Consider the following 115343-nt stretch of genomic DNA (forward strand, 5'->3'; position numbering starts at 1 on the left):
AACGACGGCGCCTGCGACGCGCGCATGCGCCTGCGCATGCTCGGGCCGGACGGCCAGGTCGCGCTGCAGGAACCTGCGCGACCGCTGACCATCGGCGGCAAACCGGCCGCGCCGGGCATGCTGGAACTGGCGCCGCTGTCGCTGCAGCTGCGCTTCGAACCGGAGGATCCGCTCGGCACCTATACGCTGCACGCCACGCTCAACGATCCCAGCCAGGATGCCTGGGTGCGCGTGCAGACGCAGGTGGAACTGGTCGCCGATTGACCTACAGCCCCCGCCAATACCATTGAGAACGCCTTGCTTATGGACGAGCACATCGACAAACAGCGCCGCGCGGCCACCGCCGCCCTGCTGGGCGCAGGCGCCGCATTGGCGATGCCCGGTTGCCGGCGCGAGACCGCCGCTGCGGCGCAGGTCACCGACATCGCCGGCATCGACCGCACCGCGGTCGCGCGCATCGCGCGGCCACGCACGGTGGCCGAAGTCGCCGCGCTGTTGCGCGGCAGCACCGGCGCGGTCTCGATCGGCGGCGCGCGCTACAGCATGGGCGGACAGATCGGCGCCGCCGGCTCGCTGCATCTGGACCTGCGCGAACTGGTCGGGCTGGTGCATCTGGATCCAGCCGCGCAGCGCATTCGCGTGCGCAGCGGGATGCGTTGGCGCGACGTGCAGGACCTGATCGACCCGCACGATCTGGCGGTCGCGGTGATGCAGAGCTACAGCAATTTCAGCGTCGGCGGCTCGGTCGCGGTCAACTGCCATGGCCGTTACCTGCATGCCGGGCCGATCGCGCATACGGTGCGAGCGCTGCAACTGGTGGATGCGCAGGGCGAAGTGCACGAGCTCGACCGCGAGCACGATGCCGAATTGTTCTCCGCGGCGATCGGCGGCTACGGCGGACTCGGCGTGGTCACCGAAGTGGAAGTGTCGCTGGCCGGCAACGACATGCTGGAGCGGCATGCGCAACGCGTCGCGCTGGCGGACTATCCGGCATTCTTCGCCGAACGCATCGCCGCCGACCCGCGCGCGGTGATGCACAACGCCGACCTGATGCCGCCGCGCTTCGATCGCCCGCTGGCGGTGACCTGGCTGCGCAGCGACGCCGTGCCCACCGACACGCGCCGGCTGGTGCCGCGCGGGCAGGACTACGCGCGCGAACAGAACCTGATCTGGGCGGCCTCCGAACTGCCGCTGGGCGAGTCCTTGCGCGAGCGCTACCAGACCGAACCGCTGCTGCACACGCCGGCGGTGATGCGCCGCAACTGCCAGGCCAGCCTGGACGCGCGCTCGCTGGAACCGCGCACGCGGCGCATGTCCACCTACCTGCTGCAGGAATACTTCCTGCCGCTGCCGGCGTTCGCCGCATTCGCGCGCGAGATGGGCGCGATCCTGCGCCGCCACGAGGTCAACGCGCTCAATGTCTCGATCCGCCACTCGCCGGCCGATACGGTGTCGTTGCTGCGCTGGGCGCCGCAGCCGGTGTTCTCCTTCGTGCTGTACTACAAGCAGCGCAGCGGCGCCGCTCCGGACCGGGCGGCGGCGGTGTGGACCCGGCAGTTGATCGACGCGGCGCTGGCGCACGGCGGGCGCTACTACCTGCCGTACCGGCTGCATGCCACGCCGCACCAGTTCGCCGCGGCCTATCCCGAAGCCGAGGCGTTCGCGCGCATCAAGCGCCGCATCGATCCGCAGCAGCGCTTCCGCAATCGGCTGTGGGACAAGTATTTGCCGGCATGAAGCCGGAGGCGATGGCGCGCGCGGCGCATCTGCGGCGGGCATGCGCTCAAGTTGCCGCGCACGCGACCGATATCGCAGCGACATGTCCAGGAGATCCACGCTGATGGAACAGAACCCGTACTCGGCGCCGGCAGCCGACTTGCAGGCAAGCCCCGCCGCGCCGCCGGGAAAGGCACCGGACGACGTGCTGCGCAGGATCAAGGTCGGCTGGATCGTCGCAGCGCTGCAAGCGGGGATCACGCTGCTCAGCGGACTGCTCGCGCTCAAGAACGGCAACACGGTTATCGGTACGACCAGCGCGATCGAGGCCCTCTTCATCGCGGCGCTGGCCTACGGCGTCCGGCGCAAGCATCGGGTGGCGGCGAGCGTGCTGCTGGCCTACTACGTCCTCGTCCGGATCGCCTTCCTGCTCGCCGGAAGTCTCAATGGTGCGGCCCTCGGGGTGATCGTGATCCTGGTCTACCTGAGCGCGGCGCGCGGCACCTTCCAGTACCACCGCTGGCTGCAGCAGGAACGGCGTTTCCCGTCCTCGCAACGCCCACGATTGAGCGACGATCCGCTGTGGCGGACGCCGCCGCGGCCGATTGCGGCGACGCCGGGTCAGGCCAGCCAGGATGCCCCCATTCCTCCGACTGCCTGACCGCCTCATGGCCGCCGGTGGGATGCGGCGGCGATTCCAGGCATGGACATCGCTCGACCCTTCCGACGCCTGCGAACGCGGCGCAGGACATGCAGCCGAACACCGCCACTGCCTGCGACCAAAGGTCGATGACCCGCTTCCCTGTAGGAGCGGCTTCAGCCGCGACCAGGACCTGCCTACCCGGTAACGCCCGGTCGCGGCTGAAGCCACTCCTACAGAAAACGTGGGCTGGCCTACTCCTGCGACCGCGGCGTGGGCCGCGTCGCGGCAGCGCTGAAGTCGGCGATCTTCCACAGGTAGAACGCCACGTAGCTGCGATACGGGCTCCAGCGCTCGCCGCGGGCCAGCAACTCCGTCGGCGTCGGCGGCCGTTCCAGTCGATCCACCCGCTGCGCGCCCTTGCGCACGCCCAGGTCGTCCACCGGCAGCAGGTCGGGACGGCCCAGGCGGAACAGCAGCATCATCTCCACCGTCCAGCGACCGATGCCGCGGACCGGCAGCAGCGCCTGCACGATCGCCTCGTCGTCCAGGAAGGCAAGCCTGCGTAACGAAGGAATCTCGCCGGCCGCCTCGCGCCGCGCCAGATCGCGCAGCGCCAGCGCCTTGTTGCCGGACACGCCGCAGGCGCGCAGGCCGGGATCGTCGATCCGCGCCAGCGTGTCGGCATGCAGCCGAGTGCTGCCGATGGCCGCTTCGACGCGGCCGACGATGGTCGCCGCGGCCTTGCCGCTGAGTTGCTGGAACAGGATCGCGCGCGCCAGCGCATCGACCGGATCGAATGGCTTGGCCCAGCCCGGTTGCGGCGCGATCGGGCCGATCCGGCGCATCCACGCGCCGAGCTTGCGGTCGCGCCGGCTCAGGTAGTCGTAGGCAGCCTGGGTGTCGAATCCGCGCGCGTAACGGGGCATCTCAACGCCTCAGCGCATCCAGCGCGTACAGCACCCAGCCCAGCATCAGCGTCGTCCCGCCGACCGGGGCCAGCCGGGTCGGCCACTGCGCCAGCGCGTTGCCGGCCAGGCTGCCGGAAAACAGCAGCGTGCCGAGCAGCAGCAGCACCAGTGCGGCGCGCGCGAGCAGGCGCTCGCTGCTGCGGCCCAACGCCGCCAGCGCCAGCCCGTGGCCGAACGCATACAGCGCGGCGGTCTGCAGATGCGATTGCGCCAGCGGCTCGGCGACGCCGTGCGAGGCATAGGCGGACAGGCCGATCGCGGCGGCCGCCAACAGGCCGCCGGCACAGGCCAGCCAGGAGCGTTTGCGCGAACGCCGATCGAGATTCAGCATGACGATGCTCCGTTGCGGCCGGTGTTCCGGCCCCAGAAACGAAACGCGCCGCAAGAAGCGGCGCGTTTCGGGTCACTCATCCATCCAGGCGACGGCTTACTTGATCGCCCAGTAGATGTCGTACGTGCCTTCCGGCGTGAACGACTTGTCCACGCCGCCCTTCCAGGCCTCGTACGGACGGTCGGTCACGTCGTAGCCGCTGGTCGCGGCCCAGGCGCGAACCGCATTGCGCGCCGCATCCAGGCCCGCCATGTGGCCGGTGTAGCTGGCGAACGCGGAACGGTGCGCCTCGGTACGCAGGTAGGTGACCGGCGCGCCCTGCGGGATGGTCAGCTTCAGCGGATCGCCGCTGGCGGCGACCGGGGTCGCATCGACCGGAGCCGCAGGAGCCGCCGCATCGTCCTTCTTCTCTTCCGGCTTGGCCGCCGCGTCCGGCTTCGGCGCGCCACCGGCACGCTTGCGCACCGGCTGGGTCACGTCGAAGGCGTACTTGTCGGAACCGAAATCGGTGGTGACGATGCGCACCGGACCGGCCGCTTCCAGGCCGTTGGCGTCCATCACCCGCTTGATCCACTCCTGGTTGTCCTTGATGGACTTCTTGATGGAGTCGTTGTCGCGGTCGATGTTGCCGGCGTTGACCACCAGCAGATCCTCGGCCGGGACGTCGACGACCTTCAGGTCGGTCAACGGGGTTTCCTCGGCGCGGTAGTCGACGTTCGGCACGGTGGCCAGCACGTTGCTCAGCCGCGACAGGCCCAGCTTGATGTCGTCGCCGACATGACGGCTCACGTACAGGCCGGCGTAGCGACCGAACAGGTCCCAGCCGTACTTGACCGTGTAGTCCTGGGTGATCTTGACGTTGCGACCGCTCTTGCCGGTCGGCTCGAGCTTGAACGACGTGGTCTTGTCGCTGCCCTTGCTCTCGTCTTCGATGCCGATGACGACCTGCTTGTTCTTCTCGGTCGAGGTGATGGTCCAGCTGCCCTTGCCGATGTAGCCCTCGTTGGAGGTGTAGTCGAGGCGGGCGCCGACGCCGGCTTCAGGACCGGAAAGCTTCAGTTGGATACGCGGATCGCGTAGCACCAGAGGATTCCAGTCCTTGAAACGACGCAGGCTGTTCACCGTGTCATAGACAATGGTCATGCGCCGATTGGTTTCGACGCTCTCGGACATGTGACGCTCCGAAGGCAGCACCAGGCCGACGATGACGAACAGGCCAGCCACGATCCCCAGTGCGATCAGGAATTCGATAATACGGGTCATTCAGGAGGTCTCCGGGGCCGATCCCACGGCCGGGTTAATGAAGCGAAGCGCCCATCCTAGCAGGCTTCGCGGCTCGTGGTCAGCAGATGGCGACGCGGAATTCGGCATAGTGGCGAAAACCCTGCGAACGCGCCGTGCAAAGCGCCGCCGCGGCGCCGGGCGGGCGACCAGACCATTGTCGCGCCGGCAACGGCGGACAGGCCGTTGCCGGCGCCGGGTCGCTGCGGGCAGGCCAGACATGGCGCGGCGTTTGCGCTTGGCCGCGGGCGACACCGCCGATCCGGGCGGCCAGACCATTGCATCCCGAGCGTTGTAACGCCGGGCTGTCGGCCCAGACCGCATCCGGACTCGGCGCGCCTGCCGCTGCGTTCGTCGCGACTGAAGTCGCTCCTACAGAGGGCTGGCGCGGCACCGGTGCGCGCGAACGCCCGACGCCCGGCGCGCCGCGCTGCGCCGGGCCGGGCATCCTGTCCCGTCAGACCAACTGCAGCTCGAACGCCTTCAGCACCGCCCGGGTGCGGTCGCGCACACCCAGCTTGGACAGGGTAAGCGGGCGCTGCTTGCGAGCCACTGGCTCGCGCGCCCGCGAACGCCCGGCGCGCTGCGCCGGGCCGGGCATCCTGTCCCGTCAGACCAACTGCAGTTCGAACGCCTTCAGTACCGCCCGGGTGCGGTCGCGTACGCCCAGCTTGGACAGGATGTTGGACACGTGGTTCTTGATCGTGCCCTCGGCCACGCCCAGCGAGTTGGCGATCTCCTTGTTGGAGAAGCCGCTGGCCATCAGCCGCAGGATCTCGGTCTCGCGGTCGGTCAGCGGGTCGGGCCGGTCCAGGCTGACGAAGTCGTTGCGCATGTGCTCCAGGCCCGACAGCAGGCGCTGGGTCACCGCCGGCTGCACCAGCGAACCGCCGGCGGCCACCGCGCGGATCGCGCCGACCAGTTGTTCCAGCGACACGTCCTTGAGCAGGTAGCCCTTGGCCCCGGCCTTGAGCCCGGCCAGCACCAGCTGGTCGTCGTCGAAGGTGGTCAGGATGATGGTCGGCGGCAGCGTGCCGTTGCGCGACAGCATCTGCAGCGCCTCCAGCCCGGACATCGCCGGCATGCGCATGTCCATCAGCACCACGTCCGGCTTCACCTGCGGGATCAGCTCCACCGCCTGGCGGCCGTCGTTGGCCTCGGCGATCACCTCGATCCCGCCGTCCAGCGCCAGCAGCGAGCGGATTCCCTGCCGCACCAGGGTTTGGTCGTCGACCAGGCAGACACGGATCATCACAACACTCCTTGTGAAACGGCGGGCGGCAGCAAGGCGGCCGCGCTCGGGACCGAGGCGCGCAGGCGGAAGCCCGTGCCCTGCGGCGCATCGATTTCCAGGCTGCCACCATACTGGCTCAGCCGCTCGCGCATGCCGCGCAGGCCATTGCCGGGCAGCAGGGCCTCGCAGCCGCGGCCATCGTCGTGGGCCCGGATCACCACCTGCGGGCCTTCGCGGCGCACCTGGATCCACAGGTTGTCGGCCTGCGCGTGGCGCACCGTGTTGGTGATGATTTCCTGGGTGCAGCGCAGCAAGACATGCGCACGCTCCGGATCCTCGACGGTCAACGGCTCGTCCACCTGCAGGTGGATCCGCAGCGACGGCACCCGCTCGACCAGCGGCCGCAGCGCCGCGGCCAGGTCGATCGCGCCGCTGTCGCGCAGATGGCTGACTGCCTCGCGCACGTCGGTCAGCAGCAGCTTGGCCAGGGTATGCGCCTGGTGCACATGTTCCTGCGCGCGGCCCTCGGTGATGTGGCCGGCCACTTCCAGGTTCAGGCTCAGCGCGGTCAGGTGGTGGCCGAGCAGGTCGTGCAGTTCGCGCGAGATGCGGGTGCGCTCGTTGACCCGGGCGCTTTCGGCCAGCAGCGCGCGGGTGGCGCGCAACTCGGCATTGAGCTGGCGCTGCTCCTCGCGGGCCTGGGCCTGCTGCCGCGCGACCAGGCTGGTGACGAAGATGAACATGGAGAAGCCGCCGTACAGCAACGACTGCATCAGCGCGTCGAACAGCGGAAAGCCGACCAGCAGGTAGTAGACCGGCAGCACCGCCAACTGGCTCAGCACCAGCCACAGCACGCCGATCCGCACCGGCAGCAGCCACGGGATCACCCCCGCCGCCACCATCATCAGGATGCTGCCCAGCCCGCTTCCGGTCAGATAGCTGACCGCCAGCGCGCAGACGGTCAGCAGCAGCAGGATCAGGCGATCGTACCAATGCGCGTGGCCGCCGCTGCCCAGCCCGCGGGTCAGCCAGTAGTAGCTGCCGCCGAAGGCGATGAAGAAGCCGGACATCATCGCCGCCTCCCAGCCGCCCCGCCGGTTCACGCCCTCCTCCGGGATCCAGTAGGTGTAGACCAGCGGCATGGCGATCATGGCCCAGGTGAACAGGCCGGCGAAGCGCAGGACGCGGGTATGGCTGAGGTTTCCCAACATGCACGCATCTTAGGATGAACGGCGCGCAATGCACTCCCACGGAAGTCATGCATGCGCGGCTCGCCGCCCCGGGCCACGCGTGCGATAATCCGGCTGGCGGTCCGCATCTGGCCGCGCGCGCATCAGCAACGGAGTCCCAATGTCGATCGTCATCCGCGACGTGCGCGAGCACGAGCTCGATTCGGTCCTGGCCCTGAACAACAACGCCGGACTGGCGATCCTGCCGCTGGATTCGGCCAAGCTGCACCGCTTCTACGAGACCGCAGAGTACTTCCGCGTCGCCGAGCGCGACGGCAACCTGGCCGGCTTCCTGGTCGGCTTCGGCGGCGACAGCGATCACGACAGCAGCAATTTCGCCTGGTTTCGCGAGCGCTATCCGGCCTTCTTCTATATCGACCGCATCGTGGTGGCCAGCCGCCGCCGCGGCGGTGGCGTCGGCCGCGCGTTCTATGCCGACGTGCAGAGCTACGCCGAGCTGCGCTACCCGCAGCTGGCGTGCGAGGTTTTCCTGGACCATGGCGCGGACGCGGCGCTGCTGTTCCACGGCAGCTTCGGTTTCCGCGAAGTGGGCCAGAACACGATGAACGAGGTGGAGGTGCGTGCCAGCATGCTGTTGAAGGATCTGTGCAGTTACGCCTGGGTTCGCGAGACCTACGGCGAGCAGTTGCCCGACCTGCCCTGGGTCGGCCATGCCCGTCGCCTGCAACGGGCCCAGCGCCCGACCGGGACCTGAGCGTGTCGTCGGTGAATCTGGATTTCGAGCAGGCAGGCGAACTGAAGATCGGCCAGGTCGGCATCGCCAACCTGCGCATCCGCACCCTGGACGTGGCGCGCCTGACCCAGGAAATGCGCGAGCGCGTGCAGCGCGCGCCCAAGCTGTTCGGCCGCGCCGCGGTCATCATCGATTTCGGCGGCCTGGCGCAGACGCCCGACACCGCCACCGCGCGCGCGCTGCTGGAAGGCCTGCGCGCCGCCGGCGTGCTGCCGGTGGCGCTGGCCTACGGCACCCGCGAGACCGAACAGCTGTCCGAGGCGCTGGGCCTGCCGCTGCTGGCCAAGTTCCGCGCCCAGTACGAGCGCATCGACGGCGGCGCCCTCGCCGCCGCGCCCGCCCCGGTCTCGCCGCCGCCCCCGCCGCCGCCCGCCCCTGCGGCGCGCCCGCAGCCGGGCCGCATGCAGAGGACCGCGGTGCGCTCGGGCCAGCAACTGTATGCGGAGAACTGCGACCTGACCGTGGTGGCCACGGTCGGCGCCGGCGCCGAAGTGATCTCCGACGGCAGCATCCATATCTACGGCAGCCTGCGCGGTCGCGCGCTGGCCGGCGCGCAAGGCAATACCGAGGCGCGGATCTTCTGCCGCGACTTCCACGCCGAACTGGTCGCCATCGCCGGCCACTACAAGGTGCTGGACGATATTCCCAAGGAACTGCGTGGCAAGGCCGTCCAGGTCTGGCTGGAGCAGGACCAGATCAAGATCGCCGCGCAAGATTGACGCGGCCCTACAACCGAACGTATCAGGAGACATTCCTTTGGCTGAAATTATCGTAGTCACCTCCGGCAAGGGCGGCGTCGGCAAGACCACCACCAGCGCGAGCCTGGCCTGCGGGCTGGCGCGACGCGGCAAGAAGGTCGCCGTGATCGACTTCGACGTGGGCCTGCGCAACCTCGACCTGATCATGGGCTGCGAGCGCCGGGTGGTGTACGACTTCGTCAACGTGGTGCACGGCGAGGCCACGCTCAAGCAGTCGCTGATCAAGGACAAGCGCTTCGACAACCTGTACGTGCTGGCTGCCTCGCAGACCCGCGACAAGGACGCGCTGACCCAGGACGGCGTGGAGAAGGTGCTCAAGGACCTGGTCGCCGAAGGCTTCGAATACATCGTCTGCGATTCGCCGGCCGGCATCGAGAAGGGCGCGTTCCTGGCGATGTACTTCGCCGACCGCGCCGTGGTCGTGGTCAACCCGGAAGTCTCTTCGGTGCGCGACTCCGACCGCATCATCGGCCTGCTCGACTCCAAGACCCGCAAGGCCGAGGAAGGCAAGACCGTGCCGGCGTTCCTGCTGCTGACCCGCTACAGCCCGGGCCGGGTGGAAGGCGGCGAGATGCTCAGCATTACCGACGTGGAGGAAGTGCTGGGGCTGAAGGCGATCGGCGTGATCCCCGAATCCGGCGACGTGCTCAACGCCTCCAACAAGGGCGAGCCGGTGATCCTGGACGGCGAGTCACCGGCCGGCCAGGCGTACGACGACGCCGTGGCCCGGATCATGGGCGAAGAGCGCCCGATGCGCTTCATCTCCGTGGAGAAGAAGGGCTTCTTCACCAAGTTGTTCGGAGGGTGAGCATGGGACTATTCGACTTCCTCAAGGCCAAGAAGAACACCGCCGAGACGGCCAAGAACCGCCTGCAGATCATCATCGCGCAGGAACGCAACCACCGCGGCGGCCCGGATTACCTGCCGCTGCTGCAGCGCGAACTGCTGGAAGTGATCAAGAAGTACGTCAACATCGACGCCGACGCGGTCAAGGTGGACCTGGTCAAGGACGGCGAACACGACGTGCTCGACATCTCGGTGGCATTGCCGGAAGGGCCGACGCCCTGAGGGGCGCAGCGCGCTGCGGTCGCAGACAGCGGCCGTGGCGCGCAGCCGGCGCCGCATTGTTCGGTGGTGCGTTCGACGTAACGTCCTGACGATGCACTGCGGCGCCGGCAATGCGCCACGGTTGGCTGCACAACCCCAGCGGCGCTCGCCGAACGCCTGAGCTCGAGCGGCACGGCAGTCGCGCTGTCGGCCGGCCCAACCGCCGCCAATCCGTTGCCGATGGCGTCTCGCGCCGCTCCTCCTTCCCGACCTCCCGATGCAGACCAACGACTCCCGCTCCGCACCCGCTGCCGAGGTCCTGACCGTCGGCGCCATCGGCCTGGACGCGCCGCGCGCGCTGCTGGCCCGGCATGGACTGATGCTGCACCGGGTCGCCGACGGCGCCAAGATTCCCGGCAGCTACTGGGGCGAACCGGAAGCCGGGGTGATCGCCAGCGACGTGTACGTGCGCGACGACACGCCGGTGCACTCGCTGCTGCACGAAGCCTGCCACCTGATCGTGCTGCCGCCGGAACGGCGTGCGCTGGTGCATACCGACGCCACCGATTCGGTCGAGGAAGAGGACGCCACCTGCTACCTGCAGATCGTGCTGGCCGACGCGCTGCCCGGCGTCGGCAGCGCGCGGCTGATGGCCGACATGGATGCCTGGGGCTACACCTACCGGCTGGGCTCCACGCGCGCCTGGTTCGAACAGGACGCCGAGGACGCGCGCGCCTGGCTGCTGCAGCGCGGACTGTTGCCGCAGCAGGGCTGAGGCCCGCGCAAGCCATGTCCTCGGCTCTCTGAGCTCTTGCAGGAGCGACTTCAGCCACGACGAACCGAGCACGGATCTCAACCGGCTACCCATGAGTCGGGACTGAAGTCCCTCCTACAATGCACCCAGCCAATCCTGCCGTAGTTCACTGTAGGAGCGGCTTCAGTCGCGACGAACGAAGCGCGGATGCCCACCGGCCGCGAATACAGTCGCGGCTGAAGCCGCTCCTACAGTGCACCCAGCAGACCAACCGCAAGGCCCCTGTAGGAGCGACTTCAGTCGCGACAAACGAAGTACGGATGCCAACCGGCTACACATGCAGTCGGGACTGAAGTCCCTCCCACAATGCACCCAGCCAATCTGCCGCAAGCCACTGTAGGAGCGGCTTCAGCCGCGACGAACGAAGCACCGATGCCAACCGGCTACGCATGCGGCCGGGACTGAAGTCCCTCCCAGAGTGCACCAGCCAATCTGCCGCAGGCCACTGTGGGAGCGACTTCAGTCGCGACGAACGAAGCGGGATAGCGCCCAGGCTTCGGATGCCGTCAGGGCACGGATGCCAACCCGGCTGCGGACGCAGTCGCGGCTGAAGCCGCTCCTACAGGTTGCGCTACAGGTTGCGCAGCCAGAGCCGCGAGCGGATGCCGCTTCGGGCAAGAGCGGCAACGCGCTACGCCGCGCCGCCGTCCTTCAATGCCGGACTCAGGTCCAATGTCGCCCGCGTGCCCTGCCCGGCATCCGAATCCAGTTGCAGCGACCAGCCCAGGTGTTCGCACAGCCGCGCGATCAGGTCCAGGCCGATGCCGCTGCCCTCGCGGCCGCCGCCGCGGGCCATGCGCATGTAGATCGCGCTGATCTCTTCCGGCGCCATGCCGTGGCCGGGGTCGTCGATGCGTACCACGCCCGGCGCCGGCATCGCGATCTGGATCACGCCCTGGTCGCTGTTCTCGATGGCGTTGCGCAGCAGGTTGCCGATCGCCGCCTGCACGATCGCCAGCGGCGCCAGCACCTCGCACGGCGGCAACGGCGCCAGCACCAGTTCCAGGCGCTTGTCGGCGCACAGGTGGCGATGGTCCTCGACGATGTCCGGCAGCAACTGGTCCAGCCGCACCAGGTCGCTGCCGCGCGCCAGCCGCGCCGGATCCTTGGCGAGTACCAGCAGCAACGAGATCAGCTGGCCGACGCCGCTGGCGGTGCGGCGGATGCGCAGCAGCTGGTTGCGCGCGCTGGGCGGGATGTCGGACTGCTCCAGCGCCAGTTCGGCGGCGCCGCCGATCACCGCCACCGGCGTGCGCAATTCATGGCTGGCGCTGTCGATGAAGGCGCGCTCGCGCTCGACGAACAGGTCGTTGCGCAGCAGGTAGTCGTTCAATGCATCGGCGATCACCACCTGTTCGGCGCTGGCGCGCGGATGCACTTCGATGCGCTGGCCCGGCCGGTCCGGGCGCAGGCTGCCGATGCGTTGCGCCATGTCGGTGAGCGGCTGCACCACGCGGCCCAGGCCCCAGGCCACCAGCGCGCCGAGCAGCAGCACCGCGATCACGTTGGACAGCAGCATCCACAGCGCCAGGTTCTCCTCGTGCTTCTGCAGCTCGGTGATGTCCAGCGACAGCGCCAGGCGGCGACCGCGCACGTCCTGCACCAGCACCACCTTGTCGCGGCCTTCCAGCGGCACGTCGTCGTGCAGGCCCGGCGCCAGCGCCGCCACCGCCGGCGGCAGCGGCTCGCCGCCTTCGTCGCCGTACAGGCTCACGGTGCGGGTGTCGATCCAGCGGTAGTCCGGATCGACCGCGCTGCGCGCCAGAAAATGTTCCAGTTCCGAGCTGAGCAGCGAACGCCAGGTCAGCTGCTCGGCCTGGTCGTTGACGATGTAGCCATGCACGAATACCGCCAGCGACAGCAGCGCCGCATAGCCGACCAGCCACAGCGTAATGCGCTGCCGCAGCCCGGTCCTACGCGGCATGCTCTTGCTCGTGCGGGTCCACCACCGCAAGCCGGTAGCCGATGCGCGGCAGGGTGTGGATCAGCTTGGTCGCGAACGGACCATCCACGCTGCGCCGCAGGTCGTAGATGTGCGAGCGCAGCATGTCGCCGTCCGGCGGCTCGTCGCCCCACAGCGCCTGCTCCAGGCGATCGCGGGTGACCGCGGCCGGGCTGGCCTGCATCAGCACTTCCAGCAGCTTGCGGCAGGCCGGATACAGGTGCAGGGTGCGGCCGCCGCGGGTCGCCTCCAGCGTGCCCAGGTCCAGCTGCAGGTCGCCCACGCGCAGCAGCTTGCTGCGGCCGCGGCCCTGCGCGCGCACCAGCAGCGCCTCCAGCCGCACTTCCAGCTCTGGCAGCGCGAACGGCTTGGTCAGGTAATCGTCGGCGCCGGCGCGGAAGCCGGCGATCTTGTCCGGCAGTTCGTCGCGCGCGGTAAGCATGATCACCGGCACCTCGGCGTGGTGCTGCTCGCGCATCGCGCGCAGCACCTGCGGGCCGTCCAGGCGCGGCAGCATCCAGTCCAGGATCACCGCGTCGTAGTGCTGGGTAGTGGCCAGGTGCAGGCCGGTGACGCCGTCCGGCGCCGCGTCCAGGGTGTGGCCGCGCACCTCGAAGTAGTCGAACAGGTTCGCGACCAGGTTCCGGTTGTCTTCTATCACCAACAGCCGCATGGCACTCGCTCGCATTCCGGGACGACGGGGGATGGCGCCATGCTAGCGGATGCGCGTCGGAACGCGGTCGGAACGCTGCGTCTTGACCGAATCTCGACGAAACCTGGACGGAACCCGAAAACCGCGACGGCAACCTGGGCTGAAGCGTCGCGCCTGCGGCGCTCCAATCCGACCGGTCTCCGACAAGGAGCGCAACATCATGACACTCGCCACCGTTCGCGCGCCCAGCCCGCCTGCACCCATGCACAGCCCGTCCCTGCCCCTGCCTGCCGTTTCCGTGCTGCCCGCGCCGTCGGCGTTCTATCGCCGGCATCTGTGGCTGCCGCTGGCCGCGGCGCTGCTGGCCAGCACCGTGCTGATGGGCCTGGGCGGCGACTTCTGGTTCGCCGACCTGCTGTACCGCTGGGAAGGCGGCCACTGGGCACTGAAGAACGCGGCGCTGACCAGCAGCCTGATCCATCACGACGGCAAGCTGCTCAGCACGTTGGCCTGGGTGGCGACCGCCGCCCTGGCGGTCTGGGCCTGGCGCCGCGCCGACGGCCAGCGCTACCGGCTGCCGCTGCTGTACCTGGCGCTGGCGGTGGCGTTGAGCACCGGCGTGGTGTCGCTGCTGAAGTCGCTGACCCACATGGACTGCCCCTGGGACCTGAGCCGCTACGGCGGCCACCTGCCCTACATCGGCCTGTTCGAGGCGCGGCCGGCCGGCATGCCGCATGCGGCCTGCTTCCCGGCCGGGCATTCCAGCGCCGGCTATGCCTGGGTGGCGCTGTACTTCGTCGCGCTGGCGCTGAAGCCGGCCTGGCGCTGGCCGGCACTGGCGGTCGGACTTGGCGCCGGGCTGCTGTTCGGGCTTGGCCAGCAGCTGCGCGGTGCGCACTTCCTGTCCCACGATCTGTGGACGCTGTCCCTGAGTTGGGCTGTGGCCCTGGGTCTGTACCGCGCCTTGCTGTGGCAGCCGCAGGTTTCGGCCCGATCCATGCATCTGCCCTTGCCTGTCGTGAAGGAAAGCCACGCATGAGCGTTTCGATGCCGCATTCCGGCACCCGCCAGTCCAAGACCGACTGGTGGCGCCACCGCCCCTTGGTGAGCAACGAAATCCTGGCGCTGGCCGCCAGCGCGTTCTTCGCCCTGGTCTGCAACGGCATGTTCTGGCGCAGCGCGATGAGCGGCCACCCCGGCGACCTGAAGCTGGGCCTGTCGCTGTTCCTGCTGCTGCTGTCGGTGCACGGGCTGCTGCTGGGCCTGCTGCTGTGGCGCGGGGTGTCCAAGCCGCTGCTGAGCGTGCTACTGCTCACGACGGCGTTCGCCACGCACTACATGAACAGCTACAGCGTCTACCTGGACGCGGACATGCTGCGCAACGTGCTGGCCACCGACCACAAGGAATCGCGCGAACTGATGACCCCGGCGCTGATCGCGCCGCTGCTGTTCTACGCCGCGCTGCCGATCCTGGCGCTGTGGCGGCTGCGCCTGGTCCGGCGTCCGCCAGGCAAGGCGCTGGCGATCCGCGCCGGCTTCCTGCTGGCGATGCTGGCGCTGGGCGGCGTCGGCGCGATGCTGTCGTTCCAGGACCTGTCGGCGATGATGCGCAACCACCGCGAGATCCGCTACCTGGCCACGCCGATCAACTACCTGGTCGCGTTGCGGCAGAACCTCAAGTCCGACAGCCCCACGCACAAGGCGCCGAAGCTGCCGCTGGAACACGATGCGATCGCCACCCCGCGCGCACCCGGCAGCAAGCCGCGCTTGCTGGTGGTGGTGCTGGGCGAGACCGCGCGCGCGCAGAACTGGGGCCTGAACGGCTACGTCCGCCAGACTACGCCGCAACTGGCGCAGCTGGACGTGATCAACTTCCCCGACATGCATTCGTGCGGCACCAGCACCGAGGTCTCGGTGCCGTGCATGTTCTCCCCGTTCGGCCGCCACGACTACAACGAAGGCAACATCCGCAAGCACCAGTCGCTGCTGCATGTGCTCGAGCACGCCGGCATCGCCACGCTGTGGCGCGACAACCAGTCCGGTTGCAAGGGCGTGTGCGACGGCCTGGCGATCCAGCGCCTGGACGATGCCAAGGACCCGCAGCTGTGCAAGGACGGGCGCTGCATGGACGAGATCCTGCTGCAGGACCTGGCCACCCAGGTGCGCGCCAAGCCCGGCGACCGGGTGGTCGTACTGCACCAGCTCGGCAGCCACGGCCCCAGCTATTTCGAACGCTATCCGGCCAGCTTCCGCCGCTTCACGCCCACCTGCGAGACCGCCGACCTGGGCAACTGCGAGCGCGACCTGATCGCCAATGCCTACGACAACTCGCTGCTGTACACCGACCAGCTGCTGGCGCGCACCGTGTCCACGCTGGAGGCGATGCCCGACTACGACACCGCGATGATCTATCTGTCCGACCACGGCGAATCGCTGGGCGAGAAGGGCCTGTACCTGCACGGCGTGCCGTATGCGATCGCCCCGCAGGAGCAGACCCACGTGCCGATGGTGATGTGGTTCTCGCCCGGCTTCGCCAGCGACCGCGGCCTGGACCTGGCCTGCGTGCGTGCGCGTTCGCGCCAGTACGCCGACCAGGACAACCTGTTCCCGTCGGTGCTGGGCCTGATGCAGGTCAAGACCGGCGTCTACGAACGTTCGCGCGACCTGTTCGCGCCCTGCGCGGGTGGCGGCAGCGCAATCACCGCCGGCGCCGGAAGCCGCTAAGCGACGGCGGCGGCGGCGCGCGCCTGCGCCGTCGGCGCGGGCGGCCCTTGCGGCGGGCGGGGCGGACCACTAGCCTCGTCGCATTCGTCACCGAAGGGATCCGCCGTGAACCACCGCCCCCTGCTGCTTGCGCTGTGCATCGGCGCGAGCATGCTTGCGCTGTCCGCGTGCCGCAAGGAAGCGACCACCGAAACCGACACCACGCCGGCGCCGGCCGCGCCCGGCGAGACCGCCGACCAGTTCGTCGCCCGCATCAACGAGGAATACCGCGCACTGCTGCCGGAACTGACCTCGGCGCAGTGGCTGTCGATCACCTACATCAACGGCGATTCGGAGCGGCTGGTGGCCAAGGCCAACGAACGCTGGCTGACCACGCTCAACGGCTGGATCGCGCAGGCCAAACGCTACGAGGGCAAGCCGCTGTCGGCCGACAGCGCGCGTGCGCTGCAACTGCTGAAGCTGATGACCGCGATGCCGGCGCCGCGCGACCCGGCCAAGCTGGCCGAACTGGCCCAGCTGGCCTCGAAGATGGAAGGCGCTTACGGCGCGGCGTCCTATTGCACCGGCGAGGGCGATGCGCGCCGTTGCCGGCAGCTGGGCGAACTGGAGGACGTGCTGCGCCGCAGCCGCGACTACGACCAGCAACTCGACGCTTGGCAGGGCTGGCACGGCACCGCGCAGCCGATGCGCCAGGACTACCAGCGCTTCGTCGAACTGGTCAACGAAGGCGCGCGCGAGATGGGCTACGCCGACACCGGCGCGATGTGGCGCAGCGGCTACGACATGCCGCCGGCGCAGATCGCCGCCGAGACCGACCGGCTGTGGAGCCAGGTCAAGCCGCTGTACGAACAATTGCACTGCTACACCCGCGGCAAGCTCGACGCCGAGTACGGCAAGGACAAGGGCGAGGTCGCCGGCGGCCTGCTGCCGGCGCACCTGCTCGGCAACATGTGGCAGCAGGACTGGAGCAACCTGTGGGACCTGCTGCAGCCCTACCCCGGCGCCGGCAGCCTGGACATCACCGACACGCTGGAGAAGCAGTACCAGAGCAACCTCGGCGCGGCGCTGGCGCGGCGCAATGGCGACACTTCGCCGGAGGCGCGGTTCATGGCCCAACGCGACGCGCAGCTGCAGAGCGCCAAGCAGATGACCGAGCGCGCGCAGGATTTCTACACCTCGCTGGCGATGCCCAAGCTGCCGGACAGCTACTGGGCGCGCAGCCAGTTCATCAAGCCGTTGGACCGCAACGTGGTCTGCCACGCCAGCGCCTGGGACATGGACATGGCCGGCGACGTGCGCACCAAGATGTGCATCCAGCCGAACGAGGAAGACTTCACCACCATCTACCACGAGCTCGGCCACATCTATTACGACCTCGCCTACAACCCGCTGCCGCCGCTGTTCCAGGGCGGCGCCAACGACGGTTTCCACGAGGCGATCGGCGACACCATCGTGCTGGCGATGACCCCGCAGTACCTGCATTCGATCGGCTTGGTCGAGGCGCCGCAGCTCAGCCGCGAGGCACTGATCAACGCGCAGATGCGCATGGCGCTGGCGAAGGTGTCGTTCCTGCCGTTCGGGCTGATGATCGACCGCTGGCGCTGGGGCGTGTTCGACGGCTCGATCGCGCCGGAACACTACAACCAGGCCTGGTGGGACCTGAAGGCCAAGTACCAGGGCGTGGCCCCGCCGTCGGCGCGCGGCGAGGACTTCTTCGACCCAGGCGCCAAGTACCACGTCCCCGGCAACACCCCGTACACCCGCTACTTCCTGTCGCACATCCTGCAGTTCCAGTTCTACAAGGGCCTGTGCGACGCCGCCGGCTACAAGGGCCCGCTGTACGAGTGCACCTTCTACGGCAACAAGGAGGCCGGGCAGAAATTCTGGTCGATGCTGCAGCGTGGCGGCAGCCAGCCATGGCAGGCCACGCTGAAGGAACTGACCGGCAACGACAAGCTCGACGCCGCCCCGCTGCTGGAATACTTCGCGCCGATGCAGGAGTGGCTCAAGCAGCAGAACCAGGGGCAGATGTGCGGGTGGGAGGCGCCGAAGGCAGTACAGGCGGCGGCAACGGCCCCTGCCGCCACGGCGCCGAAACCGCAGTGATCGCCGCGGTGCGGCGACCTGGCCGCCGACTCAATCGTCGGCCAGCCGCGCCCAGCGCTCATGGTCGCGCCAGATTCCGCCGATGCGCAGGTAGCGCGGCGAATAGCCTTCGTGGCGGAAACCGGCGCGTTTGACCAGCGCCAGCGAGCGCGCGTTGTCCGGCTGGATGTTGGCCTCCACCCGATGCAGGCCCAGTTCGGAAAACGCATAGGCCACGCACAGCCGCAGCGCATGCGTCATCAGCCCGCGGCCTTCGCAGCCGGCCATCGCGTGGTAGCCCAGGTAGGCGCTCTGGAAGCAGCCGCCGACGATCTGGCTGAAGGTGAACAGGCCGGCGACTTCGCCGCTGTCGCGCGCGCGCGCCAGCAGCGCGACGTTAGTGCCGTCCAGGGTCTGCGCGTACCAGGCGTTGAAGCCGGGCACGTCGGTGAACGGATACGTCCACGGATGATGCAGGGCGGTGCTGGCACGGTGCGCCTGGATCAGCGCCAGGCCATCGCGGCGCCGCACCCGCGCCAGCGACACGGCGGCGTCCGCGGCCTGGCTCGCGCTCTGGCCCATGCCTTCAGCCCGGCAACGCCGCGCCGGCACCGCGCTGCATGACCTGCGCGTGGCGATCCTTGAACTCGTCGAAGCTCAGCCCCTGCGCCAGCGCATCGGCGTGCGCGGCGTCCTTCAGCGCATCCGAATACACCAGCCGCACCGGCGTGCCGGCGCGCTCGTGCAGCTCCGCGGCCTGCATGATCAGCGACAGCACCTGCGCCGCGCTCTCGCTCTGCCCGGCGATGCGCCCGTCCATGCCCAGCACCCACTCGCCGTCGCGGCGCACGATGCCAGCCAGCAAGGTGCGTTGCTGGTCGCGCAGCTCGGCGTGCGGTTCGATCGCGGTGGCCGCAACGGCGGCGGCCTCGCTGCGGTGGCGCAGGCGTTCGGCAAGCTTCTTGCGCACGTCGCGGCGCTGCTTGGACTGGATGGACATGCGGTTTCCTCAACGATGACCCGGCGACGATAGCCCAACCGCGGCGCCGGCGTCACACCGGATCGGCCGGCTCCAGCTGCGGCACCTGGCTGCCGGGCCGCGGCAGGCGCTTGCCGCTGCGCCGCTCCCAGCGCCAGAAGCCCCAGCCGATCAGGAAGAACGCGCCCGAGCCCAGCGCCAGGTGCATCGGCCGGCCGCTTAGCAGCGGCGACAGCACCCCGGCCACCACGGTATTGAGCATCAGCTGGGTGAAGGCCTGCAGCGACGAGGCCAGCCCGCGCTGGCGCGGGTACATGTCCAGCACCGCCAGCGCCAGGATCGGGAAGATCAGCGCCATGCCCAGGCCGGCCACGAAGATCGGCAGCACCGCCCACGGCAGCGCGATCTGCGGCGCGATCGCGGTATAGGCGATGTTGCCGACCATCGACACGCCGCAGCAGATGAAGCCGATGCGCACCTGCCGCATCGGCCCGATGCGCCCGGCCATGCGCCCGGACAGGAACGAGCCCAGGGTCATGCCGCCGATGGTGGGAATGAACAGCCAGGCGAAATCGCGCTCGGTACGGTGCAGCAGGTCGATCATGAATACCGGCGCCGAGGCGATGTACAGGAACACGCCGGCGAAGTTGAACGCGCCGGCGGCGGCCAGGCGCTGGAAGCGCGCGTTGAACGCGATGGCGATGTAGTCGCGCAGCAGCGTGCGCGGCGCCAGCGGTGTGCGCGCCTCCAACGGATGCGTCTCCGGCATCCAGCGCAGCGTGGCGACCAGCAACAGCAGCGAGAACCCGACCAGGAACCAGAAGATCAGCGGCCAGCCGGCACCGGTGGCCAGGATCCAGCCGCCGATGATCGGCGCGATCGCCGGGGCGATGCCGAAGATCATCGACACCTGGCTCATCAGCCGCTGCGCGTCGTGGCCCTGGTACAGGTCGCGGATCACCGCACGGCCGACGATCATGCCCACCCCGGCGGAAACGCCCTGCAGCGCCCGGAACGCCAGCAGCGTGCTCAGGTCGCGCGACAGCGCGCAGCCGGCCGAGGCCAGGATAAACACCACAAGCCCGCCGACGATCACCCGCTTGCGGCCCCAGGCGTCGGACAGCGGTCCGTGCGCCAGGCCCATCAGCGCGTAGGCCAGCAGGTACACGCTGACCGTCTGCTGGATCGCCACCGGATCGGCGCGCAGGCGCTGCGCCAGCTGCGGGAACGCCGGGAAGATGGTGTCGATCGAGAACGGGCCGAACATCGCCAGCCCGGCCAGCAGCAATGCCAGGCGGCGGGTCGAGATCGTCGGGAGCGTCATGCGCAGGATCCTGGAAAGCCGGCCGCACGCAGCCCGGGCGGGCGAACACGCGACGACACCGTCCAAGGGACGGAACGATGGGAAAAGGAATGCCGCCATGATAAACCCTGGCCGATGGCGCGTTAAGCGCCGACCGCGCAGGGCATATCGATGCGACCGGGATGGCCTCCACATGAAGCCGCGGCAGCAGGTCGCTACGGTTCAGCAAGCCGGCGCAAGGGCCGCCGCAGCCATGCCTGGGCCGGCCCCGTGGGCGCCGCCAGCCACGCTATAATCGCCGGGCAGCATGGTGGGAGAAGCGGGGCGACCCGCTGCCGAAGGCGCAAACGCCCGTAATCGCTCAGGCCCGATACCACCCGCACCAAGACTCTGGAGAGACCGGTCCAACCCGGCGCCGAAGGGGCACGAAGCGCAGCGCAGCCCGCCGCCGCTTCCAAACTCTCAGGCAAAAGGACAGAGGGGCAGTGGGAAGACATGTGGCTTCCCGTCGGTCGTGTCCGCAACTGCGGCCGACGGCGGCATCCGTGCGTCCTCCGCCCTTCGTGCCCTCCTCTGCCGGACGACCGCCATGTCTAACACCCCCTCGCTGCGCGACCTCGAACACCACTCGGCCTTCGTCGAACGCCATATCGGCCCGAACGACGCCGAGATCGCGCACATGCTGCGCACCGTCGGCCACGACTCGCTGGACGCGCTGACCGACGCCATCGTGCCGGGCAAGATCAAGTCGCCGGCTGCACTGGCGCTGCCCGACGCGATCACCGAAGAGGAAGCGCTGGCCAAGATCGGCGCCATCGCCGACAAGAACCAGGTGCTGCGCAGCTTCATCGGCCAGGGCTACTACGGCACCCATACGCCGAAGGTGATCCTGCGCAACATCCTCGAGAACCCGGCCTGGTACACCGCCTACACGCCGTACCAGGCGGAGATCTCGCAGGGCCGCATGGAAGCGCTGATCAACTTCCAGACCATGTGCGCCGACCTGACCGGCATGGAGATCGCCAACGCCTCGCTGCTGGACGAGGCCACCGCCGCAGCCGAGGCGATGACCCTGGCCAAGCGCTCGGCCAAGGCCAAGTCCGACACCTTCTTCGTGCACGACGCGGTGCATCCGCAGACCCTGGAGCTGCTGCGCACCCGCGCCGAGCCGCTGGGCATCGTGCTGCGCGTGGGCACACCGGAGGAAGCGCTGCAGGCCGAGTGCTTCGGCGTGCTGCTGCAGTACCCGGACAGCTTCGGCCACATCGGCGACCACAAGGCGCTGGCCGACGCCGTGCATGCGCGCGGCGGCCTGGTCGCGGTGGCCACCGACCTGCTGGCGCTGACCCTGATCGCCGCGCCCGGCGAATGGGGCGCGGACATCGTGGTCGGCAACTCGCAGCGCTTCGGCGTGCCGTTCGGCTTCGGCGGCCCGCACGCCGCGTTCATGGCCTGCCGCGACGCCTACAAGCGCTCGATGCCGGGGCGCCTGATCGGCGTGTCGATCGACGCGGCCGGCAACCCCGCCTACCGTCTCACCCTGCAGACCCGCGAGCAGCACATCCGCCGCGAGAAGGCCACCTCCAACATCTGCACCGCACAGGTGCTGCTGGCGGTGATGGCGGCGATGTACGCGGTCTACCACGGTCCCGACGGCCTGACCCGCATCGCCCGGCGCACCCACCGCCTGGCCGCGATCCTGGCCGCGGCGCTGCGCAGCACCGGCATCAGCGTCGGCGAGCGCTTCTTCGACACCCTGCACGTCAAGGGCATCGACGCCGATGCGATCCATGCCAAGGCCGTGGCCGCCGGCATCAACCTGCGCGCGATCGACAGCGAGGCGCTGGGCATCAGCCTGGACGAGACCACCACCCGCGCCGACGTGGTCGCGCTGGCGCAGCTGTTCGGCGCGAGCGCCGATGTCGATGCGCTCGATGCGGCCACTGCCGACGCATTGCCGCAAGACCTCAAGCGCAGCAGCGCGTTCCTGCAGCACCCGGTGTTCAATACCCACCACAGCGAACACGAGCTGCTGCGCTACATGCGCGCGCTGGCCGACAAGGACCTGGCGATGGATCGCACCATGATCCCGCTGGGCAGCTGCACGATGAAGCTCAACGCCACCGCCGAGATGATCCCGGTGACCTGGCCGCAGTTCGGCGCGATCCACCCCCTGGCCCCGGCCGAACAATCCACCGGCTATGCGCAGTTGATCGACGAACTGGAAGCGATGCTGGTCGAATGCACCGGCTACGACGCGGTCAGCCTGCAGCCCAACTCCGGCGCGCAGGGCGAATACGCCGGCCTGCTGGCGATCCGCGCCTATCACCGTTCGCGCGGCGAAGCGCATCGCGACATCTGCTTGATCCCCGAGTCCGCGCACGGCACCAACCCGGCCTCGGCGCAGATGTGCGGCATGAAGGTCGTGGTCACCAAGTGCGACGCCAACGGCAACGTCGATGTCGACGACATCCGCGCCCAGGCCGAGAAGTACAGCGAGCGCCTGGCCGCGCTGATGATCACCTACCCGTCCACCCACGGCGTGTTCGAGGAAGACGTGGTGGCGATCTGCGAGGCGGTGCATGCGCACGGCGGCCAGGTCTACACCGACGGCGCCAACATGAACGCGCTGGTCGGCGTGGCCAAGCCCGGCAAGTGGGGCTCGGACGTGTCGCACCTGAACCTGCACAAGACCTTCTGCATCCCGCACGGCGGCGGCGGCCCGGGCGTCGGCCCGTGCGCGGTGAAGTCGCACCTGGCGCCGTTCCTGCCGCGCACGCTGGGCGGCGAAGGCGACGTCGGCATGGTCAGCGCGGCCAGCTTCGGCAGCGCCTCGATCCTGCCGATCAGCTGGATGTACATCACCATGATGGGCAACGCCGGCCTGCGCAAGGCGACCCAGGTCGCGCTGCTCAACGCCAACTACATCGCCAAGCGTCTGGCCCCGCACTACCGGACGCTGTACACCGGCCGCAACGGCCTGGTCGCGCACGAGTGCATCCTCGACGTGCGCCCGCTGGAGAAGAGCACCGGCATCGGCGCCGAAGACGTGGCCAAGCGCCTGATCGACTTCGGCTTCCACGCGCCGACGCTGAGCTTCCCGGTCGCCGGCACGCTGATGGTGGAGCCGACCGAGAGCGAATCGCTGCACGAACTGGACCGCTTCATCGACGCGATGATCCAGATCCGCGAGGAGATCGCCGCGATCGAGGACGGCCGCCTGGACCGCGAGGACAACCCGCTCAAGCACGCCCCGCACACCGCCGCGCAGGTCACCGCCGGCGAGTGGACCCACGCCTACCCGCGCGAGCTGGCCGCGTTCCCGCTGCCCACGCTCAAGCAGGCCAAGTACTGGCCGCCGGTGGCGCGGGTGGACAACGTCTACGGCGACAAGCACGTGATGTGCGCGTGCATCCCGGTGGATGCGTACAAGGACGATGTGGTGGCGTAACGCCCACCCGCCCTGTCGCGTATCGCCACGCCAGCCCCGCATGTCGGGGCTGGCGTTTTTTTGCCGAAGGCGCTGAGCTCAGTCGCGCTCCACGCCGGGATCGAAGGCCAGGCCGTCGCCGACCTGCTGCAGGCAGCGCAGCGGCTGCTTTGGCAACTGCCGCCATTGCGTGCGCAGCGCGCTGTCTTCGATGCTGCCGGTGCGCAGCTTGGCCTTGCCGGTCAGGTAGTTCACGCTGATCTCGTCGACCTCGCCGCTGCCGCGGTGCAGGCCGCGCATGTCGTAGCCGATCAGCTGGAAGCAGTCCTGCCGGTAGCGGAACAGGAAGGTCGTCTCGGAGGTGTTCCAGCTGCCGGCGCTGGAGAACTGGTGCAGGTTCACCGAGAACGCGCCGCGCGCGATGGCGGGTTCGCCGCCGTCGAGGTAATCCTCCATGTTCGGCGCGTCCGGGCGCGGGATCAACGCGTGATCGCGCAGCGCCAGCCGGTAACCGTCGCCCTCGGCGAAGCCCACCGCCAGCATGCGCGGATTGGTGTCGAAGCGATCCGGGCCGAAGCCGGCGTTGTCCAGCACGTTGCGCGGATCGGCCATCTTCAGCACCAGCAGCAGGTCCGCGCGGCCATCGCCGTTCAGATCGCCGCGGCGCTCGAACTCCAGCGTCCAGCCGCCCGGCACGAATGCGGCGGCATCGCGGCCTTGCGCGGGCAACTGCGGATAGACCACCGCCGGCGGATCCAGCGCTTGCGCGGCGCCGGCGACGGCCAGCAACAGGGGTAACCACGGCCAGGGGGATCTGAGCGGCATCGCGGGATCGACGTGCGGGAATGGAACCGCGATGGTGGCACGATTCGGCGACGCTTCCGCGCAGCGTTCGCCGCGCACGCTCAACCCGGCGCAGCGACGCCCTGCATCTCCGCCGCCGCATCCTGCGCATGCGCACAGCAATTGCGGCCATTGCGCTTGGCGCGGTACAGCGCGGCATCGGCCTGGTGCAGCAGATCGATCGCCGCCTCGGCGCTGGCCGGGCGGGTGGCGATGCCGATGCTGACCGTGACCACGCCCAGCGGGCTGGCCGGGTGCGGGATCTGCCGCTGCTCGATGGCGGCCAGCAGGCGCCGCGCGATCGCGTGCGCGGCATCGGCCACGGTGTCCGGCAGCACCACCGCGAATTCCTCGCCGCCGTAGCGCGCCACCGTGGCGGTCTGCGCAGGCAAGGCCTCGGCCAGCGCGGTGGCCACCTCCACCAGGCAGGCGTCGCCGCGTACATGGCCGTGGCTGTCGTTGAACTGCTTGAAGAAGTCGATGTCGATCATCAGCAGCGAACAGTCCCGGCCGTCGTCCATATCGCGCAGCCGCGCCGCCAGGCCGACCCGGTTGGCGATGCCGGTCAGCGGATCGCGCGCCACCTGCTGTTGCAGACGGCGCGTGCTCACGCGGCTCAGCCGCTGGATCTCCAGATGCTCGCTGTGCAGGAACGCCACGTGCGCCCCGTACACCATCACCGCCAGGGTCGCCGCGGCCATGCCCCAGAAGAAGCTGACCCGCGACACGCTGATCGCCAGCAACAGCACCGCCAGCGAGAACACGATCGGCGCGAACGCGGCGATCAGTTCCGCGCTGCGCATGCTCGGCCGCGCGTGGCGCAGCCAGCGCCCCCGCGGCAGCGACGCGACCAGCACCAGCGCCATGCCGGGCAGATCGATCAGCAACCCGCCCCACCACGGCAGCCCGCCCAGTTCGATGCGGTTGTACAGCGCCGCCACCGCGCCGTTGATCCACAGGTAGGCGCTGGCGCTGAGATAGAAATGGCGGCGGCTGCAGCCGCCGGCCCCGAGCAGGCGCAGCGTGGCCATCGACGCGAGCAGCAGGTCGATCGCATCGGCGTGATTGATGATCAGGTTGACGTCGGGTTCGGAGAAACCATTGCTGGACGACAGCGCCAGGTCGATCAGCAGGAACAGCAGGCCGGCGCCGACCAGCGCCAGCACCGCATCCAGTGCCACGATCAGCCGCGGCTGCGATCGGTTGAACGAGCGCGCGATCAGGTACAGCGCCGGGATCATCGACGAGCCGGAAAACATCACGCCCAGTTTCTGCAGCGCGGGACCGTGCGGCGGGAACAGCAATGCCAGCAGGTTGCAGCCGGTCCACAGCATCTGCACGCCGACCATGGCGCCCAGCAGCCGCCACGGCATCCGGTCCATCGCCGGCGCACGCCGCAGCCGGCGCAGCACGGCCAGCACCGCCATCGCCTGCACCGCCAGGCCGCACCATTGCGCAGCGGGCGCGGCGCTGCCGCCCGCGTGCGCGGCCAGCGCATGGGCGAGCAACAAGCCGATGACGAGGATGGGCAAGAACACGTTCGGTCTCCGTCGCACGCCATGCTGCATTGCATCGGCCGCTGCCGTTGCGCCGTCCCCGCGCTCGCAGCCCCTGGAAGGAGCGCCGCGCAACGCACTATCGGCCGCGCGGCGCCGTCCTGTAGCCCCGGCTTGGCGGCAACGCCCGCACCTGGCGGCGCTTGCGGCCTCCCGACGGCCAGCTGCAGCGGTACGACCGCGGTTCGCCGCAGAGGCCGCGGGCGACGGCGGCGAGCCGCGTCGCTACATGGCGAATGCACGCCGCTCGCGCCTCTCCACGTTGTGCGAACCGCACCACACGCCGCTGCGCCGTCCTCACGCCACGCTCGGACAGGTTGCACGGACCGTTCACGCCTGCCGGCCCAGCATCGGCCAGACCCCTGACACCCTCTCTTTCTCCCGCGCATTGTGCAGCCATTGCAGCGCGAATCCCTTCCGCCGTCCCCGCCTCATCCCCCGGAGCGCACATCCATGGCCAGCCCTCGCAAGCCCAGCAAATCCAGCACGCCAGTCGATACCAGCGCCGTCGCCGACCAGCGCGGTCGCGGCGACGAACTGCACCAGCACGCCGGCGGCACGCATCCGCCGCTGACCACCAACCAGGGCATTCCGATCGCCGACAACCAGAACTCGCTGCGCGCCACCCCGCGCGGGCCGACGTTGCTGGAAGACTTCATCCTGCGCGAGAAGATCACCCACTTCGACCACGAACGCATCCCCGAGCGCATCGTGCACGCGCGCGGCAGCGCCGCGCATGGCTATTTCGAACTGACCGCCTCGCTGGACAAGTACACCACCGCCAAGATCCTCACCGAGGTCGGGGTGAAGACGCCGGTGTTCACCCGCTTTTCCACCGTCGCCGGCGGCGCCGGCTCGGTGGACACGCCGCGCGACGTGCGCGGCTTCGCGGTCAAGTTCTACACCAAGGAAGGCAACTGGGACCTGGTCGGCAACAACATCCCGGTGTTCTTCATCCAGGACGCGATCAAGTTCCCGGACCTGATCCACGCGGTGAAGATGGAGCCGGACCGCGGCTTCCCGCAGGCGGCCAGCGCGCACGACACGTTCTGGGACTTCATCTCGCTGACCCCCGAATCGCTGCACATGATCATGTGGGCGATGAGCGACCGCACCATTCCGCGCTCGCTGCGCATGATCGAAGGCTTCGGCATCCACAGCTTCCGCCTGCTCGACGCGAACGGCAACAGCACCTTCGTCAAGTTCCACTGGCGGCCCAAGCTCGGCCTGCAGTCCACGGTGTGGGACGAAGCGGTGAAGCTGGCCGGCGCCGATCCGGATTTCCACCGCCGCGACCTGTTCGAGGCGATCCAGCAAGGCGATTTCCCGGAATGGGAGCTGGGCGTGCAGCTGTTCACGGAGGAAGAGGCGGACAAGTTCCCGTTCGACCATCTGGATTCCACCAAGCTGATCCCGGAGGAACTGGTGCCGCTGAAGATCGTCGGGCGCATGGTGCTGGACCGCTGGCCGGACAACTTCTTCGCCGAGACCGAGCAGGTGGCGTATTGCCCGGCCAACATCGCACCCGGCATCGACTTCTCCAACGATCCGCTGCTGCAGGGCCGCCTGTTCTCCTACCTGGACACCCAGCTCAGCCGCCTGGGCGGGCCGAACTTCCACCAGATCCCGATCAACGCGCCGAAGTGTCCGTTCGCCAACATGCAGCGCGACGGGCACATGCAGATGGGCGTGCCCAAGGGCCGCGTCGCCTACGAACCCAGCTCGCTGCAGGACGACACCCCGCGCGAAAGCGCGCGCGGCTTCCCCAGCCACGCCACGCCCAGCGAGGACGGCGCCAAGGGCCGCGTGCGCGCGGAGAGCTTCGCCGACCATTACAGCCAGGCGCGCATGTTCTTCCGCAGCCAGAGCAAGCCGGAGCAGGCGCACGTCGCCTCGGCGCTGGTGTTCGAGCTGTCGAAGGTGGAGACCGCGCATGTGCGTGAGGCGGTGGTCGGACACCTGCGCCACGTCGATCCGGCGCTGGCGCAGCGCGTGGCCGACGGCCTGGGCATGGACACCTTGCCGCCGGCACCGCCGGCCGCGGTCGCGCCGCAGGACATGCCGCCGTCGCCGGCGCTGCAGCTGATCGGCAAGATGAAGCCGACCCTGCAGGGCCGCGCGATCGGCATCCTGGTCCACGACGGGTCCGACGCGGCGACGGTGAAGAACCTGCAGAAGGCAGCGCGCGACGCCGGCGCCACGGTCAAGATCGTGGCGCCGAAGCTGGGCGGCGCCAAGCTCAGCGACGGCAAGAAGCTGGCCGCGGATGGGCAACTGGCCGGCACCCCGTCGTTCGTGTTCGACGCGGTGGCGGTGGTGCTGTCGGCCGAGGCCGGCAAGCAGCTGAGCAAGGAGTCGGCGGCGGTGGATTTCGTCAGCAACGCCTTCGCGCACCTGAAGGCGATCGCCGCCGATGCCGGCGCGCAGCCGCTGCTGAAGGCCGGCAACGTGGTCAAGGACGCCGGCGTGCTCGATGCCGGCAACGGCAAGGGCTTCATCGAAGCGGCCAAGACCCGCCAGTGGGACCGCGAACCTAAGCTGCGCATGCTCGCCTGAGCCAGCGTCGCCAGCGGCACCCTGCCCCGACCGCGCCATGCCTCCGCATGGCGCGGTTTTGGTTTGCGGCGGCGGAAGCGCCGGACCGCAGAGGTGGCTCCCCCGGCAGGACGTAGTACGGCCTCCCGAGCCCCCCTACACCCGCCACCCCATCCGTGTCATGGCCGTAGCGGCGGTCCGGCCCCGTCCTCTCAGGAGCCGACGAACGGCGTTGCCGGCATCCGAAATCGGGACGACGCCGGGTGCCGCAAATCGCCCTGTCTAATTTTTCGCCATGTCTCTTGACAGTCTTGTGGCACGTGGCCGCGATGGGCTTATCCACACCCTTATGCAGAAGTCATCCACACCCCTTGTGGACAACCTCGCGCTCGCCGGCGCAGCGGAAGCCATGAAGCAAGTGATTGAAAAACAAAAGAAACCACTTGGCGCCTATTGACAAACGCGGAACCACGCCCGGGCCGGCTGCTGTCCCGCAACAAACCCGAGACAAAACTTATCCCGAGGCCTGTCCGCTGCCGGCGCGGTTCCGCGTTCCTGGCTGAATGCGCGTTGCCCTGGACGTGCTCGTGCCCTGCGCAGGCCGTTGGGTCGTCGCCGTCATGAGACGGACATGGGCGTGGAGTGGTGCCTGATCGCTCCCTTCTCCCCTCGGGACCATGGCCCCCTTTTCGGGGGAAGATGCCCCGCAGGTGCGGATGAGGGTACGGGCGCAGCGGCGTGCGCCCAACCTCCGCGAGACGCTTCGCGCCGGACCCTCACCCCAACCCCTCTCCCGACGGGAGAGGGGCTAGGCCGTTCCCTTCTCCCCTCGGGAGAAGGTGCCCAGCAGGGGCGGATGAGGGGCACAGCCTCGCGCACCCCATCGCAGCGAGTCGCTTCGCGCCGGACCCTCACCCCAACCCCTCTCCCGACGGGAGAGGGGCTATGCACCTCGGCTCAGGCCAGCACGTCGCCACCCGGCGTGGGCAGCAGCGATTCGGCCAGGCTGCGCTCCATTTGCTTCAGGTAATCGCTGAAGCCGCCGCGCGCACGCGCCACGCGTCGGGCGCTGGTGACCACCACCGGCTGCGCGCGGCGTGCGATCCGCGCATCCGCGCGCACCATCGCCTCGACCAGGGCCACGTCCTCGTGCGCGGCCAGCGGCAGGAAGCCGCCGCAGCGCCGGTACAGGTCGGCGCTGAGACCCAGGTTGGCGCCATGCACGTGCGGGTGGTCGTCGCGGCGGCATTCGCCGGCGCGGTAGGCATCGCGCATCGCGCTGTCGTAGTCGTCCCAGTCGCCGACCGTGACGATGCCGCAGAACGCGTCGCTGGCGCAGTCCAGCTGCGCCGACAGCCAGTTCGCCGGCACCACCGAGTCGGCGTCGGTACAGGCCAGCCAGCGCGCGCCAGCGGCCAGCGCGGCCTCGGCGGCGGCCGCGCGCGCGCTGCCGACATTGCCGGACTGCAGCACGATGGCCTGCGCGCCGTGCGCGGCAACGATGCCGGCGGTGCCGTCGCTGCAGCGGTCCAGGGCGACGAACACCTGCACCGCCTCGCCGCGCAGGCCGGCGCATTGCGCCGCCGTCGCCACCGAGCGCAGGCAGGCGCCGATCAGCCGTTCCTCGTCGTGTGCCGGAATCAGGACCGCGATCACCGCAGCCGCTCCGCGGCCGCGACCGAATATGGGGTGGCGCTCCAAGCCTCAAGCAGCACGTCGTCGTCCTGGTAATGCAGCAGGCGCGGCAACTGCAGGGTCTGCGCCAGGCAGGCGTGCACGGCGCGTCCGTCCATGCACGCCTGCGCGAACGGATGCAGCCAATGGCAGGCGACCAGCACGCCCTGCTCGGTCAACGAGGCGCGCAGGCGCTGGATGCAGTCCTGCAGCAGCGGCAACGGCAGGTAATAGCCGACTTCGCTGAACACGATCAGGTCGAAACGGCCCGGCGGCCAGCTGCGCGGATGCTCGGCCTGCTGCACGCGCACGTGCGCAAAATCCGCATTGCGCTGTGCGGCCAGGGCCACCGCACGCTCGGACAGGTCGGTGGCCAACAGCGCCTCGCAGCGCGGCGCCAGCGCCGCGGTCAGTTCGCCGTTGGAGCAGCCCAATTCCCAGGCGCGCGCGAAGCGTGCGCGCGGCAGGCTGGCCAGCAGCAGCGCGCGCTTGCGCGCCTCGTACCAGCGTTCGCGATAGCCGAACGGGTCGTCGTCGCGGTAGATGTCGCCGAAATACTGCTGCACCGCGCTCATGCGACAAAGACCTCGAAGCGGCGCGCGAAACGTTCCAGCACCGGCGGCGGCAGGATCGGCGCCGGCACCGCCGGTTGCGCGGTGCCCAGCTGCGAGGCGAAGCACCGCAGCGCCTGTTGCTTGGCTTGCCAGTCGGCATCGTCCAGCGCGTAGCGAACCGCGCCAGGCAGCGCCTGCTGCGGCGCGCCGGCGTCCATCCAGTGCCAGGCCCAGACCGGAAATTCGGCCATGCGCGCATCGCAGGCGGCGACGGCGCGCCGCACCGCGCGCGCGGTGGCTTCGTGGTCGGGATGGCCGTCGTGGCGCCACGTCGTCAGCACCAGATCGCCGGCGTGCAAGTGCGCGTGGATCTGTTCGGCGACCACGAATTCGCGCTGGCCGACCTGGCCGTCGGCGATGCGCAGGTGACAGATCGCATCGGCGTCCAGGCCCAGGCACTGCGCGGCGGCGGCCAGTTCGGCGCGGCGCACGTCGCGCAGGCGCTGCGGCGTCCAGTACGGATCGTCCGGATAGCAGGCCTCGCCATCGGTCACCGCGATCAGGCACACCGGCACGCGCAGCCGCCGTGCACAGGCGACCGCGCCGCCGCAGCCCAGCGCTTCGTCGTCCGGATGCGGCGACACCACCACCAGCCGGCGTGCGCCGGCGAGCAGGTCTTCGATCCGGCGCTGCGGCAAGCCCGCCAGCCACGGCGAGCGCTGCCACGCCGACTCGGGCGTGCCGTCGCCGTGGATCTGCGCCGCGCTCACAGCCGCCATGGCTGCACCTGTTCGGCCAGCGCCTGGCCCAGCGCCGCCCAATCGTGTTCGGCATGGCTCTGGCGCACGAACACCGCCAGATCGGCACAGCGCATGGCGTGTTCGCGATCGCTGCACAGCGGCGCCGGGCCCAGCGCGCGGCCGACACGATCGAGCACGTCGCTGGCCGCCCGCTCCACGAATGAGCGCAAGCGGACCACCGCGTGCCGGTGATCGTGCTCGGGCGCCGCGTCGATCGCCGCGGCCAGTTCGCGCAACAGCGCGCGCGCCGCGCCGAGCTGCTGGTCGATCGCGCCCAGGTGCATCGCCGCATGCGCATCGCGCTGCAGCTTGGGATGCGCGCGCAGGCGCTCGGCCACCGCGGCCGCCGCGCCGAACCAGCAGGCGGCGATGCCGGCGCCGCCATGCCAGAACCCCGGACGCGTCAGATACTCGCCCGGCGCGCCGATCGCGCTGGCCGGCACCGCATCGAACGTCACCGGCCCGCTGACCACGCGCGCCATGCCGACCGCCGCCCACGCCTGCGTATCGATGGCGATGCCGCGCTGGCGCAGTTGCACCTGCGCCAGTTGCTGGCGGTCCTGTTCGTGCGCGGTGAGCAGCGCGCAATCGACCAGGCCGGCACCGGAGCACCAGGCCTTGCGGCCGTGCACTTCGCCACGCCCGGCGGCGCTGCGGTAGGCAAGACGCGCATCCGGCGCTTCGGCGGCCCACACTGCGAACAGTTGCCCGGGCACGGGCGGTGCGGCGCCCAGCTCGGCCAGGATCGCCTGCGCGTCGTAATGCGCCTCCAGCACCTTGGCCAGGCACACGTCGGTCGCGGCGATCTCGGCCAGGATCCGCCAGCGGTCCAGGGTGTTGCCGGCGCCGGGCAGCGGCAGCTGCGGATAGCGTTCGAGCACGCGCAAGGCGGCACTGCGCAGATCGCAGGCGTCGCCCAGGGGGGCAGGGGAAAGCAGTTCGGTCAAGGACGTCTCTCAGGCAATTCGGAAAACGACACACGCGATGGCGCGGCGGATGCGCGGCAGGCGATGCATGGGTGAGCCGCGATCACACCAGGCACGGCGCCCACGCAGCGTGTGCACGCCGCACCGCGACGTGCACATCGATAAAGAGTTCATGCACGATGCCGGCCTCGGCCACCGTCGGCTGCGTACAGCGCGACGGCAGCGAGGCGACGGTCGCGCCGCGTTACGGCGTCAGGATCACCTTGCGGCAGTCCTGTTCCTTCTTGTCGAAGATCGCATAGCCGTCGGCGGCCTGCGCCAGGCTCATCCGATGGGTGATGATCTCGTTCGGCTTGAGCCGGCCTTCGCCGATATGCTCCAGCAGCTCCGGCAGGAAACGCTGCACGTGGGTCTGGCCCATCTTGAAGGTCAGGCCCTTGTCGAAGGCGTCGCCGAACAGGAAGCCATGGATGAAACCGGCGTACACGCCGGGCACGCTGACCGTGCCGCCGCGGCGCGTGGCGGCGATGCACTGGCGCAACGCGGTGCCGCTGCTGCCTTCCAGCTTCAGCGTGGCCATCACCGTTTCCACGGTGCTGCCCTTGGCCTCGAAGCCGACCGCATCGATGCTGGCATCCACGCCGCGGCCCTCGGTCTGGCCGACGATGATGTCGGCCGGATCGTCGATCTGTTCGAAGTTGAGCGGGATCACGCCATAGGTCTTCTGCGCGAAATCCAGCCGGTACTGATAGCGGTCGACCATGAAGATGCGTTCGGCGCCGAGCATGCGGCAGCAGGCGGCGGTCATCAGCCCGACCGGACCGGCGCCGAAGATCGCCACCGTGCTGCCCTGCCCTACGCCCGCATTGAGCGCGGCCTGGTAGCCGGTGGGCAGGATGTCGGACAGGAACAGCACCTGCTCGTCGTGCAGCGCGTCCGGCACCACCAGCGGGCCGACGTTGGCCTTGGGCACGCGCACGTACTCGGCCTGGCCGCCGGCGACGCCGCCGTACAGATGGCTGTAGCCGAACAGCGCCGCTGGCGGGCGAATGCCTTTCTGGTTCAGCGCGGCGCCTTTGCCGGTATTGGTGGTCTCGCAGGCGGCGTACTCGGTCAGGCGGCAGTGGAAGCACTCGCCGCAGGCGATCACGAACGGGATCACCACGCGGTCGCCCTTCTTCACCCGCGTCACCCCGGGGCCCACGTCTTCGACCACGCCCATGAACTCGTGGCCGAGCACGTCGCCGCTGTGCAGGTCGGGAATCTTGCCACGGTACAGGTGCAGGTCCGAGCCGCAGATCGCGGTGGCGGTGACCCGCAGCACGATGTCGTCGGCATCGACCAGGACCGGATCGGGAACGGTTTCCACGCGCACGTCCTTGGTGCCGTGATAGGTGAGAGCTTGCATCGGATGGTGTCCTCTTGCGACGGCGTGGAGCGCAGTGTTGCCGCAGGCGACGTGCAACCAGGGTGACCATGCCGTGAGGCCAGTGTGGCGGGATCGGCGCAGCGCCATACGCCGCGGCGCTGAGGGCTGCCACCGATTGCCGGGCGATCCGCACGATGGCGTGCGCTCACCGAGCGACAACGCGACTCAGTGCGGCAGCAGCCGCGTATCGATCGCGTGTTCGGCGAGCATCGCCGCCAGTGCCTGGCGTGCCTGCACGCGATCGTCCGGGTCCGCCGCATCCAGCAGCTCCTGCGCGAGCGCGCTGAATTGCGGCCAGAACTCGTCCGGATGGCGCAGATGCGCGGTCCATTCGGGCAGCATCGCCGCCATATGCGCCAACGCCGCCTGCGTTTGCGCGCGCGTGTTCATGCCGGCGCGCGCGGCTGCCGCCATTGCACGCGATGCGTCTTGCCGTCGTCGGCCAGCGCGATGCGCCCATCGCGCTGGCGCAGGCCGTCCACGAACAGGCCGGCGCTGTCGGCAGGATCGGTGGCATCGCCTGCCTGCTCCGCTGCGTGCTGCAGCAGTTCGATGTGGTACGTGCTGCCGCCATGGCGGTACTGCAGTTCGCAGCGCTCCCAATCGGCCGGCAGGCATGGCCGCAACTGCAGGCTGTCGCCTTCGCGCTGCAGGCCGAGCAGCGATTCGACCAGCAGCCGGTACATCCACCCGGCCGAGCCGGTGTACCAGGTCCAGCCGCCGCGGCCCACGTGCGGCGCCACGCCGTAGACGTCGGCGGCGAGCACGTAGGGTTCGACCTTGTAGCGCTCGCTGGCCACCGCATCCAGGCTGTGCTGGATCGGGTTGATCATCCGCGCCAGTTCCCAGGCGCGTTCGCCGTCGCCGAGCCGGGCGAAGGCCATCGCCGCCCACACCGCCGCATGCGTGTACTGCCCGCCGTTCTCGCGCACGCCCGGCACGTAGCCGCGGATGTAACCGGGATCGTGCTCGATGCGGTCGAACGGCGGCTCCAGCAGCTGGATCAGGCCGGCGTCGCGCTTGACCAGATGCCGGTCCAGCGCGGCCATCGCCTGCCGCGCGCGCGCCGGTTCGGCCGCGCCGGACAGCACCGACCAGCTCTGCGAGATCGAATCGATGCGGCATTCGGCGTTTTGCGCCGAACCCAGCGCAGTGCCGTCGTCGAACCATGCGCGCCGGTACCAGCCGCCATCCCAGGCGTGCGCCTCGAGATTGGCGCGCAGCGCATGCGCCGCCGCATCGCACTCGTCGGCGAAGGCCGCATCCTCGCGGCTGCGCGCCAGCGCCGCGAACTGCTGCAGCACGTGGTACAGGAAGAAGCCCAGCCACACGCTCTCGCCCTTGCCGCCCTCGCCCACCCGGTTCATGCCGTCGTTCCAGTCGCCGGTGCCGATCAGCGGCAGGCCGCGCTCGCCGAGCAGGGCCATGCCGCGGCGCAGCGCCTGCACGCAGTGCGCATACAGCGGCGCACGCTGGCTCGACGGCGCCGGCAGGTCGTAGTACGACTCCTCGTCGGCGCCGACGGCGCGGCCTTCGATGTAGCGCACGTCTTCGTCGAGCACGCCGCGGTCGCCGGTGACCTGCAGGTAGCGGCACGCCGCCAGCGGCAGCCACAGGTAGTCGTCCGAACAGCGCGTGCGCACGCCGCGGTCCTGCGGCGGATGCCACCAGTGCAGCACGTCGCCCTGCGGGAACTGGTGCGCGGCGCTGGCCAGCAGATGCTCGCGCGCCAGTTCCGGGGTGGCGTGGACCAGCGCCATCATGTCCTGCAGCTGGTCGCGGAAACCGAACGCGCCGCCGGACTGGTAATAGCCGCTGCGCGCCAGGTAGCGGCAGGCCAGGGTCTGGTACGGCAGCCAGCCGTTGACCAGCAGGTCCACGCTGGGATCGGGGGTCTTCACCTGCAAGCCGCCGAGCAGTTGCCGCCAATGGATGCGCACCGCGTCCAGCGCGTCGTGCGCGGCGTCGCGGCCGCGCATGCGCCGCGCCAGGTCCACCGCGGCATCGCGGTCCTTGCCGGCGCCGAGCCGGAACACGGTTTCGCACTCGGCGCCGGCGGCCAGGCTCAGCGGCACCTGGATCGCCGCGCACGGATCCAGCCCGGCGCCGAGGCGCCCGGACAGGCGTTCGCGGCGCAGCGCCTGCGGGTGGGCCATGTCGCCGTTGCGGCCGAGGAATTCGTTGCGGTCGCCGGTGCAACTGCGCGCGGCCGCATCCACGTCGAAGAACGCGGTGCGCGCGGCGAACTCGGCGTTGTACGGATTGCAGGCCAGCAGTGCGCCGTGCGTGCCGTCCTGCTCGCTGACCACGTGCATCTGCGATTTCACCCGCAGGTCGCCCAGCACCCATTCCACATAGCCGGTCGCCGACAGGCGACGGCTGCGTCCGGACAGGTTGCGCAGCTTCAATACCGAGAACTTCACCGCTTCGTGCAGCGCCACGTACACCCACAGCTCGCTGGCGATGCCGTCCTGCACATGCTCGTAGACGCTGTAGCCGAAGCCGTGGCGGGTACGGTAGTCGCCCTCGCCGCGGCACGGCAGCGCTTGCGGCGACCACACCCGGCCGCTGTCTTCGTCGCGCAGGTAGAACGCTTCGCCGCAGGTGTCGGCGACCGGGTCGTTGTGCCAGGGCGACAGGCGGAACTCGTGCGCGTTCTCGAACCAGGTGTAGCCGGCGGCGCTTTCGCTGAGCACCGTGCCCAGCTGCGCATTGGCCAGCACGTTGGACCAAGGCGCCGGCGTCGGCGCGCCCTCGCGCAGCGCCACCAGGTATTCGCGGCCGTCGGCGGCGAAGGCGCCGGTGCCGTTGTCGAACAGCACCTCGCCCTGCGCCGGCGCGAACGGCCACGGATCCTCGTGCGGGTCGCCGCTGGCGGCCGCGAACGGCGCCAGCGCCTGTGCATGCTCCTGCGCCTCGGCCAGCGCGGCGGCCGGCAACGGCATCAGTTCCGGCATGCCGCGCGGCGGCGGCAGGTGCCGGCCGATCTGCGCAGCGAGCGTGCCGCGCTGGTCGCTGACGATGACCCGCGCCACCACCTGCAGCAGGATGCGGTCCTCCTGCGAGATGTTCTGCACCGGGCGCACGAAGATGCCGCCGGGGCGCTCCAGCACGCTGGCGTCCGGATCGGCCGCGACCATGCCCAGGATCTGTTCCTGCAGCTGTTGCCGGTAGCCGCTCTGGCTCTCGTTCCAGATCACCAGGTCCGCATGCAGGCCCTTGAGCCGCCAGTACGCATGCGCCTGCACCATCTGCCGCACCAGTTCGATGTTGTCGGCATCGCCGATCTGCAGCAGCGCGATCGGCAGGTCGCCGGAGATCGCATGGCCCCACAGCCCGGACTGGCCGCGCCGGTTCTGCAGCAGCAGTTCGCTGTCGGCGCGCAGCGCCGGGTTCACGTACACCATCAGCCCGGCCAGGCGCTCGTACAGCTGCGCGTCGGCCTGCGAGGCGTTGATCTGGCGGCGCACCACCTGGCTGTGGGTCCAGGCCAGGTCGAACACGCGGTCGGCCAGGCGCCGGTCGCGGTACTTGTCGATCAGCGCCATGCACGCGGCACGGTCGCCACCGACGCCGTAGACCATGTCGATCATCGCGGTCTGCTCCGGCGCCAGCTCGATCCGGCAGCGGATCGCGACCACCGGGTCGAGCACCGAACCGGCGGTGTCGGACAGCGCCGCATCCCGGCTCAGCGCGCGCGGGGTGCGCGCCGTATTGCCGCGGCCGAGGAAGCGCGCGCGGTCGGTCTCGTAGGAAATCGCGCCGATGTGCGCATCGTGCACCGCCACTAGATGGAACATCCACGGCGCCACCTCGTCGTGCGCGCGGGTGCGCCGCGTGCACAGCAGCGCCTGCGTGTCGCGGGCGATCTCGGTCTGCACGAACAAGTTGCTGAAGGCCGGGTGCAGTTCGTCGGCGATGGCCGGCGCCAGCACCACTTCGGCATAGGTGGTGATCTCGATGGTGCGCGGCTGCCGCGAACGGTTGCTGACCCGCAGGCGGCGCAGCTCGATGTCGTCCTCGGCGGAGATCGCCACTTCCAGGTGCGTGTCGAAGCCGCGCTTGCGGCCACGGAACTCGGCCTTGGCGTCGGAGAAGATCGCTTCGTAGTGGTCCACCGCCACGGCGGTGGGCTGGTAGGCGGCCGACCAGTAGTCGCCGCTGTCCACGTCGCGCAGGTAGCAGAAGCTGCCCCAATGGTCGCGGGTGGCGTCCTCGCGCCAGCGGGTGATGGCCATGTCGCGCATGCGGCTGTAGCCGCCGCCGGCGCTGGTCAGCAGGCCGTGGTAGCGGCCGTTGGAGAGCAGTTGCACCGCCGGCCGCGGCGCGCTCGGATCGCGGAATACGCGCAGCTGGGTCTCGTCCTCGCGCGCGTCCTGGGGGCTGCGTGCGGCGCCGTCGGCCTCCTGCGGATGGAACACGCCCACCCGCGGGATCCGTTCCTGCAGCAGGAGCAAGGTGGCCTGGAATTCGGCATCGGCGGCGAAACGCTTCTGCATCGGCTGCTCGCGCAGCAGATGGTCCAGCGCCAGCAGGCCCATGCCCTGGTGATGCGCCATGTACGAACGGATCAGCGCATGGTCCTGGCCGGGCGGCACCCGGCTGGGGGTGTAGTCGATCGCCTCGTGCAGGCCGAAACGGCCGCCGAAACCGGACTCGGAAAGCCGCTGCAGGTTGGCGCAGGCCGCTTCCGGGGCCACCATCAGCGCCATCATGCTGGCGTAGGGCGCGATCACCAAATCGTCGCCGAGCCCGCGCTTGAGGCCCAGCCCGGGCACGCCGAACGCGCGGTACTGGTAGTTCATCCGCGCATCGACCGCGTTGTAGCCGGATTCGGAGACGCCCCATGGCACCGCGTGCCGCGCGCCGTGCGCGATCTGCGCGTTGACCGCATGCACGGCGGTCTGGTCGAGCAAGGTGTCGGCATAGCTGGGCATCACCAGCTGCGGCATCAGGTATTCGAACATCGAGCCGCTCCACGACAGCAGCGTCGCTTCGCCATCGACCTCGGTGAGCTGGCGCCCGAGCGCGAACCAGCTTTCCTGCGGCAGCTGGCCCTGGGCGATGGCGACGAAGCTGCACAGCCGCGCCTCCGACGCCAGCAGGTCGTAGTAGCCCTGGTCCAGGCGCCGCTCGTCGACGTTGTAGCCGATCGCCAGCAGGCGCCGCGCCGGATCGTAGAGGAAGCCGTATTCCATCAGCGACAGTTGCCCGGCGATATGCGCCAGGCGCTCGAGCTGGTGGATGCGCGCGCGGGCGCGCTCGGCGGCCTCGGCGTTGCAGGTCTGCGCGGCCAGCGCGCGCAGCGTCGGCAACGCCGCCTCGGTCGCCGGCAGGCACGCGTCGTCGCGATCCGGCACCGTCGCCCACGGCGCGAATTCGTGCAGTTCCTGCTGCGCCGCGTTGCACGCGTCCAGCAGGACCTGCGGCCAGTGCGGCGCCAACGCGTCGGCGGACTGCTCCGTAGCGGCGGCCGGCGGCGGCCAGCGCTCGGCGATCGCGGCTGCCTGCACGGCCAGCGCAGCCAGTGCATGCCAGGTCTGCGGCAGCGTCTGCGGCGGGGCCGCGCACAGCGCCTGCAGGCGCTGATCGACGTCGTGCAGCGCCGCCTGCGGCACCGCCGCTGCGACTGGATTGTCGTGCGCGGCCTCGCGCAGCACGCCGAACGTGTCGGCCAGCCCGTCGAAGGTGGCCGTGGCCAGCAGCGGCGCATCGCACAGCGCCAGCAGCCCCTGGCGCAGGGTCAGCAGATGCCCGGCCAGGTTGCCGCTGTCCACCGTCGACAGATAGGCCGGCGGCAGCGGCAGCAGGGTCTCGGTGTCGTACCAGTTGTAGAAATGGCCGCGATGGCGCGGCAGCGTCTCCATCGTCGCCAGGGTCAGCCGGGTGCGCTCGATCACCCCGCCCGGCTGCAGGTAGCCCAGGTCGTAGGCGGCCAGATTGCCGAGCAGGGCCAGGCCGATATTGGTCGGCGAGGTGCGCCGCGCCACCACCAGTTGCGGATGTTCCTGCACGTTGTCCGGCGGCAGCCAATGGTCCTGCGCACGCACGTGCACTTCGAAGAACGCCCAGGTGCGGCGCGACAGCCGGCCGAGGAAGGCGCGCTGCGGCGGCGCCAGCTGCGCGCGGCGCGGCGCGGCGGCATGACCCATCCACGCCATCACGGCCGGCGCGACGATCCACAGCGCCACGATCGGCGCGGCGACCCACAGCGCATGCGGCTGCCGCCAGGCCAGCACGGCCAGCAGCGCCAACGCGCACAGCGCCGCCGGCGCCATCCCGCCCAGCTCCGCCGCATTGCCGCGACCGAGGCTGCGCGCCACGTCGCCGGATGCATGCCATTGCAGCAGGCGGCGCCGGCTGACCAGCATGCGCCACAGCGTGCGCACGATCGCCGACGCCGCGTAGCCGGCCTCGTACGGCAGGCACGCCAGCGCCACCAGTGCGCGCTGCAGCTGCGTCGCCCAGGCCTTGCCCAGCGTGCCCAGGTGCATGCGCCAGGCCATGTCCACCGGCTTGGCGACGATGTCGTGCAACGCCGGCACCACGATCGGCAGCACGAACAGGCCCAGCAGCCAGGCGGTCCACGCCGCCGGCCGCGGCAGCCACAGCCAACCGGTCGCCAGCAACGCGGTGGCGGCGATCGGCACCAGGCTGCGGCGCAGGTTGTCCAGCAGCTTGCCGCGTGACAGCGCCGAGAGCGGATTGCGCCGGTAACGGCCGGCGGCGTCGGGCACCCACGGCAACAGCCACGGCAACAGCTGCCAGTCGCCGCGGATCCAGCGCGCGCGGCGCTTCACGTCGGTCGCATAGCGCGCCGGGTAGTCCTCGAACAGGCGCACATCGCTGACCAGGCCGGCACGCGCGTAGCAGCCTTCCAGCAGGTCGTGGCTGAGGATGCGGTTGTCGGGCAGGCGGCCGTCGAGCGCCTGCTCGAACGCATCCACGTCGTAGATGCCCTTGCCGACGAACGAGCCTTCGCCGAACAGGTCCTGGTACACGTCGGACACGGTGCGCGTATACGGGTCGATGCCCGGCTCGCTGCCGAACAGGCGCGCGTAGCGGGTGATGCGATGGCCGCTCATGCTGCTGCCCACGCTCGGCTGCAGGATGCCGTAGCCGCGGGTCACCCGGCCCAGCGCCGGATCGATGCGCGCGCGGTTCAGCGGATGCGCCAGGGTCGCGACGAACTCGCGCGCCGCGTCGCGCGGCAGCCGCGTGTCCGCGTCCAGGGTGATCACGTAGCGCACCTGCGCCAGAAGCGCGGTCGCGCCGATCGCCGCGCTGAAATCGGCATCGGCCGCGCCGCCGCGCAACAGCCGGTTCAGCGCCGCCAGCTTGCCGCGCTTGCGCTCGTGGCCGATCCAGGCGCGCTCGCCGGCGCTCCACAGGCGCGGGCGGTGCAGCAGGAAGAAGCGGTCGCCGCGTTCCGGCGCATAGCGCTGGTTGAGCCGCGCGATGTGCTGCGCGGCATGGTCGAGCAGCGCCGCGTCGCCGGGCAGCGTCGCCTGCGCGGCGTCCAGGAAATCGGTCAGCAACGCGAAATGCAGCTGCACATCGCGATTGGCCAGGAACCGCACTTCCAGCCCTTCGGCCAGTTCGTCGATCGTGGCCGCGTCGCTGAGCATGCTCGGCACCACCACCAGGGTGCGCGCGCCCGCCGGAATGCCCTTGGAAAAGTCCATCCGCGGCAGCGTGCGCGGCGCCACCAGCAGCGTCGCCGCCCAGTTGACCAACGCCACGCCCAGTTCGCTGAACACCAGCACGCCCAGCAGCGCGGTCGTCGCCCATAACCATACCGGCACGGTGGCCAGCGCATGCAGCTGGGCCAGCAATTTCCAGCTGCCGAACGCGGCGATGGCCGCGATCGGCAGCAGGTACGCCGGCAGCGGCAGCGTGCGCCGCGCCACGTGCGGCCGCCGACGTGCGCGCGGTAGCGCGGCGATCGCCGCCGGCAGGTCGCGCTGGCCATCGTCGACCAGGTAGTAGCCGACATGGCGCCGGTCGTCCACGGCCGCCGCCTGCGCCAGCTGCAGCACGCACTCGGCCACCGCGTCCTCGCTGGCGCCGCTGCGCCGCGCCAGCAGTTCGACGCTGTGCCGGTAGCTGTCGCGGGTCTGGAAGTCCATCTGCGCGTAGGTGCCGTGCGGATCGCGGCGCAGGTGCGCTTCGACCGCGCTCAGCTCCTCGACGAAATCGCGCCAGTCCATCGTCGCCAGCAGACGCAGGCTGGCGATGCTGTTGCTGATCGAAACCTGGTCGGCCGCCTGCTGCTGGCTCTCCGCATGCACCATCTGGTCGATGCGCTGGCCGCCGTCGGCCAGCCACTGCTCGACCCAGGTCACCGGCATCGCCAGCACCCCGCCGCGCCCGTGCAGCCCGCGTACCAGTTCGGCCACGAACGCGCCGGACAGCGGCGGCTGCGAGCGCGCCATGTCCGCGACCACCAGCACCACGCTCTTGGGGTCCTGCACGGCGGCGGTATTGAGCCGGTCGGCCCAGTCGCTGGCCAGGCGGTGGTCGATGCCGTCGCGCATCACCCGCGCCGCGACCCGGCGCAGGTTTTCCAGCAGGCCCAGGCGCAGCATGATCGGAATCGCCCACAGCTCGCCCAGCATCAGCGGCGTCACCGTCTGGTAGGCGGCGATGAAGCGGCTGGCCATGTCGGCATCGATACGGCCGTCGCCGTGGGCGATCGCGTCCATCGACAACGCATAGACGCGCGGCAACCCGGCCGACGCGCCCTGCGCCAGCGCCGGCAACTGGCGGCTGTAGCCGGCGGGCAGATGGCGCCGCGCGATCAGGATCTGTTCTTCGACCAGGTAGAAGTTGTCCAGCAGCCACTCGCCGGCCGGCGTGACGCGGATGTCGTCGCGGACCATCGCCGCGAGCATCGCCAAGGCGTCGCGCAGCACGTCCTCGTTCTGTTTCAGCCGCGCCAGCAACACCTCGGGGCTGCGTCCGCCGCGCACCCGGTGACTACGCGCCAGGGTTTCGCCGTGCGCGGCCATCTGTTCGGCGCTGAGCAGTTGCGCGCGCAGCGGCTCCTCGGTCGGCGGCCGCATGCGGCCATGCTGCAAAAACATCGCGCGCACGCCGGAGAGGCCGCGCCGATAAGGAAGCAGCCGTCTACGCAACGCACGCCAGGGGGACGCCATGATGATCCAGAGGGGCCAAAGAGCCCGCTTGGCTTCATGCTTAACAGGCGCGGGCAGCGCCAGGCGTGAATGCGGGCAGCGCGGTGCGCGCGATTGACCGCCGTGCTTGCGTCGCTGCGCGCGACACAGCCGCGCTGCGGTTGACGCTGCGGTTGACGCTGCGGTCGGCGCACGGTGCGCCGATGGCGTTCAGGTGCCGATATCTGCGCCGTCGCCGCGTGGCGCAATGGGCCGCGATTGCGGCGCGATTGCGCAACAGGCGGACGCCGCAAAACGAGGCGAACACGCCCCGACGATGGCCGATGGCGGCGGCAACGACACGCCGCGCGCGTATCCGCGGACACGCATCACGCCGCAGCGCCAACACCGGCGGCTACGCCGGCAACGGCGCCCGGCTCAGATCCGCGTGGTGGCCAGGAAGCGCTCGCGGTCCTGCTGGGTGCGGCGGCGGATCTCGGCCAGGGCCTGGCTCTCGGTGGCTTCCAGCATCGACTCGAACAGGCGCTGGAAGTGATTGCGCATCGCGTTGCGCGAGGCCGCCGGATCGCGCGTCTTCAGCGCTTCCAGGATCGCGGCATGCTCGTCGGTGCGGGTCGCATCGTCCTGGTGGCAGACGTGCGCATACACCTGGCGCACCCGCGGCAGTTCGTTGCGCATGCGCCAGATCAGGTGGATGCAGTATTCCACCACCGGATTGCCGGACAGGCGCGCGATCGCCAGGTGGAAGCGGCGGTCGTATTCGCCGGCCATTTCCTCGGTGGTGGCCGGATCGGACATCGCCGTCACCAGGGTCTGCAGTTCCTCGATGTCGGCATCGGTCAGGCGCCCGGCGGCCAGCGCCGCGGCTTCGGCCTCGATCACCGTGCGCGCGGCGGTCAGGTCGAAGGCGGTGACGTCGGGCAGCGCGCCCTGCGCATCGATCGGACGCGGACGCACGTACACGCCCGAGCCGGTCTTGATCGCGATCCAGCCCTGCGCTTCCAGCGCGATCTCCGCCTCGCGGATGGTCACCCGGCTCACCCCGAACCGCTCGGCCAGATCGCGCTCGCCCGGCAGCCGCGAACCGGTCGGGAATTCTCCCGATTCGATCAGCGACAGGATCTTTGCGGCGATGGATTGGTAGAGGCGGCTTTCGGACATTCGCGCTAAGGACCCGTCGGTGAATTCCACAGCGGTGCCGGGACGACGCGCCGGCGCCTGCTGCGGCTCGAAAAACGGCGCGACCCGGGAGCCGCGCCGCTGCGTTCAGAACTTGTATCGTACACCGAAATATGCGCGCCGCCCGTAGCTCACGTACTCGCGGAAGTTGCCGTAGACAGGCTGGGATGCGACGCGCGGTTCGTTGGTCAGGTTCATCAGTTCCAGCGACAGCGACAGCTGCTTGGTGACCCGGTAGCGCGCGCGGAAATCCACGCTGGTGTTGTCGTCGTAGTAGCGGTTCTGCTGCGCGGTGTTGCCGGTGAAGTCCTGGTAGTACTTGGAGCGGTACTTGCCGATCGCCTGCATGTCGAAGCGGCCCAGTTCCCAGTACAGCGAGCCGGACAGCACATGCCGCGAGAAGCCGCTGAGTCCGGCCGGGGCCACGATCGCCGGGATCACCGTGCCGGTGACCGCATCCACCTGCTCGCCCAGGCGCGGATCCTGGGTCTCGTAGTCGGTGTCGGCGTAGTTGTAGCTGAGCTTGAAGCCGAGCCCGTCCAGCGGCTTGGGCAGGTAGGAGAAGCGGTGCGCGGCGCTGAGCTCGAAGCCGGTCAGCGTGCTCTTCTTGTCGGTGGTCACCTGGCGCGGCACCGGCACGGTGACGCTCTGTCCATCGACCACGAAGGTCTCGTCGAACAGCGCGGTCTCGGTGCCGCCGTTGAACTGCTTCCAGTACACCGCGCCGGCCAGCATGCTGTCCTCGTTCGGATACCACTCCAGCGACACGTCGCCGTTCCACGACATCAACGGCTTCGCCTCCGGGTTGCCGGTGGCGGTGATGCCGGCCAGTGCCTCTTCCAGGCTGGTGAAGTTCTCGGTGCCGGTGAGGTTGACGTTGCGGCCCGAGCCCAGCGCGGCGATGTCCGGACGCGACATCGCCCGGTAGCCGGCCACGCGCAGCAGCAGGTTGTCGCGCAGTTCGAAGGAGGCATTGGCGCTGGGCAGCAGCTTGTCGTTGCCGGCCTTGGCGACCAGGGTCTGATAGGTGCCGGTCGGCTGCAGGCGCAGGGTGCCGGCGCCGTTGTCGATCAGGTCCAGGTCGGCGCGCACGCCTTGCGAGCGCACGTCGGTCTTGACCCAGCGCAGGCCCATGTTGCCCGACACCGGCAGCCCGAACAGCGTGCTGCGGAAGTCGGCCATCAGGAACAGCGCCTTGGTCTTCTCCACCACGTCGACGTTGTTCGGATCCATGTAGTCCGGGTCCACGCCGGTGGCGCTGCTGCCGCGGAACGCTTCGTACAGGCAGCGCGGATCGAAGTAGGCCCAGCTGGAGATGGTATTGCCGCTGGCCGCGTCCAGGAAATCGTCCTGCGGGAACGCCGCGCGGCAGGCCTGGTTGGCGGCGACGATCTGCGCGCGCCCGGCGCCGCTGGAGGCGATGTCGGTGGTGATGGTGTTGTCGAAGTAACGGTAGTCGGCCTGGCTGGCGCGCAGGCCGAAGCTGAGCTTGGTCAGCAGCCCGTCCTCGGGCAGGTAGCTGACGTCGAACCGCCCGGCACGGATGCGGTGGTCGTTCTTCTCCTCTTCGGAGGTGACCCGTGCCGCACCGGTATAGGCGTCCCAGTCGTTGACGTCGAACGCCGGATCGAGCGCGATGCTCGGCACGTCGCCGCGGTTGTCCCAGTCGTAGTTGACGTAGCCGGTGGCGCCGCTGCTGATCCCCGGCACCACCGCGTTGTTGACGTCGCGGGCGTTGGCGCGCAGGCGGGTCATGCGCTGGGTGTCCTCGCGCACGGTGTGCGAGTAGGACAGGTCGGTGGCGATCTCCCAGGCCACGCTCGGGCGCAGCACGATGTTGAGGCCGCCGCCGGTGTATTCCTCGTTGCGGTCGTACAGGGTCGAGGTGGAATCGATCGAGGTGTTGCCGGAATAGCTGCGCAGCACGCCGTTGTCGTCGACCTGCCGATCGACGATGCCGCGGCGGGTGTTGGACAGGCTCAGGTCGGAACGTTTCTCGTGCCAGTTGCGGTCGGTGTGCTCGTAGTCGACATTGACCTCGAGCACCTCGTTGGGTTTCCACTGCACCGCGGCGAACTCGGACTGGCGGTCGTTGCGCTCCTGCTTGAGCCGGTAGATGCGGCTGCTCGGCACCAGGTAGTACGGCGCGCCGTTGGCGATGGCGTTGGCGCCGACCTCGGCGCAATTGGCGTTGCGCACGTTCTGGGTGCCGTCGCAGGCGTACCAGGTGGAGCCGCTGGTCATGCTCTCTTCCGGATCGGTGCCGTCCAGCGCCTGCAGGCCGATCGACACGCCGAGCTTGCCGCCGTTGGCGAATTCGAACTGGTCGATATAGCTGGCGGTGCCGCGCCAGCCGATGCCGTCCTTGTCGCGGTACTTGCTGTCGTACTCGGCCCAGCTGCCGCGCCCGTCGAACTGGATCGCGCGCTTGCCGTAGTCCAGCGGCTTGACCGTCTCCAGGCCGATGGTGCCGGCGACGCCGCCTTCGATCAGGTCGGCGCGCTGGGTCTTGTAGATGGCCACGGTGTTGATCAGCTCGGCCGGGAACATGTTGAAGTTCACCGAGCGGTCGCCGCTGCCGTTGGTGATCTCGCGGCCGTTGAACTGGGTGCTGCTGAGGAACGCGCCCAGGCCGCGGATGGAGATCTCCGAGGCGCCGGTCTTGTCGCGGGTGGAGGCCGCGCCGGTCAGGGTCTCGATCGCGTCGGCCAGCGACGGCGCCGGCAGGTCGCCGATGTCCTCGGCCGAGAGCACGTCGGAGATCACCGTGTCGTCGCGCTTCTTGTTGATCGAGGACTGGATCGAGCCGCGGATGCCGGTGACCTGGACCTGGTCCAGCGTCGTCGCCCCGCTCGCCGGCGCCGGCGCCGTGGCGGTCGTGGCCGCAGCGGCGGGCGGCTCCTGCGCCCAGGCCGCGCCGCTGGTCAACGAGGCCGCGATGGCGCACGCCAGGACGCTGCGCAACGAACGCGCGCCGGCGCGCTTGGCGGACGGGGCCGCATAGGGGTGCCGCATGGTCTCTCCTCCCGAGTGAACGCCGTAAGGGCTACGACTTGGGAGCGGAGCCTTCACCGGTCCCCGACCAATGTCAACAAATTGGTAGAAATATCCGTCCAGGCCAATTGGTACGTGCAATTGATCTTATTTTATGTGCGCTTGCAGCACGAATTCCGCGCCAAATTACCTTTCCAGATAAATGATTTTTGGTATGCAGATCTGGTTGACGAGCGTTCGACCTCTGCTACCATCCGGCCCACGGCGGCGCCGCCACGGCACGCATCGAGAGGAGGCAGACCATGGCATCGAACGCCGCGTGCAACCGCTTCGCCCTGCTGTTGCTCGCCCTGGCCGCCGGCCAGGCCGATGCCGCCGACATCCTCGTCGCCACCCCGGCCGAGTACCGCGCCGCCAGCGGCGCCCTGCAGCCCGGCGACCACGTGATCCTGGCCAACGGCGAGTGGCGCGACTTCCAGATCGTGTTCGCCGGCACCGGCACCGCCGCGCAGCCGATCCGCCTGAGCGCGCAGACCCCGGGCCAGGTCATCATCACTGGCCAGTCCAATCTGCGCATGGCCGGCGCCTATCTGGTGGTCAGCGACCTGGTGTTCCGCGACGGCTACAGCCCGACCGAGGCGGTGCTGTCCTACCGCGTCTCCAGCAAGGAGCGGGCGCGCCACAGCCGTATCACCCGGGTCGTAATCGACCGCTTCAACCAGCCCGAGCGTAGCCGCTCGGACAACTGGGTGGCGATGTACGACAACCACAACCGCTTCGACCACAACCAGCTGGTCGGCAAGAACAACGCCGGCCCGACCATGGTCGTGGTCCGCGATACGGTGCAGGGCCTGGACAACCGCCATCGCATCGACCACAACTGGTTCGGCCCGCGGCCGAACCTGGGCGCCAACGGCGGCGAGACCCTGCGCATCGGCACCAGCAACGACGCCAGCTCCGATTCCAACTCGCTGGTCGAGAACAACTGGTTCGAAGGCTGCGACGGCGAAGTGGAGATCGTCTCCAACAAGTCCGGCGGCAACACCTACCGCGGCAACGTGTTCAAGCGCTCGCGCGGCGCGCTGGTGCTGCGCCACGGCGACGGCAACCTGGTCGAGAACAACGTGTTCTTCGGCGACGGCAAGGACGACACCGGCGGCATCCGCGTCATCAACCGCAGGCAGACCGTGCGCAACAACTACCTGGAAGGGCTGGCCGGCGACGGCTATTCCTCTGCGCTGAGCATCATGTACGGCGTGCCCGATTCGCCGGCCAACCGCTACGTGCAGGTGCAGCAAGCACTGATCGAGCACAACACCTTCGTCGCCGGCAAGCAGCTGTTCTTCGGCGCCGGCAAGGACGACGAACGCACCGCCGCGCCGATCGACAGCGATTTCGCCGACAACCTGATCGTCGCCGAGCACGACCCGGTGCGCGTGCTCGGCGACCTGTCCGGCATCGCCTTCGCCGGCAACCTGCAGAGTCCGGCCGCCTCGCCGCGGCTGCCCGGCGGCGTCGCCGGCCGCACAGTCACGATGACGCGCGCCGCGACCGGCCTGCTGGTCGCGGCGGACGCCTGCGGCATCGGCGCCGACCCTGCGCTGACCTATGTGCCGCGCGACGACGTCGGCGTGGCCTGGTATGCGAAGGAAACGGTGCCGGTGGCGCTGGACAGCGGCCGCCGCCAGCGCGTGCGGCCCGGCAACGACACGCTGGCGCATGCGGTGGCCGCCGCCGGTGCCGGCGATCGCCTGCAACTGGACGCCGGCCGCTACCAGGTCGACCAGGTGCTGGCGCTGCGCCATCCGCTCAGCGTCGAAGGCCCGGCCCGCGGCCAGGCGCAGATCGCGTTCTCGCGCGCCACCCTGTTCCAGATCGAAGCCGGCGGCGCGCTGAAGCTGGCGCGGCTGCAGATCGACGGCAGTGCCGCGCCGGATGAAGTGGGCAATGCGGTGATCCGCACCGCGCCCGGTTCCAATGCGGCCAACTACGACCTGATCGTCGAGGACAGCCGCATCCACGGCCTCACCGTCAACCGCGGCTTCGACGTGATCGCGCTGGGCAAGGGCACCCTGGCAGAGCGCATCGCGCTGCGCCGGGTGGTGGTGGAAGACGTCTCCGGCGCGGTGCTGTCGGCGCATGCGGAAACCGACGACCGCGGCACCTACAACGCCGAGCGCGTGGAGATCGCCGATGCGCAGTTCCGCCGCATCGGCGGGCCGGCGGTGGACCTATACCGCGGCGGCCGCGACGAGAGCACCTTCGGCCCGGTGTTGACGATCGACCGCTCGCGCTTCGAACGCGTCGGCGGCGCCGATGCGCCGTCGCTGCGCCTGCACGGCGTGCAGCGCACCTTCCTGCGCGACAACCGCTTCATCGACAGCGCCGCGATCAGCGACGTGCGCACCACCGGCACGCCACACCTGATCACCACCCGCAACCAATTCCTCGGCACCCCGGCCCTGCCGGCCGATGCCGGCGCGGAGCCTTTGCTATGACCCGATCCACTCGCCTGATGCTGCTGGTGCTGGCCGTCGCCGCTAGCGCGCCCGCCGCCTGGGCCGCGCCTGCCGCGACGCCCGCGGCCCCGGCCGCGAGCGACAATGCCGCCAGCGACGCCGCCCCGGTGCTGGTCACCGCCGCGCAATGGCGGCAGATGGCCAGCGATGGCGCGCGCTATCCGCTGTTCGCGCGCGAGCAGGCGCGCGCCGAAGCCAGCCTGCGCAAGGCGATGCAGGCCGGCATCGACGTGCCGCTGCCGAAGGACCCCGGCGGCGGCGCCAGCCACGAGCAGCACAAGCGCAACTACCAGGCGATCCAGGCCGCCGGCGCGCTGTACCGGCTCACCGGCGAGCGCGCCTACGCCGACTACGCGCGCGACCTGCTGCTGGCCTACGCCAAGCTGTACCCGACCCTGGGCGCGCATCCGGCCGGGCGCGGCCAGGTGCCGGGGCGGCTGTTCTGGCAATCGCTCAACGACTCGGTGTGGCTGGTGTATGCCGCGCAGGGCTACGACGCGATCCGCGACAGCCTCACCCCTGCCGATCGCGACACCATCGACCAGCAGGTGTTCCGGCGCATGGCGCACTTCCTGTGCGACGAAAGCGCGGACAACTTCGACAAGATCCACAATCACGCCACCTGGGCGGTGGCCGCGGTCGGCATGACCGGCTACGTGCTGCGCGACCGGACGCTGGTCGACAAGGCCTTGCGCGGCAGCAGGCAGGACGGCAACGCGGGCTTCCTCAAGCAGATCGATCAACTGTTCTCGCCGGACGGCTACTACGCCGAAGGCCCCTACTACCAGCGCTACGCGTTGGCGCCGTTCGTGCTGTTCGCCAACGCGATCGAACGCAACCAGCCGCAGCAGAAGATCTTCCAGCGCCGCGACGGCGTACTGCTGAAGGCGGTCGATACGCTGGTGCAGAGCAGCTACGCCGGCTACTTCTTCCCGATCAACGACGCGATCCTGGACAAGGGCCTGGACACCGAGGAACTGGTCGCCGGCCTCGGCATCGCCTTCGCGCAGACCAACGACGCGCGGCTGCTGTCGGTCGCGCAACGCCAGCAGCGCGTGCTGCTGACGCCCGAGGGCCTGGGCGTGGCCGTGGCGCTGGCGCAGGACAAGGCCAAGCCGTTCGCGTTCCGCTCCGCGCTGCTGCGCGACGGCGCCGACGGCGATCACGGCGCGCTGGCGATCCTGCGCGCCGGCGGCGAGGGCGGCCAGACCCTGGTGATGAAGAATACCTCGCAGGGCATGGGCCACGGCCACTTCGACAAGTTGAACTGGCTGTTCTACGACAACGGCCAGCGCGTGGTCACCGACTACGGCGCGGCGCGCTTCCTCAACGTGGAAGCCAAGTCCGGCGGCATCTACCTGCCGGAGAACACCAGCTGGGCCAAGACCACGGTGGCGCACAACACGCTGGTGGTGAACGAGCGCAGCCACTTCGACGGCGACTGGCGGGTGGGCGAGGACTACGCGCCGACGCCGCTGCTGTTCGCCCGCGACAAGGACACCCAGATCGTGTCCGCGCGCATGGACCATGCCTACGACGGGGTCAGCTTCACCCGCACCCAGGCGCTGCTGACGCATCCGGATCTCGGCCTGCCGATCGTGATCGACCTGCTGCGCGTGCACGGCGCCAAGCCGGCGCGCTACGACCTGCCGCTGCATTTCAACGGCCACATCATGCAGGTCGGCTTCGACGCCAAGCGCGCGCTGGCCGAACGCCCGGTGCTGGGCAAGGCCAACGGCTATCAGCACCTGTGGGTGGACGCGAGCAGCGACGCGTCGCCGGCACCGCGCAGCCTGAGCTGGCTGCTGGACGGACGCTTCTACACGTATCGCTTCGGCAGCAGCGCGCCGTCGCGCGCGATCCTGGCCGAGAGCGGCGCCAACGATCCGGACTTCAACCTGCGCCGCGAACCGATGCTGCTGCAGCGCGTGGACGGCCAGGCCGACGTGAGCTTCTTCGGCGTGCTGGAACCGCACGGCGAGTACAACGGCACCGCCGAATACGTGCACGGCGCCGACAGCCGCATCCGCGCCATCGCCCGCGTGCGCGGCGACGATGCCGAGGTGATCGTGCTGACCCTGGCCTCGGGCAAGACCTTGGCGCTGGCGTTGGCCGACGATGCCGCCGCCGAGCGCGAACACAGCGTGCAGGCGCAGGGCCAGCGCTACACGTGGCGCGGCGGCTATGCGCGCTTCGACCGCGCGGCGGGCGGCAAATGAGCACGCCCATGTCCGGTGCAGGCGCGGCAAGACCAACCAAGCGCAGCGCGGTGCGCTGGATGATCGTGGGCCTGATCGCGGTGGCCACGGTGATCAACTACATCGACCGCAACGCGCTGGCGGTGATGTGGCCGGCGATCTCGCAGGACATCGGCGCGACCAAGGAAGACTACGCGCTGCTGGTGACCATCTTCATGCTGTTCTACGCCGCCGGCCAGTTCGTGTTCGGGCGCCTGTTCGACATCATCGGCACGCGCATGGGCTTCTCGCTGTCGATCGCGGTGTGGTCGATCTCGATCGCGCTGCATGCGCTGACCCATTCGATCGTCTCCTTCAGCATCGTGCGGGCGATGCTCGGCATCAGCGAGGCCGGCGCCTGGCCGGGCGCGGTGAAGGCCAACGCCGAGTGGTTCCCGGCGCGCGAGCGCGCGCTGGCGCAGGGCATCTTCAACGCCGGCGCCTCGATCGGCGCGATCGTGTCGGCGCCGCTGATCGCGCTGCTGTTCCTGTGGCTGGGCTGGAAAGGCACCTTCGTGCTGGTCGGTGCGCTCGGCTTCGTGTGGCTGCTGCCGTGGCTGGTGATCTACCGCGCCGGCCCCGACAAACACCCCTGGGTGGATGCCGCCGAACGCGCGCTGATCCTGGACGCGCCGGCCGACGGCAGCGCCGCGGACAAGCCGGCCTACCTGCCGAGCCTGCGCCAGATCATGTCGCACCGGCAGAGCTGGGGCATCGTGCTGTCGCGCTTCTTCATCGACCCGATCTGGTGGCTGTTCGTGTCGTGGCTGCCGATCTACCTGGCCGAGACCTTCCATTTCGACATCAAGCAGATCGGCGCGTTCGCCTGGGTGCCGTTCGTCGGCGCGATGCTCGGCAGCCTGTCCGGCGGCTGGCTGTCCGGGCGGCTGATCGCGGCCGGCTGGAGCGTGGACCGCGCGCGCAAATGGACCATCACCCTGGGCGGCGCGATCATGGCCCCGGCCCTGCTCGGCGCGGTGCTTGCCGCCGATCCGACCATCGCGGTGCTGACCATCGCCGCGGTGCTGTTCGGTTTCCAGATCGCGATCGGCAACATCCAGACCCTGCCCGGCGACCTGTTCGACGGCAAGTCGGTCGGCTCGCTGGCCGGCATCGGCGGCATGGCCGCGGTCGCCGGCACCCTGATCACCACCTGGCTGGTGCCGGTGATGACCGCCCACTCCTATGCGCCGATGTTCATTCTCGTCGCCGCGCTGGTGCCGGCCTCGCTGGCCGCGCTGTGGCTGGTGACCGGCCGCATCGAAAAACTCGACGATCCCGCCACCCGCGGCTGATCGCATCCCCTTTCCCCACAACGCAAGGACTCATCGCGCATGCAATTCAAAGACAAGGTGGCCATCGTCACCGGCGGCGGCCGCGACATCGGCCGCGAGGTTTCGCTGAAGCTGGCCGCGGCCGGCGCCAAGGTGTGCATCAACTACGCCAACGACGCGGCCAGCGCCGAGGAAACCCTGCGCCAGATCCAGGCCGCCGGCGGCCAGGCCATCGTGCACCGCGCCGACGCCGCCGACGCGCAGGCCGTGGCCGGGCTGGTCGCGGCGACGCAGCAGGCGTTCGGCCAGCGCATCGACGTGCTGGTCAACGTCGCCGGCGGCATGCTCGCGCGCAAGCCGCTGGCCGACATCGACGAAGCCTTCTTCCATCAGGTCATGGACCTCAACCTGAAGTCGGTGTACCTGACCACGCAGGCGGTGGCGCCGCACATGCAGGCCGGCGCGGCGATCGTCAATTTCGCCTCGCTGGCCGGCCGCGACGGCGGCGGTCCCGGCGCGGCGATCTACGCCACCGCCAAGGCCGCGGTGATGACCTTCTCGCGGGCGATGGCCAAGGAACTGGGCCCGCGCGGCATCCGCGTCAACGCGCTGTGCTGCGGCATGATCGCCACCCGCTTCCACGACGACTTCACCAAGCCGGAAGTGCGCGCCTTCGTCGCCAACGCCACCCCGCTGCGCCGCGAAGGCCGTGCCGCCGAAGCCGCCGACGCGGCGCTGTACCTGGCCTCCGATGCCGCGAGCTTCATCAATGGCGCCAATCTCGACGTCAACGGCGGCGTGTATTTTTCCTGACCCGAACGCGTAGGAGCCACGCTCATGTCGTTGCGATTCCCGCCCTTGCGGCCGTTGTTGTGGAGGGGCACGGTCGCCGCCGCGCTCGCGCTGTGCATGGCGCTGCCGGCGGCGGCGCAGCAGGCCGCGCATTGGCTGCCGGCGTGGATCGCCTCGCCCACGCCGGACCGGCTCGACGGTCCGGCCGGCAGTTCCTTGCAGTTCGAGCGGCAGAGCGTGCGCCAGGACATGCGCCTGGGCACCGCCGCGCAGGCCTTGCGCTTCCGCATCAGCAACGAACTGGGCACCGCGCCGCTGAAGATCGGCGCGGCATCGGTGCGCCTGGCCGGTGCCGCCCGGCCGGCGCAGCCGGTCTTGTTCGACGGCCGCCGCGAGATCGTGCTGCCGCCCGGCGGCGTCCTGCTCAGCGATCCGGTGGCGCTGCGCGCGCCGGCCTTGGCCGAGATCGCGCTGACGCTGTATTTCCCGGAGGCCACGCGGCCGGCGGTGCGCCGCACGGCGGTGCGCGTGGCCGAGGGCGATGTCGACGTGAGCGACGCCACCGCGCTGAGCTACCGGCAGAACGTGGTGTCGGCGGTGTATGCGCAGACCACCGCAGCGCCGCGGGTGGTGGTGGCGCTGGGCGATTCGATCACCGAAGGCGCCACCGCCGCGCGCGGCAGCAACGGCGACTGGCCGGCGCTGCTGGGCAAGCGCCTGGAGCAGGCCTGCCCGGGCCAGGTGGTGGTGCTCAACGCCGGCATCAGCGGCAACAAGCTGCTCGACGCCGGCCGCAGCCCCAGCGCCCTCGCGCGCCTGGACCGCGACGTGCTGGCGCTGCCCGGCGTCGACCAGGTGCTGCTGTTCGAAGGCATCAACGACATCCGCCACAGCGGGCCGCCGGCGTTCGCGCCCGGACGCACCGCGGCGGACATGCAACTGGGCTACCGGCAAGTGGTCGAACGCCTGCGCCAGCACGGCATCGCCACGATCGGGGCGACGCTGACCCCGTTCGGCGCATCGGAACGCTACGAACCCGTGTCCGCCGCCACGCGCCAGGCTTTGAACGCCTTCATCCGCGACGGCAAGACGTTCGACGCGGTGATCGACTTCGACGCGATCCTGCGCATGCCCGACAACCCCGAATCGCTGCCGGCCGCCATCACCCGCGACCACCTGCATCCCAACGACGCCGGCTACGCGCGCATGGCCAACGCCATCGACCTGTCGCTGTTCGGCTGCAAGGCGCGCTGACGGCGGCGCCGCTTCCGCGACCGGGGCCTGTCGGCAAGCGTTTTTTACAGAGATCCCCGACACTGGGGGAGCGACTTCAGTCGCGACGGGCGTGACCGACCAAGCCCTTCGCGAGCGAAGACCCGAGATCACCGGCAGGCGCCCGCACAGACGACATCGATCTGGATCGAGCAAGCGCTGAGGCCCGTCGATGCGATCGGGATAGGCTATCCCCATGACAATGCACACCCAGCCCTGCCCGCTCGGCCGCACTCACGTCGCGCTCCCGCCCCTCCCGCGTCGTCACGGCCGCTGCGCGAACGGGACGCGCCACCAGACAGCCGCATCATGAGCGCCGCGCACTTCCGCGTACTGGACCACGCCGCGCATGCCTGGTTCCTGCTGCAATCCGGCACGGAGCGCTTTCTGGACGTGAACTGCAACGCGTCCGCGTTCGGCTACTCGCTGTTGATCCGGCTCGACCCCGACGAATGCGCACAGGTACAGCAGGGCGGACACGCCGCCTGCGACGCCCTGGCCACCCGAATCCGCGACACCGCGTCGCCGCGGCACCCGCGCGATGCGTCGCGCGATCACGGCGAAGCGGTATCCGATGCCATCGCCCGCTGGCGCGAGGAAAGCGGCCACTGAGGCCGCGCCGCGGCCGCCGCGAGCGGATCCGGCGGTGCATTACCATGCACGTTCCCGCCCGCGGATCCAGCCCATGCCCAACAGCCTCCACGACCTGCAAGCCGCCCAGCGCGCGTTCGCCGACGCACGCGACTGGGGCCAGTTCCACACCCCGCGCAACCTGGCCGCGGCGCTGTCGGTCGAGGCGTCGGAACTGCTCGAGCATTTCCAGTGGCTCACCGACGAGCAGAGCCGGCAACTGTCGGACGACAAGAAGGCCCAGGTCGGCAGCGAAGTCGCCGACGTGCTGCTGTACCTGCTGCAGCTGTGCGACAAGCTGGGCATCGACCCGATCGAAGCGGCGCGGCAGAAGATGCAGGTCAATGCCGCCAAGTACCCGGTGGATCGCGCCAGGGGCCGCATCACCAAATACACCGAATTGTAGGCGCCGCCTCACGCCCGCCGTTGTAGGAGCGGCTTCAGCCGCGACAGGCTCTATCCGTAGCGTCTGTCGCGGCTGAAGCCGCTCCTACAAGAGATTGAGGGGTGAAAGAAGCCTTCAAGGCCTTTGCCCCCTACCGCGCGGCGGCCTTCTTCGCAGCACGCTTGCGCGGCGCACGCTTCGTGGCCGCCGTCTTCTTCGCCGCGGGTTTCCTTGCAGTGGTGGCACCGCTCGCGGCCTTCTTCGCCCGCGTCCGCGCCGCCTTCTTCGCCGCGCTCTTGCGCACGCTGGCGCCCTTGGTCTGTGCGGCTTTCTTCGCCGCGGCCGAACGGCTGCTGGCGGTGCGCTTCTTGGCCGCCGTCTTGGCCTGCGTGGACAAGGCCTTCTTGCCCACGGTCCGCGTGGCGGTCTTGCCCTTGCTGGCGGTCTTCAGGGCTTTCTTGGCGCCGCGCGAACGCGTCGGCGATGGCGCGCCGGCCTTGCCGCCCTTCGCCTCTTCCTGCGCGACCTTGTTCTTGGTGGACTTGGACGCGGTCTTGGACGCACCGGTCTTGACCCCGGCGCGGCGCGCCTTGGACAGGCCGATGGCGATCGCCTGCTTGGTCGATTTCACCGTGGTCTTGCCCTCGCGCACCCGGTCGATCTCCTCGCGGACGAATTCGCCGGCCTGGGTGCTGCCCGCCTTGCCTTCGCGCTTGGCGCGCTTGACGCGGGCGGTGGTGGATTGCGTCGGCATGTCGTTCTCCTGCATGCGGCCGGAACTGGCCATCGCCACAGGTGTAACAAGCAAAAAGTAAAGAACCGGCATAGACCATGCGAAGCCGATGTGCACTGCGCGCAGTGCGCTTTGCGGGTGCGCAGCGGTGCGATGCCGCGAGCACACGCCGGCCGACACGTACGCGCGCAGCTCGACATGACCGGGTGATACGCAAGACAGACCGCACTTGCGTTCGAACGTGTCGCTCACCCGCCCTGGCAAGACGCGATACACGCCGCCATGCCGCCACCGCAGCGCGCTCGCCAGATCCGGGCGGCCACGCTGCGCACGCATCGCATTGCCGGTGCCACGCGACGTTTCCTGGGCGATGTTCCCGAAGTCGTCATCCCTGGCTGCCGGCAGATCTCGCGCTTCGTCCCCGCCGGACGTCGACCAGCGCACCAAGCGCCTGGCATTGCCGGGCGATCGGGCTCCCGCGCGCCGCTGCCGGCGCGCGCACCGCTCCTGGTGCAGCGAGCTACTGGCGACGCACGCGTCGGGTTGGCGCATCGCCGGCGGCACTCGCCGCGTCGACCGGAGCAGGCTCCCAGCCGAACACGCTGCGCCCGCCGTACCCGTGCGACGCGCGCCGCTCCTCGGCGATCAGCGCCTCCACCGACGGCCCGCGCGCGTGCGGCTCGAGCAGGCGCGCCTGCGCATCCAGCCGGCGGATCGCCTCCAGCTTTTCCTCGCGGCCCAGCCTGGCCTGCGCCACCGCGGTCTTGAGCACACCGATGGTGTGGTCGTAGACGCGGGTCGGCACCGGGAACGGATGCCCATCCTTGCCGCCATGCGCCATCGAGAACCGTGCCGGATCGGTGAACCGGCACGGCGCGCCGTGCAGCACCTCGGCCACCAGCGCCAGTGCGCGCACGGTGCGCGCGCCGACGCCCGGCACCTGCAGCAGTTCGGTGAAATCCTGCGGCCCGCATTCGGCCGCCGCGGCCAGGTTGCCGTGCAGGCGCCGGGTCACGATGTCGCTGCCACGCACGTCGTGGTGGTCGGGCAGCGACAGGTGCGGCAGACCGGGCGGCCTGCGCGCCGGCATCGCCTCGGGCGTGGCGGCGAACAGGTCGCCGCTCGGCGCGAACAGCGCGTCGGCCGCCACGTTGCGCGCGCCCGGCGCCGCGTGCGCGGCGACCATCGCGCCGTGCACCGAGTTCGCGCCGGCGACTGTCGCCGCACGCGGCGCGGACGCCGCCGCGTTCGCCGAAGACGCTTGCAACGCGCCGTATTCCTGCGCGATCCGGTCCGGCCCCAGCGCCTGCAGCAGTTCCACCTGCGCCGCCCGCGAGGCGGCCGCGCGATGGTCGGCGAGATTGACGATGCGGCCCTGCCCCGGCCCGTCGATCGCCGCATGCGGCGCATCGACGAAGCTGTTCAGCCCCTCGGACAGCCAGTGATAGCGCCGCGCCTGCTTGCTGGCCCCGTTCATGCCCTGCTGCACCACGACCCACTGTCCGTCGTCGCTGACGATGAAGCCGTGCAGATACAGATCGAACCCGTCCTGCACCGCGGCGCTGTCCACCTTCGCCACCAGCCGGCTGGCGCGCGCCAGGCCGGCGCCGTCCAGCCCGGTGCGCTCGCCCACCGCGCACAATTCGTCGGGCGTGGCCCGCGAATGCCGCCCGCGGCCGCCGCAGACATGGACGCCCAATTCGGCGGACAGCGGCGTCAGCCCGCGCTTCAGCGCGCCCAGCACGCTGGTGGTGATGCCCGAGGAATGCCAGTCCATGCCCATCACCGCGCCCAGCGACTGGAACCAGAACGGATGCGCCAGGCGCCGCAGCAGTTCGTCGCGGCCATAGCTGTGCACGATGGCCTGGCACATCACCGCGCCGAGCCGGGTCATGCGCTCGCCCAGCCAATGCGGTACGCGGCCGCCGTGCAGGGGCAGATCGGCGCTGCCGGAACGTCGGCTCATGCGCGGAACTCCGGAGAAAAACGGATCGCCAGCGTAGCCAGCCCGCGTCGCATCGCGCGATTCGTCGACCGTGGCGAGACTGAGCGATTCAGCGAGGAGCAATGCGACTTCCACCTCCATGCAGTCGGGGCTGAAGCCCTCCCACAGTGCACCCGGCCGACCGCAAGCCCCTGTAGGAGCGGCTTCAGCCGCGACACGCCAAACGACGCGCCTATCAGCCTGTGATGGATGAGAAACCGACCGCAAGTCCACCACAAACCTCCGCCACAACACAAAGCCAGGAAGCCGCGCGACTTCCAGCCTCATGCAGTCGCGGCTGAAGCCCCTCCCACAATGCACCCAGCCAACTCACCGCAAGCCCCTGTAGGAGCGGCTTCAGCCGCGACACGCCAAACGACGCGCCTATCAGCCTGTGATGGCTGAGAGACCGACCGCAAGTCCACCACAAACCTCCGCCACAACACAAAGCCAAAAAGCCGCGCGACTTCCAACCTCATGCAGTCGGGGCTGAAGCCCCTCCCAGAATGCACCCAGCCAGTTCGCCGCATGCCCCCTGTAGGAGCGACTTCAGTCGCGACGAACGAAGCAGTGCACTTCACGGCGCCGGACTCGATCGGCGCCGAAGCTCTTGCTTGAGGAACGATCCGCAGCGCGGATCGCGATGATCCAACGACTCAGCCGCTGCCGCGCTTCCGCTTCGCCGCCGCAGCCGTCGTCGTAACCACAGCCTTGCCTGCCCCCTCACCCGCACGCACCGTCGCCAGCGTCATCGCGATCAGTCCGCCGATCAGGCGCCGCAGGTCGGCCTCGTTGTCGGCCGAGGCCTTCAGGCTGGTGGTGGCCAGGCGCAGGATGTAGCCGAGATCGGCCGCCGACAGCGGCGCCTGCGCTTGCACCTCCGGCTGCAGCGTCGCCACCAGTTGCGCCTCGAACTGCGCGTACAGCGCAGCCAGCGCTTCCGGCGCGTAGTCGCCGCACTTGGCCAGCAGCTCGGTGGCGTTTTCCGAATCGATGACCGCGGCGACCGGTTCCAGCACCCAGATGTCGAACAGATGCCGCAGCCGCGTCGCCAGGTCCTGCCCCGGACGCAACCGCACGCCGGATTCGGCCAGGCACTGGTCGCGCTGGCGCAGCACCATCGCCGCGAAGATCGCCTCCTTGTTCGGGAACGACGCGTACAGCGACGGCCGCGACATCTGCGCCGCCGCGGCGATGTCGCCGATGCCGACCTTGCGGTAGCCGTGGCGCAGGAACAGCTGGAAGGCGGCATCCATGATGCGCGTCTCCTTGCTCGGCAAAGCCGCAACAGGTGCAGCGGATTTTACACTTGACATAATTTGTAAAGTTGTCAACATTACATTTCCAGCCAAATTGTAAAGCACCGGAGCCCCGCATGAACGCCATCGCCCCGCCGGCCCAGCCCCGCCCTACCCGCGCCTACGCCGCCCTGGAAAAAGGCGGCGCGATGGTGCCCTGGCATTTCGAGCGCCGCGCCGTGCGCGAACGCGACGTGGCGGTGAGGGTGCTGTACGCCGGCGTCTGCCATTCCGACATCCACTCGGTGAACCGCTGGGGCGGCGAATTCCCGCTGGTGCCCGGCCACGAAATCGTCGGCGAAGTGGTGGAAGTGGGCGCGGCGGTGTCCGGGTTCGCGGTCGGCCAGCGGGTGATGATCGGCACCATCGTCGATTCCTGTCGCGTGTGCGAACCGTGCCGCGCGCAGATGGAGGTGTACTGCCGCGAATTCCCGACCACCACCTTCGACGGCATCGATCGCATCGATGGCAGCCGCACCCGCGGCGGCTATGCCGAGTACTACGTGGCCGACGCGCATTTCGTCTATCCGCTGCCCGACGGCCTGGATCCGGCCGCGGCGGCGCCGCTGCTGTGCGCCGGCGTCACCACCTACTCGCCGCTGCGGCACTGGAAGGTCGGCCCGGGCACGGCCGTGGGCATCGTCGGCATCGGCGGCCTTGGCCACCTGGCGGTGAAATTCGCGCGCGCGCTCGGTGCGCACGTGGTGGCCTTCACCACCTCGCCGAAGAAAGCCGCCGAAGCGCAGCGCCTGGGCGCGCACGAAGTGGTGCTGTCCACCGATCCCGAGCAGATGCAGGCGCAGGCCTACCGCTTCGACTTCATTCTCGACACGGTGTCCTCGACCTACCCGCTGGACCCGATGCTGCAGGCGCTGAAACTCGACGGCACCCTGTGCTCGCTGGGCCTGCCCGACACGCTGGATTTCGCTCCGATGACCCTGGCCATGGGCCGCCGCCGCATCGCCAGTTCCGGCGCCGGCGGCACCGCCGACACCCACGAGATGCTGGCGTTCTGCCAGCAGCACGGCATCGTCGCCGACGTGGAGGTGATCGCGATGGAGCAGATCAACGAGGCATTCGCGCGACTGCAGAAAGGCGACGTGCACTACCGCTTCGTGATCGACATGGCGCGCTCGGCGCTGTAGCCGGGGTTGGCCTGCGGCGGCGGCGCTGCACGGCAAAACGCTGTAGCGGGCCGGACGCGCGAACCGGCGCCCCAAACACTGTCTGCGCGGCAGCGCCAGCGCGGGGAAATCGGGATGTCCCCGCCTGGCTTGACCGCCCCCCGCCGCGCAGGCGATGCTCGACGCGGCGGCCGATGCCGCCGCACAGCACCCGCGCAGTCGGCCACGCTGCGCGGCCCTCCTGAGCCACGCCAACAAGGAAGAATCCTGATGTCCGCCAACAAAACCGTCGCGCCCGCTCTCTCCGGCGCCATCAGCCTGTTCGTGGTACTCGGCCTGTGCGTTAGCCCCCTTTACTTCAGCGCGGCCCTGGTCTGCGTCGCCATCATGGCCATGCGCAACGATACGCGCCAGGGACAGCTGTACGCCGGGCTCGCGTTCCTGTTCCTGCTCGTCGCCTTCGGCTACGGCATCGGCAAGGACCTGGCGCAACGCGACAATGCGCGCGACGCGCAGGTTGCCGCAGTCGACCGGCAGTAGGCGTCCCAACGCGCCCAGTCGCTGCGCGAAGCACATGCCCAGCGGCCCGCGATCGCGCGCCCGCGGCCAGCAGAATCGACCCCGGCAGCGCATCTGCGTACACTTCCGCGGCAATGAAACAAGCATCGTACGTGGCACTGCAAGCCACCTGGCCGCGGCAGGGCCGCAACATCCTGGCGCACTTCGACGCCGAATCGATCGTCGTCTACCAGGCATACCGCCCGTCGATCGCGCAGTTCGCGGTCGCGCAGCAACGCTTCGGTGGAGAATTCAGCTACGAGCGGATGAGCTGGATCAAGCCGAACTTCCTGTGGATGATGTATCGCTCGGGATGGGCGCAAAAGGAAGGACAGGAACGGATCCTGGCGGTGCGTCTGCCGCGTGCGTTCTTCGATGCGCTGTTGCGCGCGGCGGTTCCTTCCACGTTCGACCCGTCGCGCTTTTCCAGCCACGCCGAGTGGCAGGCCGCGATCCGCCATTCCGACGTGCGCCTGCAATGGGATCCCGACCATGCGCCCGACGGCACCGCCCTGGAACGTCGCGCGTTGCAACTGGGCCTGCGCGGCGAGGCGCTGCGCCGCTACGGCGCGCAGCAGGCCATGGCGATCACCGACGTCACCGACTTCGTGCACGCACAGGCCGCCCATTTGCGCCACGGCGAGGCGTCGCTGTGCGTGCCGCACGAACGGGTCTACCTGCCCGAAGCGACCGCCGCGCACGCCGTCGGCCTCGACCTCTGAGGCGGCGCCGATAGCGGCGGCGCACGCCCTGCGCGGCGCGCATGCACGCCAGCGTGGCGCTGCACGACCGCGCACCGCGCACGGCACGTGGGACCCGGCGTGCGTGGGCATACTGTCGTCCATCCCGACTGCCGCAGGAAACCGATGTCCTACGCCGCACTTCGCACCCTGCTCGCTCCCTGGGGCGAGCTACGCCCGCAACCGGCGTCCGACTGGCAGGGACCGATCCCGCTGCCGGCGACGCTCGCCGATTTCTACGCACAGGTGGGGCCGTGGGGCGAGACCTACCACGCGCACGTGGGCCCGACCGGCGTGTCGCTCGACATCGGCGGCAACCCGGTCGACATTCCGCCGCTGCACAAGCTCTGGCAACTGCAAGCCGGATACCGGTGGAATGCCGTCGGCGGCGAACGCCTTGCGGACTGGAGCGAACAGTGGCTGGTGGTCGCCGACCAGGGCGCGGACCCCATCATTCTCGACGTCGCCAGCGGCGAGGTGCTGTTCGCGTTTCACGGTGCCGGTGCGTGGCAACCGAAGCGGCTGGCCGCCAGCCTGGACAGCGCATTCGGCGGCCTGGCCACCATCGCCAATGCCATGGCCGAACTGGGCGACGACGCATTCGACGAGACCGACGCGTTGCGCGCAACGGCGCGCGCGGCGGTCGCCTCGTCCCTGGCCTCGTACCTGGGCAGCGCCGCGCAGGCCACACAGTTTCTGGATGCGTTGGAGTGGTACCAGGCTTGAACCCGCCCGACGCGGGCTGCTGCAAGACCGAGCCGCACATGCCGGTGACGGCAGCATCGTCGTGGCGTTTCCGGGCCAATCGCGCAGCATCCTGGGAACCGCCTACGCCGCAGCCGATCGTGCAGCGCATCACAACTTTTCCTGGCCGATCCGTTAGCGTTACGTCTGGGCTGACGGGGAGTCGCACATGGCGTTTCGCACCACGCGGCGCGGGCTATTGCTCGGCGCCGGTTCGTTCGCGTTGCTGTCGCAGGTGCCGGTGGGCTTCGCCCTGCCGCGCGGCGCGGCAAAGACCCCGGCCTTCATCGATGCGCTGATCGCGCGCATGACCGTGGAAGAGAAGGCCGGGCAGCTGACCCTGTCCGGCTCGGCGCAGCAGACCGACGCCGCCGCCGCGGCCAATCCGGTCAACGTGCGGCCCACCGCCGAGGGCCAGCTGGCCGCGGCGCGCGCCGGGCGCCTGACCGGCATCTTCAACGGCTCCAACGTGCGCTGGCACCAGCAGCTGCAACAGGCGGCGCTGCAGAGCCGGCTGCAGATCCCGCTGCTGTTCGCCGCCGACGTGATCCATGGCTTCACCACCGTGTTCCCGGTGCCGCTGGCCGAGGCCGCCAGCTTCGAGCCGGACCTGGCGCAGCGCACCGCGCGCGCCGCGGCGCTGGAAGCCAGCGCGGTAGGCATCGACTGGACCTTCGCGCCGATGGTCGACATCGCCCGCGACGCACGCTGGGGCCGCGGCGTGGAAGGCAGCGGCGAGGACGTGCTGCTCGGCCGTCGCTTCGCCCAGGCGCGGGTGCGCGGCTTCCAGGGCGAGGGCATCGGCCACGCCGATGCGCTGGCCGCCTGCCCCAAGCATTTCGCCGCCTACGGCGCGGCCGAGGCCGGGCTGGACTACAACACCGTCGACATTTCCGAGCGCACCCTGCGCGAGGTGTATTTCCCGCCGTTCCAGGCCGCGTTCGACGCCGGCGCGGTGACCACGATGGCCGCGTTCAACGAGATCGCCGGCATTCCCGCCACCGCCAACACCTGGCTGTTGAGCGAGGTGCTGCGCGGCGAGTGGGATTACCGCGGGCTGGTGGTGTCCGACTACACCGGCGATCAGGAACTGATCGCGCATGGCTTCGCCACCGATGCGCGCGATGCGGCACGGCTGGCGTTCCTGGCCGGCGTGGACATCAGCATGCAGAGCGGGCTGTACCTGCAGCACCTGCCCGGCCTGGTCGCCGACGGCGCGGTGACGATGGCGCAACTCGATGCCGCGGTGCGCCGCGTGCTGCGGTTCAAGGCCGACCTCGGCCTGTTCGACGACCCGTTCCTGCGCATCGTGCCCGAGCGCGCGCAGGCGCGGCAGCGGCGCCCGGAAACGCTGGCGCTGGCGCGCGAGGCGGCGCGCAAGTCGGTGGTGCTGCTGAAGAACGACGGCGAGCTGCTGCCGCTCAAGCGCCGCGGCCAGCGCATCGCGCTGATCGGGCCGATGGCCGCCAACTGGGTGGACAGCGCCGGCCCGTGGACGCTGTTCGGCGGCGACGACAGCGGCAACGACCTGGCCACCGCGCTGCGCGCGCAACTGGCCGACCGCACTACGCTGCAGGTGGTGGAAGGCTGCGCGTTCGAACACAGCCTGCCCGGCGGCGTGCAGGCCGCGGTCGCCGCCGCGGTCGGCGCCGACGTGGCGGTGCTGGCGATCGGCGAGCCGCTGCGCTATTCCGGCGAAGCGCAGTCGCGCACCGAGATCGTCATTCCGCCGGCGCAGCAATCGTTGCTGGCCGCGGTGGCGGCGACCGGCACGCCGGTGGTGGTGGTGCTCAGCAACGGCCGCGCGCTGGTGCTCGACGGCGCGGTGCTGGAAGCGCCGGCGATCCTGGTGAGCTGGTTCCTGGGCTCGGCGTCCGGCGCGGCGCTGGCCGACATCCTGTTCGGCACGCACGGCCCGTCCGGGCGCCTGCCGGTGAGTTTCCCGCACGAAGCCGGGCAAGTGCCGTACAGCTACGCGCACAAGCCCAGCGGCCGCCCCGATCCGCGTCCGGACGCGCTGCAGCCGTACAAGACCCACTACCGCACCGTGCCCAATGCCGCGCTGTTCCCGTTCGGCCACGGCCTGACCTACGGCCGCATCGAATACGGCGAACTGGCGCTGAGCGACGCGCGGCTCGCCGCCGGCGGCACGCTGCGGATCAGCGCGCGGATCCACAACCGCGGCACGCGCGATGCGGAGGAAGTGGTGCAGTTGTACGTACGCGACCGCAGCGCCAGCGTCACCCGCCCGGTGCGCGAACTGAAGGATTTCCGCAAGGTGGCGGTGGCGGCCGGTGGCAGCGTCGGCGTGGAGTTCGTGCTGCGCCGCGAGGATCTGCTGTTCGTCGGGCAGGCGTTGAAGCCGACGGTGGAGCCGGGCGTGTTCGATGTGTGGGTGGCGCCCTCGGCCGAAGCGGCTGGCCTATCTGCGAGCTTCGACTTGGTGGACTGAGCGGGAGCGTTCCGCGACAGCGAACCCTGTAGGAGCGGCTTCAGCCGCGACAGACACCATCCGTAAAGCCCGTCGCGGCTGAAGCCGCTCCTGCAGGATGCAACGTGTCAGCCCCGCAGCGCCTTCGACATGAACCGCGCAATGCGGCTGCCGGCAGCGGCCCGAACAGCATCGGTTGTACATGTCGGCGGCACCCTTGGCGATGCGATGCGCTTGCGGGAGCGATCCGCGGCAGACAGATCATTGTGGGAGCGACTTCAGTCGCGACGGGCGTCACCGATAGAGCCCGTCGCGACTGAAGTCGCTCCCACAGGGTTCACTGCCTGCAACAGATGAGAGAGAAGCCACGCTAGCCTTGCATCGCCTCGGCGAGAAATGGCGCAGTCCGGCTACGCGCATGCCGCGCCACCGCCTGCGGTTCGCCGGCGACGACCACCTTGCCGCCTTCATCGCCGGCGCCCGGCCCCATATCGATGATCCAGTCGCTGGCCGCGGCCACGCGCATGTCGTGCTCGACCGCCACCACCGTATTGCCCGCCTCCACCAGCCCGTGCAATTGGCGCAGCAGCGTGTCCACGTCGGCCGGATGCAGGCCGGTGGTCGGCTCGTCGAGCACGTACACGGTGTCGCGGCGCTGCGCGCGCTGCAGCTCGGTGGCCAGCTTGATGCGCTGCGCCTCGCCGCCGGACAGCTCGGTGGCCGGCTGGCCCAGCCGCAGATAGCCGAGCCCCACCTCGCCCAGCACCTGCAGCGGCCGCGCGATCGCCGCGTCGTCGGCGAAGAAGTCCGCTGCCTGCGCCACGGTCATGCGCAACACCTGCGCGATGGTCTGCCCGCGCAGTTCGATCTCCAGCGTCTTGGCGTTGTAGCGCGCGCCGTGGCAGGTCGGGCACGGTGCATAGACGCTAGGCATGAACAATAGCTCCACGAACACCGCGCCCTCGCCTTCGCAGGTTTCGCAACGGCCCTTGGCGACGTTGAACGAGAAACGGCCGGCGTCGTACTTGCGCTTGCGCGCCGCGGGCGTCGCGGCGAACCGCTTGCGCACGTGGTCGAACAAGCCGGTATAGGTGGCCAGGTTCGAGCGCGGCGTACGGCCGATCGGTTTCTGGTCCACCTGCACCAGCCGCCGCACGTGCTGCAGGCCGTCGGCGATGCGTCCGTCGGTCGCCGCCTGCGTACTGCGTTCCAGCGGATCCACGCCTTCTTCCGGATCGACGCGCTCCTGGCCAAGATGCGCACCGAGCAACTCCACCAGCGCCTGGCTGACCAGCGACGACTTACCCGAGCCGGACACGCCGGTGACCGTGGTGAACACGCCCAGCGGAATGTCCACGTCCAGCGCGGCGACGTTGTTGCGGGTGATGCCGCGCAGCTGCAGCCACGCGCCCGGCGCGCGCGGCGCGTGCGCGATCGGCGCCTGCTCGGCGAACAGGTAGCGGCGCGTGGACGAGGCGGCGACCTGGGCCAGCCCCGCAGGCGGCCCGCTGTACAGCACCTGCCCGCCCTGCTCGCCCGCGCCGGGACCGACATCGACGATCCAGTCGGCATGGCGGATCACATCGATCTCGTGCTCGACCACGAACAGCGAATTGCCCGCGGCCTTGAGCTGGTCCAGCGCCGCCAGCAGCGCCTGCGCATCGGCCGGATGCAGGCCGGCGGACGGCTCGTCCATCACGTAGACCACGCCGAACAGCTGCGAGCGGATCTGCGTGGCCAGGCGCAGCCGCTGCAGTTCGCCCGGCGACAGCGTCGGCGTGCTGCGTTCCAGGGTGAGATAGCCCAGGCCCAGCTCCTGCAGGATCTGGATCCGCGCCAGCAGATCCTGGGCGATGCGCTGCGCGGCGATGGCCTGCTCGGGATGCCGCTTGGCGTCGCGGGTGCGGCCTTCTGCGGCAGGACGCAGCAGGTCGGCCACCTGCGTGAGCGGACGCTGCGACAACGCGCCGATGTCGAGTCCGGCGAAGGTCACCGACAGCGCCTCGCGGCGCAGGCGCTTGCCGTCGCAGGTCGGGCATGGCGTGCTCAGCAGATACTGCGACACGCGCTTCTTGATCAGCGCGCTCTGGGTGCTGGCGAAGGTGTGCAGCACGTAGCGGCGCGCGCTGCTGAACGTGCCCATGTAGGCCGGTTCCTGCTTGCGCCGCAGTGCGCGCTGGGTCTCGGCGAGGGTGAAGCCTGGATACACCGGCACCGTCGGCTGCTCGTCGGTGTACAGGATCCAGTCGCGGGTCTTCTTCGGCAGCTTCGCCCACGGCACATCGACGTCGTGGCCGAGCGTGGTGAGGATGTCGCGCAGGTTCTGCCCGTGCCAGGCCGGCGGCCACGCGGCGACGGCGCGCTCGCGGATGCTCAGCGAGCGGTCCGGCACCATCGACGCCTCGGTGGCGTCGTAGATGCGGCCCAGGCCGTGGCAGGTGGGACAGGCGCCGGCCGGCGTGTTCGGCGAGAAGCCGTCGGCATAGATGATGGCCTGTCCCGGCGGATAGTCGCCGGCGCGCGAATACAGCATGCGCAACGAATTGGAGATGGTGGTGACGCTGCCGACCGACGAGCGCGTGCTCGGCGCGCCGCGATGCTGCTGCAGCGCCACCGCCGGCGGCAGGCCATCGATGGCATCCACGTCCGGCACGCCGGCCTGGTCGATCAGGCGCCGTGCGTAGGGCGAGATCGAATCCAGATAGCGCCGCTGCGCCTCGGCGAACAGCGTACCGAACGCCAGCGAGGACTTGCCGGAGCCGGACACGCCGGTGAACACCACCAGCGCATCGCGCGGCAGCTCCACGTCCACATCCTTGAGGTTGTGTTCGCGGGCGCCGCGGACGCGGACGAAACCGGAGGCGGCGGAAGCAGGCGGTTTTGGCATTGGCTGGGAGACACATCTGCGAGAACGCGGACAAGCTTAGCGGGTCGGTTGGCTGTGCCGTGTATGGGCCGGCGCGGTGCATGCGGCATCGCCTCCAACATGATGCCCACCAGCCAATCGAGACGCCGCTGTAGGAGGGGCTTCGGCCCCCGACACTATCGGCAGCCGTCAAATGCACCGCTTCGCTCGTCGCGACTGAAGTCGCTCCCACCGGGACTTGCGGTGAGCCGGCTGGGTGCACTGTCGGAGGGGCTTCAGCCCCGACCGGGATTGTCGACACCCAGGCTGCCTGTCGCGGCTGAAGCCGCTCCTACAGGGGACTTGCGGCGAACTGGCCGGGTGCACTGCGGGAGTGACTTCAGTCCCGACGCTGTCCGCAGCCGTCGAGTGCACCGCTTCGCTCGTCGCGACTGGAGTCGCTCCCACAGGGACTTGCGGTAATTCGGCTGGGTGCACTGTAGGAGGGGACCGGGATTGTCGGCCCCCATGCTGCCTGTCGCGGCTGAAGCCGCTCCTACAGGGACTTGCGACGAGCCGGCTGGGTGCACTGTGGGAGGGGCTTCAGCCTCGACCGGGATTTGTCGGCACTTCATGCGGCCTGTCGCGGCTGAAGCCGCTCCTACAGGGACTTGCGGCGAGCCGGCTGGATGCACTGTAGGAGGGGCTTCAGCCCCGACCAGGATTTGTCGGCACTCCAAGCTGCCTGTCGCGGCTGAAGCCGCTCCTACAGGGACTTGCGGCGAGCCGGCTGGGTGCACTGTAGGAGGGGCTTCAGCCCCGACCGGGATTTGTCGGCACTTCAGCGGCCTGTCGCGGCTGAAGTCGCTCCTACAGGGACTTGCGGCGAACTGGCTGGGCGCGCTGTGGGAGGGACTTCAGTCCCGACGCTGCCCCCTTCCGCTACACGTAGCGCGGAATCGGCCCCAGCTGCGGCGTCTGGTCCGGCAGTTCCACTTCGGTGTCGTCCACATAGCACCAGCCCCAGCCTTCGGGCGGGTCGTAGCCTTCGATGATCGGGTGTGCGGTCTGGTGGAAATGCTTGGTCGCGTGGCGATTGGGCGAATCGTCGCAGCAACCGACATGGCCGCAGCTGCGGCACAGGCGCAGGTGCACCCAGGGGCTGCCGATCTTCAGGCATTCCTCGCAGCCGCGCGCGCTCGGCGTGACCTCGACGATGGTGGAAAGGTGGGAACAACGCGCACTCATGGGCTGGCCCTCTCGATGGGGGCGGGCGCACTGCGCCGCGCCAGGAACTGATGGATCTGCGCGACCACCGCCGCGCCCTCGCCGACCGCCGCGGCCACGCGCTTGACCGACCCGGCGCGCACGTCGCCGATCGCGAACACGCCCGGCCGGTCGGTCTCCAACGGCAGCGCAGGCACCTGGCCCGCCATGGGGTCGGCGCCGGTGACGACGAAGCCGGCGTGGTCCAGCTGCACGCAGCCGTCCACCCAGGCGCTGTTGGGATCGGCGCCGACGAACAGGAACAGATGGTGCAAGGCGCAGCGATGCGTGGCGCCGCTGGCGCGATCGCGGAACTCCGCGCTCTCCAGGCGCTGCGCGGCATCGCCCTGCAGCGACACCACCTCGGTGCCGGTATGCAATTCCACGTTCGGCAACGCGGCGATGCGCTCGATCAGGTAGCGCGACATCGACGCCTCCAGCCCCGCACCGCGCACGATCAGGTGCAGGCGCTTCACCTTCGGCGCCAGGAACACCACCGCCTGGCCCGCGGAATTGCCGCCGCCGACCAGGGCCACCTCCTCGCCTTCGCACAGCCGCGCTTCCACCGGCGAAGCCCAGTACGACACGCCATTGCCCTCGAACGCGGCCAGGTTGGCGATGTCCGGGCGCCGGTAGCGCGCGCCCGACGCGATCACCACGGTGCGCGCCTGCACGCGCAGGCCGTCGCGCATCTGCAACTGCAGCGGCGCGGCGCTGCAGTCCTCGGCGGTGGCCGCGTCGCAATGCAGCTGCGCCACTTCCAGCGGCAACGCCAGTTCGGCGCCGAACTTCAGCGCCTGGTTGTAGGCGCGCCCGGCCAGCGCCTGGCCGGAGATGCCGGTGGGAAACCCCAGGTAATTCTCGATCCGCGCCGACGCGCCGGCCTGGCCGCCGATCGCGCGCTGGTCCAGCACCAGCACCGACAGCCCTTCGGACGCGGCATACACCGCGGTCGCCAGGCCGGCCGGGCCGGCACCGACGATCGCCACGTCGTAGCGCTTGTCGGGGTCCAGTTCCGGGGTCATGCCCAGGCAATGCGCGGCCTCGGCCTCGCTGGGACGCCGCAGCACGGTGCCGCTGGGGCAGACCATCAGCGGCAGTTCGTCGTGATGGATGCCCAGGCGCTCGACCAGCGCGCGGCCCTCGTCGTCGTTGGCCGCATCCAGGAAGGTGTTGGGATAGCCGTTGCGGGTCAGGAAGCCCTGCAGGCGGGTCAAGCGCGCCTCGCCCGGCTCGCCGATCAGCACCGAGCCGGCGGTATCGCCTTCGATCAGTCCGACCCGGCGCAGGATCAACGCACGCATCACGATCTCGCCGACGTCGGCCGAACTGATCATCAGCGAGCGCAGATGCGCCGCATCGAACGGCACCGCCACGCAGCCCTGCGCCCCGGCACGTCCGCCGGCCAGCGACGCACGGCCGGCCAACTGGCTGACCTCGCCGGTGAACTGCCCGGCGCCATGCTCGGTGACAGGCTTCTCGTGGCCCAGTCCATCACGGCGCACCACCGCGATCGTGCCCTGCAGCACCAGCCACACCGGCGCCGGATGGTCGCCGACGGCGAAGACTTCCTCGCCCGGCGCGAACGTGCGCGGCGCGCCGCTGGCGAAACGGCGCGCGGTCTCCACCTGCGCCGGCTCGAGCACCGGGAACATCTGATGGCGACGGGTATCGGCCAGGCTCATCGGCATCCTTGTGGGCAGCGGGCGACAACGCACAGCATGCGACGCGTGGGCGCGGCCGGCAATCACCCATTCTGGGAAGAGGCGCGTGCACGGCAGCAGTGCGGCTACGCTCTCGGCGAGGGCGGAGGGGCGCGTCTCGCACACTCGGTCGGCGAGGCGCTTCGCGCCCGTACCCTCACCCCAACCCCTCTCCCGAGGGGAGAGGGGCCAAGGCGCTGCGGCTGTTCCCTTCTCCCACCGGGGCCATCCCCCTTTGGGAGGAAGATGGCCCGCAGGGCCGGATGGGGCGACGGACGACGCCTCGCAATCACCGCACACGACGATCTTTCGTCGCGACGCAGCACCGCCATCGCGCAGCCAGTACGCGCAGGTATGGCGCGCCGCACCCGGCTGCCGCAATGGCGGCCCTTGTGTTCGATCCGCAATCCCCCATCCAGTGCGTGCTGCGCCGTCTTCGGCGTCCGTCCCGCCCCTATCGTCCTCAAGGAAACCGCCCATGTCCGTCTCGATGTACCGCCTTACCGTCCCGGTGTTCCTGCGTGGCCTGGACGTGCTGCAGCACTACGTGGACCTGGCCGAGCGCCATGCGCAGGACCAGGGCCTGGATCCGCAGACGCTGGTCGACGCACGCCTGGCGCCGGACATGTTCGGCTTCGCCGCGCAGATCCAGCGCGCCTCGGACACCGCGAAGAACACCATCGGCCGCCTCAGCGACATCGTGCCGCCGAAGATGGCGGACGACGAAACCACCCTGGCACAGCTGCGCGAGCGCATCGCCGCCACCCAGCGCTTTCTGCACGGCGTGGAGGCTTCCGCCCTGGACGGTGCGCAGGACCGCGCGGTGTCGCTGAGCGCCGGCAAATTGAAGGCCGACTTCAACGGCAGCGACTACCTGCTGACCTTCGCCCTGCCGAACTTCTTCTTCCATGTCGCCACCGCGCACGCGATCCTGCGCCAGCAAGGCGTGGCGGTGGGCAAGCTCGACTACCTGGGACCGTTCGACACGGCAGAAACCGAGCGCGCATAAGCCCCTCTCCCGTCGGGAGAGGGGTTGGGGTGAGGGTACGGCGCGAAAGCGACTCGCGGATCCAGGCGCACGAGGCTCCGCCCGTACCCTCATCCGGCCCTACGGGCCACCTTCTCCCGAGGGGAGAAGGAAACAGCCGCAGCGCTTAAGCCCCTCTCCCCTCGGGAGAGGGGTTGGGGTGAGGGTACGCCGCGAAAGCGACTCGCTGATCCAAGCGCACGAGGCTTCGCCCGTACCCTCATCCGCCCCTGCGGGGCACCTTCTCCCGACGGGAGAAGGAATAGCCGCAGCGCTTAAGCCCCTCTCCCCTCGGGAGAGGGGTTGGGGTGAGGGTACGGCGCGAAAGCGACTCGCTGATCCAAGCGCACCAGGCTCCGCCCGTACCCTCATCCGCCCCTGCGGGGCACCTTCTCCCGATGGAAGAAGGAACAGCCGCAGCGTTTAAGCCCCTCTCCCCTCGGGAGAGGGGTTGGGGTGAGGGTACGGCGCGAAAGCGTCTCGCTGATCCAAGCGCACGAGGCTGTACCTGTCAGCGTCGGAGGCCGCGACTGTCGGCGCCAGGCGATTAGGCCAACGAAGGCACCGCAAACGCACCAGCATCGTCCGCCGCAAACGCCACGCCGGCCAACGCATGCATCCGCGCCACCGTCGCCGCGAACGGCCGCAGCACCGCCACGCCGCGTTCGGCGAACACCGCATGCAGGGCGGCGTAGTACCACAACGTCCCCTCGCGGCCGGCAGTGAAACGCGCGAACACCTCGGTGCCCACCGCGGGGTCTTCCAGATCCGCGACGATGCTGCGCGCGTTGTAAAGCTTGTCGCAGGCCGACACCAACAACACCGCATCCGGCGCCTCGCGCAGATGCGCCAGATACGCCTGCTTGCGGGTGCGCCAGTCGCGGCGCCTCGCCGGCACGTCTTCCTGCGCCGCCTTGTGCTCGGCGCTGGCGTCGGTGCAGCCCATCACGATCGCCGCCACCGCATCGCCGAACTGCGCGCGGATCACCGCCTCGTGGCCGGCGCCGCAGTCTTCGACCACGTCGTGCAGCAACGCCGCGATCGCCTGGTCTTCATTGCCGCCGGCCTCCAGCACCAGCGTCGAGACCCCCAGCACATGGCTGAAATACGGCACCGTGCCGCCCTTGCGGAATTGGCCGGCGTGGGCGATGCGCGCGTAGTCCACGGCACGCGCATAGAGTTCGGTGAGAGCGGTCATGCGGTCTTCCTGACGAGGGCAGACCCGCATTATTGCGGAATCCGCACGCCGTAGCGGCGCGAACGGTTCAGCCCGACGGCGGCCGTACCCGGAACACCACGCTCATTCGCGGCGCCACCGGCCTGGCGGTCTTGGGGATGCCGTGTTCGTGGGTGAGCTGCGACGCATGACTCATCGCCAGCAGGCTGCCCGGCGCCAGCTCCACGCCGATGGTCCTGCGCTCGCCGGCGGTGGTGCGAAGGTTCATGCGCCGCGGCGCGCCCAGCGACACCAGCGCGATCGGGTACGGGGCCAGCAGCGTATGCAGCTTGTCGTGATGCATCGCCACGCTGTCGCGGCCGTCGCGGTACAGGTTCAGGCCCACGTCGGTGTACGGCGCCGGCAGCCGCGCCTGCACCGCCGCATGCAGCGCGCGCAACGGCAGCGCCTCGGGCAGCTCGTGCAGCCCATACGCCGCCACCAGCCGCGGCACGTCCACCACCCGGTCGTACATCGGCCGGCGCAGCTGTTGCCACTGCGCGCCGTCGCGCAAGGCGGCGAACCACGCCTGCGCCTGCTCCGGATCGAGCAGCTGCGGCCAATAGCGGATACCGCCCTCGGCATCGGGCACCAGGCAATGCGGCGCGTCGTCGGGCTGGGCGAACAGGTCCATGGGCACAAGATGGGGGCGCGGCGAAGGAGGCACCATTCCAGCATCTGAACGGATCAGCGGCTGCGACGCGGCGCAATCTCGCCGCCCACAAGGGGAATTCTTACTTTTCGCCCGCGCTGCGTTAACGTTCCGCTTGGGAGCATGCAAAAATGTCCCTACACCACAGCACAGGCGATACGCACGCATGACAGCAGCGCGCAGGACGACGGAAAGCATGACCACAGCAGCCGCCACGCCCCTCCACAGCGCCCATGGCGCCGACGCCTCCGGCAACAGCGGCGCGCAGGCACCGGCCGCAGCGCTCCGCGCACGCGGCGCATCGACCAACCGCAGCGAGGTGTTCCAGTCGCCCCTGTCCGCAGGCGGCGCCGATGGCGACCTGCGCCGACGCGCGGAACGTGTACAGTTGGCGACCAGGGTGGCCGCAGTCGGCACGATTGCCGCAGTCGCGACGGTCGCCGCATTGATCGCCTGGCGGCGCGCGCGGCGCTAACCGATTGCGACGACGGCGTGCTGCTGCCTCGCTGCAGCAGCATGCAGGAGCGCCCGAACGCGCCCCCTCCCCGCTCCCAGCATGGTGCTCGGATGCCCTGCCTGCTCGGGCGCACAAACGGCACCGGCCATTCGAATCGCGTCTGGCCATCCCGAGCCGCCATCACGCAATCTCCGCAAAGCGGCCGCCGCCGCAGCACACTCATGCATGACCTCTAGCGCGCCATCGACACCGTGAATTGCGTGGCGGCGCCCACGCCATCGCGCGGCAGCGGCATGATCCGCACCAGGCTGTAGCGGCACACGTCCAGATCCTGATAGACCAGGGTACGGCCATCGTCGAACGCGAAACGCAGGTCGTAGCGGCAGCCGGCACCGTGGACGCCGACGGTGGCCGAGTCGCCACCGCCGCGCAGCGGATCCACCACCACGTCCCGAAATTCACCGCTACCGGGGTCGGCGACCGACAGCTTGGTCACGCTGTCGTGCGCGCGGTTGACCAACATGACGTAGTGCGTGCGGCTCGCGTCCTGCGCATGGGCGTTAGCCACTGCGGCGAGCAGCACACTGGCCAGACAAACGGTACGAAATGAAGGCATGGCGGGGAATCTCCAACAGGAAGGGATACCGCCCGGCGCGCATCGCGCAGCGGCAGCGGTGCGCATATCTGGCGCGCCCGCCCTGCCCCGCGCCCAGCGATCCGGGACGAATCGTCGTACCGGCGTGACCAATCGTCGCCATTGATCGCCGCGCTTCTCAGCGCGCACCACCGCGCTTAGGATCGGCGCATCCCGTTCGAGCATCGCCCGATGAAGATCCGCCTGGGTTCCACGGAAATCGGCCTGATCCGATACCTGAGCCTGTGGACGGCCGTTGTGGTGGCGTTCGCCGTGCAGGGCTGCCTGTACGACTCCGTCAACAACGGCCACAGCTGGCAGCTCGGCGACTACCTGCGCTGGTCGATGATCCAGTGGTACACCTGGGCCGCGCTGGCGCCACTGGTGTTCCAGTTGGGCGAACGCTTCCCGATCGTCACCCCGCTGCAGCTGCGTTCGCTGGGACGGCAGCTGCTGGCCAGCATCGGCGTCACCGCGCTGGCGATGTTCATCGGCGCAGTCGTCTCGCCGGGCGCGTTCTTCGACCAGCTCGGGCAGTTCATCGGCAAGCACTTCGCGATCGGCATGCTCACCTACTGGGGCCTGCTGGCGATCCAGCAAGCGCTGCACTACCGCAGCGAGAGCGACCGTCGCGAACTGGAAGCCAGCCGCCTGGCCACGGAACTGGCGCAATCGCGGCTGCAGGCGCTGAAGACCCAGCTGCAACCGCATTTCCTGTTCAACACCCTGCACGCCATCGTGACCCTGCTCGACGACGACGTCGCCTCGGCCGAGGACATGCTGCTGCGCCTGAGCGAACTGCTGCGCGCGCTGCTGGAGGAATTCGACGGCCAGGAAATCACCCTGCGCCACGAACTCACCCTGCTCGACCTGTACCTGGGCATCCAGCGCAAGCGCTTCGGCGACCGCCTGACCACGCGCCTGTACATCGACCCGGCCACGCTCGATTGCGCGGTGCCGAGCCTGCTGCTGCAACCGATCGTGGAGAACGCCATCCAGCACGGCATCGGCCGCCATGCCGGCGCCGACTGCGTGGAGATCGAGAGCCGGCGCGAAGACGGCCAGCTGCGCATCGAAGTGCGCAACCGCAACAGCACCCTGGGCGACGGCAGCGGCAACGCCGGCCACGGCATCGGCCTCTCCAACACCCGGCTGCGGCTGCAGGAACTGTATGGCGACGCCGCCGAGATCCGCCTGGACATGATCTGGCCGCAAGGCGTGGCGTGCCGCATCCGCATGCCGTTCCGCGAACTGGAAGACGCCGAAGGCGCGCCGGAGCACGTGCCCGCATGAGCATCGCCGCGCTGGTCATCGACGACGAGCCGATCGCCCGCCACGCCATCGTGCGCCTGCTGCGCGAGCACGCCGACATCGCCCTGCTCGGCGAATGCGGCGACGGCGCCGCCGCGGTGGCGGCGATCCGTGAACACTCGCCGGACCTGGTGTTCCTCGACATCCAGATGCCGGAAATGACCGGCATGGACGTGGTCGCGCAGATCGGCGCCGAGCGCATGCCCGCCACCGTGTTCGTCACCGCCTACGAGCAATACGCCGTGCGCGCCTTCGAAGCCAACGCCCTGGACTACCTGGTCAAGCCGTTCAGCCGCGAGCGCTTCGCCGCCACGCTGCAACGCGCCAAGGCGCGGCTGGGCGGCGCCGGCAACAACCCCGCCCACCTCCTGCAGGCGCTGGACGCATTGCGCCAGCGCGACGCCTACCTGCAGCGCATCGCCGTGCGCGTGGACGAACACGTGGTGTTCGTCGCCGTGGACGACATCGTCTGGATCAAGGCCAACCGCAACACCGTGCAACTCCACGTGGCCGGCGCCGTGCACGAACTGCGCGAGACCATGGCCGCCCTCGGCGCGCGCCTGGACCCGCGCCACTTCGCCCGCGTGCACCGCTCGGCCATCATCAACGTGCGCCGGGTCAAGGCCATCCACCCCTGGTTCAACGGCCACCACGTGGTGACCATGGACAACGGCCAGCAGCTGCGTATGAGCCGGTACCAGCATGAGGTGTTTCTGCGGTTGGTGACCAATGGTGGAGGAGAATGAGACGGGCGTGGCGGCAGTAAGTGCAGGATCACGTCTAGGTTCCGCGCCAGGCGCTCCATCGCCTACCCTCCAGCACGACTAGCCCGCGGCCCTGGCATCGAATCGACAGACGCAGCTGGCACAACTACAGTGCTCAGATCGCCTCGCCGCAGCACTGCGGTGCGGCACGCCGGACCGCACACCAGGAGAAACACATGAAGCCGTGGCGCGTCGCCGCCCAGATCGCCGGCCTCTTGTTCGTCGCAGGCGCATGCAGCATGTCCGCCGCCGCAAAGAAGACCCCGATGGCCTCCGATGTCCTGGTCGTCCCCGCGGACCTGCCCACCCAGCGCCTGTTCGACTGCGCCGAGACCAGCATCGCCCGATTGTCCGAGACCAGCAGTTCCTGGCCCAAAGTCACGCGCAAGGACGACGCCAGGGGCGTGCTGGAATCGGGCAACTTCGAAGACGCCAACCGCAGCGGCTTCCGCATGCGCATCGAGCGCGCGCAAGGCGCCGGCCAGGCCAGGATCGCCCTCAAGGGCGCCGGCGCCTACTTCGCCGACCTGGGCGTGGCGCAGGCGATGCAGGACCTCAAGACCGCGCTGGGCCGTTGCATCGCCACCCCACCGCGCTAGTCTCGAGCAGACGGAAAGAGAGCCCCATGCGCGACCATTCGATCGAAGCACGATTGCTCTGCATTGCCGGCATCGCCGGCCACGCGTACTGGGTGCTGCGCGACGAGCGCGGCATCGCCCTGGCCGAACTGCACGGCCTGGCCACCGACCGGCACACCGGCACGCCGATCCCGATCGGCACCGACGCGCGCAGGCACGCGCTGCGCGCCTGGCACTACCCGCACGACGCCGACTACGCCAACGCCATCGGCGCCCAGCCCGACCGCACCAGCTACCTGCGCGACGGCCAGCAGGCGCGCACCGCCGCCAGCGGCGACAAGCACGAAATCCTGGCGCGCTGGCACGCGGCGCTACGCGCCATGCCCGAACTCAACGCCCAGGACCTGGACTACCCCAACTATGGCTTCAAGCTGCTCGGCACCACCATCAACAGCAACTCCGCCTTTCGCACCTTCGGCGAACTGATGGGCGTGCCGGTGCCAGGTTTCTCCCGCAGGCTGCAACCGGGCATCGGCAACTGCATGTTGCCGCGCGAGCGCATCGCGGCGCTGTGTTATCGCGAGAGAACGACGCAAGACCTGCACCCCGTCGAAGTGACCACATGCGACCTTCATGTCAGAACCGAACGTCTGCTCGCTGACGGGCAATCGATCACTTGACGGATGGCGCGACGGCCGGGACGGCGGCTGTCTTTTTGACCACCTCGGCCCTGCTCCAACTCAGCACTTGGCTTGCAGGAATCAAGAAGCGCGGCTTGTGCTCGTCACTGAGCCCACCAGGCGGCGACACATAGAAATCCGACCCCAACCGGGTCAGCACATCGACCGAAGGCAGCACATACACGTTCGATCCGGTTTGCGCTCGCTCGCAGCGCGCTTCCGGCCAGGCGGCTTTGACGATCTGGCAGCCCTGCTCCGTCAATTGCAACTGCACGCCCGGCAGCATGCCGATGCCGAGCTTGCGCACGGTGACGTCTACTGTGCCAAGCAGCGCGCCGCTGTATGCCAAAACCATCAGTACCGCTGCACCTAGAACGCGAAAGCGTTTGGAAAACTGCACACGATGCGTTGCATACACCAACCAATGAAAAAACACGACGATGAATACTACAACTGCAAGATAGAACCAGTCTGATCCTTTAGTCGGAGGTGCCACATAACCCACGGCAAATGCAGCGAGCGGCCAGAATGCCAAGTACACCAGCAGCATCAACGAAAGGGTGCCGCGAGGCCTACGCAGTACCGGCCAGTACCGCCGCACTCGATCCACGTCCCAGACCACAGTCAATAGCGCCAGAGCAAGCGCACCAAGGCCAAAACCGAAAACAACTCCATAGGCCGCGAACCGAACGAATCCCCAGTGCTCGCAAAGCAGCAAAAATGCGTAGTACATAGCGCTAAGCAGGGCCGCTCCCGCGAACATCCATAGGCTACCGAAGACGCGCTCCCTCCGCCGACCCAATGCAAGCTGTGCGCGGCGGTAGTAAGACTTCAGCCCCTTACGCGCTGCATCGTCCTGTTTCGGCCGCAGTGGGACAACCAGCAGATGCTGATCGACCAGCAACCCTATCACCCACGCCGGCAACGCAAGCACCGCCAGGAAACCTAGCAGCGCGATCGCGCCGAACAGCGCCACGGCGCTCAACACCACGCCAAGATCGCCGAGCGACAGCGACGGCACGTAGCCGATGCGCAGGAAGTGCGCCAGCACCATGCCTCCGCCCCAACACGGCACCAGCCATTTCAGGTCCACCCCGAACGTCTGCCGCAACATGCTCCACAGCGGCACGGCCGGTGTGTTGCGCTTTTCCGACCGCTCGCCCACCTCACCGCCGCCAGCGGCGGCCTCCTCGCTCTGCTGCATCGTGGTTCCTTGGCGCTTGGCCGCACTGATTCCTTGCTGGGGCCAAGCATACGCAAGCTCCGCCGCACGGGGGCAGACACTTTCTTGGGACCGCGTGCCAACCGGCCGGATCGGCACGCCACACGCAGCAGCTAGGCCAAACGCACTATTGCGCCGCGTTCCTCAAAGCCTCTGCTTGATCACCTCATCAAGGACGCCGCGCACCGCATGCGCCGCGTCATAGATCGCTTCGCCAAGCGCAGGCAAGGTCCGGTGATCAAAATTGGCAGCGCTGCCCGTGGCGATCACATCGCCATAGACCGTAATCATCCGCATCAGACGGTCGAGCGTGTCCACCTGGTCCATGGTCATGCCGAGGGCAAAGGTTGGAGCGGCCATCTCACTCCCTCCCCCGCGTCGGGGCGTCCACGGTGTCACCGCCAAGATCCTGGCCCGAGTAAAGAGACTGACGCTGTGCCGGCCACGACACCTCGCGTAGCACCATGTCCATCTGCTCCGCGAGCAATTCCATGCACACCGCTAGCTCGCCCGCTCGCACCTTCGGCGCGGCCTCCCGCTCTTCGTCCACGCTGCGTGGCTCTGCCAGTCTTGCGAGGAACTTGATGAACTCGCCCAGCCGCACCAACCGGAACTGGCTATCTTCTGGCAGCAAATAGCCCGCCATTTCAAGATCGTCCGTTCTGTACTCCGACATCGTCGCCTCTCCTTCCATGAAGTGGCCGTCCGCCGCCATGGCGGACGGGAAGTCGGGAGGCTAGAAACCGCGTATAGCCGGCGGGTTTATTCCCCTTGCGGGTGTTGTATTCACCGCCCTCCCGACGCAGAGATCGCATCGGCTGCGCCTGCGAAGTGAGCAGGCACAAAAAACCCACCAGTTTGTCGGAGGTGGGTACCGCTATACGAGGAGTTTCTAGGCTCCTTGAACTAATAGTGCTACGACATTCCACGGCCGTCAACTAGCCTGACTTAAACGCCAATCCCAGTTATCAAAAGCCATTGGATAATGCGAAATTTTCCGCTCATTCGGCATCCAAAACTTGCGGAACATAGATCCGCCGCAGAGGAAGAAGGCCTTTATGACGAGAGTCGAACTGCTCATAGTGAGCAAAAATCAGCTCCACAAGTTCATCGCCATCGATAAGCCGCAGGTTCGGCTTGCTCTGCTCAAAGGTGCGCGACGGAGGACTGAAGGTACCCAGGGTCACAAACAGGCCGTACTCTCCGTTAGATAGCTTGCCGTACAGCGCAGACACATCCTTGTCAGTGGCGGCACCCGGGCTGCTTTTGACCTGCACCTTGATAATAGGCGGTTCGATGCCGAGATGATCCTTGTGGGCAATGACGTCTACGCTCGGCTCGTTCTTCCGGGTCAGACGAGCGTGGTAACCCATACATTGCAGCAAGTGGGCAACGAAGCCCTCCAGTGGCAATCCCTTCAAATCTTGTGCCAGGCGCTTGAGCACGAAATCTCGGGTCGTGTCTTCGATGTCATCGGCCACAGCGGAAACGGTCGAATCCTGGTCCACCCCGATCACAGCAGGTGCCTTGCCTTCGACTACGGAGCGGTATTCATCGGCGTAGTTCTTGATCTGGAACAAGCTGAGAGCCGACCCGATCTCGTACAACGCCCCCTGCGTAAACTCCAGACGGGGCACATGCTTGAGCCACTTGACCTTGCGGCGGTGCGGATAGGTCTTCTCGCCGGCAGGCTCGTACCGATACTCGCCCTCGATACGTCCAATGTGGATGTACTTGTCCTGCTTGGATGGGTACGCCACCAAGTCGCCGACCTTCATTTCATGCAGGAAGCGGTACGGCACGCCGGACACGGTGGCAATGCCGCCCTTCTTGGCATTGGGGTAGGCCTGCACGTAACGCTGTTTGAAGGCATCACGCTCCGCCGCCAGCGTGGACAAGTCGCCCATTGCCTCCCACCCGATAGCGATGCAGTTCTGCTTTAGGAACAGCAGGTCAGCGTCGCCGGTGCGGCCAGCATGAATGCCCCATACGGTGTCGTCCATTGATCAGTTCTCCAAGATATCTAGGGCGGGTAGCGAGTTGACTATCTTCTGAGTCTCCAGACTGACAGTGACGACGCGTTGGAACAGCTCCAAGGGGTACCTGGGGTTGCCCATGGTCTCGATGGCCCAGTCATTCGCATCGTTAACGATGCCGCTGGCCTTGTCCACGCGAACGGCCTGGCGCTCCATCACCCAATCGAGGGCGGCCTTGCCGTTGACTACATATTCCCAGGCGGCTTCGGGGACGCTGGCCATAGTGATCTTGCTGTTATAGATGACGGTACTGCGGTCGTTGACGGATTTTCCGGTTTCCAGGTCCTTCTTCTTGGCGAACTTCATCTTCTCGACGCGGTAGTCAGCGTCGGTTAGCGGCCCCTTGGCCTGGAGGGTCAGCGGGTACTTCTCCACCGTTTCGTAGTTGAGGTGCAGGTCGGCCAGGGCGCGACCGGCCTTGGTGAAATGCCAGAAGTCCTGGGCGGCGCGGACACGCGGGATGCGGGGCAGCTCCTTGCTCAGGTTGTCGGCGTAGCGTTCGCGGTAGTCGGGGGAATGCAGGATGCCGTAGACGTAATAGAATAGGTCTTCCTTGCTGATCGTTTCGCCGGGATAAGCGTTGGCGAAGTGTGCGAGGCCGGCATCGGTGATGGCGTCGCGGCGGCGCGGAACATCAGCGGACTGTGTGGCGAACAAACCAGTGTCGGATGGCTGATCCGATTCATCGTAGAGATATAGAGGAAAGCACTGCGCTCCTCCATCTGCCTGCTGCTCCAAGATCGCATTTGTGATCAGTGCGAAATGACCGTCCCCGCCCCAACGCTCTTTGAACGTAATTATCAGATTACCCGCTCCCGCATAAGGGAATAGCTTCGGCATCTGCAACACCATTTCATTAAGCCGCCTATCGAAGTACATCCAGCTCTTAGTGAATGGGCGGTATGTTGCGATAGTCAGCCTTGAATAATCTATGGCATGCCGCTTATTCTTAACCGCATCCGACCTAAGAGAGCGAGACCAACTAATCAAAGTCGGGTCCGCATCTAAGAATGAGGCCGCGGCGGCTTCGCGCGCGGCACGATCACCCACAGCAAAGACATCGTTGAATCGCGCCAGTTCGGACTCGTATTTTTCAATCATACGAATCATGTTTGACTCAAGGGCTTCCTTAGAGAAATTAAAAACCCAAGCATCCCTATTGGTCTGAACACCACCAGAGTAATTTTCAAATAATTTCGGCTCGCCACTCTTCTTGTCGCCAAGCGCGATAAAACGATCAAACCCACCATCGCGCTGCTTTAGCCAATCACCATGTGCGTCCGGCACGATGCTCTGCCATGCTTCTGAGGGAATACCGGAGACGCTGACATAGCCGGAAATTTTCTCCAGCTTTTCGTCGCGACTCAGATAATCGCCGATGTCGTGAAAAAAGACGCGACCATGCGCGCCGGCTTGCGGGTTCTTGACCAGCAGGGAGATGGCAATGGGTGCACGACTACCGCTACCGAAAATCTTGCCCCCCTCCTTGCGCGACGTTTCTCCGCTGGTGCGTTGGTTGCCGCGCAAGTGGAACACGTAGATGTCCGAGAACTCCTCCGCAAGACACTGACGCAGTCCGTCTGCGGTATTCGCCTCGACAAACCCGGCATTGGTGACAAATCCGATGACACCCGCATCCCCAATACGGTCACTTGCCCAGCGAATGGCGCGGATATAGCTATCGTACAGTGCGTTCTTATTGTTGGCATCTGAGCGGGCCGCATAGGTATCGCGGATGCGTGCATCAAGGGACGGATACGCCACGTTGGCATTGTTAGCATTGGCATCCCCCTGCCCCACCGAATACGGCGGGTTCCCTACAATCACTCTAATATCCAGCTTCTTCTGACGCCTACGCCGCTTGCTATTGTCCACCAGCAACGCATCCACCAGATCGTCTTTCTCATACATCTGGAAGGTGTCCGTCAACAGGATGCCCTCGAACGGCACATAGTCCCCACCCGCCAGACCATGGTACGTAGCCTCGATATTGATGGCCGCAATGTAGTACGCCAGCAACACCAGCTCGTTGGCATGGATCTCGTGCTTGTACTTGTGCTCCAGTTCCTCCGGCTTGAGCAAGCCCGACTGCAGCAAGCGCGTGATGAAAGTACCCGTGCCCGTGAAAGGGTCCAAGATATGCACCCCCTTGCTGCCCAGCGTCTGCCCGAACTCTTGCTGCAACAAGTGGTTCACGCTGTGCAAGATGAAATCCACCACCTCTACAGGCGTGTAGACAATTCCTAACTTGTCTCGCAGTTTCGGAAACGCATTTGCGAAGAACTTGTCGTACAACTCCACGATGATCTTCTGCTTGCCCGTGGCGTTGTCGATGCCCTCCGCCCGTAGCTTCACGCTGGCGTAGAACTCTTGTAGCGTGGCTGACTCCTTCTGCAAATTCTCCGCTTCCAGCACATCCAACACCTGCTGCATTGCCTGCGACATCGGGTTATGGCTGGCGAAGCTGTAGTCCGCAAACAACGCCTCAAATACCGGCTTGGTGATCAGGTGCTGCGCCAGCATCTCGATGATCTCGCCGTCACTGACCTTGTCGTTCAGGTCGTCGCGCAGTTCTCCTGCGAATGCTTCGAATGCCGCCCGCGCCTTCGGCTGCCCTTCATCCTCCAACACCGCCTTGATGCGGTCGATGTGCGTCTGCGCGATTCGAGCGATGTCGTCCGCCCACTGCTCCCAGTGACGGCGGTTACCGCACTTGTCTACCACCTTCGCGTACAGGGCTCGCTCAATCTCGCCCACCTCAAACTCAAACTCGCCTTGTACTTCGACCGGATAGTCCGCGGGCGTCTCGCCAATGCTGAACTTGCTCTTGGCCTTGTCCGCTTTGCTGGTCAAACGCGCTGCCTTGCGCTGCACGTTGTCTGCAATGGCGATGACTTCCATCTTACTGCGGTCTGGCCCCACCAGATCCAGTTTATTGACCATCGCATCGAAACGATCGTCGTGCGAGCGCAGCGCTTGCAGCACCTGCCAGACCACCTTGTACGTCTGGTTGTCGTTAAGCGCCTCGTTCGGCTCTACGCCGGCCGGGATGACGACCGGTAGCACCACGTAGCCACGCTTCTTCAGGTCATTGCCATCCTTGTCCTTTACCGTTCGCATGACGCGACCAACCGACTGCACCACGTCGACCTGCGAATTGCGCGGGGTCAGGAACAGCACGGCATCCAGCGCCGGTACATCCACGCCCTCTGACAGACAACGCACGTTGCTCAATACACGACATGTCTCCAGCGGCGTGGGGGCCTTCAGCCAGTCCAGCTTGTCTTCCTTCTCGCTGGCGTTCATGCCGCCATCTACATGCTTCGCCTCGCAGGTGAGGCGGGCGCCCTCCTCGATGTCCTCGGCGTCCTGGTACGCCTCCACGACCTGCTGGAACATCCCAGCGATTTCCTTGGAACTGACCTTGTGGGTCTTGCCGCCCTTGCCGGGCTCGATCACCTGGCAGAACGCCACAGCCCGCTTCATCGGTTCGGGCTTGTCGTTGCCATCCTCATGAATGCCCAGCTTAGCCAGTGCCTTCCAGCAGCCGACGATCTTCGCCGCGTCGTCCACGCGCAAGCTGTTGTTCTCGTCCTTCAGCAGCCCCTGCAGTTTGCGGTTGATGTGACTCTCTTCCACCGCCAGCACGATGACTTTGTAATCCACCAGCAAACCACGCTTGACAGCCTCCGAGAAGCTGATCAGGTACAACTGCTTGCCGTACCAGGCCTCGTTGTCCATCGAGTAGAGGGCAACATTGTCGCGTTCGGCCACTGCCTTGGCAGTGTCGGCATAGATACGCGGCGTCGCCGTCATATATATCCGCTTGGCGGCGCGAACATAGGCTGCGTCATGGATTCGCACGAACGCGCTTTCGTCATCTCCGTCGAACGTTGCACCCGTAGTGCGGTGTGCTTCATCGCAGACAATCAGGTCGAAGTCGGCCAGTCCTTGCTGTTGGGCGTCGTGAATGACCCCAATAGAGTGGTATGTGCTGAACACCACCGTCATGTGCTCATTGTCGTGGCGAGCGGCCACGCCCAGTGCGAGACTCCTGGCGTTCGTGGTGGCTGGATAGCGCAACTCGTGGGTGAAAGTCTGGACGGCATCGTCCTCCTTGCGCCCCTTCTTCTTGCCCACATCACTGTCCGAGCAGACAGCGAAACTGTGCAACGGCACATCGCTCTCCTGGGTCCACTCTGTCAGCGTCTGCGACAGCAGCGACAGGCTGGGCACCAGGAATAGCACCCGCTTGCCCTTGCCCGCCATGGCCTCGGCGATCTTGAGGCTTGTGAAGGTTTTGCCGGTGCCGCAGGCCATGATCAGCTTGCCTCGGTCGGCATCCTTGAGGCCGGCCGTCACTGCAAGCAGTGCAGATTCCTGGTGCGCCCTCAGCGTCTTTTTCTTCTTCAGGACAGGCGCAGCCTTGGACTGGTACTTCGCCCAATCGATTTGACTGGCCTCCAGGTCATGGAGGTCGATCTTACTGACCGGAGGCTGCTGGTCGACCAGCGCATTCTCGGCATGGTCGGACCAGTGGTTGGTCGTGCTGACGATGACACGGTGAACGAACGGCTTGCGCCCGGAAGCGGTGAAGAAGCTGTCGATATCCTTCTTCTGCAGCTTGTAGTCCGGATCGTAGAACTTGCACTGGATGGCGTGGATTTCACCGGTACCGGCTACCTGGGCGACCAGGTCGATGCCATCATCCTTGGCACTGAAGCCATGAGCCGTCGCCCATTCGGCCCAGGTCCAGACCTGGCTGTACAGATCGCGGTAGGTAGCCTCAGTGCGGAGGTAGGCGAGGATCAGCTCCTCGAAGTAGGTGCCTTTCTCTCGCTCACTCACCGCTGCAGTGCGGAAGCGACTCAGCAGTTCATTCAACGGACTCATATCTTCAGCTCCCATAATCTTCCAATAAGTAGCGGGCCGACAAAGTTGCGAGCCCGCTGCTTTGATTCAGTGATAGTCGTCTTCGCGCTGATGCCGAACCGCCAGTACGGTGACGCATTGGCGGTCCTCGACCTCGAACAGCAGCACATAGCCGCTGGCGCCAAAGCCGATGACCAACTCGCGCAGAAAAGGGTTACCCGGGCCTGCTTTGCGGCAGCTCAACGGCGCAAGCTCAAGCACGGTGATGCCGTCTCGGATGGCCTGCAGCGCACGCTCGGCCACGGTGAAGTCGCTCTCTGCGCGTTGCAGCAGCCAGTCGTAGAGGCGCGAGAGGTCTTCGCGCGCTTCCTCCGTGAAGCGGATGGTGAATCCCACGACGGCCTAGCCCTTCCGGGCTGTATCCAGCTGGGACTGCAGCCCAGCCAGCACGTCTTTCGCGTCGATGTAGCGGCCCGACTGCCGGGCGCTATCGCGCGACGCCAGGCCGCGCGCGACAAACGCATCTTGCTGTTGCCGCAGCTGCACTTGGGCGCGCACGGACTGCTCGACGAAGCTGGATAAGGTTTCGCCCTTTTGCAGCACCGCCTCAGCGGCTTCGCGCAGCGCAGGATCGACCCGGAGCGAAGGTAGGGATGCTGATTTCATGCGACACCTCGTGCGTTGCAATTGCAACGCATGATGGCAGGTGGGCGCTGTGACTTCAACTTTGCCGCTGTCCTCGGCAAGCGACGCGGGCCGTCCAACCCGCGCGCACCACCCGCCAGCCTTCGTACCCAAATTGGGTAGGTTTCTACCCAATTTGGGTATTTGCAAAGCCTTTTGGTTCGGCCTGGCGAAGGCTCCCTGGTCGGAAGCCAGCCGAACTCGACCAGCCACCACCCACCCTCACCCCTTCCGTCCCACCAACCACGCCTTGATCTCCGGCACCCGCTGCGCACGCAGCTTCACCCGCGTGCGGATGTCGGCGATGGCCGCGTCCGCATCGCGGCGCGAGGTCGCGGCGAGGTAGCGCTGCGCATACGCCTGGATCTTGTCGACCATCTTCAGGTCGACCGAGCCGGCGCCCAGGCGCGGGTAGTAGCGGGCGCGCGAGGTGGTGTCGATCAGGGTGTCCACCTGGTCGCGGCGGGCCACGGCGAAATCGAAGGCCAGGTCCGGGTGCTCGCCTGCCACCGTCGTGATCATGGAGGCGCTGTTGGTGGCGCCGGGCTCGTCGGTCAGCGCCATGTCCAGGGCGCGTTGCGCGAGGGTGGCGTCCTTGGCGCCGGCCAGCAGCAGGTAGTCCTGGTCGCGGATCATCGAGGACGTCTCCTTCTGCGCCATCCGGTGCAGCGCGTCCCAGGTGGCGGCGTCTGCATTGCGCGCGACGATGCCCAGCACGCTGTAGCGCAGTTCCGGCGACAAGGCTGTCGGGTCGGCCTGGAACGCGGCGAAACGGCGGCGCGCTTCGGCGATCACGGTGGCGTCGCCCATGTCGCCGAGCGTGTCGATCAGGTGCGCACGCAGTTGCTGGACCTGGGCGGAATCGCCTTGGCGGCCGTCCCAACCCAGCGTGGCGAATTCCGGCGCCAGCCGCGACAGCGCGTAGCGGCGCCAGGCCGCCTGGCTCTGCGGGTCGTCCTGGAACAGGTCGTCGATGCCGGCGTAGACCGTGGCGACAGTGACCCACAGGTCCGACGCGGCGCCCACCGGCACGGTGTCGGCCAGGCCGAGCAGGTCCGCTTGCGGCTGCAGGCCGACCGTGGCCAATGCGCTGGTATCCAGCAGCACGCCGAGCTGGTCCACCACCGGCAATGTGGCGAAGCCGGCGGTCAGCGCCTTGAACTGCGCGGGCGCGTACAGCGTGCGGTAGTAGCCCTTCTGCCCGGCGTTGACCAGCACCGGCGCGGCGCAGCCAGGCAATTGCAGCTGCGCGCTGCCGTCCACCAGCACGCGCACTTCTTTGTCGCCGCTGCGCACCGCCACCGGCACGTGCCAGTGCAACGGTTGTTTGCCGGGGCGGTCGAGGGTGTATTCGCCCTGCTCCAGGCGCACGACGGTGGTGCCGGCGTTGCAGTTGGTCGCGACCTTGATCAGCGGCACGCCGGGCTGCAGGGTGAAGTCGTGCGCCACCTGCAGGAACTGCTTGCCGGGCGCGGCGGCGTCGATTTCCTGCCACAGGTCGCCGGTGACGGCGTTGCCGTAGGCGCGCTTGGCGATGTAGCGGCGCACGCCGTCGCGCCATGCGTCGGCGCCGACGTAGTCCTCCAGCATGCCGATCACCGCCGAACCCTTTTCGTAGGTGATGCCGTCGAAGGCCTGGCTGGCCTGTTCGACGGTGGCCACTTTCTGCACCACCGGGTGGGTGGTGGCGTAGGCGTCGCTGCCCATGGCGGCGCGGCTGACGTAGGCGGGGCCGGTCTTGTCGATATCCCATTCCGGGTGCAGCCTGGCGGTGGTGCGGCCTTCCAGCCAGGTGGCGAAGCCTTCGTTGAGCCACAGGTCGTCCCACCAGGCCATGGTCACCAGGTCGCCGAACCATTGGTGCGCGATCTCGTGCGCGGCGGTGGTGAACACGCGCTGCCGATCGGTCACGTCCGACACCGCCGGGTCCAGCAGCAGGGAATGTTCGAAGGTGAAAATGGCGCCCCAGTTCTCCATGGCGCTGAAGAACTGGCTGCCGCCCGGTGCGGCGATGTTGTCCAGCTTGGGCAGCGGATAGCGCACGCCGAAGTAGTCGTTGTATTCGCGCAGCACGTCGCGGCCGGACTCCAGCGCGAAGCGCGCCTGGTCGGCCTTGCCCTGCTGGGCGATCACGCCGATCTCGGTGCCGTTGTCGCCTTTGAGCGCGGTGCGCTCGAACTCGCCTACGCCCAGGAACAGCAGGTAGGTGGACATCTTCGGCGTGGTCTGGAACGCGACGCGCTTGAGGCCATGGCCGAGGTCGGTGGTGGCGGCCACGGGCATGTTGCCGACCACCATCTGCGCGGCCGGCGCGTTCACCGTCAGGTCGAAGGTGGCCTTGAAGTCGGGTTCGTCCCAGGACGGCAGGAAACGGCGCGCGTCGGAGTTCTCGAACTGCGTGTACAGCGCGCGGCGCTGGCCGTGCGGGGTGGCGTAGTCCAGCGCGAACAGGCCGTTGGCCTGGGTGTTGATGACGCCGCTGTAGTCGATGGACAACACATAGCTGCCCGGCACCAACGGCTGGTCGAACACGAAGCTGGCGGTCTGCGCGTCGGCGTCGGTGGCGACCTTGGCCACCAGCGCCGCCTTGGCCTTGCCGCCGGTCAGGGTGCTTTGGCCGAAGCGCAGGTCGGCGGCCTGCAGCACGATGCGGTCGGTGGGCTGCAGCACGTCGAGCGCGATGCGGACCTTGCCGTCGAACGTCATCGTGTCGGCGTGCGGGGTGATCTCCAGCGCGTAATGCCGGGGCCTGGCGGTGCGCGGCAATTGCGTGGTGACCGACGCGACCGGCGCGGCGGCGACGCTGGGTGCGGGACGTTCCGTCTGGGCGAACGTGCACGGCGAGACGCTGGCCAGGGCCAGGGCGATGGCGGTCGTGAGGATCTGGCGCATGGGGGCTCTTCGAAGGGGCCGGCGCAGGATACAGACGGCGCGGCGCGTTCGACGCGGCCGCCTGCAACGCAGACAGCGGGCAATCAGCTCGCGCCGCCAGGACCCCGCCCTGCCGACCCGATGGCAGCGGCTAAGTCACGCCAGCTGCTTGAGTTGCGCCTCGCTGGGAAAGTCACGCACGCGAAAGCGCGGCGGATAGAAGTCCGGTTCCTGCTCCATCAGTTCGGCGACCACCGCGACGGCCTTGTCCCAGTCCGCGACCACCATGTCCGCGTCGCCCTCGTCCTTCGGCACGACGAAGGCGATGCGATCGGCCTTGGGCAAGGAGGTGTCGACATCGCGGGTCCAGGTCGCCAGCGAGAACTGCCGGCCGCTGCCGTCGTTCTCCTCGAACACGCGGTAGGAGGCGACGAAGATGTCGGTGTGGTTCGCGGCGTGGATCTTTTCCAGCAGGTCCTTCTGCAGGGAATAGGCCGGCGCATCCATCATGCGCTGCAGATCGGCCTGGCGGCGCCGGTGCTCGGGCTGCGGCAGCGCGAATGGGACGATCCGGCGCGCGTCGTCGTAGGCGAAGGCCAGCGAGGAGATGCAGCGCCCGTTCGCGGCCGCGTCCAGGCTCAGTTCCAGCATGCCCGCCATCGCGGTTTCGTCGCGGTCGCCCACTACCAGCAGGCAATCGCGGGTGGGCAGCATGAACACCGGCCGCCCCTTCACCGGAACGCGCTGCAGCACGTCGGGCAGCACTACGCGGCTGGTGTCGTAGGCGTCGTGCCAGGCACCCTGGAAGATGCCTGGGGCGACCTCGACGAAGCGGTCCGGCGTGGCGTCGCGCAGGTTGTCGTGGGCGATGGCCAGCGCTTGCTCGAAGGTGATGCCCCATGCGTCCTTCGGCCCAGCGAGCAGGGTCGAGGTCGAATCGGGGCGGTCGATCGCCAGCAACTCGACGCAGTCCTCGCTCAGCTCGCGCCAGACGGTGGTGAACGGCGTCTCCCAGCCATGCGCGCGGATATGCTCCAGGCGCATCTCCTCGAACATGGCGCGATGGCGCACGACGGGCATCAGCATCGGCCGCGCCTGCTCCAACGTCTCGATCTGGTTGTCTTCGCCGCCCTCCTCCACGAACGCCGCGGCATAGCTGCGCAGCACCTCGGCGCGGCGCTGGCGATCGGCGGTGGTGTAGTCGTGGTAGGCGTTGTGCAGATTGATGATGCGCCCGCGTGGCGCGACAAGGCGGAATTCGTCCGGCCGGTACGTTAGCTCCTCCCGGTAGCCCTGCGCACGCAACGCGCCCTCGAACAACGTGGCGAACGCATCAGGACTGGGTTTGCGATTGAACAGCTTGTCGAACAGGGCTGTGAGCATCAGCGGTCTTCCTTGGTGAAGTGGCGTCATGCTTGTTGCGCGCAGAACGCTAGCACAGCTGCAGCGGCCACCAGGCTTCACCGGCAAGAAAGCCCCGCCGGAGCAGGGCGCGTCTCGGCCGCATTCCATGTTCCGGAATGTGGAATGCCTCTTCTGCAGCTCGACACACAGACGCAAGAAAGGCCCCTTGCGGGGCCTCTCTGCACCTCAAGTCCCGACATGCGCCGGGACGCCGGATCAGGCGAACGGATCCTGCAACACCATCGTGTGGTCGCGGTCCGGGCCGGTGGAGACGATGGAGATCGGGCAGCCGGCCAGCTCCTCCAGCGCGCGCAGGTAGGCGCGGGCGGCGGGCGGCAGTTCGTCCCACACGGTGATGCCGTGGGTGTTCTCGGTCCAGCCGGGGAACTCCAGGTACACCGGGGTGCACTCTTCCCAGCCCTGCGCGTCCAGTGGCGCGTATTCGGTGCGCTTGCCGCGGTATTCGTAGGCGATGCAAATCTTCAGCTTCTCCATGCCGTCGAGCACGTCGAGCTTGGTGATGCACAGGCCGGAGATGCCGTTGATGGCCACGGCGCGCTTGAGCGCGACGATGTCCATCCAGCCGCAGCGGCGCGGGCGGCCGGTGGAGGCGCCGTACTCGGCGCCGCGGTCGCGGATGCCCTGGCCCACTTCGTCGTCCAGTTCGGTCGGGAACGGGCCGCCGCCGACGCGGGTGGCGTAGGCCTTGGCGATGCCGAGCACGTAGTCGATCGCATCGGCGCCGACGCCGGTGCCGGCCAGCGCGCCGCCGACAGTGGTGTTGGAGCTGGTGACGTACGGATAGGTGCCGTGGTCGATGTCGAGCAGCGCGCCCTGCGCGCCTTCGAACAGCACGCGCTTGCCCTGCTTGCGCAGCTCGTGAAGGATGCCGGCCACGTCGTACTTCATCGGCTGCACGTAGTCGCCGAAGGCCAGCGCCTCGTCGAAGGTCTTCTGGAAATCGACCGCTTCCACGCCCAGGTACTTGGTCAGCACGAAGTTGTGGTAGTCCAGCGCGGTGCGCAGCAGTTCTTCCAGCTGCGGCGGGTAATGCAGGTCGGCGATGCGGATGCCGCGGCGTGCCACCTTGTCTTCGTACGCCGGGCCGATGCCGCGGCCAGTGGTGCCGATGGCCTTGCCGCCGGCGGCCTTCTCGCGGGCCTGATCCAGGGCGATGTGGTACGGCATGATCAGCGGCGCGGCCGGGGAGATCTTAAGGCGCGAACGCACTTCCACGCCCGCTTCCTCCAGCTCGCTGATTTCCTTGATCAGGGCGGCCGGGGAGATCACCACGCCATTGCCGATCAGGCACAGCGCGTCTTCGCGCAGGATGCCCGACGGGATCAGGTGCAGGACGGTCTTCTTGCCGTTGATGACGAGGGTGTGGCCGGCGTTGTGGCCGCCCTGGAAGCGCACGACGGCCCCGATTTCCTCGGTGAGCAGATCGACGATCTTGCCTTTGCCTTCATCGCCCCACTGGGCGCCGAGCACGACAACTGACTGACCCATGGCTGGGTAACTCCTGGTTTGCTGCGCAGCCATCGGGGCCGCACGGATGTGGTGGCCATGCACGGGTCTTGCCGGCGCCGGTACGGCCGCTCCATCGGGGAGCGTCCAGGCGGCGGCAGGCCCTTACACGGAAAAAGCCGGTCGAGGCGCTCGTGTGGAGCGGGCCCGGCCGGCTTTTGTGCATTATCCGGGTTTTGGGTGGCGGTCACCACCCCTTCCGCGGCCGCGTTCAGCGACGTACCCGGCTGGAGCGAACCGGATGCGGGTCAGGCGCGGACCCACAGCAAGGCCAGCAGCCCCACCGCCAGGGCCACGCCGCCGGCGATGCGCAACTGCGCGGCCGGCATGGCCAGCATCTGCTGCACCAGCCGCTTCCAGGCCTCCGGCGCGACCAGCAGGACCAGGCCCTCGAAGACGATCATCAAGCACACCGCGGCGATCAGATCGTGCATGGGGTCTCGGGTAAGAGGGAATGGGCGAACGCGTCAGCGCTGGAGCGCCTTGAACCACCTGTAGGAGCGGCTTCAGCCGCGACATTTACCTTGCCGGAGAGGACCTGTCGCGGCTGAAGCCGCTCCTACAACAGGGGACTGCGGGGACCGGGATCCGCTCTTGCGAATCCCGAATCCCCAATGCCGAACCCCGGCTCGATCAGCGCTCGCTCTTCAGGTACTGCAGGAACGGATCGTTCTTGTCCAGCACGATCACCGCGTTGCCGTCGGCCATGGCGCCGCGATAGGCCTCCAGGCTGCGGTAGAACGCGTAGAACGACGGGTCGGCGGAGCCGGCCTTGCCGTAGATGCTGGCGGCCTCGGCATCGCCTTCGCCGCGCAGCTTCTGCGCGTCGCGCTCGGCCTCGGCGACCAGCACGGTGCTCTCGCGGTCGGCCTGGGCACGGATGGTCAGCGCCTGCTCTTCGCCTTCGGCGCGCAGCTTGCTGGCTTCCTGCTTGCGCTGCGCGCGCATGCGCTCGTACACGTCGGTGATCACCTGGCTGTCGGTCGGCAGGTCGATCTGCTTGATGCGCAGGTCGGTGATCTGCATGCCCAGGGTCTTGCCGGCGGCGTTGATCGCGCTCAGCTGCTGCGCGATCAGTTCGCTGCGGTCGCCGGACACCAGCTGCTGCAAGGTGCGCGAGTTGATCTGGTTGCGCAGCGAATCGATGATGATCGGTGCCAGGCGCGCGTTGGCCACCTTCTCGTCGCCGCCGGTGGCGCGGTAGAAGGCGCGCACGTCGGAGATGTAGCCGATGGCGAAGAAGTCGACGCTGACGTCCTTCTGCTCGGCGGTGAAGTAGCGCGCCGGCGGCGTGTCCAGCACCTGGAAGCGGCGATCGAACACGCGCGTGGATTCCACCAGCGGCAGCTTGAAGTGCAGGCCCGGCTTGAGGTCGGCACGGGCCACGCGGCCCAGGTTCAGCACCATCGCGGTCTGGTCTTCGCGCACCACGAACACCGAGCTCAGCAGCGCGAACAGCGCCACGACCGCGACGCCCGCCCACAGGGAAATTCTCATGGCTGCACCTCCTCACGGCCGTTCGGGCGCGGCGTGCGCTCCGGACTGCGGATACTTTCGGCCGGGCTGCTGGACAGCGACGGCATCAGGACTTCCTGCGGCAGCGTCGGCATGCCGCCGCTGGCGGACGGCGCCGGCGCGGCGCTGGCGCCGCTCTTGCCGCCGTCGGCCGGCATCGGCACGTAGATCAGCTGGCGGCCGTCGCCGCCGATGACCTTGCGGTTCTCCGACAGCACCTTCTGCACCGTCTCCAGCCACAGCCGCTTGCGGGTGACGTCCGGCGCGTTCTGGTACTGCTGCTGCAGCAGGGTGAAGCGCTCGGCATCGCCTTGCGCGCGGGCGATCGACGCTTCCTTGTAGCCCTCGGCGACGGTGCGGGTGCGCGCGGCCTGGCCGCGGGCTTCCGGCACCATCTTGGCGGCGTAGGCCTGGGCCTCGTTGATCAGCCGTTCCTTGACCTGCTGGGCGCCGTTGACCTCGTCGAAGGCCGGCTTCACTTCTTCCGGCGGGCGCGCGTCGGGCAGGGTCAGCCCGGTCACGATCAGGCCGGTGCGGTAGGCGCTGAGCGCGGCCTGCAGGCGGTCACGCGCGGCGGTGGCCATCGGCCCGCGGTTGTTCAGCACCACGTTGAGGTCGGCGCGGCCGACCTGTTCGCGCACCGCGCTCTGCGCGGCCTGCTCCAGCACCTGGTCGGCGTTGCGCGAGCCGAACACGTACATGCGCGGGTCGTCGATGCGGTACTGCACGTTGAGCGAGACGCTGACGATGTTCTCGTCGCGGGTCAGCACCGGCACCTGATTGCTGAAGGTCTTGATCTCGGTGGCATTGACCTTGCGCACCGATTCGATCGGCCACGGCAGCTTGAAGTTCGGGCCCGGCTGCAGGATCCGCGAGAACTGGCCGAAGCGCAGCACCACGCCGCGCTGCTGCTCGCCGATCAGCTGGAAGCAACTGAACAACAGCAGCAGCACCACCGCCGCCAGCACCCAGCGGCCGATGTTGGCGCCGTCGCCGCCGAACAGGTCCTTCAACGGACCGGGCAACCCGCCCCACTTGCCGCCACCATTGCCGCCACGAGGCTTCCAGGGATTGCGCCCGTTATTGTCCGGGCCATCTCCGCCCTTGCCGCCGGGTGTATTCCAGGCCATGCATGCTCCAAGAAGGTAGGTGGCGGCGCGTCGGTCCGCGCCGGTCACCGTAAGTGAGTCGCCGATTCTACAAGATGGGGCAGATCCGACGTTTCGAAAGGGCTATCTTGGTGCATTCCTTCGCGCCGACCAAGGTTTTCGCCATGTCGCTCCCCGCCAGCTTCCCCGCCTTCCGCATCCACCAGGACGATGCCGGCTACCGCGCCGCGGTCGAACCGGTGGGGCTGGACCAGCTCAGTCCCGGCGAAGTGGTGATCCGCGGCGCCTGGTCGTCGGTGAATTTCAAGGACGCCCTGGCCGGCACCGGCCAGGGCAAGATCCTGCGCCGGTTCCCGCTGGTCGGCGGCATCGACGTGGCCGGGCACGTGGTCGCCTCCAGCGATCCGGGCTTCAAGGAAGGCGATGCGGTGCTGGTCACCGGCTGCGGCCTGAGCGAGACCCGCGACGGCGGCTACAGCCAGTACGCGCGGCTGGAGGCCAAGTGGGTGGTGCCGCTGCCGGCCGGGCTGAGCCTGCGCGAGAGCATGGTGCTGGGCACCGCCGGCTTCACCGCAGCGCTGGCGCTGCTGCGCCTGCTCGACAACCGGCAGACCCCGGCCCACGGCCCGCTGTGCGTGACCGGCGCCACCGGCGGGGTCGGCTCGCTGGCGATCGACATCTTCAGCCGCGCCGGCTTCGAGGTGCATGCGGTCAGCGGCAAGGCCGACCGCGCCGAGCACCTGAAGGCGCTGGGCGCCAGCCAGGTGCTGGGCCGCGACGCGCTGCAGACCAAGCGCCCGCTGGAGTCGGTGCGCTTCGGCGGCGGCCTGGACAACGTCGGCGGGGCGATGCTGACCAGCCTGTTGGCGCAGACGGCCCCGTACGGCAACGTCGCCAGCGCCGGGCTGGCGGCGACCCCGGAGCTGGACATGACGGTGATGCCGTTCATCCTGCGCGGCGTGTCGCTGCTGGGGATCGGCTCGGCCGGCACCGCGCGCGACCTGCGCGACCTGATCTGGCAGCACCTGGGCAGCGACTGGAAACCGCGCCACCTGGACGCGATCTGCACCCGCGAAGTGGACCTGTCCGGCCTGCCCGAAGTGTTCGCGACGATGCTCGCCGGGCAGTCGTTCGGGCGCACCGTGGTGCGGCTGGATCCGGCGGCGTAGACGTGCCCGGGGGTTTGTGACGCGCACCGCTTTCCGGGTGCGCGCCGCTGCCACTACACTCGTGGCTCCAAGGGGGAAACACATGGCACGCATCCTGATCGTCGACGATTCGCCGTCGCAGTTGCTCGGCATCCAGCGCATCGTGGAGAAGCTGGGCCACGAAACGCTCACCGCCACCGACGGTGCGGCCGGCGTGGAAGCGGCCAAGGCGGCGCTGCCGGACCTGGTGCTGATGGACGTGGTGATGCCCAACCTCAACGGTTTCCAGGCCACCCGCACGCTGCGCCGCGAGCCGAGCACGCAGAACATCCCGGTGATCCTGGTCACCACCAAGGACCAGGACACCGACCGCATGTGGGGCATGCGCCAGGGCGCCCGCGCCTACATCACCAAGCCGTTCTCCGAGGACGAGCTGTCCGAGGTGATCGAGCGGGTGTTCAGCGGCGAGGACCCGCCGAAGGGCTGAGGAGCCGGGATTGGGGATTGGGGATTAGGGATTGAGGTGCAGCCGAGGCGGCCATGCGCTCTCGCCCTGCGCTTTTTGTAGGAGGGGCTTCAGCCCCGACGCCTTACCGGTAACGCACCGGGGCTGAAGCCCCTCCTACAGGGAAGCACAAGCTGCGGCAGGCCTGGGAAACTCGAATCCCCAATGCCGAATCCCGAATCCCGGCTTCACACTGCCTCGCCGAACGCCTTGGCCAGACTGCGATAGGCCTTGCGCTGCGCCTCGGTCTCCGGCGCCGGTGCCAGCACTTCCAGTTCCACGATCTGGTCGCCCGCCGGGGTGCCCGGCAGGCCGCGGCCGCGCAGGCGCAGCTTGCGCCCGGCGTCGGACTCCGGCGGGATCTTCAGCTCCACCGCACCGCCCAGGGTCGGCACGCTGATGCTGGTGCCCAGCGCCGCCTGCCACGGCGTCACCGGCAGGGTGTACAGGATGTTGAGCCCGTCCACCTCGAACTGCGGGTGCGCGGCGTATTCGATCTCCAGCAGCAGGTTGCTGCCGCCGTTGCCCTGCCCGCTCAGCCGGATCACCTGGCCGGGGCGCACGCCCTTGGGCACGCGCACGTCCAGTTGCTTGCCGTTGATGGTGATGCGCACGCTGTCGCCGGCATACACGGCTTCCAGCGGCACCGCCAGCTTGGCGCGGGTGTCGCCGCGCGGCGCCGCGCCCGGGCCGGGACCGGGGCCGGCACCGCCCTGGCGCGCGCGCTGCTGGCGCGCGAACAGGCTCTCGAAGAAATCGCTGAAGCCGCCGCCGGCGCCGCCGTTGCCGAACACTTCCTCGAAGTCATAGCCCTGCGCGCCACCGTAGTTGGGCGGGGCCTGGAACTCTTCGCCGGGCCGGTAGCCCTGCGCGCGCAGCTGGTCGTAGGCGGCGCGCTTGGGCGGATCGCGCAGCGCCTCGTAGGCCTCGTTGATGGCCTTGAACTTGTCCTCGGCGCCGGCCTCCTTGCTGACGTCGGGATGGTACTTGCGCGCCAGCCGCCGGTAGGCGGTCTTGATCTCGGCGTCGCCCGCGCTGGGCTCCACGCCCAGGGTCGCGTAGTAATCCTTGAATTCCATCCATCACCTCAAAAAGAGTCGGCCCGCCGCCTTGCGGCAACGGGCCGGTTGCATGCTGCGCACCATCGCCCGGCCATTCTACTGGCCGGCCGCGAAGGCGCGGCGACGCCGTGGCGTCGCCGGCGCGGGCGGGCGCTTACTGCACGATCGTGGCCCCGGTGTCGACCTGGATCCGGCGCGGCGTGCTCGCCGGGCGCTTGGGGATGCGCACTTCCAGCACGCCATGGTAGCCGGTGGCGGAAATGTTGTCGGGATCGGCGCTGTCGGGCAGCGCGAAACGGCGGTGGAAGCTGCCGTAGCGGCGCTCGATGCGCGAGAAGCGCTCGCTGTCGGCGGTGGACTCGCTCTTGCGCTCGCCCTTGATCGACAGGATGCCCTTGTCCATCGACACCTCGATCTCGGCCGGGTCGATGCCGGGCAGGTCGGCGTACAGCACGAAACGCTCGGCTTCCTCCTTGATGTCCACGCGCGGCACCCACTGCGCGGTGACGACGGCCGACTCGTCGGTGCCGCCGTTGGGGTCGAAGAAGCGGTCGAACACCTGCTTGATCTCGTTCTGGAAGGCGGCCTGGGCCGGCAACGGGCGATAACGGACGATGCTCATCTCGTAGTCTCCTGCAACGTGAATGGGATAAACCCTGACGGGTGGTTCGCGGCGGCGGGCCAGGCCCGCCGCCATGCCTGCCAGATAGGAATGGCCCTGCGCTTTTCAAGGGGCCTTGACGCTGCCTTCCCATTCCGATTTCTAGACTCGATTCATCCAAGGAGCCCGACATGCCCATCCAGCCCGGCGAACGCATTCCCGAAGTGGTCCTGCAACGCATCCGCGAGGGCGTGGAGCAGGTGGACACCCGCAGCCTGTTCGACGGCCACCGCGTGCTGCTGTTCGCGGTGCCCGGCGCGTTCACCCCGACCTGCTCGGAGAAGCACCTGCCCGGCTATGTCGAGCACTTCGAGGAATTCCGCAAGCGCGGCATCGAGGTGTACTGCATGGCGGTCAACGACCCGTTCGTGATGCAGGCCTGGGGCAAGAGCCAGCTGGTGCCCGACGGCCTGCAGATGCTGTCCGACGGCAACGGCGCACTGGCCAAGGCGCTGGGCCTGGAAATGGACGCCAGCAGCTACGGCATGGGCGTGCGGGCGCGGCGCTTCGCGCTGTACGCCGAGGACGGCGTGGTGCGCGCGCTGTTCGTCGAGGCCCCGGGCGAATTCAAGGTCTCCGCTGCCGACTATGTGCTGCAGCACCTTCCCGACCCGCAGCATCTCCCCACCTAATCTTTCTTTCACCCACCACACAGGAACCGGCCAGCCATGTCCAACAAGCCAGCCAACGACGCCAAGCCGCTGCAGCACACCGCCGGCCTCACCGATACCGCCACGCTGCGCGCCAATGCACGCCAGAGCATCGAGGACGGTGCGATCACCAAGAGCTACAGCGCCGACCGCGAGGCGGTGATCAAGCTGCTCAACGATGCGCTCGCCACCGAGTACGTCTGCGTGCTGCGCTACTACCGCCACTACTTCATGGCCTCGGGCATGCTCGCCGACTCGGTCAAGGCCGAGTTCCTGGAGCATGCGCAGCAGGAACAGGAACACGCGCACAAGCTGGCCGAACGCATCGTGCAGTTGGGCGGCGAGCCGGACCTCAATCCCGACACGCTGACCGCGCGCTCGCATGCCGAATACAAGGAAGGCGAAGACCTGCGCGACATGGTCAAGGAAAACCTGATCGCCGAGCGCATCGCCATCGACAGCTACCGCGAGATGATCAATTTCATCGGCGACAAGGACACCACCACCAAGCGAATCCTGGAGCACATCCTGGCCCAGGAAGAAGAGCATGCCGACGAGTTCTCCGACATGCTGGAAGGCTGGATCGGGAAGTAATCCGACCAGTCGCATGCATGACATCAGCGCCCGGCACTGCCGGGCGCTTTTTTTCGCGGCAACCGCGGTGGGAATGGCCGGTAACGCGCGGCGCGGCCGGAACAGGATCGTGCGTCCGCGTGACGCGCCGAGCGCCCCGCCTCTTCGGGCGCCCTCCCCGCTCGAAAGGATGCCGCGACAATCTCCGCGACGTTCGCAGGCGCTGGCCTTTTGCAGGCAACCGCAGCACTCCCTGTAGGAGCGGCTTCAGCCGCGACAGGGACCTTCGGCAAGTTCATGTCGCGGCTGAAGCCGCTCCTACAGAGGCACGCCTCTTCAGGCGTCCTCACCGGACAGAAGGATAGCCCGACGATTTCCGCGACCGTTCGCAAGCGCTGGCCTTTTGCAGGCAATCGCAGCACTCCCTGTAGGAGCGGCTTCAGCCGCGACAGGGACCTTCGGCAAGTTCATGTCGCGGCTGAAGCCGCTCCTACAGAAGGCTGAGCCCGAGCAAGACCCTTGGGGCTTCCCTGGCCGATGTCGTCGCAGGGGACGCACATGCTGTGGGAGCGACTTCAGTCGCGAGGGGCTCTACCGGGAATGCCCGTCGCGACTGAAGTCGCTCCCACAGCATTTCGCGGGCTGCGGGAATCCGGGGCTGCGCGACGCGACGTCCGACGCCGACCGCCCCGCGTAAGCGCGCTCAATGCAACACCCGGAACCGCACCTGGGTCCACGCGCCATTGCTGGCCAGCGCCGTCAGGGTGTGGTCGCCGGCATCGGCGAAATCGCGCTGGAAGTTGCGCGCGCCTTCGGTGCGGGCGATCCAGCGGCCGTCCAGCAGCCAATCCACCGGCGCGGTGGTGCCCAGCGCACGCACCTGCAGGCGCACGCTGGGGCTGCCCGGCGCGCGCGCCAGGGTGGCGCGGTCGTTGAGCCCTTCGATGCGCAGCACGTCGTTGCCGCCGCGGCCGTCGTCGCGGCAGTCCGGCGCCAGCGCCGGCAGTTGCCCGGCCTGGCGTTCGCTGGCGTGCAGCCATGGCGTCAGTAACGCCGGCCAGCGCGCGAGTTCGCGCTGCACCGCCTGGTGCGGCCGCGCGCAGTCGGGCGACAGGCGCAGGCCGCTGCGCGCGTCCACCTGCACCGTGTCGCGGCCCGCGCTCCATAGCCGCGCGTCGCGCTCGGCGAAGGTCGGCGGCACCGCGCCGTCCAGCGCGTAGGCGGAGAAGCGCCGCTGACACAGCGCGGGCGGGGTCTGTTCGGCGGCGATGCCCAGCGGCCAGCACACGTCCAGCTGTTGCACGTTGTCGGGCATCGGCCGCGGCGCGTTGTCGCCGCGCGCGCGCGGCAGGCTGTCGATGGTCTCGAACATCAGCGGCAGCGCGGTCACCGCGCCGTACTGGCCGGGCAGCGGGGTGCCGTCCGGGCGCCCGACCCAGACCCCGACCGTGTAGCGGCGGGTGCTGCCGATCGCCCAGGCGTCGCGGTAGCCGTAGCTGGTGCCGGTCTTCCACGCCACGCGCGGGCGCGTGCCGACATCGAAGGTGCCGATGCCGTAGCCGGGGCGCGGGTTGGCCTCGAGGATCTCGCGCACGATCCACGCCGCGCCGGGCGACATCAGCCGCCGGTCGATGACCTTGTCGGTGGCGGTGTAGCGCACGTGCCCGGCGATGCCGTCGCGGTTCAGCGCGGCGAACGCGCCGACCAGTTCTTCCAGCTGCGCGCCGGTGCCGCCGAGGATCAATGCCAGGTTCGGCGTGCTGCCGCGCGGAAACTTCAGGCCGATGCCGGCATTGTTCAGGCGCGCGGCGAAGCGCGCCGGGCCGACCCGCTCGAGCAGGTCCACCGCCGGCACGTTCAACGACAGGCGCAAGGCGCTGGCGGCGCCGACCGGACCGTTGAAGGCCTCGTCGAAATTGCCCGGGCGGTAGTCGCCGAAACTCTGCGGCGCGTCCACCAGCAGGCTTTCGGAGTGGATCAGGCCGTCGTCCAGGGCCATGCCGTACAGGAACGGCTTGAGCGTGGAACCGGGCGAGCGCCAGGCCTGGACCATGTCCACGTCGCCGAGCCGCTTGCGGTCGCCGAACAGCACCGAGCCGATGTAGGCGCGCGCCTGCAGGTCGCGGTTGTCCACCACCAGCAACGCCGCGGAGGTGCGCTCGGGCAGCTGCGAGAAATACGCGCTGACCCGATCCTCCAGGGTGCGCTGCAGATCCGCATCGAGGGTGGAGACGATGTGCGCGGCGCGCGGCGCTTGCCGGCGCAGGCGCTCGGCCAGCAGCGCGGCATGCATCGGCGACTGCAGCGAACGCGCCACCACCGGCTCGATGCGCGCGTCGTCGACCTGCTCGCGCGACCACACGTGCAGGTCGACCATGCGCTCGAGCACCTTGTCGCGCGCGGCGCGCGCGGCCTCCGGATGCCGGTCCGGGCGCAGCCGGCTCGGCGCCTGCGGCAACACCGCCAGCAGCGCCGCCTCGGCCTGCGACAGGCGCGATGCCGGCTTGCCCAGGTAGGCCCAGCTGGCCGCGTCCACGCCTTCGATGGTGCCGCCGTAGGGCGCGCGCTCCAGGTACAGCTGCAGGATCTGGCGCTTGCTCAGGTGCACTTCCAGCTGCAGCGCGCGCAACAGCTGCTGCAGCTTGCCCAGCGGGCTGCGCGTGCTGACGTCGTCCGGCATCAGGATCCGCGCCACCTGCATGGTCAGGGTGGAACCGCCGGAGACGATGCGGCGCGAGAACACCCACTGTTTGCCGGCGCGCAGCAGCGCCCACGGGTTGACCCCGGGGTGATGCCAGAACCAGCGGTCCTCGTAGTTCAGCAGCGCCTGCAGGTACAGCGGCGACACGCTCTGCGGCGTGGCCGGGTAGCGCCACACGCCGTTGCCGTCGGCGAAGGCGCGCAGCGGGGTGCCGTCGGCGGCCACCACCAGGGTCGAGGTGTCGCGCGATTTCGGCAGCGGCAGCGGGAACGCCAGGTCCAGCAGCAACAGCGTGGCCAGCAACGCCACCGTGCCCCAGCGCAACACGCGCCAATGCAGGCGGCCCCAATGCGGCCGTGGCAGCAGGCGCGTCCAGCGCCGGGTGCGCCGCGCGCGGGGCGTGGCGGCGGAGACGTCCTGTGACATGCGGGCTCCCGATGGAAGCGGCTATTTTGCCCGTTGCGGCGGCGCCGGCGCATCCGCGCGATGCACTTGCACCGCCTGCGCCAGGAACGGCGCGCACCGCGCCTGGGCCGCATCGTGCTCCACCACCAGGTGGTCGATCGCCGCCACCGCGGCCACCAGATGCGGCGCATGCGCGCCGAGCTTGTCCACGGTGACCACCACCGCGGTCTCGCCGCTGGCCTCGATCATCGCGCGCTTGAACAGCGCCTCCTCGCCGTCCACGCCCCACAGCCCGCGCTCGGCATCGATCGCGCAGGCGCCGGGAAAGCACAGGTCGGCACGGACCTGGCGCAGTTGCTGCAGCGCCTGCGCGCCGACGGCCGCGCCGATCCGCGGATCGATCCGGCCGCCGATCAGCAGGATCTCGACGCCTTCGCGCGGCATCAGCAGCTGGGCGATGTCCGGCGCATTGGTGATCACGGTCAGGCGCTGCCGCGGCGGCAGCGCGGCGGCGATGGCGCTGTTGGTGGAACCGGCGTCGATCAGCAGCACCTGCCCGGGGCGCACCAGCGCGGCGGCCGCCTGCGCCAGCGCGCGCTTGCGCTCGGCATGTTCCTCGTGCCGCTGCGGCAGCGGCGCGACGTCGGGCGTCGGCGGCAGCGCGCCACCGTAGACGCGGCGGCACAGGCCCTGCGCGGCGAGGTCGCGCAGGTCGCGGCGGATCGAATCCTCCGACACCGCGAACGCCGCGGCCAGCTCCGTGGCCACGACCCGGCCGTGCTCGCGCAGGCGTTGCAGGATCGCCTGCTGGCGTTCCTGCGGCAGCGCGTCGGCGGCGGCCGTCATGCGCCCGACCCGGCGCTGCGCAGCGGCAGGCCCAGCGCGCGCAGCTCGGCACGCAGCGTAGCCGCGTCGCGGAACTGCAGCGCGTGCAGTCCCTGCGCGGCGGCGGCGTGGACGTTGCGCGGCGCGTCGTCGATGAACACCGCGCGCGCCGGATCGATGCCGTAGCGCGACAGCAGCAGCGCGAAGATCGCCGGATCCGGCTTCACCAGGCGCTCCTGCCCGGACACCAGGATTCCGGCGAAACGCTGCAGGAACGCATAGCGCTGCAGCGCGACCGGGAACGTCTCCTGCGACCAGTTGGTCAGCGCGTACAGGCGCACGCCCTGCGCGTGCAGTTCTTCCAGGATCTGCACGCTGGCGTCGAGCGGGCCGCCGAGCGTCTCTTCCCAGCGCAGGTGGTAGGCGGCGATCCGCTCGGCCTGCGCCGGATGCAGGGCGCTCAATTCGGCGACCGCCTCGCGCCACGGCCGGCCGGCGTCCTGGCGCTCGTTCCACTGCGGCGAGCACACCTCGGCGAGGAAGCGCTCCATCTCGGCGGCGTCGTCGAACAGTTGCCGGTACAGATAGCGCGGGTTCCAGTCGATCAGCACGCCGCCGAGGTCGAAGATCACGGTGTGCGGCGCGTGCGCGGGAGTGGCTGGCATGGCGTGGTGCTCCTAGGTCGGATCAGTGTCGCAGCAGCCGCGACCCCATCGCCACCAGCAGCAACAGCCCGGCCACCGCCAGCAACGCGGTGGGCAGGCTGCTGGCGTGGGCGAGGAAGCCGATCAGCGCCGGGCCGGCGAGCAGGCCGGTATAGCCGAGCGTGGTCAGCGCGGCGATCGCCACCGCCGGCGAGGTGCCGGGCAGGCGTCCGGCCGCACCGAACAGGATCGGCACCAGGTTCGACACGCCCAGGCCGACCAGCGCGTAGCCGAGCAGGCCGCTGGCGACGCCCGGCACCTGCGTGGCCAGCAGCAGGCCGCAGGCGGCCAGCGAGGCGCCGGCCGCCAGCATTGCCGGTTGCCCGATCCGCGCGACGACCCAGTCGCCGCCGAAGCGGCCGGCCGCCATCGCCACCGAGAACAGCGCATAGCCGACGCCCGCGTAACGCGTCTCCACGCCATGGAACTCGCGCAGCAGCACCGCGCTCCAGTCGAGCATCGCGCCTTCGGCGAGCAGGCAGATGAAACACAGCGCCGCCAGCACCAGCACCACGCCGCGCGGCAGGCGCAGCGGGGTGCGCTGCGCCGGGTCGCCGGCGGCGACGCGCAGCAGGCCGGAGCGTTGCCACAGCAGCAATGCCAGCAGCAGCGCCGACACCGCGAGCGTGGCCGCCAGCAGCGGTGCGCCGACCGCGAGCAGCGCGCTCATCGCCGCCGCGCCGCTCAGCCCGCCGACGCTGAACACGCCATGGAAACTGGACATCACCGGACGCCCGGCGCGTTTTTCGGTTTCCACGCCGTGCGCGTTCATCGCCACGTCCAGCGCGCCGAGCGCGGCGCCGAAATACAGCAGCGCGGCGACCACGCCCGGCAGGGTCGGCGCCAGCGCCACCAGCGGCAGGCCCAGGCACAGCGCCAGCCCGGAAGCGACCATGACCGCGCGGCTGCCGACCCGGTGGCTGAACACGCCGGCCAGCGGCATCGCCAGGATCGAGCCGCCGCCGAAGGCGAGCAGTACCAGGCCCAGGGCGGCATCGTCCAGCGCGAAGCGCGCTTTCACGTACGGCACCATCGGCGCCCACGCGGCCATCGCGATGCCGGACAGCAGGAACACCCAGCGGGTGGCGCGGATCGCGGGCCTGGCGGCGGCGTCGGGGACGGCGGAAGCGACGCGATCCGCGGTGGCGATGGGTGGGTCGGCAGGCATGCGGCGACTGTACTGAAACACGCACAATCGTGCAACAAAACGCAAAATGACGCATAGACAGGCGCGGACGAAATGCCGTGGCGAAGCCGCGCATTTGGAGACGAGCCGCGGTGCGCGCTGCTGCCCGACGCCGACCATGCAAGAAGAGACTTCAGCCCCGACGCTTCACCGGCAAGGCGTCGAGCTCGAAGAAACACGCGACGCTTACGGAATCCCCAAGCGCCCACATACGCCTGCATGGCACCGCCCTGCCCGACCGTGCAGGGACGGCATCTGCGACATCGCCGCCTGCGCTCCCGGACTACAGGACCGCGCGGCCGGCGTCACTCCCCGCGGCCGTCCGCCGCCAGCGGCAGGCGCAGCGTGGCCACGCTGCCGGCGGCATCCGTGCGCGCTTCGAGACTCAGGCTGCCGCCTTGCGCCTCCAGGATCTGCCGCGACAGCACCAGGCCGATGCCCGATCCGCCGGGCTTGGTGGTGAAGAACGGCACGAACAGGTTGTCGCTGGGCGGCAGCCCGGCGCCGCCGTCGATGACCTCGATCAGCGCGGCATTGGCGTCGCGGCGCGCGCGCAGCGTCACCGGTGCGCTCCCGCCGGATTCCAGCGCATTGCGCAGCAGGTTGATCAGCACCTGCTCGAGCTGGTCGGCGTCGGCGTGCAGCCGCAACTGCGCATCGACCTCGACCCGCACCCGCGCATCGTCGAGCAGCCGCCGCACCCGCGCGCACAGCGGCGCCAGCTCCACGGTGGCCGGCACCGGCGCCGGCAACCTGGCCAGGCGCGCGTAGCCGCCGAGGAAGCGCTGCAGCGCTGCACTGCGCTGTTCGATCACGCCCAGGCCGTTGCGCAGGTCTTCGTGCAGCTCGGCGTCGAGCGTGTCCGGCGCGGCCGCGAGCAGGCGCCCGAGCGTATCGGCGATCGAGCCGATCGGCGCCAGCGAGTTGTTGATCTCGTGGCCGAGCACGCGCAACAGGCGGCGGAAGGCCTGCGCCTCCTCCTCGCGCAACGCGCGCTCCATCGGCTGCACCAGCAGCAGGCGCCCGGCCTGGCTGCGGCTGCGCAACGCGGCGTGGCCGATCTGCCAGCGCCCTTGCTGGCCGGCGAAGGCATGCGCGTGGATGCTGCCCGACGGCAACGCGAACAATCCGGCCAGGCCAAGCGCCTGCGCGGACTGCCCGATCAGGTGCTCGGCGGCGGCGCCGAGCAGGCGTTCGCCGGCCGGGTTGACCAGGCGCAGGCGCTGGTCCTGTTCGAACGCGAACACCGCCCCGTCCAGCGCCGCCAGGGTCTTGCTCAGCAGCTGCAGGCTCTCGTGCGAATCGCGCTGCTCGTCCTGCAGCCGCTGCGCCAGCGCGTTGAAGCGCTGCAGCAGGCCATCGCTGTCGCGATCGCGTGCGTCCTGCGCCACGCGCACGCTGTAATCGCCCTCGCGCAGCGCCTCGAGCAGGCCGCCGAGCGTGCGCAGGCGCAGGCCGGCATCGCGTTGCTGCCAGCGCCACAGCGCCGCGGTCAGCGCCAGCACGCACAGCATCAACAACACCGCCTCCGGCGGCCGCGGCGTGCCGACCGCGAGCACCAGCGCCAACGCCAGCAAGGCCGGCGCCGCCAGCCACAACGGTCGCCGCCGCTGCCGCTCAGCCGCCGTCATCGCTGCGCAGGCCGTGCTTGCCCAGGCGCCGGTACAGGCTCTGCCGGGTGATGCCGAGCTGGTCGGCGGCGCGCTGCAGATTGCCCTGCTGCTGCGCCAATGCCTGGCGCAGCAGCAACGCCTCGGCTTCTTCGAGCGTCAGCTGGCTCGACAAGGCCGGCGCGGCAGCCGCCGCCGGCTGCAGGCGCAGGTCGTCGCTGCCCAGCGTCGTACCGTCGGCGAGCAGCGCGGCGCGTTCCATCGCATGCGCCAGTTCGCGCACGTTGCCGGGCCACGCGTAGCCGAGCAAGGCGCGCTCGGCGTCGCGCGCCAGCACCGGCAGCGGCCGCCGGTAGCGCGTGCAGGCGGCGGCCAGGTAATGCCGCGCCAGCGGCAGGATGTCGGCGCCGCGCTCGCGCAGCGGCGGCACCCGCAGCTGGAAGGTGTTGAGCCGGTACAGCAGGTCCTGGCGAAAATTCCCGGCCGCCACTTCCGCATCCAGGTCGGCATTGGTCGCCGCGACGATGCGCACGTCCACGCGCTGCGTGCGCGAGGAGCCGAGCCGCTCGAACTCGCCATCCTCGATCGCGCGCAGCAGCTTGGGTTGCTGCTGCAACGGCAGGTTGCCGATCTCGTCCAGGAACAGGGTGCCGCCGTCGGCCAGTTCGAAGCGGCCGGCGCGGTCCTGCCGTGCGTCGGTATAGGCGCCGCGCACATGGCCGAACAGTTCGGCTTCGAACAGGGTCGGCGCCAATCCGCCGATGTTGACCTTGACGAAGGCCTGCGCGCGGCGCGGCGACCACTGGTGCAGCAGTTGCGCGAGCAGGCTCTTGCCGGTGCCGTTCTCGCCCAGCAGCAACACGTTGGCGCCGCTGCCGGCGATGCGCCGCAGGTCCTCGACCAGGCGCTGCATCGGCGCCGACTCGGCGACGAAACCGGCGGCGCCATCCTGCAGCAGCAGCGCCTGCGCCTCGCCGAGCCGCTGCGCGTTGCGGCGGCTGCGGTCCAGCGCGATGCGGCTGTCCAGCACCGCCAGCACGCGCGCGTTCTGCCAGGGCTTTTCGATGAAATCCACCGCGCCGTCGCGCATCGCCGCCACCGCCAGCTCGATGCTGGCCCAGGCGGTCATCGCGATCACCGGCAACCCCGGCCACTGCGCGGCGATCTGCGCGATCAGCGCCAATCCTTCCGCGCCGGAGGTGGTGTCGCGGGCGTAGTTCATGTCCACCAGCACCGCGGCGAAGTCGTCGCCGCGCAGGCAGGCCAGCGCCAGCTCCGGCGACTCGGCACCGACCATGCCGTAGCCGGCGCTCTTGAGCAGCATGCGCAAGGCTTCGCGCACGTCGGCCTGGTCGTCGACCACCAGGATGCGCGGCAAGGGTGGCGTGCGAGCGTCGGTCATGGCGCAGAGTCTAGCGGCTGGCCGCCATCGGCAAGCGCGACGCCGGCCATGGCGGCCAAGTCAACTCGGTTCGCGGGACGCCTCATTCGGCACGCAACGCCTGCATCGGCGGCACCCGTGCCGCACGCTGCGCCGGCGCCAATGCGGCGAGCAGGCCGGCCGCGGCGAGCACCAGCAGCACCGCGCCGATCGCCAGCGGATCGGCCACCCGCACTTCGAACAGGAAGCGCTGCAGCAGCCGCGACAGCGCCATCGCCACGCCCAGGCCCAGCAGCAGCCCGACTCCGATCTGCAGGCCGGCCTCGCGCAGCACCTGCCGCCGCAACCGCGCCGGCGGCGCGCCGAGCGCGGCGCGCACGCCGAATTCGTGCTGGCGCGCGGCCACCGCCACCGCCATCACCGCATACAGGCCGACCGCGGCCAGCAACAGCGCCAGCGCCGCGAACAGGCCGACCAGCAACAGGTTGAGCTTCTGTTCGCCGGTGGTGCTGGCGACCAGCACCTGCATCGGCTGCAGATCGGCGATCGGCTGCTGCGGCGCCACTTCGTCGATCGCCGCGCGCAGCGCGCGCTCGTCGGCGCCCAACGCGCCGGCATGCAGCCGTACCGCATAGGTCAACGCGCCGAAGCTGCGCATGATCTGCCACATCGGCTCGCTCATCTGCGCCAGTGGCTGGTATACCGTCGGCTCCGGCGGCTCGGCCGGGCTGGTGTGGCGCACGTCGCCGACCACGCCGACCACGCGCATCGACAAACGGTGGTTGTCGCCATCGTCGGGGACGGTCACGATCTTGCCCAGCGCCTGCCCGTGCAGGTAGCGCTCGGCGAACGCCGCACTGACCAGGCAGACGTTCTCGGCACCGGCCACGTCGCTGTCGGCGATGCCGCGACCGGCCAGCAACGGAATGCGGAACACCTCCAGGAACTGCGGCGTGACCACGCGGTATTGGCTATCGATGGTGGACGCCCCGTCCACCTCCACGCTCCAGCTCAGCTGCGTCGCCGTCGGCGGATTGCTGGACACGCCGACGCGTTCGATGCCCGGCACCTGCTGCAGCCGCGCGACGATGCGCCGGGTCTGCTCCACCGCATCCTGCACGATGGCGTAGCGCTCCTTCACCGGCGACAGGGTGAACACCACCGCGGCGCGGCTCTCGAAGCCCATCGGCACCTCGGCCAGCTTCTGCAGGGTGCGCGTGAACAGCGCTGCGCCGATCAGCAACACGACCGCAATGGCCACCTGCGCAATCACCAGGGTGCGACCGAGGCGGCCGGTCTGCAGGCTCCAGCCGCCACGGCCACCGCCGGCCAGTTCCGCGACCAGGTTGCGGCGACGGCCGCGGACGATGCCCAGCGCCGCGGCCAGCACTGCGGTCGCGCATCCGGCAAGCATGGCGAACAGCGCGCTGGCGCCGGTCAGCTGCGGGGCCGCGCCGCGCATCCACAGCAGCGGCACCCAACCGCCGAGCAGGCGCAGGCCGAGCCAGGCCAAGGCCAGCCCGGCCAGGCTACCCAGCGCACCGATCAGCACGCCTTCGGCGAGCGCCGGCAGGCTCAGCCGCAGCCACGGCGCGCCGAGCGCGGCGCGCACCGCGCTGTCGTGGCTGCGACCGAGCGCGCGCAGCAGCATCAGGCTGGTCAGGTTGATCGCCGCGATCAGCAGCACGCAGGCGGCCGCGGCGAAGAACAGCCACAGCGTGTTGCCGCTGTAGGAGGTGTACAGGCTGTCCTGCAACGGCAACGCATTGGGGGGTTCGCGCTGCAGCTCGCGCCACCAGTCGTCGGTCATGTAGCGGCTGTTGCGCAGCACGCCCTTGAGCACCTCCGCGGTCTGCGCGGAGGCGGCAGCCACACTGACGCCCGGACGCAGGCGCGCCACGATGATCTCGTTGGTGGACAGATTGGTCGCGGCCAGGTCCGGCTGCATGTTGCGAACCACGTCGAACGGCTCGGCCCAGGGAAAGTCCGCAGGCAACACGCCGACGATCTGCACCGGCTTGCCCTCCACCTGCAGCGTTCGCCCCACCGCCGCCGGATCGCCGCCGAAATAGCGCTGCCAGAAACGATGCGCAAGGATCACCGCCTGCGGCCCGCCGGGCCGGTCTTCCTCGGCGTTGAAGTTGCGCCCCGCCGCCATCGGCAGCCCCAACGTGCGCAGGAAGCCCGCGTCGGCGCTGATCGCCGCGGCCACTTCGCTGCTGTCGCCGCGGGCGATGTTGGCCGGCACCGGAAACCCGCGCAGGATGCCGATGGACTGCAGGACGGGCATGCGCCGCAGCGGCGGGTAATAGCCCGGCGCGGCGACGTTGTGGCCGCCATCCACGGCCTTGCCCAGGGTCACCAACTGCTGCGGCTGCGGAAACGGCAGCGGCTTCAGCAAGGCCTGGTCGAGCAACGCGAACACCGCGGTGGTGGTGGCCACGCCCAGTGCCAGGGTCAGCACCGCCAGCAGCAGATAGCCCGGCTTGCGCGCCAGCGTGCGCCAGGATTGCCGGGCCTCGGCCCAGTACACGGCGGCGCTCATCGCGCCTGCTCCGCGGCGCGTGCGGGCAGCACCACGTCCTGCTCGTGGCGCAGGCGCTCGAAGGTGTCCTCGTCGACGATGCGCCCGTCGAGCATGTGCACGATGCGTTGCGCGCGCCGCGCGAACGCCGCATCGTGGGTGACCATGCACAAGGTGGTGCCGTTGTCGTGCAGCTGTTCGAGCAATTGCATCACCGCCTCGCCGTTGCGCGTGTCGAGATTGCCGGTGGGTTCGTCGGCGAGCAGGATCGACGGATTGCCGGCCAGCGCGCGCGCCACCGCCACACGCTGCTGCTGGCCGCCGGACAGTTGCCCCGGGTAGTGCTTGTGGCGATGGTGCATGCCGACCAGCTCCAGCACCTCGCGCACGCGCTGGCGGATCTGGCCGCGCTCGGCGCCGTCGCGATAGGTCAGCGGCAGCGCCACGTTCTCTTCCACGGTGAGGTCGGCGATCAGATTGAAGGCCTGAAAGATGAAGCCGATCTCGGCGTTGCGAATGCGCGCGCGACCGACCGCGTCCAGCTCCGCGACGCTGCGGCCGTTGAGCCGGTACGTGCCGCCGCTGGGCGCATCGAGCAGGCCGAGGATCGACAGCAGGGTCGACTTGCCGCAGCCGGACGGCCCGGTGATGGCGACGAAATCGCCGCGCGCCACGTCCAGCGCGATCTCGGCCAACGCGTGGGTCTCCACTTCGTCGGTATGGAACACCTTGCCCAACCCGTGCAGGTGGATCAGCGGCTCGGCGGAACTTACGGGAATTGCGGTCATTCTGGGTCTCCTGGAGCGCTAGCGTAAGCGCAGGGTGTCGTAGGCGTTCCACTGGCTGGTGTCGGACAGCACGACCTGCTCGCCGGCATGCAGCCCGGCACGCACTTCGATGCGGTCGCTGGAGGCGGCGCCGAAGCGCACGCGGATGCGTTGCGCGCGGTCGCCGCCGTCGCGCAGCACGAACAGGGTGCCGGCGGTGTTCGGCACGGCCAGCGCAGGGCGCGGGATGCTGACCACGTCGCGCAGGGTGCCGAGCACGATGCGTCCGTCCACCGACAGGTCCGGGCGCACGCCCGGCGGCAGCGGCGGCGCCAGCCGCACGTCGACCACCACGCTGCCGCTGCGTACCGCCGGGTCGATCCGCGCCACCTGCCCGCGCACCACGCCGTTGTGCGTGTCCACCGCAACCGGCTGGTCGTCGATCACGTCCTTGGCCAGCACCTCGGCCACCTGCAGCCGCGCCAGCAGGTCGTCCGGGCGCGCGACCCGCGCCAGCTTGGCGCCGACCTCGACGCGCTGGCCGGGTTCCACGTCGACCTGCTGCAGGATGCCGTCGCTGCCGGCGCGCACCTGCAGCGAGGCGGCCTGTTGCGCGGCGATGGCCAGCGCGCTGGCGGCCTGCGCGCGCCGCGCCTGGGCGGCGCGCAGCTGCGCGGCCATGTTCTGCCGGAACGCGGCCACGCGCTGGGTTTCGATGCCGGCGCGGGCGCGCTGCTGCGCCTCGACGATCTGGCTCTGGATCAGGTCGATCGCCGAGATCGCGCCGCCGTCGTGGCCGCGCCGGTAGGCCTGCGCCTTGATCTGCGCGATCTGCAGATCGGACGCGGCCTGCGCCTGCAGCGCCTGCTGGTCCAGCAGTTGCGAGGCCAGCGCCGCGTGCAGCGCGGCCAGGTCGGCATCGGCGCCGGCCAGTGCGGCGCGGGCGCGGTCCAGGCCGGCATCCAGCTCGGGATTGGCCAGTTGCAGGAGCAGCGTGTCCGCCTGCACCCGCGCGCCGGCATCGACCAACTGTTGCTGCACGGTGGCGGTGGCGCCGGCGGTGATCCAGCGGATCTGCCGCGGCACCAGCGTGCCGTTGGCGCGGATCTCGCGGCGCATCTCGCCGCGCGTGGCGGCGTCGATCCACAGCTCGCTGCGGCTTACCTGCGGCGCGGCGCGGCCCGCACCCAACAGGACCACGCCGAGCAGCAGCACGGCCGCCACGGCCAGCGCCAGCCAGCGGCGCCGGTGGCGCCAGATCGAACGGTTGGGAGACTTCGCGATATCCATGCCTACTGCAGAGCAGGCCGCATGCCAATCGGCGAAGCGCGATAACCCATTGAAACGACTGCATGGCGCCCGCATCGGGCGCGGCCGCCGCGTCCGCAAGCGGACGATCGGCGACCGATTACGGACAGTTGCGCGGCGAACCGCGCGCGGTCAGGGCTTTTTTTCGAGCGAAGCGCGGTAGCGCAGCAGGGCTTCCGGCTCGTCGGTCTGGAACGCGCCGATCCCGTCGCGGTACAGCCGCCCCCACACCGCATCCGGATCGCGCACCGCGTCGGCGTCGCCACCGTAGCCGGCGACGAACCCTTCCCACAGCGTGTTGACCAGCAGCCGCACGTGCTGCTGCCTGGTCAACGCGGCCAGCGCCGGCAACTGTTCGGCGCGCATCCGCGGCAGTTCGATCGCCACCGGGCGGACCTTGCCGCCGATCTGGGTGCGCACGGTCTGCAGCAGGTCGTCGGTGCCCGGCGGATTGAGCAGCACCGGGGTGAAGTTGATCTGGTCGAACGGCGGCAGCGACGCCAGCGGCTGGCTGTACACGCCGGCCTCGGTCTTGAGCACCACCTGCCGCTGCATGCCCGCACGCCGCACCGCGTCCGCCACCTCCGCATAGATCGGCGCCTTGACGTCGAGATTGAGCATGATCCGGCCCTTGGCCGCGGCCAGCATCTGCTCCAGGGTCACGGGATGCTGGTCGGTGAGCGGCGCATCGGCGCCGCCCTCGTCGTCGCGCAGGCGCAGCCG

89 protein-coding genes, 1 pseudogene and 1 riboswitch (2 of these 91 cut by a window edge) are annotated in these 115343 nt (G+C 69.1%); of the genes and pseudogenes, 35 read left to right on the forward strand and 55 right to left on the reverse strand.

The window, feature by feature from the left end; genetic code table 11:
* The 3 genes from AB8810_RS17145 to AB8810_RS17155 form a co-directional block, all read left to right on the forward strand.
* A protein-coding gene (locus AB8810_RS17145; RefSeq protein ID WP_369914340.1) for a hypothetical protein crosses the window boundary here: on the forward strand, positions 1-264 show its final stretch. The gene continues 333 nt to the left of window position 1, outside the view; the window shows 264 of its 597 coding nt (coding positions 334-597); its start codon lies beyond the left edge, outside the window; it ends in the stop codon at positions 262-264.
* A gap of 39 nt (positions 265-303) precedes the next feature.
* A complete protein-coding gene (locus AB8810_RS17150) occupies positions 304-1737 on the forward strand; it encodes an FAD-binding oxidoreductase (protein ID WP_369914341.1) in 1434 nt (477 codons plus the stop codon).
* Positions 1738-1840: 103 nt separating this feature from the next.
* Positions 1841-2377: a hypothetical protein gene (locus AB8810_RS17155; protein WP_369914342.1), complete on the forward strand. Its 537-nt coding sequence runs from the start codon at positions 1841-1843 to the stop codon at positions 2375-2377.
* A gap of 233 nt (positions 2378-2610) precedes the next feature.
* Here AB8810_RS17155 and AB8810_RS17160 read toward each other — a convergent pair whose 3' ends face one another.
* The 5 genes from AB8810_RS17160 to AB8810_RS17180 all read right to left on the reverse strand — a co-directional run bounded on the left by AB8810_RS17160 (position 2611) and on the right by AB8810_RS17180 (position 7384).
* Entirely contained in the window at positions 2611-3285 is a 675-nt protein-coding gene (locus AB8810_RS17160; RefSeq protein ID WP_369914343.1) for a DNA-3-methyladenine glycosylase, read from the reverse strand.
* Position 3286: 1 nt separating this feature from the next.
* Positions 3287-3658: a DUF423 domain-containing protein gene (locus tag AB8810_RS17165; RefSeq protein WP_369914344.1), complete on the reverse strand. Its 372-nt coding sequence runs from the start codon at positions 3656-3658 to the stop codon at positions 3287-3289.
* A 96-nt stretch (positions 3659-3754) separates the two neighbouring features.
* Positions 3755-4921 carry a polyketide cyclase gene (locus tag AB8810_RS17170; protein ID WP_179570767.1) on the reverse strand — a complete coding sequence of 389 codons (1167 nt, stop codon included), beginning with the start codon at positions 4919-4921 and terminating at the stop codon, positions 3755-3757.
* Between the two features lie 628 nt (positions 4922-5549).
* Complete coding sequence (locus tag AB8810_RS17175) at positions 5550-6191, reverse strand: response regulator transcription factor (RefSeq protein WP_003465620.1); 642 nt, start codon at positions 6189-6191, stop codon at positions 5550-5552.
* Positions 6191-7384, reverse strand: a complete 1194-nt coding sequence (locus AB8810_RS17180; RefSeq protein ID WP_191824941.1) for a sensor histidine kinase — start codon at positions 7382-7384, stop codon at positions 6191-6193. Before AB8810_RS17180 ends, AB8810_RS17175 begins: the two co-directional genes overlap by 1 nt.
* A 139-nt stretch (positions 7385-7523) precedes the next feature.
* On the opposite strand from AB8810_RS17180, the gene AB8810_RS17185 reads away from it, so the two are divergent.
* The 5 genes from AB8810_RS17185 (at position 7524) to AB8810_RS17205 (ending at position 10736) form a co-directional block, all read left to right on the forward strand.
* Positions 7524-8117 (forward strand): GNAT family N-acetyltransferase, encoded by a 594-nt coding sequence (locus AB8810_RS17185; RefSeq protein WP_179570765.1) that lies wholly within the window; start codon positions 7524-7526, stop codon positions 8115-8117.
* 2 nt (positions 8118-8119) lie between these two features.
* On the forward strand, positions 8120-8875 hold the full coding sequence (gene minC / locus AB8810_RS17190; RefSeq protein WP_369914345.1) for a septum site-determining protein MinC: 756 nt from the start codon (positions 8120-8122) through the stop codon (positions 8873-8875).
* Positions 8876-8912: 37 nt separating this feature from the next.
* Positions 8913-9722, forward strand: a complete 810-nt coding sequence (gene minD / locus AB8810_RS17195; RefSeq protein WP_179570763.1) for a septum site-determining protein MinD — start codon at positions 8913-8915, stop codon at positions 9720-9722.
* 2 nt (positions 9723-9724) lie between these two features.
* A complete protein-coding gene (minE, locus tag AB8810_RS17200; RefSeq protein WP_009608870.1) occupies positions 9725-9982 on the forward strand; it encodes a cell division topological specificity factor MinE in 258 nt (85 codons plus the stop codon).
* A 256-nt stretch (positions 9983-10238) separates the two neighbouring features.
* Positions 10239-10736 (forward strand): hypothetical protein, encoded by a 498-nt coding sequence (locus AB8810_RS17205; RefSeq protein WP_206258558.1) that lies wholly within the window; start codon positions 10239-10241, stop codon positions 10734-10736.
* A gap of 670 nt (positions 10737-11406) precedes the next feature.
* Here the strand turns inward: AB8810_RS17205 and AB8810_RS17210 are convergent.
* Entirely contained in the window at positions 11407-12699 is a 1293-nt protein-coding gene (locus tag AB8810_RS17210) for a HAMP domain-containing sensor histidine kinase (RefSeq protein WP_179570761.1), read from the reverse strand.
* The gene (locus tag AB8810_RS17215) at positions 12689-13390 is read right to left on the reverse strand and encodes a response regulator transcription factor (RefSeq protein WP_206231166.1); all 702 of its coding nucleotides are present in this window, start codon (positions 13388-13390) and stop codon (positions 12689-12691) included. The genes AB8810_RS17210 and AB8810_RS17215 overlap by 11 nt, the downstream gene beginning before the upstream one ends.
* 241 nt (positions 13391-13631) lie before the next feature.
* On the opposite strand from AB8810_RS17215, the gene AB8810_RS17220 reads away from it, so the two are divergent.
* The 3 genes from AB8810_RS17220 to AB8810_RS17230 all read left to right on the forward strand — a co-directional run bounded on the left by AB8810_RS17220 (position 13632) and on the right by AB8810_RS17230 (position 18199).
* On the forward strand, positions 13632-14408 hold the full coding sequence (locus tag AB8810_RS17220; protein WP_369914346.1) for a phosphatase PAP2 family protein: 777 nt from the start codon (positions 13632-13634) through the stop codon (positions 14406-14408).
* Entirely contained in the window at positions 14405-16093 is a 1689-nt protein-coding gene (locus AB8810_RS17225; RefSeq protein ID WP_369914348.1) for a phosphoethanolamine transferase, read from the forward strand. Before AB8810_RS17220 ends, AB8810_RS17225 begins: the two co-directional genes overlap by 4 nt.
* 105 nt (positions 16094-16198) lie before the next feature.
* Positions 16199-18199 carry a M2 family metallopeptidase gene (locus tag AB8810_RS17230; RefSeq protein WP_369914349.1) on the forward strand — a complete coding sequence of 667 codons (2001 nt, stop codon included), beginning with the start codon at positions 16199-16201 and terminating at the stop codon, positions 18197-18199.
* Positions 18200-18229: 30 nt separating this feature from the next.
* On the opposite strand, the gene AB8810_RS17235 is transcribed toward AB8810_RS17230, so the two are convergent.
* Genes AB8810_RS17235 through AB8810_RS17245 form a run of 3 tightly spaced genes read right to left on the reverse strand, consistent with a single transcriptional unit; the run spans position 18230 to position 20481 of the window.
* Positions 18230-18760: a GNAT family N-acetyltransferase gene (locus tag AB8810_RS17235; RefSeq protein ID WP_369914350.1), complete on the reverse strand. Its 531-nt coding sequence runs from the start codon at positions 18758-18760 to the stop codon at positions 18230-18232.
* Between the two features lie 4 nt (positions 18761-18764).
* Entirely contained in the window at positions 18765-19178 is a 414-nt protein-coding gene (locus AB8810_RS17240; RefSeq protein ID WP_179570754.1) for a hypothetical protein, read from the reverse strand.
* A 52-nt stretch (positions 19179-19230) separates the two neighbouring features.
* Positions 19231-20481: a multidrug effflux MFS transporter gene (locus AB8810_RS17245; protein ID WP_369914351.1), complete on the reverse strand. Its 1251-nt coding sequence runs from the start codon at positions 20479-20481 to the stop codon at positions 19231-19233.
* Between the two features lie 359 nt (positions 20482-20840).
* Positions 20841-20948: riboswitch (glycine riboswitch) on the forward strand.
* A 101-nt stretch (positions 20949-21049) separates the two neighbouring features.
* On the opposite strand from AB8810_RS17245, the gene gcvP reads away from it, so the two are divergent.
* Positions 21050-23911 carry an aminomethyl-transferring glycine dehydrogenase gene (gcvP, locus tag AB8810_RS17250; RefSeq protein ID WP_369914352.1) on the forward strand — a complete coding sequence of 954 codons (2862 nt, stop codon included), beginning with the start codon at positions 21050-21052 and terminating at the stop codon, positions 23909-23911.
* 78 nt (positions 23912-23989) lie between these two features.
* On the opposite strand, the gene AB8810_RS17255 is transcribed toward gcvP, so the two are convergent.
* Together AB8810_RS17255 and AB8810_RS17260 are read right to left on the reverse strand one after the other, a co-directional pair.
* Positions 23990-24715 (reverse strand): hypothetical protein, encoded by a 726-nt coding sequence (locus tag AB8810_RS17255; RefSeq protein WP_369914353.1) that lies wholly within the window; start codon positions 24713-24715, stop codon positions 23990-23992.
* Between the two features lie 80 nt (positions 24716-24795).
* Positions 24796-26271: a diguanylate cyclase gene (locus AB8810_RS17260; protein ID WP_191824952.1), complete on the reverse strand. Its 1476-nt coding sequence runs from the start codon at positions 26269-26271 to the stop codon at positions 24796-24798.
* A gap of 471 nt (positions 26272-26742) precedes the next feature.
* Here AB8810_RS17260 and AB8810_RS17265 point away from each other — a divergent pair, with 471 nt between their 5' ends.
* Positions 26743-28845, forward strand: a complete 2103-nt coding sequence (locus tag AB8810_RS17265) for a catalase (RefSeq protein WP_369914354.1) — start codon at positions 26743-26745, stop codon at positions 28843-28845.
* A 936-nt stretch (positions 28846-29781) separates the two neighbouring features.
* Here AB8810_RS17265 and AB8810_RS17270 read toward each other — a convergent pair.
* The 9 genes from AB8810_RS17270 to AB8810_RS17310 form a co-directional block, all read right to left on the reverse strand.
* Positions 29782-30480: a glycosyltransferase family 2 protein gene (locus AB8810_RS17270; protein ID WP_179570748.1), complete on the reverse strand. Its 699-nt coding sequence runs from the start codon at positions 30478-30480 to the stop codon at positions 29782-29784.
* The gene (locus AB8810_RS17275; protein WP_191824954.1) at positions 30477-31073 is read right to left on the reverse strand and encodes a class I SAM-dependent methyltransferase; all 597 of its coding nucleotides are present in this window, start codon (positions 31071-31073) and stop codon (positions 30477-30479) included. Before AB8810_RS17275 ends, AB8810_RS17270 begins: the two co-directional genes overlap by 4 nt.
* Positions 31070-31831 (reverse strand): PIG-L deacetylase family protein, encoded by a 762-nt coding sequence (locus AB8810_RS17280; protein WP_369914355.1) that lies wholly within the window; start codon positions 31829-31831, stop codon positions 31070-31072. The genes AB8810_RS17275 and AB8810_RS17280 overlap by 4 nt, the downstream gene beginning before the upstream one ends.
* Positions 31819-32799, reverse strand: a complete 981-nt coding sequence (locus AB8810_RS17285) for an acyl-CoA dehydrogenase (protein ID WP_369914356.1) — start codon at positions 32797-32799, stop codon at positions 31819-31821. Before AB8810_RS17285 ends, AB8810_RS17280 begins: the two co-directional genes overlap by 13 nt.
* A gap of 223 nt (positions 32800-33022) precedes the next feature.
* Positions 33023-34186: a zinc-dependent alcohol dehydrogenase gene (locus tag AB8810_RS17290; RefSeq protein WP_369914357.1), complete on the reverse strand. Its 1164-nt coding sequence runs from the start codon at positions 34184-34186 to the stop codon at positions 33023-33025.
* Positions 34187-34372: 186 nt separating this feature from the next.
* A complete protein-coding gene (locus AB8810_RS17295) occupies positions 34373-34558 on the reverse strand; it encodes a hypothetical protein (RefSeq protein WP_241093206.1) in 186 nt (61 codons plus the stop codon).
* A 35-nt stretch (positions 34559-34593) separates the two neighbouring features.
* Entirely contained in the window at positions 34594-43272 is an 8679-nt protein-coding gene (locus AB8810_RS17300; protein WP_369914358.1) for a GH36-type glycosyl hydrolase domain-containing protein, read from the reverse strand.
* Between the two features lie 489 nt (positions 43273-43761).
* Positions 43762-44505 (reverse strand): FadR/GntR family transcriptional regulator, encoded by a 744-nt coding sequence (locus AB8810_RS17305; RefSeq protein ID WP_179570743.1) that lies wholly within the window; start codon positions 44503-44505, stop codon positions 43762-43764.
* 105 nt (positions 44506-44610) lie between these two features.
* Positions 44611-47538 carry a TonB-dependent receptor gene (locus tag AB8810_RS17310; protein WP_369914359.1) on the reverse strand — a complete coding sequence of 976 codons (2928 nt, stop codon included), beginning with the start codon at positions 47536-47538 and terminating at the stop codon, positions 44611-44613.
* Between the two features lie 281 nt (positions 47539-47819).
* On the opposite strand from AB8810_RS17310, the gene AB8810_RS17315 reads away from it, so the two are divergent.
* From AB8810_RS17315 to AB8810_RS17345, 7 genes are all read left to right on the forward strand, one after another.
* Entirely contained in the window at positions 47820-50015 is a 2196-nt protein-coding gene (locus AB8810_RS17315) for a polysaccharide lyase 6 family protein (RefSeq protein WP_369914361.1), read from the forward strand.
* Positions 50012-52255, forward strand: a complete 2244-nt coding sequence (locus AB8810_RS17320) for an oligoalginate lyase (protein WP_369914363.1) — start codon at positions 50012-50014, stop codon at positions 52253-52255. Before AB8810_RS17315 ends, AB8810_RS17320 begins: the two co-directional genes overlap by 4 nt.
* Positions 52252-53568 (forward strand): MFS transporter, encoded by a 1317-nt coding sequence (locus tag AB8810_RS17325; RefSeq protein WP_369914364.1) that lies wholly within the window; start codon positions 52252-52254, stop codon positions 53566-53568. Before AB8810_RS17320 ends, AB8810_RS17325 begins: the two co-directional genes overlap by 4 nt.
* A gap of 39 nt (positions 53569-53607) precedes the next feature.
* A complete protein-coding gene (locus AB8810_RS17330) occupies positions 53608-54360 on the forward strand; it encodes an SDR family NAD(P)-dependent oxidoreductase (protein ID WP_369914366.1) in 753 nt (250 codons plus the stop codon).
* A 57-nt stretch (positions 54361-54417) separates the two neighbouring features.
* Positions 54418-55593 (forward strand): SGNH/GDSL hydrolase family protein, encoded by a 1176-nt coding sequence (locus AB8810_RS17335; RefSeq protein ID WP_369916682.1) that lies wholly within the window; start codon positions 54418-54420, stop codon positions 55591-55593.
* Positions 55594-55920: 327 nt separating this feature from the next.
* Positions 55921-56223, forward strand: a complete 303-nt coding sequence (locus AB8810_RS17340) for a hypothetical protein (protein ID WP_179570738.1) — start codon at positions 55921-55923, stop codon at positions 56221-56223.
* A 73-nt stretch (positions 56224-56296) separates the two neighbouring features.
* On the forward strand, positions 56297-56647 hold the full coding sequence (locus AB8810_RS17345; protein WP_369914368.1) for a nucleotide pyrophosphohydrolase: 351 nt from the start codon (positions 56297-56299) through the stop codon (positions 56645-56647).
* Positions 56648-56867: 220 nt separating this feature from the next.
* Here the strand turns inward: AB8810_RS17345 and AB8810_RS17350 are convergent.
* From AB8810_RS17350 to AB8810_RS17360, 3 genes and pseudogenes are all read right to left on the reverse strand, one after another.
* Positions 56868-57380: pseudogene (locus tag AB8810_RS17350) on the reverse strand (DUF6496 domain-containing protein); the annotation flags it as partial.
* Positions 57381-57879: 499 nt separating this feature from the next.
* Positions 57880-59325 (reverse strand): DUF763 domain-containing protein, encoded by a 1446-nt coding sequence (locus AB8810_RS17355; RefSeq protein ID WP_369914369.1) that lies wholly within the window; start codon positions 59323-59325, stop codon positions 57880-57882.
* Positions 59326-59999: 674 nt separating this feature from the next.
* The gene (locus AB8810_RS17360) at positions 60000-60680 is read right to left on the reverse strand and encodes a TetR/AcrR family transcriptional regulator (RefSeq protein WP_369914370.1); all 681 of its coding nucleotides are present in this window, start codon (positions 60678-60680) and stop codon (positions 60000-60002) included.
* Positions 60681-60718: 38 nt separating this feature from the next.
* Between AB8810_RS17360 and AB8810_RS17365 the strand changes: the two genes are divergently transcribed.
* The 5 genes from AB8810_RS17365 (at position 60719) to AB8810_RS17385 (ending at position 66259) form a co-directional block, all read left to right on the forward strand.
* Positions 60719-61786, forward strand: a complete 1068-nt coding sequence (locus AB8810_RS17365) for an NAD(P)-dependent alcohol dehydrogenase (RefSeq protein ID WP_369914371.1) — start codon at positions 60719-60721, stop codon at positions 61784-61786.
* A gap of 249 nt (positions 61787-62035) precedes the next feature.
* Entirely contained in the window at positions 62036-62305 is a 270-nt protein-coding gene (locus AB8810_RS17370) for a hypothetical protein (RefSeq protein ID WP_179570733.1), read from the forward strand.
* Between the two features lie 131 nt (positions 62306-62436).
* Positions 62437-63045 (forward strand): DUF4291 domain-containing protein, encoded by a 609-nt coding sequence (locus AB8810_RS17375; RefSeq protein ID WP_369914372.1) that lies wholly within the window; start codon positions 62437-62439, stop codon positions 63043-63045.
* A 144-nt stretch (positions 63046-63189) separates the two neighbouring features.
* Positions 63190-63789: a hypothetical protein gene (locus AB8810_RS17380; RefSeq protein WP_369914373.1), complete on the forward strand. Its 600-nt coding sequence runs from the start codon at positions 63190-63192 to the stop codon at positions 63787-63789.
* Positions 63790-63976: 187 nt separating this feature from the next.
* Positions 63977-66259: a glycoside hydrolase family 3 N-terminal domain-containing protein gene (locus AB8810_RS17385; RefSeq protein WP_179570730.1), complete on the forward strand. Its 2283-nt coding sequence runs from the start codon at positions 63977-63979 to the stop codon at positions 66257-66259.
* A 349-nt stretch (positions 66260-66608) separates the two neighbouring features.
* On the opposite strand, the gene AB8810_RS17390 is transcribed toward AB8810_RS17385, so the two are convergent.
* From AB8810_RS17390 to AB8810_RS17400, 3 genes are all read right to left on the reverse strand, one after another.
* Positions 66609-69125: an excinuclease ABC subunit A gene (locus tag AB8810_RS17390; RefSeq protein ID WP_369914374.1), complete on the reverse strand. Its 2517-nt coding sequence runs from the start codon at positions 69123-69125 to the stop codon at positions 66609-66611.
* Between the two features lie 900 nt (positions 69126-70025).
* On the reverse strand, positions 70026-70331 hold the full coding sequence (locus tag AB8810_RS17395; protein ID WP_179570728.1) for a UBP-type zinc finger domain-containing protein: 306 nt from the start codon (positions 70329-70331) through the stop codon (positions 70026-70028).
* Entirely contained in the window at positions 70328-72034 is a 1707-nt protein-coding gene (locus AB8810_RS17400) for an FAD-dependent oxidoreductase (RefSeq protein WP_369914375.1), read from the reverse strand. The genes AB8810_RS17395 and AB8810_RS17400 overlap by 4 nt, the downstream gene beginning before the upstream one ends.
* 496 nt (positions 72035-72530) lie before the next feature.
* Here AB8810_RS17400 and AB8810_RS17405 point away from each other — a divergent pair, with 496 nt between their 5' ends.
* Positions 72531-73061, forward strand: coding sequence for a DUF1993 family protein (locus tag AB8810_RS17405; protein WP_369914376.1), 531 nt, complete (start codon positions 72531-72533; stop codon positions 73059-73061).
* 565 nt (positions 73062-73626) lie between these two features.
* Here AB8810_RS17405 and AB8810_RS17410 read toward each other — a convergent pair.
* Together AB8810_RS17410 and AB8810_RS17415 are read right to left on the reverse strand one after the other, a co-directional pair.
* Positions 73627-74277 (reverse strand): HD domain-containing protein, encoded by a 651-nt coding sequence (locus AB8810_RS17410; RefSeq protein WP_191824970.1) that lies wholly within the window; start codon positions 74275-74277, stop codon positions 73627-73629.
* 67 nt (positions 74278-74344) lie between these two features.
* Complete coding sequence (locus tag AB8810_RS17415; RefSeq protein ID WP_369914378.1) at positions 74345-74929, reverse strand: alpha-ketoglutarate-dependent dioxygenase AlkB; 585 nt, start codon at positions 74927-74929, stop codon at positions 74345-74347.
* A 184-nt stretch (positions 74930-75113) separates the two neighbouring features.
* On the opposite strand from AB8810_RS17415, the gene AB8810_RS17420 reads away from it, so the two are divergent.
* On the forward strand, positions 75114-75422 hold the full coding sequence (locus AB8810_RS17420) for a hypothetical protein (RefSeq protein WP_369914379.1): 309 nt from the start codon (positions 75114-75116) through the stop codon (positions 75420-75422).
* Between the two features lie 214 nt (positions 75423-75636).
* Here the strand turns inward: AB8810_RS17420 and AB8810_RS17425 are convergent, their stop codons facing one another.
* Positions 75637-76020, reverse strand: a complete 384-nt coding sequence (locus AB8810_RS17425; RefSeq protein ID WP_369914381.1) for a hypothetical protein — start codon at positions 76018-76020, stop codon at positions 75637-75639.
* A gap of 210 nt (positions 76021-76230) precedes the next feature.
* Between AB8810_RS17425 and AB8810_RS17430 the strand changes: the two genes are divergently transcribed.
* From AB8810_RS17430 to AB8810_RS17445, 4 genes are all read left to right on the forward strand, one after another.
* Positions 76231-77331: a sensor histidine kinase gene (locus tag AB8810_RS17430; RefSeq protein ID WP_369914382.1), complete on the forward strand. Its 1101-nt coding sequence runs from the start codon at positions 76231-76233 to the stop codon at positions 77329-77331.
* Complete coding sequence (locus AB8810_RS17435) at positions 77328-78095, forward strand: LytR/AlgR family response regulator transcription factor (protein WP_369914384.1); 768 nt, start codon at positions 77328-77330, stop codon at positions 78093-78095. Before AB8810_RS17430 ends, AB8810_RS17435 begins: the two co-directional genes overlap by 4 nt.
* A 257-nt stretch (positions 78096-78352) precedes the next feature.
* A complete protein-coding gene (locus AB8810_RS17440; RefSeq protein ID WP_369914385.1) occupies positions 78353-78712 on the forward strand; it encodes a hypothetical protein in 360 nt (119 codons plus the stop codon).
* Positions 78688-79371: a hypothetical protein gene (locus AB8810_RS17445; RefSeq protein WP_369914386.1), complete on the forward strand. Its 684-nt coding sequence runs from the start codon at positions 78688-78690 to the stop codon at positions 79369-79371. The genes AB8810_RS17440 and AB8810_RS17445 overlap by 25 nt, the downstream gene beginning before the upstream one ends.
* Here the strand turns inward: AB8810_RS17445 and AB8810_RS17450 are convergent.
* From AB8810_RS17450 to hflK, 13 genes are all read right to left on the reverse strand, one after another.
* Positions 79364-80575 (reverse strand): hypothetical protein, encoded by a 1212-nt coding sequence (locus AB8810_RS17450; protein WP_369914387.1) that lies wholly within the window; start codon positions 80573-80575, stop codon positions 79364-79366. The two genes, AB8810_RS17445 and AB8810_RS17450, sit on opposite strands and share 8 nt — an antisense overlap.
* A gap of 162 nt (positions 80576-80737) precedes the next feature.
* Positions 80738-80953: a hypothetical protein gene (locus AB8810_RS17455; RefSeq protein WP_369914388.1), complete on the reverse strand. Its 216-nt coding sequence runs from the start codon at positions 80951-80953 to the stop codon at positions 80738-80740.
* Between the two features lies 1 nt (position 80954).
* A complete protein-coding gene (locus AB8810_RS17460) occupies positions 80955-81269 on the reverse strand; it encodes an XAC0095 family protein (protein ID WP_369914389.1) in 315 nt (104 codons plus the stop codon).
* Between the two features lie 325 nt (positions 81270-81594).
* Positions 81595-82596 carry a restriction endonuclease gene (locus tag AB8810_RS17465; protein ID WP_369914390.1) on the reverse strand — a complete coding sequence of 334 codons (1002 nt, stop codon included), beginning with the start codon at positions 82594-82596 and terminating at the stop codon, positions 81595-81597.
* Positions 82597-82599: 3 nt separating this feature from the next.
* Positions 82600-87522, reverse strand: a complete 4923-nt coding sequence (locus AB8810_RS17470) for a DEAD/DEAH box helicase (RefSeq protein WP_369914391.1) — start codon at positions 87520-87522, stop codon at positions 82600-82602.
* A 66-nt stretch (positions 87523-87588) separates the two neighbouring features.
* Entirely contained in the window at positions 87589-87897 is a 309-nt protein-coding gene (locus AB8810_RS17475) for a type II toxin-antitoxin system RelE/ParE family toxin (RefSeq protein ID WP_369914392.1), read from the reverse strand.
* 6 nt (positions 87898-87903) lie between these two features.
* Positions 87904-88167, reverse strand: a complete 264-nt coding sequence (locus AB8810_RS17480) for a YlcI/YnfO family protein (RefSeq protein WP_039007274.1) — start codon at positions 88165-88167, stop codon at positions 87904-87906.
* Between the two features lie 240 nt (positions 88168-88407).
* Positions 88408-91077 carry a M1 family metallopeptidase gene (locus AB8810_RS17485; protein WP_369914394.1) on the reverse strand — a complete coding sequence of 890 codons (2670 nt, stop codon included), beginning with the start codon at positions 91075-91077 and terminating at the stop codon, positions 88408-88410.
* A 135-nt stretch (positions 91078-91212) separates the two neighbouring features.
* Positions 91213-92439 carry a hypothetical protein gene (locus AB8810_RS17490; protein ID WP_369914395.1) on the reverse strand — a complete coding sequence of 409 codons (1227 nt, stop codon included), beginning with the start codon at positions 92437-92439 and terminating at the stop codon, positions 91213-91215.
* A gap of 237 nt (positions 92440-92676) precedes the next feature.
* Entirely contained in the window at positions 92677-93969 is a 1293-nt protein-coding gene (locus AB8810_RS17495) for an adenylosuccinate synthase (RefSeq protein ID WP_191824986.1), read from the reverse strand.
* 266 nt (positions 93970-94235) lie between these two features.
* Positions 94236-94421: a DUF2065 family protein gene (locus AB8810_RS17500; RefSeq protein ID WP_191824987.1), complete on the reverse strand. Its 186-nt coding sequence runs from the start codon at positions 94419-94421 to the stop codon at positions 94236-94238.
* Between the two features lie 199 nt (positions 94422-94620).
* The gene (gene hflC / locus AB8810_RS17505; RefSeq protein WP_185813602.1) at positions 94621-95484 is read right to left on the reverse strand and encodes a protease modulator HflC; all 864 of its coding nucleotides are present in this window, start codon (positions 95482-95484) and stop codon (positions 94621-94623) included.
* Positions 95481-96632 (reverse strand): FtsH protease activity modulator HflK, encoded by a 1152-nt coding sequence (gene hflK, locus AB8810_RS17510; RefSeq protein ID WP_206229958.1) that lies wholly within the window; start codon positions 96630-96632, stop codon positions 95481-95483. Before hflK ends, hflC begins: the two co-directional genes overlap by 4 nt.
* 143 nt (positions 96633-96775) lie before the next feature.
* On the opposite strand from hflK, the gene AB8810_RS17515 reads away from it, so the two are divergent.
* Both AB8810_RS17515 and pilH read left to right on the forward strand, forming a co-directional pair.
* Positions 96776-97780 (forward strand): acryloyl-CoA reductase, encoded by a 1005-nt coding sequence (locus AB8810_RS17515; protein WP_206257529.1) that lies wholly within the window; start codon positions 96776-96778, stop codon positions 97778-97780.
* Between the two features lie 82 nt (positions 97781-97862).
* On the forward strand, positions 97863-98246 hold the full coding sequence (gene pilH / locus AB8810_RS17520) for a twitching motility response regulator PilH (RefSeq protein WP_145701440.1): 384 nt from the start codon (positions 97863-97865) through the stop codon (positions 98244-98246).
* 206 nt (positions 98247-98452) lie between these two features.
* Here pilH and AB8810_RS17525 read toward each other — a convergent pair whose 3' ends face one another.
* Positions 98453-99343 carry a DnaJ C-terminal domain-containing protein gene (locus AB8810_RS17525; RefSeq protein ID WP_179570701.1) on the reverse strand — a complete coding sequence of 297 codons (891 nt, stop codon included), beginning with the start codon at positions 99341-99343 and terminating at the stop codon, positions 98453-98455.
* Between the two features lie 136 nt (positions 99344-99479).
* Positions 99480-99947 carry an Hsp20/alpha crystallin family protein gene (locus AB8810_RS17530; RefSeq protein ID WP_179570700.1) on the reverse strand — a complete coding sequence of 156 codons (468 nt, stop codon included), beginning with the start codon at positions 99945-99947 and terminating at the stop codon, positions 99480-99482.
* 170 nt (positions 99948-100117) lie between these two features.
* On the opposite strand from AB8810_RS17530, the gene AB8810_RS17535 reads away from it, so the two are divergent.
* A complete protein-coding gene (locus AB8810_RS17535; RefSeq protein ID WP_179570699.1) occupies positions 100118-100618 on the forward strand; it encodes a peroxiredoxin in 501 nt (166 codons plus the stop codon).
* A gap of 36 nt (positions 100619-100654) precedes the next feature.
* Positions 100655-101230 carry a bacterioferritin gene (locus AB8810_RS17540; RefSeq protein ID WP_179570698.1) on the forward strand — a complete coding sequence of 192 codons (576 nt, stop codon included), beginning with the start codon at positions 100655-100657 and terminating at the stop codon, positions 101228-101230.
* A gap of 682 nt (positions 101231-101912) precedes the next feature.
* On the opposite strand, the gene pbpC is transcribed toward AB8810_RS17540, so the two are convergent.
* The 10 genes from pbpC to AB8810_RS17590 form a co-directional block, all read right to left on the reverse strand.
* Positions 101913-104336, reverse strand: coding sequence for a penicillin-binding protein 1C (pbpC, locus tag AB8810_RS17545; RefSeq protein ID WP_369914396.1), 2424 nt, complete (start codon positions 104334-104336; stop codon positions 101913-101915).
* A gap of 21 nt (positions 104337-104357) precedes the next feature.
* Entirely contained in the window at positions 104358-105161 is an 804-nt protein-coding gene (locus AB8810_RS17550) for a DeoR/GlpR family DNA-binding transcription regulator (protein WP_206229953.1), read from the reverse strand.
* Positions 105158-105805 carry an HAD family phosphatase gene (locus AB8810_RS17555; protein ID WP_179570695.1) on the reverse strand — a complete coding sequence of 216 codons (648 nt, stop codon included), beginning with the start codon at positions 105803-105805 and terminating at the stop codon, positions 105158-105160. The genes AB8810_RS17550 and AB8810_RS17555 overlap by 4 nt, the downstream gene beginning before the upstream one ends.
* A gap of 22 nt (positions 105806-105827) precedes the next feature.
* Positions 105828-107012, reverse strand: coding sequence for an MFS transporter (locus AB8810_RS17560; protein ID WP_369914397.1), 1185 nt, complete (start codon positions 107010-107012; stop codon positions 105828-105830).
* A 323-nt stretch (positions 107013-107335) separates the two neighbouring features.
* Complete coding sequence (locus tag AB8810_RS17565) at positions 107336-107842, reverse strand: PAS domain-containing sensor histidine kinase (RefSeq protein WP_369916683.1); 507 nt, start codon at positions 107840-107842, stop codon at positions 107336-107338.
* Positions 107843-108647: 805 nt separating this feature from the next.
* Entirely contained in the window at positions 108648-110042 is a 1395-nt protein-coding gene (locus AB8810_RS17570; RefSeq protein WP_369914399.1) for a sigma-54-dependent transcriptional regulator, read from the reverse strand.
* Between the two features lie 82 nt (positions 110043-110124).
* Positions 110125-112566, reverse strand: coding sequence for an ADOP family duplicated permease (locus AB8810_RS17575; protein ID WP_369914400.1), 2442 nt, complete (start codon positions 112564-112566; stop codon positions 110125-110127).
* On the reverse strand, positions 112563-113333 hold the full coding sequence (locus AB8810_RS17580) for an ABC transporter ATP-binding protein (RefSeq protein ID WP_179570690.1): 771 nt from the start codon (positions 113331-113333) through the stop codon (positions 112563-112565). The genes AB8810_RS17575 and AB8810_RS17580 overlap by 4 nt, the downstream gene beginning before the upstream one ends.
* Positions 113334-113351: 18 nt before the next feature.
* On the reverse strand, positions 113352-114602 hold the full coding sequence (locus AB8810_RS17585) for an efflux RND transporter periplasmic adaptor subunit (RefSeq protein WP_369914401.1): 1251 nt from the start codon (positions 114600-114602) through the stop codon (positions 113352-113354).
* Between the two features lie 150 nt (positions 114603-114752).
* On the reverse strand, positions 114753-115343 hold the 3' portion of the coding sequence (locus tag AB8810_RS17590; protein ID WP_369914402.1) for a glycerophosphodiester phosphodiesterase family protein. The gene runs 357 nt beyond the window's last position; 591 of the gene's 948 nt are visible here — the last part of the coding sequence; its start codon lies beyond the right edge, outside the window; the stop codon is at positions 114753-114755.

This window comes from Xanthomonas sp. NCPPB 3005, from assembly GCF_041228095.2.
Classification (GTDB): Bacteria; Pseudomonadota; Gammaproteobacteria; order Xanthomonadales; family Xanthomonadaceae; genus Xanthomonas_A; species Xanthomonas_A bonasiae.

What these genes read in the sequence shown, in the direction of transcription:
- AB8810_RS17150 (WP_369914341.1), top strand. Translation starts at nt 304, where the DNA reads ATGGACGAGCACATCGACAAACAGCGCCGCGCGGCCACCGCCGCCCTG.
- AB8810_RS17155 (WP_369914342.1), top strand. Translation starts at nt 1,841, where the DNA reads ATGGAACAGAACCCGTACTCGGCGCCGGCAGCCGACTTGCAGGCAAGC.
- AB8810_RS17160 (WP_369914343.1), bottom strand. Translation starts at nt 3,285, where the DNA reads ATGCCCCGTTACGCGCGCGGATTCGACACCCAGGCTGCCTACGACTAC.
- AB8810_RS17165 (WP_369914344.1), bottom strand. Translation starts at nt 3,658, where the DNA reads ATGCTGAATCTCGATCGGCGTTCGCGCAAACGCTCCTGGCTGGCCTGT.
- AB8810_RS17170 (WP_179570767.1), bottom strand. Translation starts at nt 4,921, where the DNA reads ATGACCCGTATTATCGAATTCCTGATCGCACTGGGGATCGTGGCTGGC.
- AB8810_RS17175 (WP_003465620.1), bottom strand. Translation starts at nt 6,191, where the DNA reads ATGATCCGTGTCTGCCTGGTCGACGACCAAACCCTGGTGCGGCAGGGA.
- AB8810_RS17180 (WP_191824941.1), bottom strand. Translation starts at nt 7,384, where the DNA reads ATGTTGGGAAACCTCAGCCATACCCGCGTCCTGCGCTTCGCCGGCCTG.
- AB8810_RS17185 (WP_179570765.1), top strand. Translation starts at nt 7,524, where the DNA reads ATGTCGATCGTCATCCGCGACGTGCGCGAGCACGAGCTCGATTCGGTC.
- minE (WP_009608870.1), top strand. Translation starts at nt 9,725, where the DNA reads ATGGGACTATTCGACTTCCTCAAGGCCAAGAAGAACACCGCCGAGACG.
- AB8810_RS17205 (WP_206258558.1), top strand. Translation starts at nt 10,239, where the DNA reads ATGCAGACCAACGACTCCCGCTCCGCACCCGCTGCCGAGGTCCTGACC.
- AB8810_RS17210 (WP_179570761.1), bottom strand. Translation starts at nt 12,699, where the DNA reads ATGCCGCGTAGGACCGGGCTGCGGCAGCGCATTACGCTGTGGCTGGTC.
- AB8810_RS17215 (WP_206231166.1), bottom strand. Translation starts at nt 13,390, where the DNA reads ATGCGGCTGTTGGTGATAGAAGACAACCGGAACCTGGTCGCGAACCTG.
- AB8810_RS17220 (WP_369914346.1), top strand. Translation starts at nt 13,632, where the DNA reads ATGCACAGCCCGTCCCTGCCCCTGCCTGCCGTTTCCGTGCTGCCCGCG.
- AB8810_RS17225 (WP_369914348.1), top strand. Translation starts at nt 14,405, where the DNA reads ATGAGCGTTTCGATGCCGCATTCCGGCACCCGCCAGTCCAAGACCGAC.
- AB8810_RS17235 (WP_369914350.1), bottom strand. Translation starts at nt 18,760, where the DNA reads ATGGGCCAGAGCGCGAGCCAGGCCGCGGACGCCGCCGTGTCGCTGGCG.
- AB8810_RS17240 (WP_179570754.1), bottom strand. Translation starts at nt 19,178, where the DNA reads ATGTCCATCCAGTCCAAGCAGCGCCGCGACGTGCGCAAGAAGCTTGCC.
- AB8810_RS17245 (WP_369914351.1), bottom strand. Translation starts at nt 20,481, where the DNA reads ATGACGCTCCCGACGATCTCGACCCGCCGCCTGGCATTGCTGCTGGCC.
- gcvP (WP_369914352.1), top strand. Translation starts at nt 21,050, where the DNA reads ATGTCTAACACCCCCTCGCTGCGCGACCTCGAACACCACTCGGCCTTC.
- AB8810_RS17255 (WP_369914353.1), bottom strand. Translation starts at nt 24,715, where the DNA reads ATGCCGCTCAGATCCCCCTGGCCGTGGTTACCCCTGTTGCTGGCCGTC.
- AB8810_RS17265 (WP_369914354.1), top strand. Translation starts at nt 26,743, where the DNA reads ATGGCCAGCCCTCGCAAGCCCAGCAAATCCAGCACGCCAGTCGATACC.
- AB8810_RS17275 (WP_191824954.1), bottom strand. Translation starts at nt 31,073, where the DNA reads ATGAGCGCGGTGCAGCAGTATTTCGGCGACATCTACCGCGACGACGAC.
- AB8810_RS17280 (WP_369914355.1), bottom strand. Translation starts at nt 31,831, where the DNA reads ATGGCGGCTGTGAGCGCGGCGCAGATCCACGGCGACGGCACGCCCGAG.
- AB8810_RS17290 (WP_369914357.1), bottom strand. Translation starts at nt 34,186, where the DNA reads ATGCAAGCTCTCACCTATCACGGCACCAAGGACGTGCGCGTGGAAACC.
- AB8810_RS17295 (WP_241093206.1), bottom strand. Translation starts at nt 34,558, where the DNA reads ATGGCGGCGATGCTGCCCGAATGGACCGCGCATCTGCGCCATCCGGAC.
- AB8810_RS17300 (WP_369914358.1), bottom strand. Translation starts at nt 43,272, where the DNA reads ATGCGGCCGCCGACCGAGGAGCCGCTGCGCGCGCAACTGCTCAGCGCC.
- AB8810_RS17305 (WP_179570743.1), bottom strand. Translation starts at nt 44,505, where the DNA reads ATGTCCGAAAGCCGCCTCTACCAATCCATCGCCGCAAAGATCCTGTCG.
- AB8810_RS17310 (WP_369914359.1), bottom strand. Translation starts at nt 47,538, where the DNA reads ATGCGGCACCCCTATGCGGCCCCGTCCGCCAAGCGCGCCGGCGCGCGT.
- AB8810_RS17315 (WP_369914361.1), top strand. Translation starts at nt 47,820, where the DNA reads ATGGCATCGAACGCCGCGTGCAACCGCTTCGCCCTGCTGTTGCTCGCC.
- AB8810_RS17320 (WP_369914363.1), top strand. Translation starts at nt 50,012, where the DNA reads ATGACCCGATCCACTCGCCTGATGCTGCTGGTGCTGGCCGTCGCCGCT.
- AB8810_RS17325 (WP_369914364.1), top strand. Translation starts at nt 52,252, where the DNA reads ATGAGCACGCCCATGTCCGGTGCAGGCGCGGCAAGACCAACCAAGCGC.
- AB8810_RS17330 (WP_369914366.1), top strand. Translation starts at nt 53,608, where the DNA reads ATGCAATTCAAAGACAAGGTGGCCATCGTCACCGGCGGCGGCCGCGAC.
- AB8810_RS17340 (WP_179570738.1), top strand. Translation starts at nt 55,921, where the DNA reads ATGAGCGCCGCGCACTTCCGCGTACTGGACCACGCCGCGCATGCCTGG.
- AB8810_RS17345 (WP_369914368.1), top strand. Translation starts at nt 56,297, where the DNA reads ATGCCCAACAGCCTCCACGACCTGCAAGCCGCCCAGCGCGCGTTCGCC.
- AB8810_RS17355 (WP_369914369.1), bottom strand. Translation starts at nt 59,325, where the DNA reads ATGAGCCGACGTTCCGGCAGCGCCGATCTGCCCCTGCACGGCGGCCGC.
- AB8810_RS17360 (WP_369914370.1), bottom strand. Translation starts at nt 60,680, where the DNA reads ATGTTGACAACTTTACAAATTATGTCAAGTGTAAAATCCGCTGCACCT.
- AB8810_RS17365 (WP_369914371.1), top strand. Translation starts at nt 60,719, where the DNA reads ATGAACGCCATCGCCCCGCCGGCCCAGCCCCGCCCTACCCGCGCCTAC.
- AB8810_RS17370 (WP_179570733.1), top strand. Translation starts at nt 62,036, where the DNA reads ATGTCCGCCAACAAAACCGTCGCGCCCGCTCTCTCCGGCGCCATCAGC.
- AB8810_RS17380 (WP_369914373.1), top strand. Translation starts at nt 63,190, where the DNA reads ATGTCCTACGCCGCACTTCGCACCCTGCTCGCTCCCTGGGGCGAGCTA.
- AB8810_RS17385 (WP_179570730.1), top strand. Translation starts at nt 63,977, where the DNA reads ATGGCGTTTCGCACCACGCGGCGCGGGCTATTGCTCGGCGCCGGTTCG.
- AB8810_RS17390 (WP_369914374.1), bottom strand. Translation starts at nt 69,125, where the DNA reads ATGCCAAAACCGCCTGCTTCCGCCGCCTCCGGTTTCGTCCGCGTCCGC.
- AB8810_RS17395 (WP_179570728.1), bottom strand. Translation starts at nt 70,331, where the DNA reads ATGAGTGCGCGTTGTTCCCACCTTTCCACCATCGTCGAGGTCACGCCG.
- AB8810_RS17400 (WP_369914375.1), bottom strand. Translation starts at nt 72,034, where the DNA reads ATGAGCCTGGCCGATACCCGTCGCCATCAGATGTTCCCGGTGCTCGAG.
- AB8810_RS17405 (WP_369914376.1), top strand. Translation starts at nt 72,531, where the DNA reads ATGTCCGTCTCGATGTACCGCCTTACCGTCCCGGTGTTCCTGCGTGGC.
- AB8810_RS17410 (WP_191824970.1), bottom strand. Translation starts at nt 74,277, where the DNA reads ATGACCGCTCTCACCGAACTCTATGCGCGTGCCGTGGACTACGCGCGC.
- AB8810_RS17415 (WP_369914378.1), bottom strand. Translation starts at nt 74,929, where the DNA reads ATGGACCTGTTCGCCCAGCCCGACGACGCGCCGCATTGCCTGGTGCCC.
- AB8810_RS17420 (WP_369914379.1), top strand. Translation starts at nt 75,114, where the DNA reads ATGACAGCAGCGCGCAGGACGACGGAAAGCATGACCACAGCAGCCGCC.
- AB8810_RS17425 (WP_369914381.1), bottom strand. Translation starts at nt 76,020, where the DNA reads ATGCCTTCATTTCGTACCGTTTGTCTGGCCAGTGTGCTGCTCGCCGCA.
- AB8810_RS17430 (WP_369914382.1), top strand. Translation starts at nt 76,231, where the DNA reads ATGAAGATCCGCCTGGGTTCCACGGAAATCGGCCTGATCCGATACCTG.
- AB8810_RS17435 (WP_369914384.1), top strand. Translation starts at nt 77,328, where the DNA reads ATGAGCATCGCCGCGCTGGTCATCGACGACGAGCCGATCGCCCGCCAC.
- AB8810_RS17440 (WP_369914385.1), top strand. Translation starts at nt 78,353, where the DNA reads ATGTCCGCCGCCGCAAAGAAGACCCCGATGGCCTCCGATGTCCTGGTC.
- AB8810_RS17450 (WP_369914387.1), bottom strand. Translation starts at nt 80,575, where the DNA reads ATGCAGCAGAGCGAGGAGGCCGCCGCTGGCGGCGGTGAGGTGGGCGAG.
- AB8810_RS17455 (WP_369914388.1), bottom strand. Translation starts at nt 80,953, where the DNA reads ATGGCCGCTCCAACCTTTGCCCTCGGCATGACCATGGACCAGGTGGAC.
- AB8810_RS17460 (WP_369914389.1), bottom strand. Translation starts at nt 81,269, where the DNA reads ATGTCGGAGTACAGAACGGACGATCTTGAAATGGCGGGCTATTTGCTG.
- AB8810_RS17465 (WP_369914390.1), bottom strand. Translation starts at nt 82,596, where the DNA reads ATGGACGACACCGTATGGGGCATTCATGCTGGCCGCACCGGCGACGCT.
- AB8810_RS17470 (WP_369914391.1), bottom strand. Translation starts at nt 87,522, where the DNA reads ATGAGTCCGTTGAATGAACTGCTGAGTCGCTTCCGCACTGCAGCGGTG.
- AB8810_RS17480 (WP_039007274.1), bottom strand. Translation starts at nt 88,167, where the DNA reads ATGAAATCAGCATCCCTACCTTCGCTCCGGGTCGATCCTGCGCTGCGC.
- AB8810_RS17485 (WP_369914394.1), bottom strand. Translation starts at nt 91,077, where the DNA reads ATGCGCCAGATCCTCACGACCGCCATCGCCCTGGCCCTGGCCAGCGTC.
- AB8810_RS17490 (WP_369914395.1), bottom strand. Translation starts at nt 92,439, where the DNA reads ATGCTCACAGCCCTGTTCGACAAGCTGTTCAATCGCAAACCCAGTCCT.
- AB8810_RS17495 (WP_191824986.1), bottom strand. Translation starts at nt 93,969, where the DNA reads ATGGGTCAGTCAGTTGTCGTGCTCGGCGCCCAGTGGGGCGATGAAGGC.
- AB8810_RS17500 (WP_191824987.1), bottom strand. Translation starts at nt 94,421, where the DNA reads ATGCACGATCTGATCGCCGCGGTGTGCTTGATGATCGTCTTCGAGGGC.
- hflC (WP_185813602.1), bottom strand. Translation starts at nt 95,484, where the DNA reads ATGAGAATTTCCCTGTGGGCGGGCGTCGCGGTCGTGGCGCTGTTCGCG.
- hflK (WP_206229958.1), bottom strand. Translation starts at nt 96,632, where the DNA reads ATGGCCTGGAATACACCCGGCGGCAAGGGCGGAGATGGCCCGGACAAT.
- AB8810_RS17515 (WP_206257529.1), top strand. Translation starts at nt 96,776, where the DNA reads ATGTCGCTCCCCGCCAGCTTCCCCGCCTTCCGCATCCACCAGGACGAT.
- pilH (WP_145701440.1), top strand. Translation starts at nt 97,863, where the DNA reads ATGGCACGCATCCTGATCGTCGACGATTCGCCGTCGCAGTTGCTCGGC.
- AB8810_RS17525 (WP_179570701.1), bottom strand. Translation starts at nt 99,343, where the DNA reads ATGGAATTCAAGGATTACTACGCGACCCTGGGCGTGGAGCCCAGCGCG.
- AB8810_RS17530 (WP_179570700.1), bottom strand. Translation starts at nt 99,947, where the DNA reads ATGAGCATCGTCCGTTATCGCCCGTTGCCGGCCCAGGCCGCCTTCCAG.
- AB8810_RS17535 (WP_179570699.1), top strand. Translation starts at nt 100,118, where the DNA reads ATGCCCATCCAGCCCGGCGAACGCATTCCCGAAGTGGTCCTGCAACGC.
- AB8810_RS17540 (WP_179570698.1), top strand. Translation starts at nt 100,655, where the DNA reads ATGTCCAACAAGCCAGCCAACGACGCCAAGCCGCTGCAGCACACCGCC.
- pbpC (WP_369914396.1), bottom strand. Translation starts at nt 104,336, where the DNA reads ATGTCACAGGACGTCTCCGCCGCCACGCCCCGCGCGCGGCGCACCCGG.
- AB8810_RS17550 (WP_206229953.1), bottom strand. Translation starts at nt 105,161, where the DNA reads ATGACGGCCGCCGCCGACGCGCTGCCGCAGGAACGCCAGCAGGCGATC.
- AB8810_RS17555 (WP_179570695.1), bottom strand. Translation starts at nt 105,805, where the DNA reads ATGCCAGCCACTCCCGCGCACGCGCCGCACACCGTGATCTTCGACCTC.
- AB8810_RS17560 (WP_369914397.1), bottom strand. Translation starts at nt 107,012, where the DNA reads ATGCCTGCCGACCCACCCATCGCCACCGCGGATCGCGTCGCTTCCGCC.
- AB8810_RS17570 (WP_369914399.1), bottom strand. Translation starts at nt 110,042, where the DNA reads ATGACCGACGCTCGCACGCCACCCTTGCCGCGCATCCTGGTGGTCGAC.
- AB8810_RS17575 (WP_369914400.1), bottom strand. Translation starts at nt 112,566, where the DNA reads ATGAGCGCCGCCGTGTACTGGGCCGAGGCCCGGCAATCCTGGCGCACG.
- AB8810_RS17580 (WP_179570690.1), bottom strand. Translation starts at nt 113,333, where the DNA reads ATGACCGCAATTCCCGTAAGTTCCGCCGAGCCGCTGATCCACCTGCAC.
- AB8810_RS17585 (WP_369914401.1), bottom strand. Translation starts at nt 114,602, where the DNA reads ATGGATATCGCGAAGTCTCCCAACCGTTCGATCTGGCGCCACCGGCGC.